Here is a 111,771-nt window from a genome sequence, read left to right as displayed (position 1 = left end):
GTGGGGTTTCCCCATGTGAGAGTAGGTCATCGTCAAGATTAAATTCCAAACCCCCTGTCTGCTAACGCAGACAGGGGGTTTGTTTTTGGGCCGAGAAAAGTGGTGGTAAGTCCAAAATCCGGCTAAACCGCTCTTCAGATCGGCTGCATCTAAAGTCCTACAAATATGCACAGTTATTTTGTAGGCCGCGCACTAGAATAGACTCAGTCAATTTCTGAGCCAGAGACTCCCTTTATGCCAGATCCGGTTGACCCCCGCGGGGTGTCAGAATTACCGCTGGACGAGTTGGTGGCCTGTCATGAGTGCGATTTGTTGATGCGCAAGCCGCATCTTGCTCTCGGTGAGAAAGCCCAATGCCCGCGCTGCGGTTACGAACTCTATGCTCACAGGTACAAGGTGGTCGAACGCAGCCTTGCGCTTGTGATCGCCGCATTGTTGCTCTACATACCTGCGAACTTTTTACCCATCATGCAGCTCAACCTGCTGGGCCAGGCGTCGCAAGACACGGTCTGGAGTGGTGTGCTTGGTTTGTTCAACACCGGCATGCAAGGCATAGCGGTGGTGGTGTTCCTGTGCAGCATGGGGATTCCGCTACTCAAGTTGCTCTGCCAGCTCTCCGTGCTGCTCAGCATTCGCTGGAATGTAGGGCGCAGCTACGGGTTGCTCATTTACCGCATTTATCATCACTTGCGTGACTGGGGCATGCTTGAGGTGTACCTGATGGGGGTGCTGGTGGCGATTGTGAAACTGGCCGATCTGGCTGAGCTGAGCCTTGGCCTGGGTTTGGTCTGTTTTGTGAGCTTATTGCTGGTACAGGTTTGGCTGGAGGTTGTGATGTCACCTCACCAGATTTGGCAGGCATTGTCCGGGGAGGATGTTCATGCGGGCGATTGATGCGGGTATCTTGATCTGTGGCGAGTGTCACGAACTCAACAGGCAAGACCCCGAAACCGACGAGCAGACCTGTACTCGCTGCGGCGCACTGGTCCATGCGCGTCGCCCTGACAGCCTGATGCGCACCTGGGCATTACTGCTGACCTCGGCCATTCTCTACATTCCGGCCAACCTGCTGCCGATCATGACCGTCAATTCATTGGGCCAAGGCTCCCCGAGCACTATCATGGCGGGTGTCATCGAACTGGTGCAGCACGGCATGATTCCGATTGCGGCCGTGGTGTTTGTGGCAAGTATCCTGGTGCCCACTTTCAAGCTGGTCGGCATTGCCTTGCTGTTGTTTTCCGTGCAGCGCCATCAACCGTTGTCTGCGCGGCAACGTATCATCATGTATCGCTTTATTGAGTTCATTGGCCGTTGGTCAATGTTGGATATTTTCGTCATCGCCATTTTGGTGGCCGTGGTGAACTTTGGACGCATAGCCAGCATCGAGGCCAATCTGGGCGCGGTGGCTTTTGCCAGTGTGGTGGTGCTGACGATGCTTGCAGCTGTAACTTTTGATCCCCGACTGATTTGGGACAATACGGAGTCGGACGACGACCATGAGTGACTTGCCTACCGCTAAAACCCGCCCGGCTTCGAACTGGTCGGCGATCTGGATCCTCCCGCTTATTGCCCTGATCATTGGTGGCTGGCTGGGGTGGCGTGCCTACAGCCAAACCGGCATCGATATTCAAGTGCGCTTTGAAAGTGGCGAAGGCATCGTCGCCAACAAGACCGAAGTGGTCTACAAAGGCATGCCTGTGGGCAAGGTCAAGACCCTGGCCCTGGATGAAGACGGTCCGAACAAGGGTGTAATTGCCACGGTCGAGATGGACAAGGACGTCGAGCAATACCTGAAGACCAATACCCGCTTCTGGCTGGTCAAGCCCAGCGTGTCATTGGCCGGTATCACGGGGCTCGAAACCCTGGTCTCGGGTAACTACATCGCCGTGAGTCCTTCCGATGGAGAACCTGCGCGCAAGTTCAAGGCACTGTCGCAAGAGCCGCCCCTGTCAGATGCCGTGCCCGGCCTTCACCTGACCCTCAAGGCTGACCGTCTCGGCTCGCTGAACCGTGGCAGCCCGGTTTTCTATAAGCAAATCCAGGTCGGCCAGATCAAAAGCTACGTGCTCTCGGAAGACCAGAGTACGGTAGAAATCAAAGTCTTTATCGAGCCTACCTACGCCAATCTGGTGCGCAAACACACGCGTTTCTGGAATGCCAGTGGCATCAGCATCGACGCCAACCTGTCAGGTGTGAAGCTGCGCAGTGAATCCCTTGCCAGCATCGTCGCGGGTGGTATTGCGTTCGCAACTCCTGAAAACCGCAAAGACAGCCCGCCTACCGACTCGAACCTGCCGTTCAGGCTCTATGAGGACTTCGATGCCGCACAGGCCGGGATCAAGGTCAAAGTTAAGCTCAGCGACTTCGAGGGCCTGCAGGCGGGTCGCACACCTGTCATGTACAAAGGCATACAGGTCGGTAGCCTCAAGGGCCTCAAGGTCGATCCGGACCTGACCAGCGCTAGCGCCGAGCTGACCCTCGACCCGTTGGCCGAAGACTACCTGGTGCAAGGGACTCAGTTCTGGGTGGTCAAGCCGTCGATCTCCCTGGCCGGTATCACCGGGCTGGAGGCATTGGTAAAGGGTAACTACATCGCCATTCGTCCGGGTGACAAGGGCAGCACCCCCGAGCGTGAATTTGTCGCACGACCAAAAGCGCCACCGCTGGACCTGCGCTCGCCGGGCCTGCACATGGTGCTCTTTACCGAGAACCTGGGTTCGCTGGATGTTGGCAGCCCGATTCTCTACAAGCAGGTTAAAGTCGGTTCGGTGCAGAGCTATCAGTTCTCTCGCACGAAAAAGCAGCTCGTGATTGGGGTACATATCGAGAAGGAATACGAAAACCTGGTCAACGCCTCGACCCGCTTCTGGAATGCCAGCGGTATCACGCTCACCGGCGGCCTGACCGGCGGGATTCAGGTCAAGAGTGAATCCTTGCAAAGCCTGATGGCTGGCGGGATTGCTTTTGAAACCCCAGAGGCCACCGCGCCGCTGCAAAAACGGATCCCGCGCTTCCGCCTGTTTACTGACCGTGATGCCGCGATGCAGCAGGGTGTAGCCGTTACGATCAAGGTGGCTCGTGCCGATGGGCTGCGAGAGGGCACGCCTATTCGTTTCAAGGGGCTGGATGTGGGCAAGATCGAAAGCGTCGACCTGAGCCAGGATTTGCAATCGGTCATGCTCAAGGCGCGCATTACCGAAGTCCCGGAGCGCATTGCGCGGGTCGGCAGCCAGTTCTGGGTGGTCAAGCCAGAGCTGGGGCTGATGAAAACGGCGAACCTCGAAACCCTGGTCACAGGCCAGTACCTGGAAGTGCTGCCCGCAATCAAGCAACTGGGCCGCCAGACCAGCTTTGTAGCGCTGGAGCAGGCACCGGATGCTGCCGTTCCCCAGGCCGGATTGAGCCTTGTTTTGAGCGCTGCCCGCCGTGGCTCGCTCAAAGAGGGCGTGCCTGTTACCTACCGCGAAGTCACCGTGGGCAAGGTGACGGGCTATGAGCTGGGTAGCACCGCTGATCGCGTGCTGGTACACATCCTGATCGAGCCCCGTTACGCGCCGTTGGTACGCACCGGTAGCCGCTTCTGGAATACCAGCGGTTTCGGAGTCGACTTCGGCCTGTTCAAAGGGGCAACGATTCGTACCGAGTCCCTGGAAACCCTGGTCCAGGGTGGGATTGCCTTCGCTACCCCGGGTGATGACAAGATGGGTAATCAGGCCCGCCCCGAGCAAACCTTCCCGCTCTTCGACAAGTTCGAAGACGAGTGGCTGCAATGGGCGCCGAAGATCCAGCTAGGCAAATAAGCACCAAAAAAAACCGCGATCAGTGATCGCGGTTTTTTTATGTCCAGAATTGAGCCTCAGACTTCATCCAGTTCAGGCTCTTGCACAGCGGCCACCGCATCAGGCTTGACCTCATCATGGCGACGAATGTACTTCCAGTCGTCTTCATCGATGTAAATCCCGTTAGGCCCGCTACCGCCTTCAAGGTCAATTGCCACATGGGCGCAGACCTGGGGTTTCACGCTGGCCAGAATTGGCACGAAGCCCAGCTGCAAGCTGGTTTCCAACAAGGCAGTCTGGTTTTTCTCGTCAATGTCCGCGGCTTCGTCCAGGTAGTACGGCAAGCGGATACGGCCCGCTTGATCGCGATCCATCAAGTGCAGCAACAAATACATGTTGGTCAGCGCCTTGATCGTCATGGTCGTACCGTTGGATGCCGCCCCGTCGATATCGGTATGGATCACCGGCTGGCCATTGACCTTGGTGATCTCGAACGCCAGCTCAAACAAGTCCTTGAGCCCCAACTGGTTGTGGTTGGCTGCTACCAGTCGCGCCAGATATTCCTTGGCCTCTTCGTTCTTGTTGTCCTGCTCGGCACTCTGGCTGAGGTCGAACACCGACAGGGTTTCGCCTTCTTCGTACTGACCGGCGCTGTGGATAATCTGATCGATATGCTTGAGCGCCTCCTTGTTGGGGGCCAGCACAATGCGGAAGCTCTTGAGGTTGGACACCTGGCGCTTGTTGATCTCGCGGTTGAACAGCGCCAGTTGATGCTCAAGGCTGTCGTAGTCGCTGCGGATGTTACGCAGTGTACGGGCGATGTCAGTCACTGCCGCCCGGCGCGCCTTGCCCAGGGTCAACGCTTCTTCGGTGCGGTGTGCGTAAGCGTTGATCAACAACTGCAGGCGCCGCTCCATATCGTCTTCGCTGTCGAACTTGGCCACGCCTTTGAGGCGCACCTGCGCATACAGGGCTTCGATCTGGCCATCGCAGCGCAACAAGCCCTGCCAGCTGTCCTGATAGTCGTTGAGCAATGGCAGCAGGTTGTCCATCGAATCATCGACCGGGTCCATAAACGGCGTACCGAAGGGCAAGTCAGCGGGCAGTAACTGGCGTCGACGCAAGCTGTCATCCAGGGTTCGCTGCTTGGCTTCCATGTCACCGATCTGGCGCCCGACCAACTGCAACTTGGCAGACAATTGCTGCACGCGCTCGGTAAAGGCATCGCTGGAGCGCTTCAGCTCGTCTTGCGCGGCTTCGGCCTGGGCCAGTTGCTCAAGCTTTTCGCCTTCCTCGGCACCCAGCGTCTGACTACGGCGGAAGTCTTCAAGGGCCTTCTGCGCATCCAGCACTTGCTGATACAACGACTCGGCTTCGGTTTTGCTCGCGGCGCGATCCGAAGTGACGGCTTGCTGGGTTTTCAGTTGCTTGAGTTCTTTTTCCAGACGCTCTCTCTGCTCGCGCAATGCCGCCCGGTCAGCCAGCGCCTGCAGGGCAGGAGGCTCAATGTGGCTGAGGTCGATGGACAGGCCCGGGGCCTCAAAGCGCTCGCCCTTGAAGCCGTCGAGAATCAATTCCAGCGACTTGACCCAGGCATCGCTGTCATCCAGCGCAATCCCGTGCTCGCCCAACGGCAAGCTGAACAGGGCGCTGTTGAACAGGCGCATCAGGCGCTCCACATCCTGCTGCGAAAATTCTTCGCGCAGGCGGGCATAACTGTTGTTATCGGCGTGATCGAGTTGTTGTTTGACGGACTTGAGGCGTTTTTCCAGGTCGCGCAGACGCTCGTCCAGATCCTCGGCACTGAACTGACGTGATTGCGCCAGCGCGCCTGCCAGTTCGTCATGGGCGTCCTTGGCACTCAGCAGTTGCTGCTCCAGTACCTTCACGTCGTCAACCAGGGCAAAGCGGTGCTTGAGCACCGACAACTCGCCCAGCCAGCGTTGAATGCCGGCGATTTCCCGCTCCAGGCGCATCAGCTCCTGGGTGCTGCTGCGCTGATCGTTTTGCAAGGCGTCCTGCTCGTTGCGGTAGTGCTCGGACTGAATCAGCAGCTCCTCCTTGCGAGCCCCGGCGTAGTCCTGCCAGGTGCCGAGCAACGAGTCCAGCAGCGGCGAGAGGCGATGCAGCTTGCCGCGCAACAGGTCGCGCTGACGAACGCCGGCAGCCAGTGACTCAACCAAGGGCCCGGCGCCGACCAGTGCGTTGTAGTCCTGCTCCATGCGTCGCACATCGCGGAAAGCCTCTTCACACGCTGCGATGTAGTCAACGCTGCCCGAGCGCAGACTGTGTTCAAACGCATCGAGAAACAGCTGCTTGAGCTTGGCAGCGGTGATTTCGCGCATGTGCAGCAGGTTGATAAACAGTGCGCGGAACGTTTTGAGGCTCTGTTCACTTGTGGAGCGCAGGGGGATCAGTGTCAGATCCAGCGGAATAGAGGTATGCCCACCCACCAGCAAACGACGTAGTTCATCAGGCTTGAGTTCGTAGGCTTTGAGGCCATTGCGCTCAAGGTTATTGAACAGTTCTTTCTGACGCAGGCAGGTGTCGTCTTTTTGGTAGTGAGCCAGGTCCAGCTTGCCCGCATAGGCGAAAAACTGGTGCCCGAAGCCACCGCCGGGCCCGCGTCCCACCACACCGATCACATGGGGACCGTGGGGCAGTGAGACTTCGACCAGGATGTAGCTGGTATCAGAGGCAAAGTAGAAGCGCCGCGATTGCTCCAGGCTGTATTTACCGAAGCTCATGTCTGACATGCGCGCCAGAATCGGGAACTGCAAAGCGTTGATCGATGCGGATTTACCGAGGTTGTTCGCCCCGTATACCGACAGCGGATGTTCCAGCGGGAACAGGCCCAGGCTGTATCCGGCGGTGTTCAGCAAGGCAAAGCGGCGTATGCCGTAGCGTTCCTGGCTCATGCGTCCATCTCCTGTTGTTCATCCGCGATGGCGCGGGCCAGAGCCGCTTCGTCGTCAATGTCGTCATCGACCAGAACCGGTGTCGGCAAAGGCAAGATGCTGTGCAGGCTGGCTGCCAGATCACGGTCTTGCTGCACCGACAGGCACACATCCAGAAACCGGTGCATCGGTGGCAGAAAGCGGTAGATGCCGGGTTCTTCACTGGCAAAGCCGAGCTGGGTCATGCGGCGCATGATCTTTTCTTCCAGCTCTTCATGGGTGGTGACTTCGGCCTGTACAAACAGGTCGCGGTACTTTTCAAGCAAGGCGGGCAACTCGTCGCGGCCCAGGCTGCCTCCGTCGAGTACGGCAATCGGGTCGCGGCCCTGATCGGCCAGATGCTCGACGATGATGAAGGTGAACAGCGCCAGACGCTGTGCGGTCTTGTTCACCTGGGCAGTGGCGGTCTCGGGTACGAAGTAATAGAAGCCGCGGGTGTCACACACCAGTTCAAAGCCCAGCGCTTTGAACAGCGTGCGGTATTGATCCTGGAAGTTCGACAGTTGCGCGTACAGTTCAGGATCCCGGCGACTGACGTGATAGCCCTTGAACAGCTCACGAAAAATCGGTGCCAGCTGGGACAGTTCAGAAAGATCAAGATGCATGCAGGGGGCTCGCAGAGGTCTGGGTCGCATCTTCGCTGTGAGAAAGCAAAGCGAATGAGCGCAGGCTGACCCGATGTTCGTGGGTGTGGTAATCGCGACGCTCAAGGCGTTCGCGCACGAAGCGTTTTTCACGGGACAGGCGGGAGAACCAGTACAGCAATTCGTCGGTGTCGCCGTCCGGCTCTTGTGCCAGCAGCCAGTTCATCAAGTCCGGCATCGGCAGCGCGTCGCTGCAGCGGTCGAGCATTTCCTTGACCGTGCGCGGGGCCTTGGGTGTTTCGCCCCGGTGGACTTTATGGGCCTTGGGGAATTTCGCGGGTTTGGGCTCGAAGCGGGCCAGGGCATAGACATAAGCCTCGACCTGACTGGCGCTGCCCAAGAAGGTGCTTTGCGGGCGAGTGAACATCGGCATCGAGGCTTGAGGCACCGCGTCCAGTCCCTTGCGCCGGATGGCTGCCAGCGCCAGCGCTGCACCGCGGGTTACGGCGTTATGCCGGCGGGCTTCTTCACGCAGCGGCAGTAGCAGTTCACGGGCATGGCGCAGGGTCATCTGGGCGCTGGTCTGCATTTCGAGGATGCGCGCATGGGTGCGCAACAGCATGTCGTCGTCCACCAGGTGGCCGAGTCGTTGCTGCTCGCTGAGCATGCGCAGCAGCACGATTTCAACCTTGCGTACGCCTTGCTCAAAAGCGCCGTCGGCGTTGACCAGTTGAATCATGGGTTCGACATACTCATCCCATGTCGCCAGTACCTCGGCGTAGCGCTGGCGCAGCGGGATCTGCCGGTCACTGGTCTTGGCCCGCTCGGCTACGGCGACCAACGCTTGCTCATCGTTCGCCAGTTTCTTCAGTACATCACGTACACGCATGTCGAGCAGGCGCAGCTGACGTGCCAGATCATGGCCGTCACGGATGTCGAACGCATCCTGGATATATCCGGCCAAACGCTCCAGATGGCGCAGGTAAGCTTCGATTTCCAGGCACAGGCCAAGGCGATGTTCGTGCCTCAGATACGCCAGAAAATCGTGGATTTGCGCGTTGAGCTCGAAGCGGTTCGGACTTTTTGCGACTGGCACCAGTATGTCCAGACGGATCCAGCTGTCGAGCACGGTGGTGATGTCTTGTGGTGTGCTGTCCACCTGATGAGCGGCCAGTTGCAGGCGCAGTTCGTTGAGGCTCAAGGTGCCTTGGTCGAAGTGTTCACACAAAGGCTCAAGGAGTGCCCAGTGCTCGGCGAGGGCACGTAAAACGCGCTTGGGTTCGATCATGGGAGGGCCAGTCAATTGGCAAGTAAAGGCCGCGATTGTACTGCAACGTGCGGTCGAGTCATCACTTGGCGGATCAACTGCAGGCGGGAAGGGCAGAAGGGCGGTAGAATCCCCCCTCTTTAGTTATCCACAGATGGCCGACCTTTGTTGAACGAGTCCCGCCGCCGCGCTTTTTTGACTGCCATGCAAGTGGTCAGCTGGTTGCCGCGCACTGAACTGCCGTTTGCCGCCCCTTCGCGGCCAGAGCTGCTGGTACTTCCCGAACCACCGGCCGAGCCTGTCATCACGCGGCCTGTGGTCAAGGCTGCGGTCGCGCCGGGCAAGCCTTCGCAGCGTCCAAAAATCGAAGTGCCCCGGCCTTCGGTCAGCCGGCCTGTCAGCAAACCCGTGGTTGAGGCTGAATCGGCGCCTGTGCCGGCCAAGGTCGTGCAACTGCCACCGCCACGCTTTGCCTTGCAATTGCTGCGTGCCGGGCGATGCCTGGTGCTGGTGGAGTTACCCACAGGCAGTGCATTCCAGAGTCGTGATCCGGCCTATTTATTGTTGAAGGACATGCTGCGCGCGGCGGGGCTGCCCGATAGTCCGCAGATCATTGGTGAGCCGGTGCGCTGGCCGTTGCTGCGCCGTGGCAATGTCGATCAGGGGCCTGAGGCTGCACGCGAATTCGTGCAGGGCTTTGTCATGGCCCGCCTCGAAGAGGCCGAGTGCGCCTGCTTGTGGCTGGTGGGGCTGCCGGCCGTGCGGTTTGCCGGTGAGACCGATGCACAGGCGTTCAACCGCGAACTCCACATCGAAGGGCTGGGCTGCGCATGGGCGTTGCCGGGTCTTGAACTTTTAATGGATGAGCCACAACGCAAAGCGGATGTGTGGCAAGCCATGCGCCAGCTGATGGCGCGCTGGAAACAAAACGATGAGTGATGCCGTAACGTTCCGCCCGATGACCGAGGCGGACCTTGATGCCGTATTGAAAATTGAATACGCCGCCTTCAGCCATCCCTGGACCCGAGGTATTTTTCTCGACGGTCTGGGCAAGTACCACATCTGGCTGATGTTTGAAGGTGAGCAGCAAGTGGGGCATGGCGTGGTGCAAATCATCCTCGACGAAGCTCATTTGCTGAACATCACCGTCAAGCCCGAAAGCCAGGGCCGAGGCCTGGGACTCAAGCTGCTTGAGCACCTGATGTCCATTGCCTACCAGCACGAAGCCCGTGAATGTTTCCTCGAACTGCGCGACAGCAACACGGCCGCGTTCAAGTTGTATGAGCGCTATGGCTTCAACGAAATCGGCCGCCGCCGCGACTACTACCCTGCGGTAGGTGGTCGTGAAGATGCGGTGGTGATGGCCTGCACCCTGGTCGACTGACGGCGAAAAGTCGTTATGTGGGAGCGGGCTTGCTCGCGATGCTGGCGCTGCGGTTTATCAGGCAAACCGTGTTGATCCGATCGCGAGCAAGCCCGCTCCCACAGGGTTTACCTTTCAAGGCTTGCGTCCTACCGGGTCAATTTCCGCCAGTTCTGCCTCATCCAGCCCTTTTCCGGCGCCTATTTCGTCCTCGTCGACCAGGCTCAGGTCCCAGTCAGCAGCGCCGTTCGGGCTCTGGGCGGCTTCCTTGGCATCGCGGGCACCGTCTTCGCGGATGAGCATCTCCTGCTCCAGGTCGTCGTCATTGAGGCCCAAGTCCAGCTCATCATCCAGCACCGCCCTGTGCTTGACTTTTTCATCGTCGATAAACAGGTCACTGATGGGCTCGTACGTGTCGTCGTCATCAAAGTTCAGTGGCTCGACGGAGCCCATGGCGTCTTCTATATCGTCTATGGGCGCGGGTTGCGGTGCCCCGTAAGGGCGGCGTGAATCAGTCATGGTAATTCCTCATCGTATGGGGCCTTAATACGATGACTGTAGCCATTGTTGAAGATTCCACCCGACCGACCGCCGGAATGACATTGATGAACGACGTGACCTCGACCGCAGGTCGGTTGTCAAAGCAGCGCATCAACTCTTGAGGCTTCACAGCATGAACGAACTACAAGATCTGATTGATAACAACGAGCGCTGGGCCGATGCGATCAAGCAGGAAGATCCTGACTTCTTCGCCAAGCTGGCTCGCCAGCAAACGCCTGAGTACCTGTGGATTGGTTGTTCGGATGCCCGTGTACCGGCCAACGAAATTGTCGGCATGTTGCCCGGCGATCTCTTTGTGCACCGTAACGTGGCCAATGTCGTGCTGCACACTGACTTGAACTGTCTGTCGGTGATCCAGTACGCGGTCGATGTGTTGAAGGTCAAACATATTCTGGTGACCGGCCACTATGGCTGTGGCGGCGTACGCGCATCCATGAAGGACCAGCAACTGGGCCTGATCGATGGTTGGCTGCGTTCCATTCGCGACCTGTATTACGAAAACCGCGAAGTGCTGGCGCTGTTGCCGACCGAGGAAGAGCGGGTAGACCGTTTGTGCGAGCTGAACGTGATCCAGCAAGTGGCCAACGTCGGTCACACCAACATTGTGCAAAATGCCTGGCATCGCGGGCAGAAGCTGTCGGTTCACGGGTGCATTTACGGGATCAAGGACGGTCGCTGGAAAAGCCTGAACACCACGATCAGCGGTCTTGACCAGTTGCCGCCGCAGTATCGTCTGCGTCCACTGGGTTCGATCTGAGGTTGCATGCCTGACCTGTGGGAGCGGGCTTGCTCGCGATGGTATCGACGCGGTTTTCCTGCATGACCGCGCCGCTGAATCGCGAGCAAGCCCGCTCCCACATTTGGTTAAGGCATCACTGGCGGCGTGTACGTCAGGGTCGTCCCCAGCGCCCACAGCAAAAACAGCACCAGGGGGGTGTGCACCAGTAACTGCACAAACGAAAAGCCGATCAAGTCTCGCGCTTTCAGGCCCAGCACGCCCAGCAGCGGCAGCATGTAGAACGGGTTGATCAAGTTGGGCAGCGCTTCGGCTGCGTTGTAAATCTGAACAGCCCAACCCAGGTGGTACCCCAGGTCATTGGCCACTTGCATCACATAGGGCGCTTCGATAATCCACTTGCCGCCCCCCGACGGAATGAAAAACCCCAAAATCGCCGAATAGACACCCATCAAGAGCGCATAGGTGTCATGGGATGCGATCTGCACAAAAAATGTCGAGATGTGATGGGCCAGGGTTTGCCCGTCAGTTCCCTTGACCACCGTCATCAGCGCCGCAATCGAACCGTACAGCGGGAACTGAATCATCACCCCGGTGGTGGTCGGCACGGCGCTGGTCACGGCATTCAGAAAACTGCGCGGCCGCCAGTGCAGCAAAGCCCCGAGCATCAAAAACAGAAAGTTGTAGGTGTTGAGTCCGGAGATGGCGCTGATCGCAGGTTTGGTCGAAAACTCATGGAACAACCAGCCCGCTGCCAGCAGTACCAGCAAAATGGTCAACAACGGGCTGTACTCCAGCCACTCGCCGGGTCGTGTGCGCGGGGGCAACTTTGGCGAGCTGAAGCTTGGGTCAATGCCGCAGGCCGCAGCGTCACGGGCAGACTCAGGGCCAGGCGCGGTCGCGTAGGCCACGATGAGCGACACCACGACCAGGGCTGCCAGCAACACGCCTGATTGCCAAAGAAAGATCGTCTCCGTGAAGGGGATAACCCCCGTGATTGCAAGAATCGACGGCGGCAGGCTGGCCGGGTTGGCCTGTAACTGAGCGGCCGAAGACGACAAGCCCAGTGCCCACACCGCACCCAGCCCCAAATAGGCCGCAGCCCCGGCGGCGCGATAGTCCATGCGCAGGTTGGTGCGACGTGCCAGCGCCCGCACCAGCAAGCCGCCAAACACCAGCGACAGTCCCCAGTTGAGCAACGAGGCGACCATCGAAATCAGCGCCACCCAGCACACGGCCTGACGCCCGTTTTTTGGCACTTGTGCCAGTTTGTCGATGAGCTTGACGGCGGGGGGCGAGCTGGCCACGACATAGCCGCCAATGACCACGAAGGCCATTTGCATGGTGAACGGGATCAGGCTCCAGAATCCGTCACCAAAGGCCATCGCGGCATCGGTGGGCTTGGCGCCCATAAACAAGGTGGCCAGTGCCACTGTGATCACCGCAACTGCGGCGAACACCCACGAGTCGGGGAACCAGCGCTCGGCAAAGTTCGAGCAGCGAAGGGCAAAGCGGGCAGAACGGCTGTCTGCAATCTCGGCGGCCATGGGAAGTACCTCGGTTTCTTATGATTGTGATACCGCCAGCATGAGCGACTTGCGAGGCACAGTCATTCAATCCGCTGATTTTTCGATGGGTTTTGAGCCAAGCGTCATCTGTGAGATAAAAATAACCGCTGCTGTCCGAAAAGATGCCGGTGAGGGGTAAACTCTTTCCTTTCCAAAAGGAGTTTCTATGAGCTTTTACCAGCCAGGCATTCTTGCCAAACCGGTGCCTTCACAGGCGCGCTATATGTTTTTCGCCCTCAAGTCAGTAGAAGCATTGCCGGCTGCACTGGACGTTTTGTCTGCGTGGGTGGACGGCAAAAGCGTCGTGGCGGGTCTGGGCTCGCCGCTGGTATTGGCACTTGGCGCGAAAGTCCCTGGGCTTCGCGTGTTTCCGGCACTCAACGCCATGGTTGAAAACCCGTCGACCCAACACGCTCTGTGGTTGTGGTTGCTGGGCGATGACCGTGGTGAGTTGCTGCATCGCAGCCAGGCCATCGAAGCGGCGCTGGCGCCTGCCTTCAACCTGCTGCAAGTGACCGAAGGCTTCCGTTACGGCTCCGACCGTGACCTGACCGGCTACGAAGACGGCACAGAAAACCCGGTGGATGAAGCGGCTGTCGACGCCGCTATCGTTGCGAACGCTGGCGCAGGGCTGGACGGTGGCAGCTTTGTTGCCATCCAGCAGTGGCAGCATGACCTGAACGGCTTCGCCGCACTGCCGTCCGAGGAGCAGGACAACATCATGGGTCGTCGCATGAGCGACAACGAGGAACTGGACGATGCTCCAGACTCCGCCCACGTCAAACGCACGGCACAAGAAAGCTTCTCGCCAGAAGCCTTTATCGTGCGCCGCTCCATGCCGTGGACAGAAAACGGCAAGTCCGGCCTGATGTTCGTCGCCTTCGGTCGCACCCTGAACGCCTTTGAAGTTCAGCTGCGTCGCATGAGCGGTATGGAAGACGGCATCATCGACGGGCTGTATCGCTACAGCCGCCCGCTTAATGGCGGCTATTACTGGTGCCCGCCATTGAAGGACGGGCGGATGGACTTGAGTGCTGTGCGGGCTTTGTAGAAAAAACGGCTGTCCTTGTAGTCGCTGATCGCAGCCTTCGTTCCTCGTCAGCGACTACAGGTTTTGCGCGGTTTCAGGAATTGTCTGATTATTTTTTTCATGCCTCGGCCTCAGGCTTGCGGCATGAAATCGACCCCCCAAGCCGCTCGGAAACTTCTCCATTTATTTGCCGTTGGCCTGATCGTTGCGGTCTTTGCAGGTTCGTTCGTTTATCTGCGTTCGGTTTTTAATGAAGAGGTTTCCCAGCGCCGCAGCTTTATGAACGAGGCTGTGTTCAATGCCCAGGATTTTTTCGTCAGCCGTCAGACCTTGCTCAAGAGTCTGATGCTGGCGACTGTGCCTGATAAAAATGGAGACAAAACGTTTGTCAGTGTTGATCCCGAAGAAGAGATAAACATCAGTCTGGCCAGTGAAACCGGCCATTGGAGTCTTTGGCTTACCCGGCGGATGATGGACTATTTGCACGAAAGCAAAGTCAATCTGCTCTATGTGCCGCAAACGGATGAGCCCCAAGTGGTGCGTCTGTTTGATCTTTCGCCCCGTCAGGACCCCCTGCCCAATGTTGTCTTGCAGCGGCTGGCAGATGAAGGTGGTCGTGGGGATTCCAATGATGAAGATCTGTGGCTGACTGACAATAAAGCGCTGGATTCGCCCTTTTACTTGTTCACACGGCTCGATAGCCGCAATACAGCCTCGGGCTGGCTGGGCATTGAGGTCGAGGTGCCGGATCTGGTCGAGGCATTGAGCAGTGAAAGCGCAGGCGACTTTATGTTGCTGGGCAGTCAGGGGCAGATCATTTTCACCAATGCGGCACAATCCACCCTGGTGGATTCATTGCACACCCTCGAACCCCAAAATTCTTTTGGCTTTATTGGCTCTGGCTGGTTTCCCGACAGCTTGGCCATCAGAAAAAAACTGGGCTATTCAGGCTGGCAAATTGTCTATGCCGTGGATATTCACTCTTTGCTGCCCGTATTGGGCTGGCCTTTGCTGGGGTGTGTGCTGCTATTCATTGCGGTCTGTTTAGGGCTGCACTTGCTGATCATGCGTATTGATCGGCGCTTGATTACCCCAGGCGAAAACCGCATTCAGGCGCTGGTTGAAAGTGAGGCTTTCAGCCGCGCCGTGTTGCAGGTTGCGCCTGTTGCGCTATGTGTTATTCGCCGCACAGACGGCACTGTGGTGCTTGAGAACTCATTGTCGCAACAGTGGCTGGGGGGCAGTAGCGAGCGTGGCAAGTTGTGTCATGGCTGGATTGCGCGCGCATTCGATCAGCAGGACTCGCGCAATAGCGATGAAATTGAAATGGCGGATGGTCGTCTTCTATACCTGGCTTTTGCCCCGACGCGCTACAACGGTCAGGACGTACTGATTTGTGCGTTCAGCGACATCAGCGCACGCAAACAGATTGAAGTGACCCTGGAGCGTGCCCGGCAATTGGCGGATCGGGCAAATGAAGCCAAGACCTTGTTTCTGGCGACCATGAGCCATGAAATCCGTACACCCTTGTACGGCGTTCTGGGTACGCTCGAGTTGCTGGCGCGTACTGACCTCAACGAGCAGCAGAACAACTACTTGAAAGCCATCGAGCGCTCATCCGGTAATTTATTGCAGCTGATTTGCGACGTGCTGGATGTGTCACGAATCGAAGCAGGCCAATTGCAGCTTGAACTCAACACGTTCAACCCGATGGAGCTGATAGAGGAGGTGGTTCAAGGCTACAGTGGCGCGGCCCAGGCCAAGGGGCTGCAGTTGTTTGCCCTGATTGATTCGACTGTGCCTGAATGGCTCAGTGGCGATGTCACCCGCATTCGTCAGATTTTGAACAATTTGCTCAACAACGCGCTGAAATTCACTGACTACGGAAAAATCGTTCTGCGCCTCAGAATGGACAGCCGCGATGATGAGCGCGTGATGCTGCATTGGCAGGTTTCGGACACGGGTAAAGGCATCGCCCATGAAGAACAGGCCCATCTGTTCGAGCCTTTTTATCAGGTGGAGTCGGCACAAAATGTGGTTGCCGGAACAGGCTTGGGACTGTCCATCTGCAAGCGCCTCATGCACTTGATGAACGGTACCATGCGTTTGGTCAGCGAGCCGGGCCTGGGCAGCAGTTTTACCCTGCATTTACCCTTGGTACAGGTCAAGGACGCTACGCGTTTGGGCCTCCCGGGCGGGCTGTTGCCCATTACGGTGTATGTGGTTTCGCCCTTGCGTGAGCTGGCTGAGTGTTACTGCGCCTGGTTACGCCGCTGGGGCGCAAGGGCGCATTTAGGGGCGCCCAAACAGGGCGCTGTCGCCGATGATTCGGTCATGCTGGAGCTGCATCCTGGCTCTGCCCAGCAATCACTGGAGCCCACATGGAGAGGGCCTTTGGTGATAGCCGCCAGCGATCTGGCAGCCGTCCACACTTCAGATAACCCTTGCTGGCAAGCGGACCTCAACAGTCTGCAGGACGTTTATCGGGCCATTTCCAAGGCTCAGGGCAGGCACGTCGGGGGCCCGCTTGAGGCTGGCGCCGCCAAGGCCGAGCTCAAACTCGACTTACACATTCTCGTCGCGGAAGACAATGTGATCAATCAGCTCATATTGCGTGATCAGCTCGAAGAACTGGGTTGCACCGTGAGCTTGGCCAGCGATGGCATCCAGGCGCTGGAGCTCTGGCAGGAAGGCAAGTTTGATCTGGTACTGACTGACGTCAACATGCCGAGAATGAATGGTTATGAGCTGGCTAGCCGACTGCGGGCGATGAATATGACGCAGCCGATCATCGGCGCTACAGCCAATGCCATGCGTGATGAAAGTGAGCGCTGCCTGAGCGCCGGGATGAATCACTGCCTGATCAAGCCTTTTACGTTACATGCCCTATACAACTGTCTTCAACACTTCTAAAGGAGGGTCCAGTGAAACCCTATCGTGTACTGGTCGTTGAGGATCATCCCTTTCAGCATGAATACCTGCTGAATGTTTTCAATGAAGTGGGTGGCTTTGCAGTTGATACCGTTTGGGACGGCGAGGGTGCGTTGAAGTGCCTGGCGCGCAATGACTATGATTTGTTGCTTAGCGATTTACTGATGCCCGGCATGGATGGCGTGCAATTGATCCAGAAAGTTTCCGGGTTGAAAAAGCGACCGGCACTTGCGCTGATGAGCGCCTCATCACGTCGAATGCTGATCAGTGCGGGGCTGGCGGCGAAAAACCTGGGGATTTGCGTAGTCGGATTGATCTCCAAGCCGGTCGAATTCAATGCAGTGATGCGTTTGAAAGAGCGGATGGCAATTTTTCGGGTCAATGGGGATCTGAACCCCGCTCTGGCCATAGAGGTCGATCCGCAAAAAATCGAAATGGCGATGGGCAATGGCCAGATCCAGGCCTGGTTCCAGCCCAAAAAATCACTGCGCAACGGCAATATTCTCAGTGCTGAAGCACTGGTGCGCTGGGCGCACCCCGACGTTGGCCTGTTATTGCCCAAAGACTTTCTCTCCATCCTGATTGCCCAGAGGTTGGAAGAGCGGCTGCTGTGGCTGATGCTGGAGCAAACCTTGGTGGCGCAAAGGAAATGGCGCGAGCAAGGCTGGGATATCCCGGTATCCATCAACCTGCCAACGCATTTGCTGGATAACCACGACCTGGCCGACAACTTGCGCGATTACGTGGTGGCGGATGGCGCAGAGCCGCGCAGTATTGTTTTTGAGTTGATGGAAAGCTCAACCACTGAAGAACTCAGTAATTACTACGCTGGCGCCTGTCGCTTGCGCATGATGGGCTTTGGTTTGGCTCAGGATGACTTCGGCAAGGGGTTCAGCTCCTATTTCAACCTGGTTTCAACACCCTTCAGTGAGCTCAAAATAGACCGCTCGCTGGTGCATGGCTGTGTTGAAAATGAAAACCTGGCTTCGGCACTGCGCAGTCTCGTGGAATTAAGTCAAAAGTTGGGCCTGACCGTCGTTGCAGAAGGTGTGGAGACACAGGCAGAGCTTGCCTTCCTGCGCAGTATCGAGTGTGACCAGGCGCAGGGTTTTCTGATTTGCGCAGCCGTATCGTGCACCGACTTTGAAACTCTTTTGCTCGAGGATAGCTCTAAGCCATCATGGGGATAGCTTGAGTCATCACTGATGGGCACCGCCCTCTGCAGGAGCACACCAGTTCCTGCACAGTTGTGCGTGCCCTTACTACTTGGAGCCAGGCAATGCGCGAGTTGAAGGTAGTGATTGCCGATGATCATCCAGTGGTGTTGCTGGGGCTTCGGGAAGTGATTCAACGTGATGAACGTTTCATTCTGGCAGGCGAGGCGCTGAGTTCTTCGCAATTGGTCGAGCAGCTGTCGTTGCATCAACCTGCCCTGGTGATAACCGATTTCAATATGCCGGGTGATGAAATCTATGGCGACGGTCTACAACTGATCGAGTACCTCAGTGAGCAATTTCCGGCTGTGAAGATCCTGGTGCTGACGATGGTGAGCAACCAGCTGATTATTTCGCGCCTGCTGGAAATGGGGGTGGCGGGGGTGATTGCCAAAAGCCATATCCGTGAAGAAATCGGCAAGGCACTCAATGCCTTGGCCAATGATCGGACCTACAATGCACCTGCTGTGCCTGCCACGTCCGTATTGAGCAACGTCAAGGTTATCGATGAGCGTTTCTCTACGCTGTCGCCCCGCGAAGTTGAGGTACTGCGCCTTGTTGTAGCAGGAAGCAGTGTGGGCGACATTGCCCGGCAGCTCGAGCGCAGCGTCAAAACGGTCAGCACCCAGAAAGTGTCGGCGATGCGCAAGCTGGAGGTACAGAATGACCATGCCTTGATCACTTACTGCATCAAGGCCGATCTGTGGAACCTGTAGTCGTTGCCTACCTGGAGTCATGCACGCTATGCCGCAAATGAAAGTCTTACTGGCTGACGACCACCCGATCGTATTGATGGGGGTACGCGAAATTATTGAGCGTGACTCGCGGTTCAAGGTCGTGGGCGAGGCCATGAGCTCCTCAGAGTTGATCGACAAAATTTCGCAATTGAACCCTGACGTCATCATTACTGACTACAACATGCCGGGTGACGAGCAATACGGTGACGGTACCCGGCTGGTGGAGTATCTGCGCCGACATTTCCCCGAGCCGCGGGTATTGATCCTGACGGTCATCTCCAATCCACAGGTTCTGAGCTGGTTGTATGGGTTAGGTATCAGCGGGGTTATTTCCAAGAGTGCAGGGCTTGAGCAAATCCTGGTCGCGCTGGATGCGTTTTACCGTGATGGGCATTATCAGCAAGACACCCTTGAGGGTGCTCCAAGTGAGGATGAAGCTGGTATTTCGCAAATGCTCAGCCAATTGACGGTCAGGGAGTTTGAAGTCTTGCGCCTGTTCGCTACGGGGGTGAGTGTGGGTGAGGTTGCCCAAAGCTTGAATCGCAGCATTAAAACCATCAGTACCCTGAAGATTTCTGCAATGCGCAAGCTTAATGTCGACAATGATCAGGCGCTGCTGATCCTGTGTGTCAAAGCCAACCTGTTCGCCTGATTGTTCGGCGTTACAAATAGATCATTTCCATCAACAGCGTTGAGCTGTAGCTACCGATGGCTGGCAGTTCTTGCCCGGCTTTTACGGGGCGTACAGATAGCTGAAGTTTGAGCCGGGTGCCTTCAACCGGGAATATCAGTTGTTCCTCCAGCTTCAAGTCCACCACTTTCAACGTACTGCTCATGTCGCTCAGGCGTGTTCTGAGGCCCAGCCTGTCGAGCGTAGTGCGCAGCGTGTTGCTGTCAAAAGAGCCATTGCCCGCACTGAAGCGCAAGTGCACCTGACTGCCCTTGATGCATTGGAAATCAAGGGTCACATCGGTCCAGTCGGTGATGTCCGAGTTCAGTGAATTCAGGTTTGTCTTGGGGATATCGACATTCTGCGACGTCGGAAAATTAGCCGTGCAGGGCGGTTTTATCAGCGTACCGAGCACTTCAATCAGGGCGTCATCCTGTGCACGGCTGGCCGAACTGAACAGCAGGGCAGCGGTAGACAGCAGTGCCACCCACAGGCTCACTCTGGCGAGCATGGACACCTCACAGGTACTCGATACTGATGACTGCAGAGGTGCTGAATGCGCCCTCAGTCAGTACGCCCAGAGCGATCAATTTTGCTTTCAGGCTCAGGTTGACTGTGCCGCTCTGGTTGGTCAGGTTTCGTTTGACTCCGGTAATGTTGGCAGCCGTGCTGTCGCTGTTCCAGAGCAGTGAATAACCCAGATTGGCTTTGCCCGTTGCCGCTTGTGTGGTTGAGCCCTGAATCGTGCGGGCAGCCTGAATGCTGACGGCCAGAGCCGAGTTGGCCGGGCAGGTCATGATGAGGGGAATATCTATCAGCCCGGCATCGGCAACCTGGTCATAACGCAGGCTGCCGAAGTTGGCGGTCAGCGTCTTGTTGCTGTTCAGGGTGCAGGGCGGGCGCGTCAGGGTCCCGGTCAGGTTGATGGTCACGGAGTCAGTTGCGGCGTTGGCGGCTGTGCAGAGAAAACCCGCAAAAAGTGCAGCGGTCATCGACGTGGATATTTTCATGGTTGAGTTCCTGAGCCTGATCATAGATAGGTGATGTTGAGGGTGTACTGACTGGAGAAATTACCGGTTGGCGAAACGCTGGTGTTCAGACGTGGCCGAAAGCCCAGGCGAATGGTGTTGGTACCGGTTGTGAGCGGCAGCGTACGTGGACTGTTGAAGGTGACTGCGGTGTTGTTGTCGGCCCAGGTGGCGGCCATGGACAGGCCTGCGAGGGTGGTGGCAGAGACGCCCGGGCTGCCGCTGATGGCCGGCTGGGTAGGCACCAGCGTGGCAGTCGCCTGAGTACCGCGAGTGCAGTTCATCGTGACATTGGCGATTTGCTGGGAGCTGGCAAAGTCGTTGCTGCTGAGTGTGCCGAAGGGCAGGTTGAGGGTTTTTGCCGAGCCCATCGAGCAGGCGGGCTGAATGACCCGGAAACTGAGAATGACCGTCTGCAGGTAGTCGGCATAATTTTCAAAACCCCGGATTGAGGTGTCTGTGAGCGAAACGCTGACCTTGTAGTCGCCGGGGGTCACGGGGGCTGTTCCGAGAAGCCGTACATTGTAGGAAAAGGTGTCACCTACAAATAATTGAACGCAGCTTGAAGGCATGCATGTACTGCTCGCAGTCCCTATAGGGAGCTCAGGCACCATCAAGCCCGAGTTGGTATGGAACACTTGAACCTTGCTGCCTCTGCCAGAGTTGTAGAACTGGCTGTGCTGCAATGAAGCACCATAGGGGTACCAACGCGTAACCCGGCAGTTGGCGGTCATGTTGGCGGTGTAGTTCGTTGATGGCGCGAGATCGCCCAGTTGAATAATGCCGGTGGTCCCCGTAGCCGTGCACGCGAGGTTGTTTTGGATCAACGCAAAGGCCTGTTGGCTGACCAGGCTGAGCAGCATGCACAGTAGCAACAAGCTACCTTTGAAAAGGCTCAGGCGAGATGATTTGACGGTTGAGTCACGCATCGGGAGTCCTTGGGGTGTCTGCCGGTTTGGCATCGCAACTGACGTGCAGTTGCCCTATGCCTGTCTCTGACAGGTTGTAAGTATTGAGATCCAGGTCTTTGGTGCACCACGGCTGGCCGTTGACGTTGATCATCAGCCGCGCCTTGTCGGGTACGCCGGTCATGAATACCCGGCCCTTGTCGGCAACCATCGCACTGCTCAGCAAGGTGCCGTTGAGGTCATAGAGCTGCGCTTCTGCGGCAAAAGGTGCTGGCTTGCCATTGCTTGCACTGACGGTGACCAGCAGGCGACGGCCGTTGTGGGTCTCGAAATTGGCCAGCACAAAGGCTCCACGGTTGGGGGTGACTTCCTGGACCAGGTTGGCGATATCGGTGTTGTCCGAGAGCGAGTCGGTGTTGAGCGATACCTTGTTTTTCCTGTACGGCTGGGCCGAAGGGATAATCGTGTAGCCGCTGCCGTTGGTCTTGATCCCGCTTTTGGTCAGCACGCCCACATCGGCGGCACCAGGTGTGGCAACGATGATGTTGGTCTCGCCCAATGGCTGGGTGAACATCACTGTGTTGCGTGTGGCCACCACCGCACCTTCCACGCCGTAGTCCGTCTGGCGTGTGTTTTGATCCTTGTTGTATGAACCGTGCCAGATGGCATTGGCCGCGTTGTAACGGGCCGCGACCGAACCACCGAGCACACGATCGTCTTCACTGACTTGCTGGTTGATGCCCAGGTTGTAAGACAGGGCATCGTCCTTGAGCTGCGAGCCGCTGAAGGTGGCGTTGCGGCTGGCATTTCCGCCCGAGTCCTGGTTGGTGCTGAAACCGATCCGGCTGCTGCTGCCCGGGTTGCCCAACGGCAGGCTGACGCTCAGCGATACGCTGCGAATGTCATCACCGGTGCCGCTGTTCTGTGCCAGGCCCAGGTTGTAAGAGGCGCTGCCGACACTGAAGCTGTAGCCCAACTGAACGGACGTATTGCTCTTGGCCCGGTTCCAGTAATCGGTTTTGGTCAGGTTGGCGTACATGCCGCCATAGGTGCCAAATTGTTGCGAAACGTTGGCGGTAAAGCTGCTTTTCATATGGCCGGTCAAGTACGGTGAAAACGTTGCACTGCTGTTCTGCATTTCATCCGCATAGGGCGCGAGTGAGTTGTTGGAGCGTGCGTTGATCGCTTCGTTAAAACTGTAATAGCCGCTGGTGGAGTAGCGGTAGCCGATCAGGCTGAAATTGGTATCGGTCAAGTCAATGGACTTGGAGTAACGAAAGCGATAGGACTGCCCGCTCAAGGTCTTGGCGTCGGTGCCCATGTCGTCGCTGATGGCATGGGTCACGTCCAGTGAAATGGCACCAAAGCCCGCAAAGTCGTGGGCAAAACCCAGCAGCGCCGATTTGTACTGTTCGCTGACGATGCTACCGCCAAACAGTGTGGTGCCTTCGGTCAGCCCGCGGCGATAGGTGCCCTGGACAAACCCTGGCTTTGGAGAGCTCTGCGCACCCTCGGCCGGGCGATACTGGCCTGCGGTAACCGCGTAGCTTTGCTGGCCTTCTCGCAGCATGTAAGGCACGGACGAGAACGACTGGATGTACACCTGGCGCTCGCCATTGGGACCCTCAATGGTGACTTCGATATCGCCGTTACCGGAGGTCGAGTACAGGTCTTTGAGGGCGAACGGGCCTGAAGGTACCCATTGCTCACTGATCACGTAACCGCGCTGGCGCAACGTCACCAGCGAGCGGCCATTGGCAACTCCGCGCACTACGGGTGCAAAGTTGCGCGCGTCGTCGGGCAGCATGTCCAGATCAGAGGCAATACCCACTCCCCGGTAAGAAATAGTGTCAAACAAATCACTGTCGGTTGCGCTCTCACCCACCGTGGCGATGGCCATCAGGTTACCCAGGTCACGCTGCACATAAGTGTCTACGGACTTCCAGCTACCATCGACCTGGGTGCTTTTTTGCCAGGTGGAGAAGTTGCGAAAGCGCCAGGCGCCACTATTGAGCCCGCTGTGCACACTGCCGAACTGTGATTGACGACTACCGAACTGGTTCTCGTAGTTACTGCCGGAAAAGCTGTAATTGGCAAAAGCCACCTGCTCGCCGTCGCTCCAGGTTTTGCGGCGTGTCTCGAAAGGAACGCTGCCGATATAGGCCTGGGGAACTTGCAGATTCAGATGCTGCTTGTTGAAGTCGTAGTCATAGGTGACCCCAGTAAGGTCACGGTTGAAATACACGCAATTGTCAGTGCTGATGTCGGCGTTTTTCAGACGTGCCGGATCAACACCCAAATCTGTCAGGCCTTGAAGACTGAAGCAGGGGAACAGGCCGTTTGGAGTCGAAACCTGGCTCGCTGTTTCGCGAATAAAATGCAGGTCGCGTTGCTCAACAAGCCGGTCATCCACTGACAGGTCAACCCGGTAAATACCAGGCAGTTGCCCCTGACTCATGGCTTTTACTTGCTCGGCCACTTCGGTCGAAGCATTACCGCCGCCAATTTCCAGAAAGGAAGAATCGAAGCTGTAGTCGGCATGGACCACGTTCGATGTCAGGCCTGCAGCGCCGAGGGTGACGATGCTCCAACACTTTATTCTGCGCGCGAAAGCGCACATGCGCAGTCGCAGCATGAGGGAGTCCTTCCAGTCGACGGATTATTCAGTCATCAATGCGGGGTAACGGGAGCTGCCTTGACCGTGCTGCCGTACTCGTTGATGTAGCTGAGGATCAGCGTGTCGCTGTTCTTGATGGCCGTGCCGGTGGTCACCGTGCTGCCCGGCTTGATCACTTCGGGTATGTCTTTGCTGGCGGTGTTGTTGATCAACAGCTCACTGACCACAACGTTGAAACCCGACGGGTTATGCACTGTCAGTTTTCCACCTTGCGTACCCCACTGAAGTTTCTCTACCGCTTCGGGCAATGTGCCTTTCAAGTTTGCGGGGCGATAAAACAATTTGATCGTGGTCTTGAGTGCGATTTGCAGCACGTTTTGATTGCGCTGCTCTTCACTCTTGGCCGGGATGGCTTTGACATTGAGCAAAAACAGACTTTCTTTATCACTGGGCAGGTTCTGCGCATTGGTGGCAATCACCCGCAAAATGTTCTGGCCCTTGGCGTCCAGGCGAAACAGGGGTGGCGTGACAATAAATTCGTCCGCGCTTGCATCGCGATTGTCAAACGGGCTTACCCACGACTGAACCAGATAGGGCACGCCGTCATCGCCCGAGTTTGAAAGTACCAGGTTGGCTTCCTTCTCCTTGCTTTGATACACAACGCGCGTGGAGCCCACATTGACGCCTGCCTGAACCTGAGGCAGCCAGAAGCCAGCTGCCAGAGCCAAAAAGGCTGCAACTTTTAAACGCATGAAGGTGTCCTCTTGTTAACGCCAGAGCTCGCGATAAGCCGCGAGCTCTCTCGTTAAAAACATGAATTACTTGTAGGTAACGTCGAAGCTGGCCAATGCGTTGACTTTACCGGTACCGATACCACGTACACCTTGGGTGTCTTCCGAAGCTTCGGTGTCGGCAACCAGACGTACATAGGACGCGGTGAAGTCAAAAGTGTTGGACTGTGGACGCAATACGTAATCGTTGCTGGCAGTGTTCAACGGCAACTTGTTACCTGTACGGGCATCGTTGATCTGGATGCCGACGCCGCTCACCTGGTTTTCACCGGTCATGCCCAGCACGGTTGCATCAGTGCCGGACTGCTGGCCGCTAAACTTGATGGAAGCGTTTTTCAGGGTTGAACCGCTGCAGTTTTCCAGCGAGATCGAGAACGGTGTGGCACCCGCAGTGGCGACAGCGCCTACGGTGTTCGGGAAGTCGGCGATGCGAACCTGACCCATATCAACGGCTTTTTTCACGCTTTCGCTGTTGATGGTGCAAGCGTTGTCGTTGATGGTGCCAGTGAACTCAACCTGGCCATCAGCGGCTTGCGCGGTAGCGGTAGCCATGACGATCAGTAGTGAAGAACCACAAAGCGCAGTGTATTTACCGATTTTTTGAAACATGTGAGATGACCTCTACAGACGAGTGATGTGTGTTGCTCATTTTTTTTGCCCCCTCCTGTTCACGGCTTGCCACAGCAGGTGCTAAACAGAATGCAATTAGAAGTGGCTGAACCCCATCAGACGATTCCTGTTCTGGCTGTCTCTGTATCCTTGACCGGCAAAGTTCCTGCTAGAGCGGCAATAACCATGAAGCAAGAAAAGGCACGTCTTGGTGCATTGGCACTGAGCTCACTGCGACTGAACAAACTGCTGCTCCTGCTGACCGGGCTTGCCCTGCTGTTGGTGAGCATGAGTTATTGGGCTGTTAACCGGGTGTTGAAGGAGGAGGGCGAGAAGACCGATTTTCACTTCGCACGGCTGATGGAAAGCATTCATGAACATGAAGCCTTTTTACGTATTGCCGCACAGAGCTACAGCCAGTCCAACGAAAACCTGCTGATAGACAACCGGCCAAGCTCGCAACTGGCGCTCATCCGTCAGGGGGATGAGCGTTTGTTCCAGAACCGCGACACGGCCAAGTCATTGCCCTTCACGGTGAGCCAGCGAGACAGGTACACCCATGAAGATATGCAGGGTGTTTACTCGTTTGGTGTGCAGTTGACCGACCTGTTCACGGCTTACTGGTCTGATTCACACTATGTGGCACCGCAGGTATTTGTGTTTTCTCCCAGCGATCAATTCACTATTGCGGTGCCCGGAATTGATGGCACCCGGCAGTACCCCATACTTCTCAAGAACAACTTTTTCGACGTGACCAAGCGTTTGTACGATGAGCTTGTAGCGCGCAGCCATGAACTCCGCGGTGATGAGCTGATCTGGTTAAGAGCCCCACAGGGGCTGATTCAAAAGCGCAGGTACATTGTGGGCGCTATCGGTCTTAACCTGTCCCGTCACTTTATGCCGCCGGGGGGTGAAGGCAATGACTCGGTCATCCTGAGTGCCTTGCTGGATGTCAGCGACATCAGTGATCTGGAGCGTTTGTTGATGCACCCTACCAACAGTCGCCTGACTTTGATCTCGCCTGCGGGTGATGTATTGCTGGGTGAGGTTCAGGATGTCGAGGAGTTACCGCTGGGCTTGAGCATCACCCGCAACGGTCTGCGCTTCAAGTTGAGTTCGGGTGGGGCTATGCCCTGGATCGGGTTGTATGCAATCAGCTATCAGAATTTTTTTGGCTATGCCAAATGGCCTTTGGCGGGAGCCGTTGGCCTGCTTCTGCTGTTTGTATTGATTGGCTGGCGCGTCAACCGCTGGTATCGCATGAAAATTATCGAGCCCGCACAGCGGTCCAACAAATCCCTGACTGAAAGCGAAGAATTCAACCGGGTCATGCTTGATAACGCACCCGTAGGCCTGTGTGTGGTTGAGCGCGGTACCGGGGTCGTATTACTGGAAAATAAGCGGGCGCAGCAATGGCAGGGAACACCTGAACTCATTGCCTTGTTGAAGCGCGATTATGGTGAACATGAGTTGGGCGAGATACAGCTTGAAGTTTCGGGACGTCATCTTCAGGCTTGTTTCGCCTTCACCCGTTACAAAGGCAAAGACGTAGTACTCTGCGGTTTCAACGACATCACCCGGCATGTGGATGACGCCAACCTGATGGAGCAGGCACGTCGTTCGGCCGACGAAGCCAGCAAGGCTAAAACCCTGTTCCTGGCCACCATGAGCCATGAGATTCGCACGCCTCTGTATGGGGTGCTTGGCAATCTTGAACTCCTTGAACTAACGCCTCTGAGTGAGCGCCAGCATGAATACCTGCACACCATTCAGCGCTCATCAGCGGTGTTGTTTCAGTTGATCAGCGATGTGCTGGACGTGTCCAAAATCGAGTCCGGACAAATGGCGGTCGATGCTCAAACATTCAGTCCTCTGGATTTATTCGAAGATTGCGTGCGCAGTTATTCGGCTGCTGCGAGCAACAAGGGATTGAAAATATTCGCCTGTGCCGACGCGACCTTGCCACCACTCTTGTGCGCAGACGCGGTGCGTATCCGGCAAATCATCGACAACCTGCTAAGTAACGCGATCAAGTTCACCGAGACCGGCTGGGTTGTCTTCAGGCTCAAGGTGGTCGGTATTGAGCACGGCCAGGCGTCATTGCAGTGGCAGGTTTCCGATACCGGCGTGGGGATCAGCGAGGAGCAACTGACTCGCCTGTTCAAGCCCTTTTCTCAGGTGGGTGGCAGTGAGCGTGCAGGGGGGGCCGGGCTGGGCCTGTCTATTTGTGCCCGACTGAGCGAGATGATGGGTGCCACGTTGCGGGTGGTCAGTGAGCCGGGGCTGGGCAGCAGTTTCTCGTTGCATACGAACTTGCCGGTTATTGCAGGCTCGCTGGATAACAGCGCCGATATTGACCTTGAGGGTGTGAGTGTCTATGTGCGTACTCCGCGCAATGATATCGGACAGCTCCTGGTTGATTGGTTAAGCCGTTGGGGCGCGCGTGCTCAAGTATTTCCGGCAACGGATACCCCGGACAGCCAGGCCATTTTGCTGGATGTTGATCCTGACCCGCAGCTCTCGCTGCCCTGGTCGGGTGAGCGTGTGATTGCAACCGAAACGGGCCGCAGCCAGCCGCAAAAGACAGAGCGTGGCTGGGAGATCAATGCCTATGACATTCGTGCCATAGCCAGAACGCTGATGCAGGTTGCACACGGCACCGTGCAACAGACGATCTCCAGTGTGCAGCGACCTCTTGCACGCCTGGACCTGAGCGTTCTGGTGGCGGAAGACAATCCCGTCAACCGGGAGATTCTCAAAGAGCAGCTTGAGGCGTTGGGCGTGCGAGTGACGTTGGCTGAGGATGGTGAGCAAGCCTTGTTGCGCTGGAATGAGGCGTCGTTCGATTTGGTGATCACCGACGTCAATATGCCCAGGCTCGATGGCTATCAGCTGACACGCCGCTTGCGAGAGCTTGACCCTCTGGTGCCGATTATTGGTGTCACAGCCAATGCGATGCGAGAGGAGGGAGAGCAATGCCTGAAGGCCGGGATGAATGTCTGGCTGGTCAAACCGCTGAGTCTGACAACCTTGCGCCAGACCTTGTCAGTCTACTGTTCTCAGTCAGCACAACCGCAGCCGCCCACGTTGCAGGCTGTCGCAGAGGTTGTGCAAAAGGATGATCTTGAAGACTGGATTACGCTTTCACCGAGCATGCACCGATTGTTTATCACTACCATGCATGAGGATCTGGAACAGGCACAGTTGGCTTTGCAAGAAGCCAATACATCGAAATTGCTCAATCATGTACACCGTATGCATGGCTCTTTTGCCACGGTAGGTGCCGTTGCCTTGGCGGCGGCCTGTGATGAGTGCGAAGTCGGGTTGCTGCGTGAGCCCTTGAGTGCAGAGTCTGCCAGCAGAATCCATGCGTTGTTGAAACGCTTGCACCGTGCAGTGTCCAGGCTGGTTGACGGGGAGTTGTATCCCAACGGCGAATAATCGTAACCGATGGTATTCATTGATCTTTTTTTATTTGTTGCTTGACGTCTCTGCTGTAAAGAACGTTTAATTACGGCCTTGCCCAGATAGCTCAGTCGGTAGAGCAGGGGATTGAAAATCCCCGTGTCGGCGGTTCGATTCCGTCTCTGGGCACCACTACATAGAAAACCCCTGATGCCTGATGGCTTCGGGGGTTTTTTGTTTTTGGCCGCTGCAGTTATTGGCCGGCCTGTCCCGGTAACCCTTTGTCGCCTCGCTACTCATCACGCCTTTTTAGGGTGTCTACTTCCAGTGCGGCTTTTGTCTTTGCCAAGAGGTGAGCGCGATGAGCAACGAACGGATGGCACCTGAAACCAAAGGCGTGACGGTCAAACTGCTTGCAACGATTGATCTTGGCCCTGAGATCGAAGGGATGTCGGGGCGCCAGCTTCGCATGCGGATGGTGACGATTGAACCTGGCGGCGTTTTTGGGCCGGTTCATAACCATATAGACAGGCCCGGCACCGTCTACATCCTGCACGGCGTAATCACTGACCATCGTAATGGCATCGCCAGGGATTATGGCCCGGGAGTGGGCTGGCCCGAGGACAGGCACACCACACACTGGCTTGAAAACCGAGGGGTGATTGAGGCAGTGGAGATTTCTGTCGATATCGTCAGGCAGCCATGAATGTATGCCTGACAGTCGGGATGATTGCGCGCGAGCATGGCGCGAAAAACTAATCCCCCAGACACAAGAAAGCCCGCACTAGGCGGGCTTCTTGTTGGTTTCATGTTCATCTTGCGATGTAGTGAAACCGGTGTTTGGTGGCTACACAGGGACTTGAACCCCGGACCCCAGCATTATGAATGCTATGCTCTAACCAACTGAGCTATGTAGCCAATGGCGCGCATTATTCCCTCGTAATGGACATGTGTCAAGCAAATATCTTAAAAAATCTTTGTGCTATCAACTGCTTAAGGTTTTGGGCGGCTTTGGATGGCAATATCTTGTAAAAAAATGGCACATTGACGTACCTGCAAGCGCGCATTCACCTGTCGTACGGAAGCTCAAATGGCTCTTAGCAACGCTCAAACAACTACAACCGCGTCCCCTCCAGTTCCCCAGTCCAGCCCGTTAGTCATGCGCATTATCGGCGCCGTGGCGTTGGCGCATCTGATCAATGACCTGATCCAGGCGGTACTGCCGTCGATCTATCCGATGCTCAAGGCCAAATATGACCTGACCTTTACCCAGATCGGGCTGATTACCCTGACGTTCCAGATGACGGCTTCTCTATTGCAGCCGTGGGTGGGTTACTACACCGACCGTCATCCCAATCCGTTATTGCTGCCAGCCGGTATGGTGTGCACCCTGATAGGGATTTTGATGCTGTCCCAGGTTGGCAGCTTTCCGCTGATCCTGCTGGCGGCAGGGCTGGTCGGGGTTGGCTCTTCAACCTTTCACCCTGAAGCATCCCGCGTGGCAAGGCTGGCCTCAGGCGGGCGTTACGGCCTGGCGCAATCGACCTTTCAAGTGGGTGGCAACGCGGGCTCGGCCTTCGGGCCGTTGTTGGCTGCGGCCATCATTATTCCCTATGGCCAGGGCAATGTGGCCTGGTTCGGGCTATTTGCGCTGTTCGCCGTAGGGCTGCTGTATGTCATTAGCCGCTGGTACCGCAACCACTTGAACCTGTTCAAGCTCAAGGCCGGGCAGAAAGCGACCCATGGCCTTTCAAAACGGCGGGTGCTCGGTGCGTTGGTGGTGCTCGGCCTGCTGGTGTTCTCCAAGTATTTCTACATGGCGAGCCTGACCAGCTACTACACCTTCTTCCTGATTGAGAAGTTCGATGTGTCGGTCTCGACTTCACAGCTGTATCTGTTCCTGTTCCTGGGAGCCGTTGCAGCGGGTACGTTCTTTGGTGGGCCGATAGGCGATCGCATCGGACGCAAGGCGGTGATCTGGTTCTCGATACTCGGGGTGGCACCGTTCACGTTGATGTTGCCTTATGCCGACCTGTTCTGGACCAGTGTGCTCAGTGTGGTCATCGGCTTTATTTTGGCATCTGCCTTCTCGGCTATCGTGGTGTACGCCCAGGAGCTGGTGCCGGGCAATGTGGGAATGATTGCGGGTATCTTCTTTGGCTTGATGTTTGGCTTTGGCGGGATCGGTGCCGCCTTGCTCGGGCATCTGGCTGACATTCATGGCATCGAGTACGTCTATACCCTGTGCTCATATCTGCCGCTGTTCGGCGTGCTGGCGATTTTGCTGCCGCGAACGAAAAAAATCTGAATCGGTAGTAGGGGGGGCCACTCCCTGGCCTTTCTGCACGCTAGCCCTCAACCATGGACCTCTCTGTGCAGATGTCCGTGGTGAGCACTAGCAGTGGGTGGCTATCTTGAGCTGCTCCCGGGCCCGCGAGATGCGTGAACGAACCGTCCCTATGGGGATTTCCAGAACATTGGCCGTGTCGCGATAGCTGCCGCCGCTTTCCAGCGACGCGTACAGCGTATTGCGCATTTCGGTTGGCAGCCGGTTGATGGCCGTGAGGGTCAGTTCAAGACGTCGACGGATTTCGAACTGACCACCCGGGTCGCTGGCGCAGTGCTGCTCAGGGCAGAGCGTCTCGTCGAACTCGCAATGTACCGGCCTGGCGTACAGCCGGCGAAAGTGATTGCGAATCAGATTCTGGGCAATGCCGCACATCCATGTGCTCAGTGTTGCCTGGCCATTGAAGCGGTGTTTGCTTCGCCAGGCCTCCAGACAGGTCACTTGAAAAATATCGTCCGCATCCTCGGGGTTCAATACGCGCTTGTGAATAAACGCTTTCAGTTTTTTCTGGAGCCCGGTCGACAGATCAAGGGGGGTGGCAGAAGAGGTCAAATGGGGAGGGGAGAAAACATCATCAAGGCGATTCATTATTTATCCTCAGGTGAGCGCTATCGAAATGATTTCGACGAAGGCCTCCTAAGCACCGCCTGTGCCAATCAATGAATTAACTGTATGTGATTGTTTTTTAAGGGTTTTAATTTTCATATTGCACACATGCTGTGCTGAAACTTGCGTGGCCTGTCCTGGGCTTGCGCCAACTTTTTCAAAAAAACATGTCAGCTACGCGCCGGGGAACCGTTTGCCCGGGGCCGGCCACACAGGACATCGAACCTTCCTGACTTGGCATCCCCATGAAATTTGACGGACGAAACGACGCCGTGCAGGCACTGAGCTCGATGCTCTCTTCGCGGGCCGTTCAATTTCAGACGCCGCAGTCGTCTCAGCAAAGCGCCGCCGAGGAAGTCGGCATGCTGTTCAGTCAGAAGGTCGAGAGCAGCAGCAAGGAACTGAGTCAACGCAAGCTGCGAACGCTGGATACTCAGGTTCAGAGAATTCAGGGTATTGAACAACTGAACGAACTCTATGAGCAGTTGGGTCATCCGGGCCAGCTCAGCCTGGGGCAACTGGCCCGGCAAGTTCGTCAGGAGCTGTTGTCAAAGCCGGATGTCGAGGGTTTGCTGACGTTGACCGGTGGTGATCCTGCTCGCACCCACGTCGTACTGCAGCACGTGACAGATCAGGCCCTGGCACGCGGGCGTGAAACTGAAGCGGCGCTGGCGCGTGATTTTCAAGAGCAGGTGCAAGCCCGCTATCACCCGCAGATCCAGGCCGGGGTGAATATCGCGCTGGCGCTTAAAACGGCCGATGGCGATGCCGCATTGCGACAGGCGGTTCGTGTTTTGTATTACACCAGCGTTGTGGTGAAGCAATCGCTGGTGAGCATTACCCAGGCGCTGCTGGGGCTGTTCGGTGAAGAGGGGATCAGTGCCGGGCTGAGCATGATGAGACGAGCGCTGGCGGATGATCTTGCGGCCTACCGTCCCTCGGTGCCGACCATCAAGCTGCGAGCTTTGTTGCTCGGTCTGCAGGGTTGCAGTCAACTGGGCAGTGCCTTGGGTAACTGCCGTCTTTTTCTTGAGCGTTTGCCATCCCGTGAACGTCAGGCCGAACTGTCGGCCGTAGCCCTGATGCAGCGCCTGTTGGGATACGCGAGTACGGACATTGACGCCGAGGAGGTTCGAAGCCTGAGCCGGGAGTTGGGTGGCGCCAGGCTGTCCAGCCAACTGGTCTCGCTGAATCAACTCTACCCGTTGATTCAGCACCTTCCCTTGGTGCTGTGGAGTGATCCGGAAAAGCGCCAGACCACCTTGCAGCTTTTTTTGAGCCTGATGGGTGAACACACTCAGGCCGAAGGCATTGCCCAACTGAGGCCCGGGTTGTCGAGATACATTCGATGATACTCGTCCAATGGCTCAATAAAGGCCTGGGCCGCGTTGCAAGTCCGGGAGAGGTGCTCGGGGCCATCGTGGTCCTGGGGATGGTGTTTATTTTTATCGTGCCGCTGCCGACCTGGATGGTCGATATCCTGATTGCGGTCAATATCTGTATTGCCTGCCTGCTGATTGTTCTGGCGTTTTACTTGCCGAGTCCTTTGGCGTTCTCTTCGTTTCCTGCACTCCTGCTGCTTACCACGATGTTTCGTCTGGCGTTGTCGATTGCGACGACCCGGCTGATCCTGATGGATCAGGATGCCGGTGACATTGTCGAGGCGTTCGGCAACTTCGTGGTTGGGGGCAATCTCGCCGTCGGGCTGGTGATCTTTCTGATCATCACCATCGTCAACTTTCTGGTGATTACCAAGGGCTCGGAACGGGTGGCCGAGGTGGCGGCGCGCTTCAGTCTGGATGCAATGCCTGGCAAGCAGATGTCCATCGACAGTGACTTGCGTGGCGGATTGATCAATGGTGCGCAGGCTCGTCACAGGCGCGATGAGTTGTCTCGGGAAAGCCAACTGTTCGGGGCAATGGACGGCGCCATGAAATTTGTGAAGGGGGACGCCATCGCAGGCTTGGTCATTGTTGTGATCAACATACTGGGCGGGTTTTCCACCGGCATGCTGCAACACGGAATGAGTGCTGCCCAAGCCATATCGCTGTATTCAGTGTTGACCATTGGTGATGGCCTGATCGCGCAGATTCCGGCGCTGCTGATTTCATTGACCGCAGGCATGATCATCACCCGTGTCGCTCCCGACGACCAATCCCCACGCAGCAACATCGGTACGCAGATCGAGCAGCAAATAACCGGCGAACCCAAGAGCTGGATAATCGCATCGGCGGGAATGCTGGCGTTCGCTGCCTTGCCCGGGATGCCGACCCTGGTTTTTGTCGGTATTGCCCTGGGCACCTTTTCGCTGGGGCTTTACCTGTTGCTGCGCAGCAGCAAGGTCGAGGAACTGCAACCGGTACAGGTGGAACAGATTGCCCCTGAACAAAACGGCGAAGAGGATCTGAGAGTGTTCGAACCGTCGCGCCCTTACTTGTTGCAGTTCGCCAGCGCACATCAGCATCAGGAGCGCACCACGCAACTTATTCACGGGATTCGTCAGGTGCGCAACAGCATTGTCACGACTGCCGGCTTGACCCTCCCTTCCTTTGAAATCGAATACAGCGCCCTGCTGGCCGAGGATGAATTCCGCTTTTGTGTTCACGAAGGGCCAGTGCTCAAGGCAACCTTTGGTGACTGGCTGGCCGTGGCGCGGGACAGTGTCGACCCGCACCCCCCGAGTGCGTTTAGAGGCAGCGAGCAGCGAGATGAACTGGACTGGCTATGGCTGCAACCCGACGACCCGCTGCTGGCCCGGGAAGAGGTCAGGTCGTTCAGTGCCCATGCCTTGATTCTCGAACGCATGCGCCAGGCCATGATGATCAGCGGGCCACGGTTTCTGGGGATCCAGGAGAGTAAATCGATTCTCGGCTGGCTTGAACAAAGCCAGCCTGAGCTGGTGCAAGAGCTGCAACGCATCATGCCGCTCTCTCGATTCTCTGGCGTCTTGCAGCGCCTGGCCAGTGAGGGAGTGCCCTTGCGCGCCGTGCGACTGATCGTTGAAGTACTGACCGAGCACGGCCAGCACGAACGCGAAGTGATCGCGCTGGCGGATTACGTGCGGATCGCCTTGAAGTCGCAGATCTATCACCTGCACAGCCAGATCGATGGTCTCCATGCCTGGCTGTTTTCACCCCACACCGAAAACATCTTTCGCGAGGCCTTACGCCAGACCCAATCCGGCGTGTTCTTTGCTCTGGACAATGAGCACAGCACGCAGCTCGTGCAATTGCTCAAGGAGGCCTTCGAGGCTCGTAAACGCGAGAAAAGCGTATTGCTGGTGGCGCATGACCTGCGCAGCCCTCTGCGCACGTTATTGTTCGATGAGTTCAACCACGTGCCGGTCATATCGTTCGCCGAGTTGACGGGATCGGCCAAGGTCAGGGTGCTTGGCCGATTTGATCTGGAATACGAAGGCCTGCTGCGCGAGGTCGAGTCTTGAGCCTCGAACCCTGTGAGCCCGACGTGCTGTTCGAATTGCGGGTGCTGAGCGGTTTGCATCAGGGCGCTGCGTTGCCATTGTTCGGCGAGCAGTGGTGTATCGGCGCTCATCAGGAGGCCGACCTGGAGCTGTACGACCCCGGGATTGCAGATCGGCATGCCCGGTTGACCCGCGTTGACAGTCGATGGATTGTGCAGGCGCAAGAGGGGTTGTTGCTGGATGAAACTGGAGCGACCCTGGCGCACATTGCCAACCTGATCCCCGATACCGAGTTTTCCATTGGCGGTATTCGACTGTGCATCGCCAATGCACAAAGTCTCTGGAGGGAGGCGCCTGCAGCCATGGCTTGTGTGTCGAGCCAGGCCATGCCCGAACACAGGAGAACACCGCCCGAAGGGCGCATGGGGAAATGGTTGCTGGTCACCCTGACAGTGCTCGTGCTGGCCATGGCCGGGTTGGCCATATCGCCTTCCGGCACGGTGCCGCTTCCCGCCCCTAAGTCCTCTGCAGTCAGTGACAAGCGCCCGCTTGCGACGGTCCATCAGGTCCATCAGCAATTACTCAGCATGTTGATTGAGCGCGAGCTGAGCAATCGCATCACGCTGGAGGTGGCCGCAGATCAAATCACTCTGCGCGGGGACGTTGCTCAAGAGGCGCTGGCGCTGGTTTCACGCATGCTCGATCGCTTTGAGGCGCAGTTTGAAACATCAGTTTCGATCATCAACAAGGCGCGGGAAATCAGTACCGCGCTGCCCTTCAGGATCGTGCAGGTAATTGGCGGCAAACGGGCACATGTTGTTCTGGCAGACGGGCGTCGGCTGTTTTTCGGAGATGAGACGGACGGCGTGCGGTTGACGGCGATCGACAATAATCGCCTGCTGTTTGAGGGAAAACAGCGCTATGAGGTGAGCTGGTGAGCCCCGGTGTCGAAGAGCGTCTTGAGCGCTGGCGACAACACCAGTGCGCAAGGCTGGCGAACGTTTCACCGGTGAACGCCTGCGGTCGCGTCCTGCGGGTCAATGGCATGTTGCTGAAATGTCGGTTGCCCCAGGCCCGGATAGGGGATTTATGCCAGGTCCAGACATCGGGCAACGACTGGATACTGGCTGAAATCATCGGCTTTGATCAGCAGGACGCAATGCTCAGTGCTCTGGCAGGACTGGAAGGCATTGCAGCGGGCGCGGCAGTTGAACGGCTGGGGAGCACGCATCAGGTTCGTGTGGGGGATGATTTGCTGGGGCAAGTGCTCGACGGGTTTGGCCGACCGCTTACCGGCCACGGCCAGGGAGCCTTCGCCCGACCGCCTTGCATCGATGCCAGTGCGGTGGTGTGCGAGGCGCCATTGCCCACTGAGAGGCCGCGTATCTGGCGTGCATTACCCACAGGGGTGCGGGCAATCGATGGCGTATTGACCCTGGGCGAGGGGCAGCGGGTGGGGCTGTTTGCCGGTGCCGGTTGTGGCAAGACCACATTGCTGGCTGAAATCGCCCGCAACGTTGATTGCGATGTGATCGTCTTTGGCCTGATTGGCGAACGTGGCCGCGAGTTACGTGAATTTCTCGACCATGAACTGGACGATGGATTACGTGCCAAGGCGGTGCTGGTGTGTGCGACCTCGGATCGTTCAAGTATGGAGCGGGCGCGGGCAGCCTTGACGGCCACCGCTCTGGCCGAAGGTTTTCGGCGCAAAGGCCAGCGGGTTTTATTACTGATCGACTCCCTGACGCGCTTTGCCCGAGCCCAGCGCGAAATCGGGCTGGCTGCAGGCGAACCGTTGGGGCGGGGCGGGTTGCCGCCATCGGTTTACAGCATGTTGCCGCGTTTGGTGGAGCGTGCGGGCCTGACCCGGGACGGCGTTATCACCGCCATTTATACCGTGCTGATCGAGCAGGACTCCATGAGCGACCCCGTGGCAGATGAAGTTCGTTCCCTGCTGGACGGGCACATTGTGTTGTCTCGAAAACTGGCAGAGCGCGGCCACTACCCGGCGATCGATGTGCTGGGCAGTGACGCGGGCGCCCTGTTGAGTTTGTTCGGAGAGTGCCCGGTGGTTTTGGCCGATGGCATCAATGATCCGGACTCATGGTTCTGGGCTCTTTTTCAGCAACGCATGAGCCCGCAATTAACCCGGATTTTTGGCTATTTTCGACCTCTGGCCGCTGTGCAGCAGCACACCTTCGAATGCCGGATCAGTGTGAGGGTCGGGCAGTCACGCAGCGTTGGCCAACTGAGCATGGCGCCTCAAAGTCTGCTGATGCTGCATGACGCGGGAGGATGGCAGGCAATCAGGGCACCGTTGCCCGAGGACTTTGCGCTGGCAGTATCCGTGGTGCTCGGATGCTTGCCGTTGGCAGTTGAGCTGTTACGCACAGTGCGCGTTGGTGACGTACTGATGCCGGAGCATGGGCAGTTCAACGCCGATGGCATTGGCCAGCTGAGTGTAGGGCGATTGCGGCTGCAAGCGCAGATTGATGATGAGGGCGGGCGCCGGAGCCTGTGTGTTTTTTCTATCGAGGAGTCAGCTGTGGATGACGTTAGGTTGGCAGGCACTGAGGTTGCCGGGGATGAGGTTGCTGAGCCGTTTGAAACCTTGCTGGTGGATCTGAGCGTGCGTTGCGGAGTGCTCAGGCTGAGCCTGGGTGAGTTGCGGCAATTGGCTCCCGGTACGGTGTTGAATATTGAAGGCTACAGCACAGGCATGGCCGGGCTGTACTACGGCGATCGTCCGGTCGGGCACGGTCAACTGGTAGAGGTCGATGGGCGTCTTGGCTTGCAGTTGTCGCGCATCAGTTTTTCGCGATGACGGTTCAAGGGGTTGATCCCCTTCTGCTGGCGCTGTTTCTCGCGGGGCTGTCATTGATGCCGATGCTGCTGGTGGTGTGCACGGCCTTCTTGAAAATCTGCATCGTGTTGATGATTACCCGTAACGCCATCGGGGTGCAGCAGGTGCCACCGAGCATGGCCCTCTATGGCATTGCGCTTGCCGCAACGCTGTTTGTGATGGCGCCCGTGGGCTATGAAATTTCCCGGATCCTCAAGCAGTCGCCAGTGGATCTGAGCAGTGTTCAAGCCTTGCAGGACAGCGGGCTTCAGGCCGTAAAACCGTTGCAGGCGTTTATGTCGCGCAACACCGACCCCGATGTGCTGACCCACCTGCTGGAAAATACCGCCCGCATGTGGCCCCCGGAAATGGCGCAGCAGGTCAGTCGCGATGACCTGATTCTGCTGGTTCCGGCCTTTGTCCTGTCGCAATTGCAGGCGGGGTTCGAGATCGGTTTTTTGATCTACATCCCGTTCATTGTCATCGACTTGATCGTGTCGAACCTGCTGCTTGCCCTCGGCATGCAAATGGTCTCGCCCATGACGATTTCACTGCCGCTCAAGCTCCTGCTGTTTGTACTTGTCTCGGGCTGGACACGTCTGCTGGACAGCCTTTTCCTGTCCTATCTGTGAGACGCCAATGGACCCGATTCTAGTGTTCAAGCAAGGCATGTTGCTGGTGGTGGTGCTGTCCGCGCCACCGCTGATTGTGGCGGTGGTGGTGGGGGTGCTGACGTCGTTGATCCAGGCGCTGATGCAGATACAGGACCAGACATTGCCATTCGGTATCAAGCTGGTCGCCGTGGGAATCACGCTGGCGCTGACCGGGCGCTGGATCGGGGTCGAATTGATTCAATTGACCAATCTTACCTTCGACATGGCTGCGCGTACGGTGCAGTGAATGGAGCTCTGTCATGGCGCCACAGATACCTTTTCTGGAGTACTTGCCCAGCCTCGCCATTGCAATGGCGCGCCTGTACCCCTGTTTTTATCTGATCCCGGCATTTTGCTTTCAGCATGTGAAAGGGATGCCTCGTCATGCCATCGTTTTTTCATTGGCGCTGATGCCGACTCCGGGTATTCACCACAACCTGTCGGGCATGGATTACAGCCTGCTCGCGATAATCGCGCTGGTGCTTAAAGAAGCGGTATTGGGTTTTTTGCTGGGGATGCTGCTGTCCATGCCCTTCTGGTTGTTCGAGTCGGTGGGGGCCTTGCTGGACAATCAGCGTGGCGCCTTGATCGGCGGGCAACTCAACCCGTCACTGGGGCCGGATGCCACGCCAATCGGGCATATGTTCAAGCAGCTGAGCATTTTTTTGCTGATCGTGACCCTGGGCCTGGGCAGCCTGACCCAGGTGATCTGGGACAGTTACCTGATCTGGCCGCCAACCCTTTGGTTTCCGGCCCCAGGGGCAGATGGCTTTGCCATTTATTTAACGCTGCTGGGCGATACCTTCACCCACTTGGTGCTTTATGCCGCCCCTTTTATCGCGCTGCTGCTGATCGTTGAATTCGCGGTTGCCCTGCTGAGCCTCTATAGCCCTCAGTTGCAGGTATTCGTGTTGTCGATGCCCGCCAAGAGCCTGGCCGGGCTGTGCTTTCTGTTGCTCTTTCTGCCGCAGTTGCAGGACCTGATTGTGGAGCGCATGGGCCGGCTGGGGGATCTTGGGCATTCCCTTGGCCTGTTGTTCAAGATCCCGCTGCCATGAGTGAGGACTCGGGTGAAAAGAAATTCGACGCGAGCCAAAAAAAGCTGAAAGACCAGCGTCAAAAAGGCCAGGTCGCGCAGAGCCAGGACATTGGCAAGCTGTTGGCGCTGCGAGTGATCACGGGCTGCTGCGCTTCACGTCGTGCCAGGGGGCTGAGCGCGGCTTCGAGCACTGCCTGATCCGATTGCGGCAAGTAGCGTACAGGGTTGGTCTGATCGCCTATCAGCCGTGGTGTCAGGATAAACAGGCGCTCACGTCGGTTTTGAGTGGACTGCGACGAAGAAAACAGCGCTTTGCCCAACCAGGGAATACTTCCCAGCCAGGGCACCTGATTGCGGCTGTCGGCCTCTTGCGCGACATGAAATCCCCCTATGACCAGGGATTGTTGTTCGCTGATAACCGCCTGGGTACTGACGTTGCCTTTACGCACATCCGGTGTTGAGTCAGGCCCGGTGGTATTGGTAAAGGCGCCGTCCTCAATGTCGATGATCAAGTGAATTTGATTGGCCCCATTGGCCGCGATAACCCTGGGTATGACCTGGAAGCTGGTACCTGTGGTAACCGGCAAGATATTGGCCACCCTGTCACCGATGGCTCTGATGTATTGCGTGTGATTGAAGTCGATGACGGCCGGCTGATTCTCCAGTGTCATGATCGAAGGGTTGGACACCACCGTCGCCAGGCCGCGCACCTCCAGGGCCTTCACATCAGCCACGAAGCGATCAAATTGGGCAATGGAGACAGACGAAAAGCTGTTGCCTGACAGATTCCCCACTCCTGCCTGGAAGCGGCTGTTCTGAAACCCCCAGTTCACGCCCAGCTCTTTGAGTTGAGTGCGATTGATGTCCAGAATCAGAGCGTCTATTTCTACCAGTTTGCGTGGTACATCGAGCTCGGCGATCAAGGTTTGATACAGCGCCCGTCGCTCTGTGGCGTCGTAGATCAGCACGCTGTTGTTGCGCACATCGGCCTCCACCCTGATGTTGCCTGTACCTGTGGTTGCCCGGGCAGTTTTAGGCACAGGGGCCGGGGGGGGATTGGAAAAGGTGGAGCCGAGGCTGACTGGCGGGGGAGTGGTGGCTGGTTCAAGCGCCAAGGGGATTGATGATTTGTGATCGAGCAGCCCGCGCAACAGGCTGGCAATGCCAGGGACTGTCAGCTTTTCGCCCCGATAGTCGATCTGGCGATCCGCAGCGTTGGCGAACTGGAGCGTGAAGTTCAAAACATCCTGTTTGTTGGTCGTTTGTGCCCGCTTGCGGCTGAACTGCCTTATTTGCTCAATGTAGCGTTTTGGCCCTGAAACCAGGACTACGCCGATATCGGGCAGCTCACCCCAACCGAAGCGTTCATCCAGCAGCCCTATCTGACTCAGTGCAGTTTTCAAGTCGGCTACGGTGTCGTCCGCGACTTCCAGCCGAGCAGAGCTTTGCTGGTCCAGAGAACTGATGTGGAGCGTGTTGTTGTAGACGAACCATTGGAAGCGGTGCTCCAGAGCCAGCCGGTCCAGAAAGCCCTGCAGCGTATCGGCGCGAAGCTTGCCGTTGATGACGCCTTGCAACGAACCGTCAATCTGTAGCTGCAGACCAACGGTGTGGGCGAAGTCCGCCATAAAGTCGCGCAACTCCCGGTTGTTTGCTTCATGGGCATAGGGCGTTTTTTTCCAGTCATCGGGGATTGCAGCCATGACCTGTGGCATCAACATGAAAAGATACGGCAACAGTGCGATCTGGCTGGCGCGTTTGATCCCCATCATTACTGCACGGCATCGATAATGCTTTTGGTCAGGCTGTGCTTGAACCGGGTTTGCTCGGTGAGCGCGAACGTTGCGCTCGCCATGCTTCGCGAAGCCTCGTAGAACCGCATCATGTCTTCGACACCGGACTGATTGTTCAAGGCTATTTCATCCAGGTTTTTTTGGGCCTGGGCAAAGCGGGTATCAATTCGGCGCTGGACACTCTCGAACGAAGCCATAGTTCCTCCAACCATTAATATTCACGACTCAGTGGCGATTTGCCCATGATCGGTTCCGTCGGTGGGGGCAGGGATCAACAAGGCCTTAATTGCAGTTGCCCAGTCGATGCGCAGGTCTTCACAGGCGGTGACAAGCACCAGGGCCTTGCTGTCGAGACGTTCATCCGTTTGTAGTTGCCAGTGATTGTCTGGACGGGTGCCGAGCCACTGCCGAACAGGTTCAAGGGCCTGTGGATGGCAGCGCAAGGTGGCGTTCGCGGGCGGGCATTGAGCGCGCAGCAGATGCGCCAGCAGGGCGGCGATACGGGCAGGCTGTGGCACCTCATCGAGTAATTGAAGCAAGGCTTGGTTGACCACTGTTGAAGCGCTCGACTCGATCCCCTGGCACAAGGCCCGGTGTTCCAGTTGCCAGTGCGAGAGCTGGGCATTGGCCTGTTGCCAGAATTCGCCGTGGGCTTTTTTCAACAGGGCCTCGGATGCTGCATGAGCGTGACTCAGCAGTTCTTCGGCTTGTGCCTTTGCCTGTTCAAGGACTTGATTGACCTGGCCGCAGTCGATGAGGTTTTCGCGGGTAATCAGTGTCTGGGGCAGCCCGGGGGCGCCAGGCCGCAGTTCAATCGTGCGTCGTGACAGCATTGTGATTGCCCTCGGTGTTTCCTGAGTCTGGAGGGTATGTTTGCTCATGCCAGAGCACGGCTTGCCAAAGCACCTGAAGCCTGGACGGGCGGATATCCAACGGTGGTTTTTGCTCCAGTGCCATGATCCTTGGGGGCGCAAAGCGCAGTCGCAGCCGTTGCCACACGTGCGGCTCAACCCAAGCCCTCAGCAGCTGCAACGCGTCGTCGGCTGGCTTGAGCCAGCTCTGGGTGTGCAGGCCTGTCGCCAGGCGCTGGCACCACAGGCGCTGTGTCGCGTTTAGCTGATTTGGCAGCAGCGGGCGGCAAATATGATCGACCAGTTGCAACATGAAGTCGTGTTGCGACGGCTGGGCCAATGCCAGATAAACCAGGCTGGCAGAAGGTTCGCAGGGCAGGCAGGGGGTAATGGAAAAAGCCTTGCTCACGGCCGAGTGCCGGTTACGGGTTAGCGCACCCTCAGAAACAACAGCTTCAACGTTGCGCCAGTCCGGATGCGTTTGGCGCCATGGGAAGGCCCACCACTGAGCCCACAGGTCAGCCTCGTTCATGCAGAGCCTTCCTCAGGTGGGGGCGTTTTATTTCTCGACTTCAGCCACATGACAGGGCCGGTAATCGCAAGAAGGAGCCCAAACACTCCAACGGCAAAGGTTTTTTTCCAGAACCCCAGGTTTTGCTCCGGCACCAGAAAAGGACCGAAGAAGAGCAACTGCTGCTTGTCTTTAAACGCCGTCGACGGGACAAATACCGTGGTTATTTTGTTCGGGTTGTCTAATGCCGTGGCCATGCCCGGAATGCTGCTGGCAACCATTCGGCGTACCCGAGACTGAATGCTGTCGGGGTCCAGCCTTGAGTCATGTTTGATGAAGACCGAAGCCGACGCGGGCTGAACTGCCTCGCCCGGGGCTACGCGCTCGGGAAGCACCACATGCACACGCGCAACGATGACACCCTCTATGTTTGACAGCGTGGCTTCGAGTTCCTGTGACAAGGCGTGGATGTAGCGGGCACGCTCTTCCAGCGGGGTAGAAATGACTCCCTCCTTGCGAAAGATTTGTCCCAGTGTCGAGCGCGTTGCCTTGGGTAGCCCGGCGGCTGCCAGAGTCTTGATAGCCCGGCTGATATCCTGCGCACTCACCCGCACGGAGACTCCGTTTTTGGTAGGGATCTTTTGGCTATGGACTTGTTTGTCTGCCAGTTCGGCGATGACTTCATTGGCTTCCTGTTCGGAAAGCTGGCTGTGAAGCTCCACACTTTCACCACAACCGGCCAAACAGATTACGAGCAAAAACATCAGGCTCTTGATAAGGCGCGACACAATGCTGTTACCGTCTAAGACAGATTGGTGAGTTTTTCGATTGCTTGTGAGGTTTTGCTGATTATCTTGGCGCTCAATACGGTCTCAAGATGAAATGCCGACATGGCCCGGGTTGATTTGAGCATGTCGATGGGATCGGTACTGGTGCCGACTTTTTGCAAGGCCTGTGCAGCCCTGTTCGAGAGGCCTTGCAGGAATTCCGAGCGCTGGCTGAGCGGGTTGGCGCCGTTGTTGTAAGAAGCTTCTGCCGCAGGCGTATTCAACAAGGTATTGAACCAGTTTATATCGGCGGTCTCAGGTGGATGAGGCGTGTCAGAGGGCATGGACGGTGCCAGAGTGGCAACGTCAGGGGCATTAACGTTCATATAAAGCCTCAGGTGTGCCGTGTTCGGTCTGCGAGACGTATCGGTGAGTGTCGCAAGAAAGGTCTGAGCGGGTCGTTTAGGCCAATGCCCCATTATTGAGATGGGGCATTGGCCAATGCATCAATAGTTCAGTGCTTTACCAGCAGATTGCATCGCATTCATCTGCTTACTGGCGGTATCCATGATGCCCGCCGATTTTGCACCGCGGGCGTCATTTTCCAGTTTCTCTTTGTTTGTTAAGTAACTGTCCCAGGCAAGTTTCTTGTTTAATTCTGCTTGCTCTTTGATGGGGTCTTTGTCTTGGGAGCCGCCGTTGCGGGCATTACCCTCGGCGCCACCGCCACCGCCACCGCCTGCGCGGAACAACGCAAATAAGAGTGGGAAAAACATAGTGATATTCCTGTGGTTGGTTATCTTGTGGAAGTGTTAAAACATGATTTTTTCAGTAGAAGGCGGAGTGTTGAGGGAGGATGTCGCAGTCGTTATCGCGACGTTCAATGCGTCTTTCGCAAGACCACCGAGTGCATCAATAGCCTTGTTTACGGCAGGTGAAATAATAGGTGCCAACAGGGGGAGTAGAGGTAGCATATGTATTCCTCTGGAAGCCGATATTGATATTGAACCAGGAAGTTGGCTCGTTGTTTGAGTGAGGTTATTAAGTCGCCCGGTTCCAATTTATAGAGGTCAGGATATGTCCAGTTGTTTCATTCGATGGTAAAGCGTACGTTTCGCAACACCTAACTCAAGTACCACAGCATCCAAGCTATATAGGTGACGTCGCAGGGAGTCCTGAATGATTAATTTTTCGATTTGCTGTAAACGCAGTTTCAAGGTTTTTTCGTCATTGTTATTGATCCCTGTACATGCCAAAAGTGAGGGTAAACCCAGTACCAGTCGCTTGGCAACGGATCTCAATTCCCGGACATTTCCAGGCCAGTCATGGCAAACAACACGTTGAAGCAGTGAGGTGCTGGGCACTGGTATGGATGAGTTGAAGTAGTTTGCTTCGCGCTGAATCAGATTCAGGAACAAGGGAATAATGTGTTCGCGTCGCTCGCGTAAAGGCGGTAAATGCAAGCTCACAACATTGAGACGGTAGTACAGGTCCCTTCTGAAACGACCTTGTTCCACCATCTCTGATAAAGAAGATTGAGCCGAGGCTATGACGCGCATGTCTACGGGTATGGACCTTGTCGATCCTAGCCGCTCGACTCCGCGAGTCTCCAGTACACGCAATAATTTGGCTTGCAGGATCAGCGGCATACTGTCTATCTCATCGAGATACAACGTGCCCATATCTGAGGCTTCAATAAAGCCCGCCCGTGATTGCATCGCGCCTGTAAATGCCCCGTGTGTGACGCCGAACAACTGGCTCTCAGCCAGGCTTTCGGGGATGGCCGCGCAGTTTATTGCAATGTAATGACCTCGGCGTCCGGATAAAGAATGTAGCCGTTCTGCCAGCGTGTCCTTGCCAGTGCCGGTTTCGCCGTAGAGTAATATGTCTATATCAAGTGTTGCAGTACTGTTGATGATGGCGTCGAGTTCGGGGTCTTCGAATTGATAGGCTTGATAATGTTCGTCTCTCGAATGGGAAGACGCCATTGAGTTTGCTCCCGTCTTGTTTCTTTATAGGGAAGGCTGTGCTTTACGGTCAGCTCGGATAGACAGTCTTGTGGAGTGACTCCTGTCTGGTAACAGCTTGGTGCTATTGAATATGTAAACCAAGTCTTGGAATAGTCGTATTTCTTGAGTTAAGAGAAATAGAAGTTGTAGGAGATAGTACTAATAGCTGTGTGATTTAACCCCTTGCCATGAAAGAGCAAGGGTTTCACTGATGCTTATGGTTTGCTTTTGCTGGCGTTTGTCTGGCTTTCGGTTTGCGTGGTAAAGCCAAACGTCAGAAGGGCGCTTTCAACGGTACTCAAGTGTTGCAAGCAAAGCTGCCACGGTGCCGACACTGCATCGGCCAGTTCACTGGCTGATACCGGGATCAGCACTGGCCGCTCATTGTCGTTGGCGATCGAAGCACAGCCTGAGGCTACATTTTCCAGTCGCTCGTGTAACGAGGCCGGTGCCGGGCCTTGCTCCTTGCGCAAGGCATCGGCAAAGGCCTCGGAGAACAGCAGCGAGCTTGCGTACAAACGTACGGCGTGGCGTTCGTAACGGCTGGCGATACCCTTGACCTCCCGTGACACAAAGCGCCCGCGCAAGGTCCAGCGTGCGGTGTTGCGGGCCATGCTGATTCCGTTCTCCAGGGCAATCAGGCTGTCGTGGGCCCGAGAGAAAATCTGTACGGCGCTTTGAGCCTTGTCAGCGTTATTTTCTTCGAGTGCCTGCAGGCTTTTGCTAAATCCCGAGGAGAGTTTTTCCAGTAAGTCCTTCGCCGAGCCATCAATGATGCCAATAGGATTGGGGGTCAGTAGCACTTGGCTGAAGACCAGTCCTACGCCAGCGCCTACCAGTACATCAAGCATGCGTACCACCCCGGCACTCTCGGGGCCGACTGCGAGCATCAGTACGGCCGAAACCCCGGCCTGAATCGGAACCACGGGTCCCAGACCATACAAGGCAGCAATGGCGATGGCAGAGAACGTGGCAAAGCCAATCCGCAGCAAAGGATAGGCATCTGGAAGCCACAAGGCCGCGTCACCCACGATAATCCCGGTGGCGACACCCACCATCAAACCAATCGCCTGTTTGCCATGACTGGGCAAACCGGGTGCCAGGCAAACCACTGCACTGATGGCAGCAAAGACGGGGTGTACATGGCCGAACAAATGCTTGGCGAGAACCCAGGCCAACGCCGCTGCGATTGCTGAAGCCAATGCATCTCGCCAGGCGGAGGACCAGCGAAAGCTTATCCGCTGAATCAGAGGGGTGGTGAAGCGATTGATGAACACCTTGGCGAGCATTGAAACTCCCGATCAGTCTTATGGCCTTGAGACTTACCATAGACCTTTTGTCCGGGGGATGGTTTGACCTGCACTCAATACCGGACCAAAAAAAACCGCGCCTGGGCGCGGTTTTTTAGACGTGTGCTGTATTACACGTTGAAGCGGAAGTGCAGGACGTCACCGTCTTTGACGATGTATTCCTTGCCTTCCAGACGCCATTTGCCGGCTTCTTTTGCACCGGCTTCGCCGTTGTACTTGATGAAATCGTCGTACGCGATAACTTCGGCGCGAATAAAGCCTTTTTCGAAGTCGGTGTGAATCACGCCAGCTGCTTGCGGAGCGGTAGCGCCCACCTTCACGGTCCAGGCGCGAACTTCCTGAACGCCTGCGGTGAAGTAGGTCTGAAGGTTAAGCATCTCGTAACCGGCACGGATTACGCGGTTCAGACCTGGCTCTTCAAGACCCAGGGCCTCAAGGAACATGTCTTTTTCTTCGCCATCGTCGAGTTCGGCAATTTCAGCTTCGATCTTGTTGCAGACCGGAACCACGATTGCGCCTTCTTCTTCGGCAATGGCCATGACCACGTCGAGCAACGGGTTGTTTTCGAAACCGTCTTCAGCCACGTTGGCGATGTACATCACAGGCTTGGTGGTCAGAAGGTGGAAGCCTTTGATGATTTGTTTCTCATCGGCATCCATGTTCTTGATCAGGCTACGCGCCGGCTTGGCCAAGGTGAAGTGTGCGATCAGTTGTTCCAGCAGTGCTTTTTGAGCCACCGCGTCCTTGTCGCCGCCCTTGGCGTTACGCGCGACTTTCTGCAGTTGCTTTTCGCAGCTGTCGAGGTCGGCGAAGATCAGCTCAAGATCGATGATCTCGATGTCACGCTTCGGGTCAACGCTGTTGGAAACGTGAATCACGTTTTCATCTTCAAAGCAGCGGACCACGTGAGCGATAGCATCGGTCTCGCGGATGTTGGCCAAAAACTTGTTGCCCAGGCCTTCGCCTTTCGATGCGCCAGCCACGAGACCCGCGATATCGACGAACTCCATGGTGGTTGGCAGGATGCGCTGGGGTTTAACGATGGCAGCCAGCGCGTCCAGACGTGGGTCGGGCATCGGCACGATACCGGTGTTCGGCTCGATCGTGCAGAAGGGGAAGTTCTCGGCCGCAATACCGGATTTGGTCAGGGCGTTGAACAGGGTGGATTTGCCGACGTTAGGCAAGCCGACGATGCCGCAGTTAAATCCCATGGTGTTTTCCCCGAGGAGTAGAGTCAGGCCTTCTGGCTGTGCAGGTTTTTCATCGCACGGTTCCATTCCCCGGCGAGGATATCCGGCAGCACGCCGAGGGCAAAATCGATGCTGGCGTCCAGTTTTTCCTGCTCGGCGCGAGGCGCACGACCCAGGACAAAGTTGGACACCATGCTGGCGACGCCTGGGTGGCCAATGCCGAGCCGCAGACGGTAAAAATTATTGTTGTTTCCCAGTTGCGCAATGATGTCGCGCAATCCGTTGTGACCTCCGTGGCCGCCGCCCAGTTTGAGCTTGGCAACGCCTGGTGGGAGGTCGAGTTCGTCGTGGGCCACCAATATGGATTCCGGCGCAATGCGGTAGAAACCGGCAAGCGCCGCAACGGCTTGGCCGCTTCGGTTCATATAGGTGGTGGGAATCAACAGACGAACATCCTGACCCTGATGGCTGAAACGCCCGGTCAGGCCAAAATATTTGCGATCCGCAACGAGGTTTACCCCGTTTGCCGACGCGAGACGCTCAACAAAAAGGGCCCCTGCGTTATGCCGGGTCTGTTCGTATTCGGTGCCTGGATTTCCCAGGCCAACGATCAGTTTTATGGCGGTCACGACAAGGGCCCTTCTATGGAGTTGTGGATAACATCGCCGCTAACAGTTAGCGGCGAAAACGGACAAAAAAGCGGGTTTACATGAGTAAACTTCGCGATCTTGTCCGCTTTACTCGCTGCGTGTTAGCTCGCGATGTTTCTCAAGACTCCAACGACAGAGTAATGAATTACTCTGCTGCTTCTGGTGCAACACGTGGAGCGTGAACGTTGGCTACTGCCAGGTCGTTACCGTGTGCCAGAGCTACGAACTCAACGCCTTTAGGAGCGGTGATGTCCGACAGGTGAATGATCGAGCCGACTTCGGCGTTAGCCAGGTCAACTTCGATGAATTCAGGCAGGTCTTTTGGCAGGCAGGAAACTTCGATGTCTGCAACAACGTGCGAGATCTCGCCGCCTTTCTTGATCGGAGCAGCTTCACCAACAAAGTGAACTGGAACGATTGCAGTCAGCTTTTGACCAGCAACAACGCGAACGAAGTCAGCGTGCATCACGTGGCCTTTAGCCGGGTGACGTTGCAGAGCTTTGATGATCACGTTTTGCTTAACGCCGCCAACGGTCAGTTCGATAACGTGGCTGTAAGCAGCTTCGTTTTCGAGCAGTTTGGCAACTTCTTTAGCCAGCATGCTGATGGATTCAGGGGCTTTTTCGCCACCGTAAACTACAGCTGGAACCAGGCTTGCGAGACGACGCAGGCGGCGGCTCGCACCTTTCCCCAGGTCGGAACGCACTTCAGCATTCAGAGTAAAATCGTTCATGTTGTATCTCCAAAATAACCACATCCGGCCAAGCGTTTGCGACCAGCGCTATGGACGGTATGGGCAAAAAAGCCCCGCCCCAACAGGCTGCTGGGGCGGGGCGCTTTTCGTCAACGTGATGTCTGAGAAGGGCAGGGCCCTTATCGGAACATCGCGCTGATCGATTCTTCGTTGCTGATGCGGCGAACCGCTTCAGCCACAACCGGTGCGATATCCAACTGACGGATACGCGAACAGGCTTGTGCGGCTGCGGACAGCGGAATGGTGTTAGTCACCACCAGCTCATCCAGCATGGAATTTTCGATATTCTCGATTGCCCGACCTGACAGCACAGGGTGTGTGCAGTAGGCGAACACTTTGGAAGCGCCATGCTCTTTCAAGGCTTTAGCCGCGTGGCACAGAGTGCCGGCGGTATCGACCATGTCATCAACCAGAATACAGGTACGCCCTTCGACATCACCGATGATATGCATCACTTCCGAGTGATTGGCTTTCTCACGGCGTTTGTCGATGATACCCAGATCGACGCCCAAGGACTTGGCAACAGCTCGTGCACGCACGACGCCGCCGATATCCGGGGACACAATCATAAGGTTCTCAAAGCGCTGATCTTCGATGTCATCCACCAAAACTGGGGAGCCATAGATGTTATCTACAGGAATATCGAAGAAACCCTGGATTTGGTCAGCATGCAAATCAACCGTGAGAACACGATCGATGCCGACTACGGTAAGCATGTCAGCGACAACTTTTGCGCTGATAGCCACACGTGCGGAACGCGGACGGCGATCCTGACGGGCATAACCAAAGTAAGGAATAACAGCAGTAATACGAGTCGCTGAGGAGCGGCGGAAGGCATCAGCCATCACGACGAGTTCCATCAGGTTATCGTTGGTCGGAGCACAAGTCGGCTGAATGATGAAAACGTCTTTACCGCGGACATTTTCATTAATCTCAGCGGTAATTTCGCCGTCGGAAAACTTGCCGACAGAGATGTCACCGAGTGGGATATGCAGCTGACGTACGACACGCCGAGCCAGATCGGGGTTAGCGTTCCCCGTAAAGACCATCATCTTGGACACGCGCAGTACCTGAAGGCTGAGGGTAACCTGGATGAGTATAAGAAATGGCAGGGGCGGCTGGATTCGAACCAACGCATGGCAGGATCAAAACCTGCTGCCTTACCGCTTGGCGACGCCCCTGTATCTGTTGCTACGAGTACCGTGTACCCGTTTCCTTTGCCAGATCTTGTAGTTTGCGATGCAACATCGAAACGTTGCTTCCTTTTGCTACAAACCCTGTAAGGGTGTCTGTCAGAAGGTGCAGCACTTTATCAGCATCTGCTTCGTTTGGGAAGGCCCCAAATATACAACTTCCAGTTCCAGTTAATTTTGCTTCGGTATATTTACCTAACAAATTCAAAGCGTTACGTACTTCTGGATAACGCTCCTTCACTACTGCTTCGCAGTCGTTTCGGCTGTTTCCCTTGGGAACGGGGCGCACTTTAATGGGCAAAGAGTCACGTGTCAACAAAGGATCTGAAAATATTTCTGCAGTACTAACAGAGACTTGCGGGACAAGGACCAGATACCACGGTTCTTCAGGGTCTGCAGGCGTAAGGATTTCGCCCACACCCTCAGCAAATGCGGCGTGTCCGCGCACGAAAACCGGGACGTCGGCCCCCAGGCTCAGGCCCAGCGCAGCCAGCCGGTCTTCATCCCAGGCCAATTGCCAAAGATGGTTGAGCGCCAGCAAGGTGGTCGCCGCATTTGAGCTGCCACCACCGATGCCGCCACCCATGGGCAATACTTTTTTGATCTGGATGTCGATCCCGAGGGCGCAACCGGATTGCGCCTGAAGTTTTTTTGCCGCCTTCACGATCAGGTTTTCGTAGTGAGGGACACCGGGGAACTCGGTGTGCAGGCAAATAACGCCATCGTCACGTACGGCAAAGGTCATTTCATCGCCGTAATCGAGGAATTGAAACAGCGTTTGCAGTTCGTGATAGCCATCTTCGCGACGGCCGAGGATGTGCAGCATCAAATTAAGCTTTGCCGGGGAGGGCAAAACCAGGCTTTCTTTATCTAAATGGCCTTGCATCTCATTGACCCAACAGGCGAGGTTGCCAATCTTTAACCACTAACGTGACATCCAGGTCCGGGCCGTGCAGCTTGACCCGCTCCGGCAGCCAGAAGCCGTTTTGCTCGACGTAGCTTAAATATTCGATTTTCCAGCCGTCCTGCTCCAGGTTGGCAAGGCGGCTATCAGCGTTCAGCGTCACGCGGCTTTTACTGCCAGGTGCAGGCAAGCCGCGCACCCACCAGACCAGATGTGACACCGGCAGGCTCCAGCCCAATTGCTCGCCCAGCAGTTCTTCAGGCGTTGGTGCTTCGTAGCGGCCCTGATTGGCGACTTCCAGAACGACACTGCCCGGGCGTCCGGTCAGGCGGGCAGCGCCTCGGCCCAGCGGACCGGAAAGACGAATATCGTAATAATCCTGGCGCTGGAGCCAGAACAGCGTGGCGCTGCCTGAGTCTTTGGGGGCGCGAATGCCGACTTTGCCGTTGATTTGCCAGCCGTCGAGCTGGGTCAATTGCTGTTTATGGGCCGACCACAAGGCCGGGTTGCCATGGCCTTCAACGGATTCGCGGGCACCAAAGCCCGCGCAACCGGCGAGCAGGGCGATAAGGCTAAAAACAACAAGGTGGCGCATATGACGAAAAAACATGAGTTAAAGAGTCTCTGATCCGGTCAGGCGCAAGATGGTTTTGCGCAGAGTAGGGCTGTCAGGATTTTCTTTAAGAAAAGTGCCCCAGATTTTTTTGGCTTCACGTTGCTTGCCGTTGGCCCACAACACTTCGCCTAGGTGAGCGGCGACTTCCTGGTCCGGGAAGCGTTCCAGCGCCTGGCGGAGCAAACGTTCGGCTTCGTCGAGATTGCCAAGGCGGAAATTGACCCAGCCCAGGCTGTCGAGCACTGCTGGGTCATCCGGATTCAGGTCGTAGGCTTGCTGGATCAATGCTTTGGCCTCGGCGTAGCGCGTGGTGCGATCCGATAGCGTGTAGCCCAGCGCATTCAATGCCATGGCATTGTCAGGCTCGCGCTGGATGATGGCGCGTAAATCCCGCTCCATTTGTTCGAGATTGTTGCGCTTCTCGGCCAGCATGGCCCGTGAGTACAACAGGTTCATGTCGTCCGGGTACTGCTTGAGTGCCTGTTGCAGGACATTCCAGGCGCGATCGGTCTGGTTATTCGCCGACAGGGTTTCCGCTTCTATCAAATACAGCTGAATGGCGAAGTCGGGTTGAGCATCACGGGCCGCGGCCAGTTTTTTCGATGCCTCGGTGCCGCGACCGTGGCTGATCAGAATATCGGCCTGGCGCAGTTGTGCGGGCAAATAGTCGTTGCCCGGGCCGACGAGTGCGTATTGGGTGAGTGCAGTCTCGGGGTCGTTGCGCTCTTCAGCGATACGGCCAAGGTTCAAGTGCGCCGAGTCGACATGGCTGTCGCGCTCGATCAGCTCTTCGAGATAGCCCTCGGCCTCATCCCAGGCCTTGCCTTCCAGGCACACCAGGGCCAGGGAGAACCGCAGCTCATCGTCTTCGGGGTATTGCTCGACCAGACTGGCAAATTGCACTTTTGCCTCGCCCATGCGGTTCTGCTCGACCAGCGTGCGGGCATACGTCAGGCCCAGGCGCTTGTCGTCGGGGTATTGGCGAATGCTTTTTTGCAGCAGTGGCAAGGCTTCTTTGCCGCGATTGAGGCTTTGCAGCAAACGGGCGCGCAACAAGACAGGGGCAACCTCACCGTTTTGCGGCGGATTTTTTTCCAGCAGTTTCAGCGCGCCTTCGGCATCACCGTCCTGTTGCATCAACAAGGCCTTGCCGAAAATCAGCTGGCCATTGTCCGGATGCTTGACCAGCAGGCTGTCAAAACTTTTTTGCAGGCCCGCACGGGTGTCCGCATCTGTTTCTACCGCCGACAGGGCGAGGAAATCGAAGTGAGTATCGCCCTTGGCCTGCAGGACTTTTTCCATGTACACCATGGATTCGTCGTAACGACCGTTACGTGCCAGCTGAATGGCGGCAGCACGTTGTGCCTCAAGGTCGTCCGGTGCATTTCTGGCCCAGATCAGCGAGGTATCAAGTGCGGCCTGATCGGCGCCCAGGTATTCGGCAATACGAAACGCCCGCTCGGAAATGCCGGGGTCTTGTGTATTGATCGCCTGCGTCACGTAGTTATCGAGTGCGATATCCAGACGATTACGTTGGCCGGCCAGCTCGGCGCTCAACAGGCTGTACAGCGTTTCTTCGCTGAACGAGCTGTAGACCGTTGGTTTTTCCGGGACGGAGGTGACGTCTTCGGCCGCGGATGAGTCATCCGGGGACGTGGGAGCCAAAGCCTGGCAGCCACTGAGAAGAACGAGGGCGAGGAGCAACGCGGAGGATCTATTCATATAAGAGATGGGCGACTTACCTGCGGTCCGGGCATCATGACACATGCGATGTCGCAAACCCTAGCAGGTGCGACTATCGATATCCGGGGGGCTGATGATGTGTTCAACAGAGGTTAACTATAGAGACAATAGTCAGCAGTGGTTGTTCTCAATCTGGCGAAGTAGGACAATTGTCGGCTTCTCGTCATCATCAGCGATATTGAATGGCCTTCCTCGCACTCGGTATTAACCACAAGACTGCTTCAGTAGACGTCCGCGAGCGCGTGGCTTTTACTCCGGAGCAGTTGGTTGAGGCCCTGCAGCAGCTCTGCCGCCTAACCGACAGTCGCGAAGCTGCGATCCTCTCCACCTGCAATCGCAGTGAACTCTATATAGAGCAGGACCACCTTTCAGCTGACAGCGTACTGAAGTGGCTGGCCGACTATCACAACCTGAGCCTTGATGAACTGCGTGCCTGTGCGTATGTCCATGAAGAAGACGCTGCCGTTCGTCACATGATGCGTGTGGCGTCGGGTCTCGATTCGCTGGTGCTGGGCGAGCCGCAGATTCTCGGCCAGATGAAATCGGCCTACGCGGTAGCGCGTGAGGCGGGCACGGTAGGGCCTTTGTTGGGGCGCTTGTTTCAGGCGACCTTCAACTCGGCCAAGCAAGTGCGCACCGACACCGCCATCGGTGAAAACCCGGTTTCCGTCGCGTTTGCTGCGGTGAGCCTGGCCAAGCAGATTTTCAGCGACTTGCAGCGCAGTCAGGCCTTGCTGATCGGTGCGGGCGAGACCATTACCCTGGTCGCCCGTCACCTGCATGACCTGGGCGTAAAACGCATCGTGGTCGCCAACCGTACCCTGGAGCGCGCGAGCACTCTGGCTGAGCAGTTCGGTGCCCATGCAGTGCTGCTGTCGGATATTCCTCAAGAGCTGGTACATAGCGATATCGTGATCAGCTCCACGGCCAGCCAGTTGCCGATTTTGGGCAAAGGGGCAGTCGAAAGTGCCTTGAAGTTGCGCAAGCACAAACCTATTTTCATGGTCGATATTGCGGTTCCCCGCGATATCGAGCCTGAAGTCGGCGAGTTGGACGACGTTTACCTCTATACCGTCGATGACTTGCACGAAGTGGTCGCCGAGAATCTCAAGAGTCGTCAGGGTGCAGCCCAGGCGGCAGAAGAGCTGGTCAGCATCGGCGCCGAAGACTTTATGGTGCGTTTGCGTGAGCTGGCGGCTGTCGATGTGCTCAAAGCCTATCGCCAGCAAAGCGAGCGCCTGCGTGATGAAGAACTGCAAAAAGCCCAGCGGATGCTCGCCAACGGCAGCAACCCTGAAGATGTGCTGGTACAACTGGCACGCGGCCTGACCAATAAATTGCTGCACGCGCCCAGCGTGCAGCTGAAAAAGCTTTCCGCCGAAGGCCGCCTCGATGCGCTGGCCATGGCCCAAGAACTTTTTGCCCTCGGTGAGGGCTCATCGCATAGCTCTGCGGATAAAAAATAGTAATGAAAGCGTCACTGCTGAATAAGCTGGACATCCTCCAGGACCGTTTTGAAGAACTGACCGCATTGCTTGGCGATGGCGAAGTCATTTCTGATCAAACCAAATTTCGTGCTTATTCCAAGGAATACGCAGAAGTTGAACCCATTGTCGCGGCTTACGGGCTGTGGCTCAAAGTGCAGGCCGACCTTGAAGGCGCCCAGGCGCTGCTCAAGGACAACGACCCTGACATGCGTGAAATGGCGGTCGAAGAAGTTCGCGAAGCCAAAGAGCGCCTGAGCGAGCTTGAAAAAGACCTGCAACGGATGCTGTTGCCCAAGGACCCGAATGACGGACGCAACGTGTTCCTTGAAATTCGGGCCGGCACCGGTGGCGATGAAGCGGCGATCTTTGCCGGCGACCTGTTTCGCATGTATTCCCGTTACGCTGAACGTCGCGGCTGGAAGCTGGAAATTCTGTCAGAAAACAGCGGCGAACATGGTGGCTATAAAGAAGTCATTGCCCGCGTCGAGGGCGAGAATGTTTACGGCAAGCTGAAGTTCGAGTCGGGTGTTCACCGCGTGCAGCGTGTACCCGCCACCGAATCCCAGGGCCGTATCCATACTTCCGCCTGTACTGTGGCGGTCTTGCCAGAGCCGGACGAGCAGGAAGCCATCGAGATCAACCCGGCCGACTTGCGCGTTGATACCTACCGTTCCTCGGGTGCGGGTGGTCAGCACGTCAACAAGACCGACTCGGCGATTCGTATCACCCACTTGCCCTCGGGTATTGTGGTGGAGTGTCAGGAAGAGCGTTCCCAGCATAAAAACCGGGCGCGGGCGATGTCCTGGCTGTCGGCCAAGTTGAATGACCAGCAAACCAGCGCGGCGGCAAATGCAATTGCCAGCGAGCGCAAGTCGCTGGTGGGCTCGGGGGATCGTTCCGAGCGCATCCGCACTTACAATTTCGCGCAGGGGCGAGTGACCGACCATCGCGTCAACCTGACCCTGTATTCCCTGGATGACGTACTGGCTGGCGGCGTTGATGCCGTTATCGAGCCATTATTGGCGGAGTTTCAGGCTGATCAACTGACAGCCCTGGGTGAATAAATGACTATTATTGCCAGTTTGTTACGTGCTGCTGAACTGCCTGACTCACCCACGGCCCGTCTGGATGCGGAGCTTTTATTGGCTGCTGCCCTGGGCAAGTCGCGTAGTTATCTGCATACATGGCCCGAAAAGATTGTCAGCAGCGAAGCGGCATTGACCTTCGCCGAATACCTGTTGCGTCGCCGTACCGGAGAGCCGGTGGCCTATATTCTGGGCCAACAGGGTTTCTGGAACCTTGATCTGGAAGTGGCGCCACATACCCTTATCCCGCGTCCCGATACCGAACTGCTGGTCGAAACCGCGCTGGCCCTGTTGCCGGAAAGCCCGGCCAAGGTGCTGGACCTGGGCACTGGCAGCGGTGCAATCGCCCTGGCATTGGCCAGTGAGCGCGCCGCCTGGCACGTCACGGCAGTTGACCGCGTGCTGGAAGCCGTAGCGTTGGCCGAGCGCAATCGCCAACGTTTGCAGCTTGAAAACGTCAACGTGTTTACCAGCCACTGGTTCAGCGCATTGGCCGACCAGCGTTTTGACCTGATTATCAGCAACCCGCCCTACATTGCCGCCGGCGACGTTCACCTGGCTGAAGGCGATGTGCGTTTCGAACCGGAAAGCGCCCTGGTTGCCGGTACCGATGGCCTGGACGATATTCGCGAGATCATCACCGGCTCTGCCAGCCACCTGAATGCGGGTGGCTGGTTGATGCTGGAACACGGTTATGACCAGGCAGAGGCGGTTCGACAACTGCTGCAAGACGCTGGTTTTGCACAGGTTGAAAGCCGCAAGGACCTGGGTGGCCACGAGCGCATCACGTTGGGCCGCCTGCCGTGCTGACCGATGAGGAGCTGTTGCGCTATAGCCGACAGATCCTGTTGCAACAGGTTGATATCGACGGTCAGTTGAAGCTGAAAAGCAGTCGTGTACTGATTATCGGCCTCGGTGGGCTGGGTTCGCCCGTTGCGCTCTACCTTGCGGCCGCCGGTATCGGCGAACTGCATCTGGCCGACTTTGACAGCGTTGACCTGACCAATCTGCAGCGTCAGATCATCCATGACACCGCCAATGTGGGGGAGAGCAAGGTCGACTCGGCGTCTCGCCGACTGCGCCTGATCAATCCGCTCATCAAACTGGTTGCCCACCGTTCGGCACTGGATGCCGATTCGCTGGCCGAGGCTGTCAGCGCAGTGGATCTGGTGCTCGATTGCTGCGACAACTTTGCCACCCGTGAAGCGGTGAACAAAGCCTGTGTGGCGGCGCGCAAACCGTTGGTCAGTGGCGCGGCCATTCGCCTCGAAGGGCAGTTGTCGGTGTTTGATTCGCGTCAGCCTGCCAGTCCCTGCTACCACTGCCTGTACGGGCACGGCAGCGAAGCTGAACTGACCTGCAGCGAAGCCGGAGTGATGGGGCCGCTGGTGGGGCTGGTCGGCAGCCTGCAAGCCCTTGAGGCACTCAAGATTCTGGCCGGTTTTGGTGAGCCGCTGGTGGGGCGTCTATTGCTGGTCGATGCATTGAGCACGCGCTTTCGCGAGTTGCGGGTCAAGCGCGATCCTGCCTGCAGCGTGTGTGGTACTGGCCATGAGTGAGGCGCCGATTGGGGTTTTTGACTCCGGCGTTGGCGGTTTGTCGGTACTCAAGGAAATTCATGCACTGCTGCCCAACGAGTCGCTGCTCTATGTGGCGGACTGTGGGCATATTCCCTATGGCGAAAAAAGCCCTGAATTTATCCGTCAGCGCTGTGCCGTAATGGCTGATTTTTTCCAGCGTCAGGGGGCCAAGGCACTGGTGCTGGCCTGTAATACGGCGACGGTGGCGGGGGTGGCGGACCTGCGTCAGCGTTATCCCGACTGGCCCATGGTCGGCATGGAACCTGCGGTCAAACCCGCTGCAGCGGCCACTCGCAGCGGCGTGGTGGGTGTGCTCGCGACGACGGGCACGTTGCAAAGTGCCAAATTTGCCGCCTTGCTTGATCGCTTTGCCAGCGATGTCCGGGTGATCACCCAGCCATGCCCGGGCCTGGTGGAGCTGATCGAGACCGGAGACTTGCACAGCGAAGCCTTGTGCACCCTGTTGCGGGGTTATGTCGAGCCGTTGCTGGCAGCGGGCTGTGACACGATCATTCTTGGCTGCACCCATTACCCTTTTCTCAAGCCTCTGCTTGCCCGGATGCTCCCGCCCTCGATCACCCTGATCGATACCGGCGCTGCCGTGGCCCGTCAGCTTCAGCGCTTGTTGGCTGAGCAAGACCTGCTGGCAGCAGGCCCTCCTTGTGAAGCACAGTTCTGGACCAGCGCCTCACCTGAACACATGGGAAATATCCTGCCTGTGTTGTGGAATAAATCTGGCGTTGTGCGAAGCTTCGGTCTGTAAAAAAACCTGAACTCCGCTATAAAACGCCTGCCTGATGTAGCGCATAACAACTGACACGGGCATATGAAAATAGGATTTTCTTATGAAGCGACTGTTTTGTTTGGCTGCGGTTGCAGCCGTTGCACTGGGGCAAAGTTTTACGGCAAACGCTGCCGGGCTTGAATTTGGGGTAGGGCACACCAGCGAATCGACCATGACGTATCGGCTTGGCTTGAAGTCGGATTGGAACAACAGCTGGCTGCAAAGTGATGTCGGTCGCCTGACCGGTTATTGGGATGGGGCTTACACCTACTGGGAAGGTGACAAGTCATCCGCGAGCAGCAGTCTGTCGTTCTCGCCCGTACTGGTGTACGAATTTGCGGGTGAAAGGGTAAAGCCCTATGTCGAGGCTGGTATTGGGGTCGCGTTGTTTTCTCACACCGAAGTTGAAGGGAACAAGCTGGGAACGGCCTTCCAGTTTGAGGACCGTCTTGGCTTCGGTGTGCGCTTTGCGGGGGGGCATGAAGTCGGGATTCGTGCGACCCACTATTCCAATGCCGGGATCTCCAGCACCAATGACGGCGTAGAAAGCTATGCGCTGCATTACACAATGGCGCTGTAGTTGCGGGGGGTTAACGATACGCCGTCGCAATGCCCTGGCGTTCGTTGAGGCATTCAACATCGCCCATTTCGAACTCGCGACAAATCAGCGGGCGCAGCTCATAAATGGTGCACATCATGGTGTTGCGGTCCAGGGCCGCACACCAGCCATCATCCAGGCGCAGCATCACTTCACCGCCCCAGTCATCGTTATCGATGAAGCGCTCGGGCACGCCGGTATCAGTGATCAACATCACTTCCAGTTGGCAGCAGCACGCCGCGCACGTCGAACACGTGACGGCGGGTTCGGTAATTTCGGTCAGGGGGATGTTGGTCATAGACGCGCAGTGTAAGGCAGAGCTGGCATCAGGTGTAAATGTGCTGATGAACGCCGGCTTTTGTAGTCGCTGCCGAAGGTTGCGAAGGTCCTGCGGCCCCTATCGCAGCCTTCGGCAGCGACTACAGGTGATTAGCAATGCAAACAACCCGGCCCACAACAGGCTCAACCCGGCCAGCGTCGGCCACAGGCCCAGAGGGAATTGCACCGCGCCCAGACGTTGCCCGGCGTAATACGACAGCGGTCCACCGATGGCACCCAGCAAAACAGCCCGCCACCAGGGCTTGGCAGTCCACGCCAGACAGTGGTTCAAGGTGATGGCCAGCAGGGCCCAAAGCAAAATCAGCCAGAATGGAATCAACAAGCCGGGCTGCTTGAAGACGAAAACTCCGGCATTGAGCAGCAGGCTGTCTACGGCAGTGCCGAGCAAACACACGACCACGATTAAACGGACCTCTGCCATTGAGCGACTTATCCACAGCAGATGCGCCATCAATGCACCACCTGCCAGCACGAGCCACAGGCTGTTGCCGCCCACTACACAGGCAAACCAGCCGAGCTGGAACAGCCCGGCATTGGCCAGATTCTTAAGCATTGAACCGACCGAGCAGTGGTTCAGGCATGGCTGCCGGCTTGGCCAGCAACAATTGCGCGGTACCGATGCTGCGTTCCAGAAAACCACCTTCGCAGTAACACAGGTAAAACTCCCACAGGCGCAGGAAGTATTCGTCGTAACCCAATTCAGTCAAACGCCCGTGAGCGCGGCGAAAGTTCTCATGCCACAGGCGCAGGGTTTTGGCGTAGTGCAAGCCGAAATCTTCCATGTGCATCAGGTTCATGTCAGTGTCCTTGCCCACGATTTCGAGCATTTTTTGCACACTGGGCAGGGCACCGCCGGGGAAAATGTAGCGCTGGATAAAGTCCACGCTGCTTTTGGCTTGCTCGTAACGCTGCTCGCGAATGGTGATGGCTTGCAGCAGCATCAATCCGTGGGGCTTGAGCAGGTGGGAGCACTGTTTGAAGTAGCTGGGTAAAAAACGATGCCCGACCGCCTCGATCATTTCGATCGATACAAGCTTGTCGTACTGCCCTGTCAGATCGCGGTAATCCTCCAGCAGTAACGTTACCTGGTCCTGTAAACCCAAAGCGTCAACGCGGGTTTTGGTGTAGTCGAACTGCTCTTTGGACAGGGTCGTGGTCGTGACCTTGCACCCGTAATGCTGCGCCGCAAATAACGCCATGCTGCCCCAGCCGGTGCCAATTTCGAGCAAATGGTCCTCGGGCTTGAGATCGAGCTTCTGGCAGATGCGTTCCAGCTTGTTGAGCTGCGCTTGTTCCAGCGTGTCGTCAGGGCTTAAAAACTGGGCCGCTGAATACATCATGGTAGGGTCTAGAAACTGCTCGAACATCTCATTGCCCAGGTCGTAATGGGCGGCAATGTTTTTTTGCGAGCCCTTGCGGGTATTGCGATTGATCCAGTGCAGGCCGCGTATCAACGGGCGGCCCAGGCGCGCCAGGCCACCCTCCATTGCATCGAGCACATCCATATTGCTGACCAGCACCCGGATCACCTTGGTCAGGTCGGGTGAACTCCAGTAGCCATGAATAAAGGCCTCGCCCGCGCCAATCGAGCCGCTGCTGGCCATCATGCCCCACAGGCTAGCATCGTGAATCTGTACTTCGCCGACCAGACCGGCGCCGCTGTCGCCGAACATCAGGCGTTCGCCGTTTTCGATCACCACCAGATGACCGTGTTTCAACTGGCCGAGCTGGCGCATGACTCCGCGTCGCAATAGCGCACTGGTCAGGTTATGGGTAGTCGACAGTGAGGATTTGCTCACCAGGCTAGAGCTCTTCATGGCGTTTATCCTTAGGTTGCAGGGCGGCAATACGAAAGGCGCCGTCGGCGGCCTGATGGGAAAAAATCGGTGTGCGTTTGAGAAACAGGCGCAAGGCTTGCCAGTAAATGGCCAGACAGGTTTTGGCGGTCATCCACGGAAACTGCCGCAAGTAGCGATGCAGCCCTGCGCGGTCCAGGGTCGTACGTTGCAGGTTGAGGGTGGCGTCGAACAGTTTCAGCTCGCCCTGCCAGTCGGCCATGTGCACGCCGAGTCGGGCCTGGGGTGGGCTGAAGCTCATGCGGTATTCCAGGTCCCGTGGCAGAAAGGGGGAAACGTGAAAGGCCTTGGCCACGGCGACATGCTGAAAACCATCGCCTTGTGCCGGGAGCACGTAGTGATAGCGTTCACGCCAAGGCGTGTTGGTGACTTCGCACAAGATGGCAGCCAGTTTTCCGTCCACCTCGTGGCAGTAAAAGAAGCTCACCGGGTTGAACGACAGCCCCCAGCTGCGGGCTTGGGTCAGCAAACAGATCGAGCCCTGGGGCGTATGCCCTAAGGCGATGCCGACTTGCTGACGAACCGCGTCAATCAGGCGCATACCGGTTGCGGTGTAGGTTTTCAGGTAATCAGTTTCACGAAAGGAGAAAGGTGCAAATCGGCTTTTTCCTGCCAGCGCCGAAAGCCCCAGTACAGCGTCTTGCTCATCCAGATCCAGATACAACAAGCCGATCTGGTAGCGGAACGCATGGGTAGTCGGCGCAAAGCGTCGATGGGCGATCCAGCCGCTGTACAGGGCGCTGTTCATAGTTGTTGGCCAAAGGCCTGGGCCACGCGCAATGCGCTGACCACGCCGTCTTCATGAAAGCCGTTGGCCCAATAGGCGCCGCAAAAGTAGCTGTGCTGGGCGCCCAGTAGTTCTTGCCAGCGTGCTTGTGCAGCAATGGCGCCCAGGCTGTACTGAGGATGGGCATAGGTAAAGCTGGCCAGTATTTTGAGCGGATCAATCGCGCTGGTTTGATTGAGGCTGACGCAGAATGTGGTCTCGCTCTCAATCCCCTGCAGGATGTTCATGTCGTAGGTCACGGCAGCCCGCTTTTGGCCTGCAGAGCCCAAGCGGTAATTCCAGCTCGCCCAGGCCAGTTTTCGGTCTGGCAGCAAGCGGGTATCGGTGTGCAGCACCACGTCATTATCGGCATAGGGCATCGCGGCCAGGATTTGCCGTTCTGCAGATGAGGGGGTGGCCAGCAGCTTGAGGGCTTGATCGCTGTGGCAGGCAAAGATCACCTTGTCGAAGTCTTCAATACCGCCGGCACTGTGTACCTGAACGGCCTGTTCATTGCGGGTTACCTGAATGACCGGGCAGTTGAGACGAATCCTGTCGGCAAAACCTGCACTCAAGGGTTGTATGTAGGCACTGGAGCCACCTTCAATCACACGCCATTGCGGACGATTGCTGACGCTGAGCAAGCCGTGATTCTTGAAGAAGCGCACAAAAAACTGCAGCGGAAAGCTCAGCATGTCTGCCAGGGACATGGACCAGATCGCAGCACCCATCGGTACGATGTAGTGCTCGATAAAACGCGTGCCATAACCCTGCTGCTGCAGGTAGTCACCCAGCCGGGTGTCACTGGCAATGCGCTGCTCGTCCAGGTCGCGAATGGCTTGGCGATTGAAACGCAGGATGTCGCGCAACATGCCCCAGAACCCGGGAGACAACAGGTTGCTGCGCTGGGCAAACAGGCTATTGAGGGTGTTGCCGTTGTATTCGAGGTTGCTGTCGGTGTCGTGCACTGAAAAGCTCATTTCAGTGGCTTTTGAGCGAACCCCCAACTGGTCCATCAGCTTGATGAAGTTGGGGTAAGTCCAGTCGTTGAACACGATAAAGCCGGTGTCCACGGCGTAGGACCGGCCTTTGACACTCAGGTTGACGGTGTGGGTGTGGCCGCCGACCCAGTCACTGGCTTCGAATACGCTGATGTCGTGCTCTTTATGCAGCAGGTAGCCGCAGGTCAACCCCGAAATACCACTGCCAATGATCGCGATTTTCATGAGGGTTTACCGTCAGAGTTGCGTGCCAGGCGTTTACCGAGTGCGACTTGCAAGCGTTTTGGCAAGTTCGCCAACAGCCTCAGCGAGACGATGAACAATGTGGGAAAGGCGATTTCCAACGGACGTTTTTTCAGGTGCTGGCAAATATGCTGTGCCGCTTTTTGCGCTGACCAGCGCATCGGCATCGGAAAGTCATTGTTTTCGGTGAGCGGGGTGTCGACGAAGCCGGGGCTGACGAGGGTGACATTGATGCCTTCCTGGGCCAGGTCGATACGCAGCGATTCGAGCAAGTAACGCAAGCCGGCTTTTGATGCGCCATAGGCCTGCGCCCGTGGCAGCGCCCAATAGGTGACAGAACTGACCACACCCACCAGATACGGACGCGAACCGGCGCGCAGCAGTGGCAGCGCACTCTCAATGCAATAACAGTTGGCCAGCAGGTTGGTGCGCACCACGCGCTCGATCAATGCGGAGTCGAACTCACGGACGTCGACATACTCACAGGTCCCGGCGTTGAGGATCACGGTATCGAGTGCGCCCCAGGCCTGGGCGATGCGTTTGCTGATCTCGCGGACCTGCACAATGTCGGTCAGGTCGCCGGGTACCAGCAGGACTTGGCCGGGGAAGCGGTCAGACAAGGCTTTCAAGGGGGCGAGCGTTCGGGCAGTCAACGCCAGCCGGGCGCCGCTTGTGAGCAATTCCTCAGCGATTTGCGCGCCAATCCCGCTGCTGGCGCCTGTCAGCCAGATCCGCCGCCCTTCAGCCATGGCTCACCTCCACTATTTGCCGCGACGGCAGGCTCTTGAAAGCGCTCAGGGCACGCTCGCGGCTTTTGCTCAAATCGACGATGGGGGCCGGGTAATTGGCCACGCCAAATAACCCGCCGATCAAGGCAGGGTTGTGCACTTGTTTTTTATTCAGGTCCGCCAGCTCCGGCAGCCAGTGTTTGATGAATCGACCTTCGGGATCGAAGCGTTCTGACTGAGTCAGCGGGTTGAAAATTCGGAAGTACGGTACTGAGTCGGTGCCTGTGGATGAACTCCACTGCCAGCCGCCGTTGTTGGCGGCCAAATCACCGTCGATCAAATGCTGCATAAAAAAGCGCTCGCCTTCGCGCCAGTCGATCAGCAGGTTTTTGGTCAGGAACATGGCCACTACCATGCGCAGGCGGTTATGCATCCAGCCTGTTTCCAGCAGTTGGCGGATGGCTGCGTCGATAATCGGGAAGCCCGTGCGCCCCTGTTTCCAGGCGGCTAACTCATCCGGAGCGTTACGCCACGGCAGGTATTCGGTCTCAAGGCGGAAGGCGCGATGACGGGAGACGCGTGGGTAACCGACCAGAATATGTTTGTAGAACTCGCGCCAGAGCAGTTCAGTGATCCAGGTGAACACCCCCGGGCTGCCGCTTTCAAACTCGCCGTTGTTACTGTGCAATGCCGCATGCAGGCATTGGCGGGGTGAGATAACGCCCGCTGCGAGGTAGGTCGAAAGCTGGCTGGTACCGGGTTTGGCCGGCAGGTCGCGTTCGTCCTGATAGAAGTGAATCTGTTCATCGGCAAACTGTGCCAGGCGCTGCTGAGCTTCTTTCTCGCCTGCCGGCCAGAGCGCCCGCAACGTTTGGCTGGGTGTAGCAAATCCGCTGACCGATTCTGGAATGCTATCGGGCTCGATGTTCAGCGGTGCCTGGCTGTCAGGCCTGGCCACAATTTGTGGCAAGGCCATGTGCAGGCGGTTGTAGCAGATCCTGCGGAACTGGCTGAAAACCTGAAAGTACGAGCCCGATTGCGTCAGGATGCTGCCCGGCTGGAACAGCAGTTGGTCGAGGTAGCTGTGAAACTCGATGCCCTGGGCTTCAACGGTCCGAGCCACCTCCTGGTCGCGACGGGTTTCGTTGATGCCGTATTCCTGATTGGCGTGGACGGCCTGAATCCCGAGCTGCTGGCACAGTTCAAGCAGCACTGCAGGCGCCTGATCCCATGCTGGAGCGGTACGGATCAGCAGCGGGATGTTGAGCTGCTGCAGACTGTCACTCAAGGTGCGCAGGTTGCGCAGCCAGAAATCAACTTTGCACGGCGCATCATCGTGGGCCAGCCATTGCTCGGGGCTGATGAGGTACACGGCCACGGTCGGTCCGCGTTTGGCTGCGGCGCTCAGGGCGGTGTTGTCGTAGTGGCGCAAGTCGCTGCGCAGCCAGATCAGTTGCATGTCAATTCCTTGCTATAAAAGGCCAAGTTGGCTGAGGCGTTGATGGGCCTCTACCGGGTCGTGGGCCAGGTACAATCCTGCGATCTCGGTTGTAGTTACGGACAACAGATCGAAATGGATGCTTACCGTTGGTCCGGCAATCAGGATCGGGCATTCAATGCCGCTCAGTAGCCTGGGCAGTACTTGGGTGTTAAGGGTTTTGCTGGAATACAGCACCACTGCACGGGGTTTTAAATGTTCCACCGCCAGGCCCAGTTCACCGTTGGGTAAAGGCGCGTCGAATACCTCGACCGCACAGTGACTGCTGCTGACCAGCAAGGCGGTCAGCCACAGCTGTGGCTCGAACGGCAGGTCGGAATGGTTGATCAGCAAGACCGGTGCGCCCTTGAGCGAGCGGTTGTTGTGATAAATCCGGGCCCCCAGTTTGCTGCGTAACCAGGAGTGGAAAAACACACGCTCCAGTTGCGCGCCGAATTGCCCTTGCCAGCGCTGCTCCAGATCGTTGAGCAGCGGCACCAGCAGTTGTTCGCAGAGCGGGCGAGCAGGGTAGAGCGACATTGCCTGATTGAAGCAATCATCCAGGCGGCGCTCGGCCAGTTCACTGATGGACTCAATCATGGTTTGGCGCCACACCTGCCAGTCGCTGTCGGGCGTTACGGCGGGAGTCGAGGGGGTGTTGAGCAGCGGTTTGATCTGGCTGACCGACACGCCGCGATTGAGCCACAACAAAATGTGCTGAATACGCTGGATATGCTCGCTGGAAAACAGACGATGGCCCTTGGCCGTGCGGTGCGGCACGATCAGGCCATAGCGTCGTTCCCAGGCACGCAAGGTCACGGCATTCACACCGGTGATGCGCGAGACTTCACGAATGGGCAACCAGCCTTCAGCCAGTGCCTGGCTGTAGTCCGCGTCAGGGGTATTGGACATGATCAGGTCATCATTCATGGTCAGATGGCATTGCGCAGGCTGAGGTCTTCCGGATGCGGCTGCAGGTAAACCTGGCGCGAGATATATGGGTGCGGGTGCAGGCGAAAGTGATGCTTGAGCAGGGTCAGGGGCACCACCAGCGGCACGATGCCGTGCAGGTACTGGCCAATCAGTTGCTGAACTTCCTGCTTGTCTTCGGGGCTGATGGATTGTTTGAGGTAGCCGCTGATGTGTTGCAGCACGTTGGTGTGGGTGCGCCGGGTCGCGCATTTTTTCAGCGCTTTCATCAGCTCGTTGAAGTACTGCGGTGCAATGGCTCGCGGATCTTGCTTGCCAAGACTGCCGAGCAAATTGCCCAGGGTTTTGTACTGCACCGGGTGATGGGCCATCAGCTGGTATTTGTAGCAGGCGTGAAATTCGGTCAGTGAGCGGCGGGTGACGCCCTGTTTGAGCAGGGCCTGCCAGGCGCTGTAGGCATAAACCCGGGTCATGAAGTTCTCGCGGAGCACCGGATCATTCAATCGACCGTCTTCCTCCACAGGCAAGTCGGGATGGGCGTCACAAAACGCTTGAGCATAAATGCCACGGCCGCTCAACTCTGCGGGGCGGCCGCCGTCCTGATACACCTTGACCCGCTCCAGGCCGCATGAGGGCGACTTTTGCATGAAGATGTAGCCACAGATATCCGTGTGGGCTGCGGCCATTTCCACGCCGTAGTCGTGCAGTGGCTGAGTCACGTTCAAGGTGCTGTCGACGGTGCCGACGGCTTGGGGTTGAGCAGGATTGCCCACCAGGCGTACAGGCTGGCGAGGAATGCCAAGGCCGATGGCAACCTCGGGGCACAGCGGCACAAATTCGAAGTGCTGGCTCAACGTCTGGCTGCAAAGCCGCGACTCTTTGTGCCCGCCGTTGAAGCGAACTTCGGCCCCCAGCAAGCACGCGCTGATGGCAATTTTGGGTTTGTGCCGGGCTGATAAGGTGCTGGCCATCTGACGAACCTCTCAAGAATTACTTGTACATCTTTATGCTGATGTACAACTTGAGTTCATCATATGCCTGATATTGTACAAGTCAAATTTCTTGTACAGGTTTTTTGATGAGAGGGGTCTGTAGTCGCTGCCGCAGGCTGCGAAAAGGGCCGCAGGACCTTCAGCTTTGCTGGCCTGCTACGCAAACCATCGCAGCCTGCGGCAGCGACTACGGGTTTTGCATCACTCCAGATGCTCTATCAGTCGACGGGCAGCTTCTTGACCGCTAAGCCATGCACCTTCGACGCGGCCCGACAGGCACCAGTCGCCGCAGGCATACAGGCCCAGATCGGAATCCGCGAGGGCACCCCACTCATGGGCAGCGGCAGGTCGCGCGTAGAGCCAGCGATGGGCAAGGCTGAAAGTCGGCGCGGGTGTAGGGAAGTGCATCAGCTCTGCAAAAGCACCATGAAGGTGTTCGATGACGGCCTCTTTGGGCAAGTCGAGATTTTGCTTGCTCCAGGCACTGGTCGCGTGCAAAACCCAGGTGTCAGGCTGGCTGGCACGTCCGGGCTTGCTACGGTTGCGGGCTAGCCAGTCCAGCGGGCCGCCTTGTACGAAGCAACCTTCCATAGGCGTGTCGAGGGGGGACTCAAAGGCCAGGGCGACGGCCCAGGCTGGTTCCATTTTGACCCCGGCTGCGGTACTCGCCAGCTTCGGGGCGCTGGCCAGCAGAGAGGTGGCCTGTGGCGCCGGGGTGGCAATGATGACGTGGCTGAACGGGCCGTGCTCTGCACCTTCGGCATCCAGCAAGTGCCAGTGTTTCTCGCCGCGTATCAGGTCGGTGATCTGGCACGAGAAACTGACCGGCAGACTGCCGAGCAGGCCGCGTGTGATGGCGCTCATGCGTGGCGTTCCCACCCAGCGGGTCTGTTCGTCAGGGGAGGGGCTTAACTGACCGTTTTTATAGTGGTACAGGTGTGGCTCCCATTCGGCAGCCCAGCCATTGGCTTGCCACTGCTGGACTTCATCGACAAAACGCCGGTCCCGTGCGGTGAAGTACTGAGCCCCCAGGTCCAGTACACCGACATCGCTGCGCTTGCTCGACATGCGTCCGCCGCTGCCACGGCTCTTGTCGAAAAGATGAATCGCGTGCCCTGCCTTGTGCAGAGTGTTTGCTGCTGCCAGTCCGGCTATGCCGGCGCCAATAATCGCGATAGGTACAGTCATTATGGCCTCGATCTCTGTTTGCACAGACTACGCCGTCGGCAATACCTGTACAATTATATTTGTTAGTATAAGTTTTAGTGATTCTTCCAGATCCATGTGGCCTATTCTTAAGTCAGGTCGACGACCGATAAAAGGTCTTACAGTAAAAATAGACCAGTGCTCCCGATAAAACTCCTTGCGAGGATCAACTCATGCACATATTGCTGACCGGCGGTACAGGCTTGATAGGGCGTCAGCTCTGTCGTCACTGGCTGGCGCAAGGCCACCGCCTTAGTGTGTGGAGTCGGCGCCCTGAGCAAGTGGCCCGATTGTGCGGTGCTCAGGTCAAGGGTGTTGCCCTGCTTGAGGAACTCGGGCAGGAACCGATTGATGCCGTGGTCAATCTGGCAGGTGCGCCCATCGCCGATCGTCCCTGGACGCGCGGGCGCAAGGCTCTGCTGTGGAGCAGTCGCATTACCCTGACCGAAACCCTGGTGGCCTGGCTTGAAAGCCGGGATCAAAGGCCGTCGGTGCTGGTGTCCGGTTCGGCCGTTGGCTGGTACGGCGACGGTGGCGAGCGTGAGCTGACCGAGGACTCACCGCCAGTCAGCGAAGATTTTGCCAGCCACTTGTGCATTGCCTGGGAAGAAACCGCGCAGCGGGCGCAGGCCTTGGGCATTCGAGTGGTGCTGGTGCGCACGGGACTGGTACTGGCAGCTGAAGGCGGCTTTTTGTCGCGCCTGTTGTTGCCTTTCAAGCTGGCGCTGGGCGGGCCGATAGGCAATGGTCGGCAGTGGATGCCGTGGATTCATATCAAGGATCAAATTGCCCTGATTGATTTTCTTGTGCATGAGAATGCCGCCAGCGGTCCTTATAATGCCTGCGCGCCACACCCGGTACGCAATGCCGACTTCGCCAGGACCTTGGGCAGCGTGTTGCACCGTCCGGCATTTATGCCCATGCCCGCATTTGTACTGCGCGTGTTGCTGGGCGAGATGTCCGGTTTGTTACTGGGTGGCCAGCGGGCTATGCCTGCAAAGTTGCTGGCTGCCGGTTTTACTTTTCAGTTCACCGATTTGCGTGCGGCACTTGATGATGTCGCCGCCCGCCTCTGAAATAGGAAGTTGCATGACCGACCACGCGTTGTTGCTGGTTAACCTGGGTTCGCCGGCGTCTACTTCGGTAGCGGATGTACGCAGTTACTTGAACCAGTTTTTGATGGATCCGTACGTCATCGACTTGCCGTGGCCGGTACGGCGCTTGCTGGTGTCGTTGATCCTGGTCAAGCGTCCTGAGCAGTCGGCCCACGCGTATGCCTCGATCTGGTGGGACGAGGGTTCGCCACTGGTGGTACTCAGTCGTCGCCTGCAGCAGGCGATGACCAAAGAGTGGACCCAGGGCCCGGTCGAACTGGCCATGCGTTACGGCGAGCCGTCGATTGAAACCGTGCTCACCCGTCTGGCGTCGCAGGGCATCAAGAAAGTCACGCTGGCACCGCTTTATCCGCAGTTCGCTGACAGCACCGTGACCACGGTGATTGAAGAAGCCAAGCGCGTGGTCAAGGCCAAAAAATTGCCGATGCAGTTTTCGATTGTGCAGCCCTTCTATGACCAGCCCGAGTACCTCGATGCGCTGGTGGCTAGCGCCCGGCCGCATCTGGAGCAGGATTACGATCACCTGCTGCTCAGCTTTCACGGTTTGCCCGAGCGGCATTTGCACAAGCTGGACCCGACCGGCAATCACTGCTTCAAGAATGAAGACTGCTGCCAGAATGCTTCGCCTGCAGTTTTGCAAACCTGTTATCGAGCGCAGTGTTTGCGTTCTGCCCAGGCTTTTGCCGAGCGTATGGGGTTGCCTGAAGGCAAGTGGTCGGTGGCGTTCCAGTCCCGTTTGGGCCGGGCCAAGTGGATCGAACCCTACACGGAGGCGCGTCTTGATGCGTTGGCCAAGCAGGGGGTGAAGAAGATTCTGGTGATGTGCCCGGCGTTTGTGGCTGATTGCATTGAAACGCTGGAAGAGATCGGTGATCGCGGGCGCGAGCAGTTTATCGAGGCGGGGGGCGAAGAGTTGGTGCTGGTGCCGTGTCTCAATGACAACCCGCAATGGGCGCAGGCGTTGAACACTTTGTGTGAAAGGGCGCCGCTGGCGCTTTAGAAAAACCCCTGTGGGAACGGGCTTGCTCGCGATGCAGGTGATGCAATCGCGAGCAAGCCCGCTCCCATAGGGATTACAGGTCAGATGACGGGGCCGTCACCTTTCTTGTGTTTCCAGCTGTCGTTGCCCGGCAGGATCAGGTTCAGCGCAATCGCCACAATGGCGCACAACGCGATGCCTTTAAGACCGAAGTCCTCAGGCCCCATCCCCGTACCGATCAGCACGCCGCCAATCCCGAAGACCAGAGTCACCGACACGATCACCAGGTTGCGTGCTTCGCTCAGGTCGACCTGATGGCGGATCAGTGTGTTCATGCCCACGGCTGCAATCGAACCGAACAGCAGGCACAGAATCCCGCCCATTACAGGGACCGGAATGCTTTGCAGCAGTGCGCCGAACTTACCGACAAATGCCAGGCTGATGGCGAAAATCGCTGCCCAGGTCATGATTTTCGGGTTGTAGTTCTTGGTCAGCATCACTGCGCCAGTCACTTCGGCGTAGGTGGTGTTGGGAGGTCCGCCCAGCATGCCGGCAGCGGTGGTGGCGATACCGTCACCGAACAGCGTGCGGTGCAGGCCCGGCTTTTTCAGGTAGTCGCGACCGGTCACGCTGCCTACGGCAATCACGCCGCCGATATGTTCAATGGCCGGAGCAAGCGCTACGGGGACGATAAACAGAATCGCCTGCCAGTTGAACTCGGGGGCAGTGAAGTGCGGCATGGCGAACCACGGCGCTGCGGCGATCTTGGCGGTGTCGACGACGCCGAAGTAAAACGCCATGCCAAACCCGACCAGCACACCGGCGATGATGGGCACCAGACGGAAAATCCCTTTACCGAATACAGCCACGATCAAGGTGGTCAGCAGCGCTGGCATCGAGATCATCATGGCCGTCTGATAGTGAATCAGCTCGGTGCCATCTTCAGCGCGGCCCATGGCCATGTGCGCTGCAATGGGCGCCATCGCCAGGCCAATCGAGATAATCACCGGACCGATCACCACAGGTGGCAACAAGCGGTCGATGAACCCGGTGCCCTTGAGCTTCACCGCGAAACCGAGAAAGGTATACACAAAACCGGCTGCCATGACGCCGCCCATGGTCGCTGCAAGGCCGAACTGCCCTTTGGCGAGAATGATCGGGGTAATGAAAGCGAAACTCGAAGCCAGAAAGACCGGCACTTGGCGCCGGGTCACGATCTGGAACAGCAGAGTCCCGAGACCCGCCGTGAACAGCGCAACGTTGGGGTCGAGGCCGGTAATCAATGGCATCAACACCAACGCGCCAAACGCCACGAAGAGCATCTGCGCGCCAGAAATTATCTGGCGCCAGAGCGGGTCGTTGAACTCGTCCTGCATGTTAAATGTCCTTTTGCTTGGTGCCGAAGATCTTGTCGCCGGCATCGCCCAAGCCCGGGATGATGTAGCCGTGCTCGTTCAAACGCTCATCAATGGAGGCGGTGTAGATGGTCACGTCCGGGTGAGCGGCTTCAACAGCAGCAATCCCTTCTGGCGCAGCAACCAGCACCATGGCGCGGATTTCCTTGCAGCCGGCTTTTTTCAGCAGATCAATGGTGGCAACCATCGAAGAGCCGGTGGCCAGCATCGGGTCGATAATCATCGCCAGACGCTCGTTGATTTCCGGAACCAGTTTTTCCAGGTAGGTGTGGGCCTGGAGGGTTTCTTCGTTGCGGGCAATACCGACAGCGCTGACTTTGGCGCCCGGGATCAGGCTCAGAACACCTTCCAGCATGCCGATACCGGCGCGCAGGATCGGTACGACGGTAATTTTCTTACCGGCGATTTTTTCAACTTGAACAGTGCCGCACCAGCCTTCGATATCGTAGGTTTCGAGGGTCAGGTCACTGGTGGCTTCATAGGTCAGCAAAGCGCCGACTTCCTGAGCGAGCTCACGGAAATTCTTCGTGCTAATGTCAGCGCGACGCATGAGGCCGAGTTTATGACGGATTAGCGGATGGCGTATCTCGCGGATAGGCATAGGGAAAAACTCCGGGGGGCAGGCAAAAAAACCGGCCTAGATTAATCTAATCCGGGGTGATGTCCTACAGACATTACTGCACGTTAGTCCATAAATGCTTGATCTGAGCCATGCGGATGCGTACCTTTGCCCGCTTTTCTTGCACAACCCCCCCTGGAGAGCGTCATGTCTGCTGATCTCGAGCATATCCGTCAAATCATGCGAGAGGCTGACTGCCTGTACACCGAAGCCGAAGTCGAAGAGGCAATTGCCCGCGTTGGTGCGCAAATCACGGCAGAAATGGCCGAGACCAATCCAGTGGTTTTTTGTGTGATGAACGGTGGCCTGATTTTTTCCGGCAAGCTGCTCACCCATCTGAAATTCCCGCTTGAAGCGTCGTACCTGCACGCTACGCGCTATCGCAATGAAACCACTGGCGGCGACCTGTTCTGGAAAGCCAAGCCAGAAGTATCGTTCATCGACCGTCACGTGTTGATCATCGACGACATCCTCGACGAGGGGCACACCCTTAGCGCGATCGTAGAGTTCTGCAAGCACGCCGGTGCCCGTCAGGTGCACACCGCGGTATTGATCGACAAGGACCATGACCGCAAGGCGCGTCCGGACTTGAAGGCCAACTACGTCGGCTTGCCGTGCATTGACCGTTATATCTTCGGCTATGGTATGGACTACAAAGGCTACTGGCGTAATGCCGCCGGCATTTATGCCGTTAAAGGTATGTAACAAAGGACGTTGAGGCTTTCTTCAAGAAGGCCTCAACCCGGTTCTACCTCCATGAGTGTGCTGACATGCTGGCTATTTTCCTTCAGACGCTCACGATAACCGCCCCCGTGTTTGCCATGCTGTTTCTAGGCGTGGTGCTCAAGCGCGTGGGCTGGATCAATGACAACTTTATCCACACAGCGTCGGCACTGGTGTTTAACGTCACCATGCCGGCGTTGTTGTTTCTGGGCATTTTGCATGCCGATCTCAGGGCGGCCCTGCAGCCCAAGGTGCTGGCTTATTTCGTGCTGGCAACCCTTGCAGGGTTTGCGTTTGCCTGGGGTTGGTCGATCTGGCGCTGCCCCCGTGAAGACCGTGGGGTCTACACCCAGGGCGCCTTTCGCGGCAATAACGGGGTCATTGGCCTGGCTCTCGCGGCCAGCATGTACGGCGACTACGGGATTTCATTGGGCGCCGTACTCGCAGGCCTGGTGATCCTGTTCTACAACACGCTGTCGACTATCGTGCTGGCGGTGTACAGCCCGGTGATCAAGTCCGATCCGTGGAGCATCTGCAAAAGTGTGGTCAAGAACCCGCTGATCATCAGCGTGCTGGCTGCGGTGCCGTTTGCGGTATTCAAGATCAGCCTGCCCGGTTGGTTGCAAGCGTCTGGCGAATACCTGGCCGCAATGACCTTGCCCCTGGCGCTGATTTGCATCGGTGGCACGCTGTCGCTGGCAAGCCTGCGTAAAAGTGGCGACAGGGCGCTGAGCGCAAGTCTGGTGAAAATGGTCAGTTTGCCGCTACTGACAACTCTGGGGGCTTGGTTGTGTGGCTTTCGCGGGCCGGAATTGGGGATTTTGTTCCTTTATTTCGCCAGCCCGACGGCCGCTGCCAGTTATGTCATGGTACGTGCGGCCAACGGTAATCACGAATTGGCGGCCGCAATTATTGTGATCACCACCTTGATGGCGGCCATCACGACCAATATCGGGATATTTGTATTGCAGTGGGGCGGCTGGATCTAGTGCTGACGGCGCCACGCGCGCAGGGTACTGAACAGCAGAAACACCAGCAGCGCCGGCAAGATGAAAAACAGCATCAGGTGTTCAAGCTTGCCGGCCAAGGGCATGCCGATGGTGAAGGACACTACATGCAGCCCATAGGCCAGGTATAAACCCAGAAACAGCAACCCTTCAGCACGGGTGACGCGGTACCCCGCGTAGAACACGGGCAGACACAGCGCCGCCACACCCAGCATCACCGGCAAGTCGAACGCCAGCGCGTTGGGCGATACCGACAAGGGCGCTGGAGCGACCAGAGCCGTCAGGCCTAGTACCCCCAGCAAGCTGAAAACATTGCTGCCAATCACATTGCCGACAGCGATTTCGCGCTGGCCGCGAAAGGCTGCGATCAGTGACGTGGCCAGTTCCGGCAGTGAAGTGCTGACCGCAATGATGGTCAGCCCGATAATCCGCTCTGATAGCCCAAGCTCAGTGGCAACCGTGACTGCCGCGCCGAGCAGCAGGTGCCCGGCCGCCCCGAGCAGGATCAGGGCCAACAGCATTAACGCGATGTTGTGCAGCCATGGGGTGTGTGGCTGTGCGTGGCTGTTGTGATGATGGCCGCTTTGACGCGATTGGCGCAGCAGCAGGGCCAGGTAGATCATCAGGCCGCACAACAGGACAACACCGTCCAGGCGATCGAGCTGTTTGTTGAGTGCCAGGGCAAACACCAGTGCGCTGGCGAGGATCATCAGGGGAATGTCCAGGCGTACCAGTTGACGGGATACGCGCAGGGGAATGATCAGCGCCGACAGCCCCAGGGTGACCAGGATGTTGAATATATTGCTGCCGATCACACTGCCTACGGCAATGTCCGAGGTGTCATTGAGCGCGGCCTGCAGGCTGACAGTCATCTGTGGGGCGCTGCTGCCCAATGCGACCACGGTCAAGCCGATCAGCAGCGGGCGCACCTTCATGTTGGCAGCCATGCGTACGGCGCAGCGCACCAGCAATTCGGCCCCTGCGATCAGCATGACGAGGCCGCAGAGCAATTGCAGCAGGTTCCATGGTGACAGCGCGCTCAAGCCCAAAATGGCGGCAACTCCCTCAATTAATCACTCAAGCCCTGAACCCGGACTTTGGCTGTGCCGCTGCGCAGCATATCCAGTTGCTGGGCGGCCTTGCGCGAAACGTCTATCAGGCGTCCGCGGGTATGGGGGCCGCGATCGTTGATGCGCAGCACCACAGATTTGTCGTTGCTCAGATTGGTGACCAGCACCCGCGTCCCGAAAGGCAGGGCGGGGTGGGCGGCGGTAAGGGCATTCTGGTCGAATGGTTCACCGCTGGCGGTTCGCTTGCCGTGATGGCGAGCACCGTAATAAGAGGCAATGCCTGTTTTGTCATAGCCACGGGGGTCTATGTCATGGCTGGCGCAGCCTGCGAGCAAGCTGAGCAGGGCGCAAGCGCCGAGTAGCCGCTTCATGGGGGAATCCTTATGTTGCTTGAAAAGCGATTCGCGTAGCAACTGCCGAAGGCTGCGTTCGATTGCGAAGCGATCGTAAAGTCAGAAAATGCGGTTCAACTCTTGAACCGCAACCTCTGGTTTTACGACGGCTACGCCGCCGGACGCAGCCTGCGGCAGCTGCTACGAGTTTTGTGGCTTAGCCTTCGAGCTTGCTCTTGAGCAGTTCGTTGACCTGTTGCGGGTTGGCTTTGCCTTTGGAGGCTTTCATCGCCTGGCCCACGAAGAAGCCGAACATCTTGCCGCGCTTGGCTTCGTCTGCCGCACGGTATTGCTCGACCTGCTCTGCGTTGGCCGCCAGCATTTCATCCAGCACCTTTTCAATGGCGCCGCTGTCGGTCACTTGCTTGAGGCCGCGCTTTTCGATGACTTCGTCTGCGTTGCCCTCACCATTGGCCATCGCTTCCAGCACAACCTTGGCGATTTTGCCGGAGATGGTGTTGTCTTTGATGCGCTGCAGCATGCCGCCCAATTGCTCTGCGCTGACCGGCGACTGGTCGATATCCAGGCCTTGTTTGTTGAGCAGGCTGCCCAACTCGACCATCACCCAGTTGGCCGCCAGCTTGGCATCGCCACTGATGCTCACGACCTTTTCGAAGTAGTCCGCTTGCTCGCGGCTCGAAGCCAATACGCTGGCGTCGTAGGCCGACAGGCCGAACTGCGACTGGAAGCGTTCGCGCTTTTGCGGCGGCAGTTCCGGCAGCGTGGCGCGCACCTCTTCGATAAACGAATCTTCGATCACCACTGGCAGCAGGTCAGGATCGGGGAAGTAACGGTAGTCGTTGGCTTCCTCCTTGCTGCGCATGGCGCGGGTTTCGTCCTTGTTCGGGTCGTACAGGCGGGTTTGCTGAATGACCTTGCCGCCGTCTTCGATCAGCTCGATCTGGCGTTGTACTTCGCTGTTGATCGCCTTCTCGATAAAGCGGAACGAGTTGACGTTCTTGATCTCGCAGCGAGTCCCGAACTCGGCCTGGCCGACCGGGCGGATCGATACGTTGCAGTCGCAGCGCAGGGAGCCTTCAGCCATGTTGCCGTCGCAAATGCCCAGGTAACGCACCAGAGCGTGCATCGCCTTGACGTAGGCCACGGCCTCTTTGGCGCTGCGCATGTCCGGCTCGGAAACGATTTCTAGCAACGGCGTGCCGGCACGGTTCAAGTCGATGCCGGTGGAACCGCTGAAGTCTTCGTGCAGGCTTTTGCCTGCGTCTTCTTCCAGGTGGGCACGGGTAATGCCGACACGTTTGACGGTGCCGTCTTCCAGGGTGATGTCCAGGTGGCCCTTGCCGACAATCGGCAGTTCCATCTGGCTGATCTGGTAGCCCTTGGGCAGGTCCGGGTAGAAGTAGTTCTTGCGGGCGAACACGTTGTGCTGAACGATTTCGGCGTCAACGGCTACGCCGAACATGACCGCCATGCGCACGGCTTCCTGGTTCAGCACCGGCAGTACGCCGGGCATGCCCAGGTCAACCAGGCTGGCCTGGGTGTTCGGTTCTGCGCCAAAGGTGGTGGCGCTACCGGAGAAAATCTTCGATTGGGTGGCGAGCTGGGAGTGAATTTCCAGCCCGATCACAACTTCCCATTGCATATGTTTCTCCTCAGAAGCCGGCAGGTGAGCGCGTGTGCCAGTCAGTGTTGAGCTGATACTGGTGAGCGACGTTGAGCAGGCGGCCTTCCTGGAAGTAAGGCGCAAGCAATTGCACGCCTACTGGCAAGCCATCGACAAAACCGGCTGGCATCGACAGGCCTGGCAGGCCGGCGAGGTTGGCGGTGATGGTGTAGACGTCTTCCAGATAGGCCGAAACCGGATCGCTGTTTTTAGCGCCGATTTTCCAGGCCGGGTTAGGCGTGGTCGGGCCGAGGATGATGTCGACTTCGTTGAACGCGGTCATGAAGTCGTTTTTGATCAGGCGACGGATTTTCTGCGCTTGCAGGTAGTAAGCGTCGTAGTAACCCGCCGACAGGGCGTAGGCACCGACCAGAATCCGGCGCTGTACTTCCGGGCCAAAGCCTTCGGCGCGCGAGCGCTTGTACAGGTCGGTGAGGTCTTTCGGGTCTTCGCAGCGATGGCCGAAGCGCACGCCGTCAAAACGCGACAGGTTGGACGAAGCTTCTGCTGGCGCGATCACGTAGTACGCAGGAATGGCGTGCTGCATGTTCGGCAGGCTGATGGGCTTGATCACGGCACCGAGCTTTTCAAGCTCCTTGACGCTGTTGTGGACCAGTTCGGCAATGCGCGCGTCCAGGCCTTCGCTGAAGAACTCTTTAGGCACGCCGATGCGCAGGCCTTGCAGCGAACCATTGAGGCTGGCGCTGAAGTCCGGTACGGGTTCGTCGATGCTGGTGGAGTCTTGCGGGTCGAAACCTGCCATGCCTTGCAGCAGGATGGCGCAGTCTTCGGCGGTGCGAGCCAATGGGCCGCCCTGATCGAGACTGGAGGCGTAAGCGATCATGCCCCAACGCGAAACACGACCGTATGTCGGTTTCAGGCCGGTGAGGTTGGTCAGGGCTGCCGGCTGTCGGATAGATCCGCCCGTGTCGGTGCCGGTCGCAGCGGGGAGCAGACGAGCGGCAACAGCGGCTGCCGAACCGCCCGAAGAACCGCCCGGTACGTGCTCGAGGTTCCACGGGTTTTTGACCGCGCCGTAGTAGCTCGACTCGTTGGCCGACCCCATGGCGAATTCGTCCATGTTGGTCTTGCCCAGGGTCACGGTGCCGGCAGCGGCAAGCTTGGCAACCACGGTGGCGTCGTACGGAGCCTTGAAGTTGTCGAGCATTTTGGAGGCGCAGCTGGTGCGTACGCCCTGGGTGCAGAACAGGTCCTTGTGACCGATCGGCGCGCCCAGCAGGGCACCGGTTTCACCGTTGGCGCGACGTGCGTCAGCGGCCTTGGCCTGCTCTAGGGCAAGGTCTTCGGTGAGTGTGATGAAACTGTTGAGCTGAGGATCGAGCTGGGCGATACGCGCCAGCAGGGTCTTGGTCAGCTCTTCGGAAGAAAACTTTTTATCGGCGAGTCCGCGGGCGATCTCGGCCAGAGTCAATTGATGCATGCAGGCTCTTTCCTTTACTCGATGACTTTCGGAACCAGATAGAGGCCGTTTTCGACCGCTGGAGCGATGGACTGATAAGCCTCGCGATGATTGCTTTCAGTCACGACGTCTGCACGCAAGCGCTGGCTGGCTTCCAGAGGGTGGGCCATAGGCTCGATACCTGTGGTGTCGACAGCCTGCATCTGATCAATCAGCCCCAAAATGCTGTTAAGGGCTTCGGTGGTGCGTGGAATATCGGCATCATTGAGACCAAGGCGGGCCAAATGAGCGATTTTTTCCACGTCGGAGCGGTCTAGCGCCATGGGATTCTCCAGTGGAAAACAGGACGGATGCTATCCGTGTGTTAGATTGTCGGAACACTACCGCATTTCTACGGTCATATGGCCGCGATTGTGGGAGTTGGTGCTCAGAAAAGCGCCCAATTTAACATATTGGCGCCTTGCCCAAAATCCCTGTCGTTGTTAGAGTTTGCCGCACTTTTTTACCCACGCGTTGCCTAGGGTCCCTTTCCCATGTTCAAGAAACTGCGTGGCATGTTTTCCAGCGATCTTTCCATCGACCTGGGCACTGCCAACACCCTTATTTACGTGCGTGAGCGCGGTATCGTCCTGAATGAGCCATCGGTTGTGGCTATTCGGACACACGGTAACCAGAAAAGTGTCGTTGCCGTCGGCACCGAGGCCAAGCGCATGCTTGGCCGTACACCGGGCAACATTGCTGCCATTCGTCCGATGAAGGACGGCGTTATTGCCGATTTCAGCGTTTGCGAAAAAATGCTGCAGTACTTCATCAACAAGGTGCATGAAAACAGCTTCCTGCAACCTAGCCCACGCGTACTGATTTGCGTCCCGTGCAAGTCGACTCAGGTAGAGCGTCGCGCCATTCGTGAATCGGCACTCGGCGCGGGCGCCCGTGAAGTGTTCCTGATCGAAGAACCAATGGCTGCTGCCATCGGTGCCGGCTTGCCGGTTGAAGAAGCACGCGGCTCGATGGTTGTCGATATCGGTGGTGGTACCACTGAAATCGCGCTGATCTCCCTCAACGGTGTGGTGTATGCCGAATCCGTACGGGTTGGCGGCGACCGCTTCGACGAAGCGATCATCACTTATGTGCGTCGTAACTACGGCAGCCTGATCGGTGAATCGACGGCCGAGCGCATCAAGACCGAAATCGGTACGGCTTTCCCGGGTGGCGAAGTACGTGAAGTCGACGTGCGCGGCCGTAACCTGGCAGAAGGTGTTCCACGTGCCTTCACCCTGAACTCCAATGAAGTGCTTGAGGCTCTGCAAGAGTCGCTGGCAACCATCGTTCAGGCTGTGAAAAGCGCACTGGAGCAGTCTCCGCCAGAGCTGGCTTCGGACATCGCCGAGCGTGGCCTGGTACTGACCGGTGGTGGCGCCTTGCTGCGTGACCTCGACAAGTTGCTGGCTCAGGAAACCGGCCTGCCGGTCATCGTTGCCGAAGACCCGCTGACCTGCGTTGCGCGTGGCGGTGGCCGTGCGCTGGAAATGATGGATAAACACACAATGGACCTGCTCTCCAGCGAATAAGATCGCGTGGTGCAGTCCTATGGTTATCACCAGAAGGTAGCACTTTGCAGTGCTGCCTTTTGGCGTTTATCTTCTGTCAATCTTCATCCAGGCCGCTTGAAGCCGTATGAATAAATTGAACACTTGCCCGGGAGGAGCGGCCTATTAAACCGCTCTTTTCCAAAGGCCCATCATTGGGCGTGCGCTTTCTGGTGCTGGTCGTGCTATCCGTCACGCTGATGGTAGTGGACGCTCGCTTCACGTTGCTCAAGCCTGTGCGCAGTCAAATGTCGCTGGTGCTGATGCAGTCCTACTGGATTACCGATTTGCCGCAGCGATTGTGGCAGGGCGTGGCCAGTCAGTTCGGCAGCCGCACCGAGCTTGTGGCTGAAAACGAGAAACTCAAAACCGAAAACCTTCTGCTTCAAGGCCGCATGCAAAAGCTGGCCGCCTTGACCGAGCAGAACGTTCGCCTGCGCGAGCTGTTGAACTCCTCTGCGCTGGTCAACGAAAAGGTGGAAGTGGCCGAGTTGATCGGCATGGACCCTAACCCCTTTACCCATCGCATCATCATCAACAAGGGTGAGCGCGACGGCGTGGTGCTGGGTCAGCCAGTGCTCGACGCACGGGGCTTGATGGGGCAGGTGGTTGAGTTGATGCCCTACACCTCCCGTGTACTGTTGCTCACCGATACCACCCACAGCATTCCGGTCCAGGTAAACCGTAATGGCCTGCGTGCAATTGCCAGCGGTACGGGGAACCCCGAGCGCCTGGAACTGCGCCATGTGGCCGACACTGCGGATATCAAAGTGGGCGACCTGCTGGTCAGCTCGGGCCTGGGGCAGCGCTTCCCGGCCGGTTATCCAGTGGCAACGGTCAAGGAAGTCATCCACGACTCGGGTCAGCCGTTCGCCATTGTGCGTGCAGTTCCCACGGCGGCATTGAATCGCAGTCGCTACCTGCTGCTGGTGTTCAGCGATAGCCGAACTCCGGAAGAGCGGGCCAACGATGCGGCCAAGGCCCAGGAAGCCGAGCAAAACGGTGAAGCGCCGGCGATCGTTCCGACCACAGTGCCCAAGCCGTCAGTGCCTGCGCCAGCCGCTGCACCCGCTGCAGTGCCAGCTACACCTGCCGCGCCTGCGGCGGTGGCCACTGACCCCAAGACCGTGAAAAAACCTGCGCCAGTTGCAACCCCCGCCGCAGCCAGAACGCCTGCCACTGCGCCGGCCACTACTCGGGAGAGGCAATAATGGCGAATACGCGTTCGAGTAATGGCTGGTTGATCTGGCTGACGTTTGCCATCGGCCTGTTGCTCAGCATTTCACCGATGCCCCAGTTCATGGAAATCCTGCGTCCGCTGTGGCTGGCGCTGTTGCTGGCTTTTTGGGCCTTATACATGCCGCACAAAGTGGGTATGGTTACAGCGTTTTGCCTGGGACTGGCCGAAGATGTGCTGTACGGCACGTTGCTGGGGCAGAATGCCCTGACCCTGACCCTGATCACCTTCCTGGTACTGTCGCTTCAACAGCGCCTGAGGGTGTTCCCGATGTGGCAGCAATGCCTGGTGCTTCTGGTGATTTTCGGTCTGGCCCAGCTTGCCCAGTTGTGGCTCAGTGCCTTGACCGGCAACCGACAGCCGACCCTGGCGCTGGTCTTGCCCGCGTTGGTCAGCGCCCTGTTGTGGCCCTGGATCAGTTATGGACTTCGTGGGCTGTGCCGACGTTTTAAAATCAATTAATTGGATACGAGCCATTTCCTGGTTTGTGCACTTCAACAGGGAGATGTCTTGATGACTTCGCTTTATCTGGCCTCTGGCTCACCGCGCCGACGCGAGTTACTGACTCAGATCGGCGTGCCGTTCAAAACGGTCAGCGCGGCCATCGATGAAACTCCCTTTCAAAATGAACCCCCTGTGGCCTACGTCGAGCGCCTGGCGCGCGAAAAGGCCCAGGCTGGGCGCCAGCAACTCCTGACAACAGCGGCGGACAGCACTTTTTGCGTGCTGGGGGCCGACACCGCCGTGGTCCTGGATGGCTGCATTCTTGGCAAACCAATCGACGAGGCCGATGCCTTGGCTATGCTCATGGCGCTGTCTGGCCGGGAGCATGAAGTGTTGACCGCCATCGCAATCATTGATGCCGATCGCTGTGAAACCCGTGTGGTCAGCAGCCAGGTACGCTTTCGCAACATCAGCAAACAAGAAGCCAGCCTGTATTGGGCCAGCGGTGAGCCGCAGGATAAAGCCGGTGGCTACGCCATTCAGGGGTTGGCCGCAGTGTTTGTAGCGGGGCTCAATGGCAGTTATTCCGCCGTTGTGGGCTTGCCTGTGTGCGAAACCGCAGAACTGCTCGGGCATTTCGGCATACCCTGTTGGCAAAACCTTACCGTGCGCTGAATACCGCACCTACGAGACGTGGCACTACTGTGATGACGCCTGAACGAGACCCAGCCATGAGTGAAGAGATCCTGATCAACATCACGCCGATGGAATCGCGCGTGGCGGTGGTAGAGAACGGTGTTCTGCAAGAGGTTCATGTCGAACGTACCCAGCGCCGGGGTATTGTGGGCAATATCTACAAAGGCAAGATTGTCAGGGTTTTGCCCGGCATGCAGGCCGCATTTGTTGATATCGGTCTGGATCGCGCTGCGTTTATCCATGCCTCCGAAATTTCCCTGCGTGAAGGCCAGGCGGTTGAAAGCATCAGCACCCTGGTGCATGAAGGCCAGAGCCTGGTGGTGCAAGTCACCAAAGACCCGATTGCGTCCAAAGGTGCACGCCTGACAACCCAGCTGTCGATACCGTCACGCTATCTGGTGTACATGCCACGCACTGCCCATGTGGGCATTTCGTTGAAGATCGAAGACGAAGCCGAGCGTGAGCGCCTGAAGAAGGTGGTCAGCGATTGCGTGGCCCAGGAAGGCATCAAGGAAACCGGTGGTTTTATCCTGCGTACGGCGGCCGAGGGCGCCGGGGCAGATGAAATCCTGATGGACATTCGTTACCTGCGTCGTCTGTGGGACCAGATCGGTGCCCAGATCCAGACCGTTGGCGCGCCGACCGTGATCTATGAAGACCTGGGCCTGGCGTTGCGCACCTTGCGCGATCTGGTCAGCCCCAAGATCGAGAAAATTCGCATCGATTCACGGGAAACCTTCCAGAAGACCACGCAGTTTGTTGCCGAGCTGATGCCGGAAATTGCCGACCGCCTTGAGCATTATCCGGGTGAGCGGCCGATTTTCGATTTGTATGGCGTCGAAGACGAGATCCAGAAAGCCCTGGATCGTAAGGTACCGCTCAAGTCCGGCGGTTATCTGGTGGTCGATCCGGCGGAAGCCATGACCACCATCGACGTCAATACCGGCGCATTCGTGGGCCATCGCAACCTTGAAGAAACCATCTTCAAGACCAACCTCGAGGCGGCCACAGCCATCGCCCGGCAACTGCGCCTGCGCAATCTGGGCGGGATCATCATCATCGACTTCATCGACATGGAAGATGAAGAGCATCAGCGGCAGGTGTTACGTACCCTCGAAAAACAGCTTGAGCGTGATCACGCCAAAACCAACATCATCGGGATTACCGAGTTGGGCCTGGTGCAGATGACCCGCAAGCGTACCCGCGAAAGCCTGGAACAGGTCTTGTGCGAGCCGTGCGTGTGCTGTCAGGGCCGTGGCAAGTTGAAAACCCCTGAAACCATCTGCTATGAAATCTTCCGTGAAATCCTGCGCGAGGCCCGGGCTTATCAGGCAACGGGGTATCGGGTACTGGCCAACCAGAAAGTGGTCGATCGCTTGCTGGACGAAGAGTCGGGTAACGTTGCAGAGCTTGAAGGATTTATCGGGCGTACGATTCGCTTTCAAGTCGAAACCATGTATTCCCAGGAACAATACGACGTGGTGCTGCTCTGAAGTATCAGGCGTCATATAGCGTTTTAAAGGGGCTGAATCCGGCCCCTTCGATTACTACTGAAGGGGCCACATGACATGGAGCGTCTGACACGCTTTTTTGCCGCGCTGACCCGTTGGGGGTTGGGCCTGTGTGCTTTGGTTTTGGTGCTGACGGCGCTGTACGTCAGCCTGGGCCGCGAACTCACGCCCCTGATTGCTGAATACCGCGTAGAGGTCCAGAACAAGGCCCGGGAAGCCTTGGGCATGCCATTGACCATTGGCAGCCTCGAGGGCCGCTGGAGTGTGATGGCGCCGGTGTTGCTGGCACACGACGTGATGATCGGCGAGGGCAACAGTGCCCTGCGTCTGGATGAAGTGCAGGTGGTACCCGATGTGTGGGCCAGCCTGTTGAGCCGGGATATCCGCATCGCCCGCGTACAACTCAATGGCCTGCAACTGAGCTTGCGCCAGGATGAAAGCGGCCACTGGAGCCTTGAAGGGCTGCCGGTGCAGGATGATCAGCCACTGGACCCGGAGCAGTTGCTCAATCAGTTGCAACACGTGGCGCAGTTGTCGGTACTCGACAGCCAGGTGACGCTCGAACCCTTCAAGCAAGCTCCGCTGACCCTGACTTATGTAGGGTTGACGCTGGACGTTGGCCCCTCGGATCAGCGTCTCGATGCACGCCTGACCCTGCCCGATGGCCAGCCAGTAGCGCTGAGCCTCAAGACCCAGGTCCAGGCCAGTCGCTGGCGTGATGGCGCGGCCCAGGCCTACGTGAGCCTGCCGCAAAGTGATTGGGCCAAATGGCTGCCAGCCACACTGATTGCACCCTGGAAAGCCTCTGAGCTGAAGGCGGGCGGCGAACTCTGGTTCAACTGGGGTCAGGGCTCGGTACAGAGCGCGGTTGCGCGCTTGAATGCGCCAAAACTGAAAGGTGCCTACGCCGACCGCAAACCTGAAACCATCGAGAACCTGGCCCTGCATGCCTGGGCCGAACGAGGTAAGCAAGGTTTCAATGTGGTGCTCGATTCATTGGCCATGAATCTGGGCAAGACCCGCTGGGAAACCCGCCTGCAACTGCAGCAGTTTGCGGCCTCCGACAAGGAGCAGGAGCGCTGGCATTTACAGGCCGACCGCCTGGACCTGACCCCGATCACACCCTTGCTCGACTCCCTGGCACCCTGGCCGGACGGTGTGGCCAAGGTTGTTGACCAACTCAAGGTCACGGGTACGCTGCGCAATGTGCTGGCCGATTACCGCCCCGAGGCCCGCGATGATCAAAAACTCAGCTTTGCGGCGAACCTGCAGCAGGTCGGCTTCAACGCCACCCACGGCGCCCCGGCTGCGCGCAATGTCAGCGGCCTGATCAGCGGTGACCTGGGCAAGGGCGAACTGCGGCTCGACAGCAAGGACTTCATGCTGCATCTGGAGCCGATCTTCGCCAAACCCTGGCAGTATCAGCAGGCCAACGCCTTGCTGACGTGGACGTTGAACAAGGACAGCTTCACCCTGGTTGCCCCTTACATCAAAGTGCTGGGCGAAGAAGGCAAGATTGCGGCGGACTTTTTGATCCGTATCCACCTCGACCATTCCCAGGAAGACTACATGGACCTGCGGGTCGGTCTTACGGATGGCGACGGCAGATTCACGCCTAAATATCTGCCAGAAGTGTTGAGCCCGACGCTCACCGAATGGTTGAGCACCGCAATCATAAAGGGTGCGGTGGAAGAGGGCTTCTTCCAGTACCAGGGCTCTCTGAGCCACGACGCCGTTGCGGCAGCGCGCAATATCAGCCTGTTCTTTAAAGTGCATGGCGCCGAACTGGCGTTCCAGCCCGGCTGGCCCCATGTGCGCAACGTCTCGGGTGATGTGTTCATCGAAGACAGCGGTGTGCGCATCATGGCCAGCAAGGGCCAGTTGCTCGATACCCAGGTCCGCAATGTGGCCGTCAGTATTCCCCATGTGCCCACCGGCAAGGTCAGCCACCTGTTTTTGGACGGCGATTTTGAGGGCGGGCTGGGTGATGGCCTGAAAATACTTCAGGAGGCGCCGATTGGCACCGCTGAAACGTTCGCCGGCTGGCAGGGAGACGGCTCGCTCAAAGGCCGTGTCGATCTGGATATCCCTCTGGAGAAAGGCGTTGAGCCTAAAATCCTGGTGGATTTCAACACCGACAAGGCGCGCTTGAAAATCAGCGACCCCGAGTTTGAACTGACTCAGCTCAAGGGCAGCTTTCGCTTTGACAGTACCAAGGGGCTGACCGGCAAGGGTATCAGCGCCCGGGCCTTTGATCGTCCGATCACGGCGCAGATTTTTGCCGATGGCAAGCCTGGTCGCCTCAGCACCCGGGTCGTGGCCAGCGGCCAGGTTGGGGTTAAAAAACTCACGGACTGGCTCAAGTTCAATCAGCCGATCCCGGTGACGGGTGACTTGCCTTATCAATTGCAACTGACCCTGGACGGTGCCGACAGCCAGCTACGGGTCAGTTCCAGCCTCAAGGGCGCAGTGGTTGATTTGCCAGCGCCCTTCGGTCTGGCGGCCAATGAAAGCCGCAACAGCGTGTTTCGCATGACCCTGCAAGGTGCCGAGCGCCGTTACTGGTTTGACTACGGCGACCTGGCCAACCTGACCTTTGCCGCGCCCAACGGCAAGTTTGAAGACGGACGCGGTGAGTTGTTTCTGGGCGATGGCGATCCGATCTTGCCGACCACCAAAGGCCTGAGAATTCGTGGCGTGCTGTCGGAACTGGACGTTGCCCCGTGGCAGGCGCTGGTCGAACGCTATGCCGGCAAGGATCCGGGGGGCAGTGCCAAGCAACTGCTCAGCAGTGCGGACTTTAAAGTCGGCAAGTTGATTGCCTTCGGTACCCAACTGGACAAAGTTCGTCTGGTCATGAAGCGCAACGCGGCGGCCTGGGCGCTGCAAATCGACAGCAAACAGGCTATCGGTGCCGTGACCTTGCCGGATGCCAAAAACGCCCCGATTGTGGTCACGATGCAGAGCATCAGATTGCCTGCGCCCGATCCGAAGGCCGTGGCCGATGAAAATGCTCCGGACCCGCTGGCCGCGGTTGATCCGCGCAAAATTCCGGCGCTGGATATCATTATTCGTCAGCTCTACCAGGGGCCCGACCTGCTCGGTGCCTGGTCACTCAAGGTTCGCCCCACCAGTCGGGGCATCAACCTGAGCAACTTGAATCTTGGGCTCAAGGGCATGCTGCTCGAAGGCGCGGGCGGCTGGGAAGGCGTCGCGGGTAACAGCAAGAGCTGGTATCAGGGCCGACTGGGCGGTGGCAATCTGGCCGATGTACTCAAGAACTGGGGCTTTGCGCCGAGCGTGACCAGCGATAACTTTCACGTGGACATTGATGGCAACTGGCCCGGTTCACCTGCCTGGATCGGCCTCAAGCGCTTCTCCGGGACCCTGGACGCCTCGTTCAATAAAGGCCAGTTTGTGGAGGTCGATGGCAGCGCCCAGGTGCTGCGCATTTTTGGCTTGCTCAACTTCAACGCGATCGGCCGTCGCCTGCGTCTGGATTTCTCCGACCTGTTTGGCAAGGGCCTGAGTTACGATCGGGTCAAGGGCGTACTCAATGCCAGCAGTGGCGTATACAGCACCAGCAAACCGATTCTGATGACCGGGCCGTCCACCAATCTTGAACTTAACGGCACGCTGAACATGATCACCGATCAGGTCAATGCGAAGCTGCTGGTGACCTTGCCGGTGACCAACAACCTGCCGCTGGCCGCGCTGTTGGTGGGCGGGCCGGCCGTCGGTGGGGCGGTGTTCCTGCTCAACAAGCTGATCGGCGACCAGGTGTCGCGATTCGCCAGCGTGCAATACAGCATTCAAGGCCCATGGAACGATCCCAAGATCACCTTCGACAAGCCTTTCGAGAAAAACTAGGAGCGCGCCATGTCACTCGCAGTGATTCAAATGGTCAGCCAGAGCGATGTTCTGGCGAACCTGGCTCAGGCTCGACGCCTGCTGCAAGAGGCTGCAAGCGGTGGTGCGCAACTGGCCGTGTTGCCCGAAAATTTCGCCGCCATGGGCCGTCGCGACATAGCCGATATCGGCCGCGCCGAGGCATTGGGTGAAGGCCCGATCCTGCCCTGGTTGAAACAGGCTGCCCGCGACCTCAACTTATGGGTAGTTGCAGGGACTTTGCCCCTGCCGCCGGAGGGCCAGCCTGATGCCAAGGTCAATGCCTGTTCACTGCTGATCAACGCCGACGGCGAGCAAGTGGCCCGTTACGACAAACTGCATTTATTCGACGTGGATGTGTCAGACAATCGTGGTCGCTACCGTGAGTCCGATGACTATGCTCAGGGTGAGCGCGTGGTGGTGGCGGATACCCCGGTCGGCAAGGTGGGCCTGACCGTCTGTTATGACCTGCGCTTCCCGGAGCTGTACAGTGAGCTTCGAGCCGCTGGTGCTGAACTGATTACCGCACCGTCGGCCTTCACTGCCGTCACCGGGGCCGCGCATTGGGACATTCTGATTCGTGCCCGTGCCATCGAAACCCAGTGTTACGTGCTTGCAGCCGCCCAGGGTGGTGTTCATCCGGGCCCCCGCGAGACTTACGGGCATGCTGCCATTATTGACCCCTGGGGGCGGATACTGGCCGAGCAGGCGCAAGGCGAGGGTGTATTGCTGGCCCGGCGCGATGCTGGCGAACAAGCAGATATCAGGGCGCGCATGCCGGTGGTGAACCATCGGCGGTTCAACGCCCATTTAATTTAGGTGGAATCGGGTTTGCCCGCGAAGCGATCGCGAGCAAGCCCGCTCCCACAGATTCAGGCAGGACTAATTTTCAGGCCCGTGTGTTCAGCACTCAAAGCTGCTGAAGCAGGGGCCAAGACGGAGTGAATATGAGCGAGTTGTTGACCTCAGTCAGCGAACACCTGTTGGCACCGGGCGGTGTCACCATCGAAAGCCTGCAAAGCGTTTTAGGCGACCTGGCCGGGCCAGGTATCGACGCGGCAGACCTGTATTTCCAGGGCCAGATTTCCGAGTCCTGGGCACTGGAAGACGGCATCGTCAAAGAAGGCAGCTTCAATCTCGATCAGGGCGTGGGCGTACGCGCTCAGTCGGGTGAGAAAACCGGTTTTGCATACAGCAATGCCATCACCCTTGAAGCGCTGGGCCTGGCTGCACGGGCTGCACGATCGATCTCCCGCGCCGGACAAAACGGCACGGTGCAGGCGTTCACCACCCAGGACGTGGCCCAGTTGTATGGCCCGGATAACCCCCTGGAAGTCATCAGCCGCGCGGAAAAAGTCGAACTGCTCAAGCGTGTCGATGCCGCCACCCGTGCCCTCGATCCACGTATCCAGCAAGTGACCGTGAGCATGGCCGGGGTCTGGGAGCGGATTCTGGTGGCGTCCACTGACGGTGGCCTGGCAGCGGATATTCGTCCGCTGGTACGTTTCAATGTCAGTGTCATCGTCGAGCAGAATGGCCGTCGCGAGCGCGGCGGTCATGGCGGCGGCGGGCGCACCGACTACCGTTATTTCCTCACTGACGACCGTGCCATGGGCTATGCCCGCGAGGCGTTGCGTCAGGCACTGGTCAACCTTGAAGCCGTACCGGCACCGGCGGGCACTTTCCCGGTGGTCCTGGGCTCCGGTTGGTCGGGCGTACTGCTGCACGAAGCCGTGGGTCATGGCCTGGAAGGCGACTTCAACCGCAAGGGCAGTTCGGCCTACAGCGGGCGCATGGGTGAAATGGTGGCCTCCAAACTGTGCACCATCGTCGATGACGGCACCCTGGCAGGCCGCCGTGGCTCGCTCAGCGTGGATGACGAAGGCACCCCGACCGAGTGCACCACACTGATCGAAAACGGCGTGCTCAAGGGCTATATGCAAGACAAGCTCAATGCTCGCCTGATGGGTGTGGCCCGCACGGGTAACGGCCGTCGCGAGTCTTATGCGCACCTGCCGATGCCGCGCATGACCAACACCTACATGTTGGGCGGTGAAAGCGATCCGGCCGAAATTATCGCCTCGGTGAAAAAGGGCATTTACTGCGCCAATCTGGGCGGTGGTCAGGTCGACATCACCAGCGGCAAGTTTGTGTTCTCCACCAGCGAAGCCTATTTGATTGAAGACGGCAAAATCACTCGCCCAGTCAAAGGCGCGACCCTGATTGGCAATGGGCCGGAAGCGATGAGCAAGGTGTCGATGGTCGGTAACGATCTGTCGCTGGACAGCGGCGTGGGCACGTGTGGCAAGGACGGGCAGTCGGTGCCGGTAGGCGTTGGGCAGCCAACCTTGAAGATTGACGCGATTACCGTGGGCGGTACGGGCGGTTGATGGAAGTTGCCGGGAAGGCTGCAGGGCAGCCTTCCCGGTTACGAGGCTTAACGCAGACCGCGTTGAGTCTCGTCCAACCCACGGATGTACTTGAACAATTTGCGGCTTGAGGCCGGTGCCTTGTTATGAGCCAGCTCGTGTTTGGCCTGACGTATGACCGAACGCATTTGCTGGCGATCGGCTTCAGGGAACTCGGCGACAAACTTTTCCAGTACAGCGTCATCACCTTCGATCAGGCGATCACGCCAGCGCTCGAGGTTGTGGAAACGTTCGTTGTACTGGCGAGAAGAGGCATCGACTTGATCGATCAAAGCAAGAATTTCGTCAAGCGGTTGATCGCGCATCAGTTTGCCGATGAACATCATATGGCGCTTGCGCGCAATATTGGCCGTGTGTTTTGGAGCATCTGCCAAAGCCTTTCGCATAGCGTCAGTCAGGGGCATTTTGTTCAGCAAGTCAGGCTTGAGTGTCGTAAGACGCTCGCCCAGATCAACCAGAGCGTGAAGCTCGCGTTTGACCTGCGATTTGCTTTTTTCGCCGTCGAAGGCGTCGTCGTAAGAATCAACCATGGTGGCAGTCCGCAAAGAAACGCCGCCATGATAACCAGTCGGGGGCCGCTTGTCCGGCCCGGTCGCTCGGCGGCCCTGCCGAAAACAGAATTTGAGTGGAGAAAACCATGAGTGCAGTACAAAGCGTCGGCCCGCAGGCCTTGCCGGCACTGCAGGAGCAGGTCGAGCAAATCATCGCCGAAGCCAGGCGCCAGGGCGCCAGTGCCTGTGAAGTCGCCGTGTCCCTGGAGCAGGGGCTGTCGACTTCGGTGCGTCAGCGTGAAGTCGAAACCGTTGAGTTCAACCGCGACCAGGGTTTTGGCATCACCCTCTACGTCGGCCAGCGCAAAGGCTCGGCCAGCACCTCGGCCACCGGCCCCGATGCCATCCGCGAAACCGTCGCGGCAGCCTTGGCGATTGCCAAACACACCTCCGAAGACGAGAGCTCGGGTCTGGCGGATGCCAGCCTGATGGCCCGTGACCTGCAAGATTTTGATGTGTTCCATACCTGGGACATTACCCCCGAGCAAGCCATCGAAAAGGCGCTGGCCTGTGAAGCTGCGGCGTTCGAGGCTGACAGCCGGATCAAAAACGCCGATGGCACGACCCTGAGCACCCATCAGGGCTGCCGCGTGTACGGCAACAGCAACGGTTTTATTGGTGGCTCTGCTTCGACCCGTCACAGCCTGAGCTGCGTGATGATCGCCGAAGGCGACGGCCAGATGCAGCGCGACTATTGGTATGACGTGAACTGCCAGGGCGAGTTGTTGATGGACGCCGCCACCATCGGCCAGCGTGCTGCTGAGCGTGCTGCGCGCCGCTTGGGCTCGCGTCCGGTGCCAACGTGCGAAGTGCCGGTGCTGTTTTCGGCCGAGTTGGCTGGTGGTTTGTTTGGCAGCTTCCTGGGTGCGATCTCGGGGGGCAACCTGTATCGCAAGTCGTCTTTCCTGCTGGATGCAATGGGCCAGCAGATCTTCCCTGAATGGCTGACCCTGGATGAGCGTCCGCACCTCATGCGCGCGATGGGCAGCTCGTCATTCGATAATGATGGTCTGGCCACCTACGCCAAGCCGTTTATCAAGGACGGCGAACTGGTGTCCTACATCCTCAGCACCTACTCCGGTCGCAAGCTGGGTATGCCGAGCACGGCCAACGCAGGCGGCGTACACAACCTGTTTGTGACCCATGGCGATGAGGATCAGGCGGCATTGATCCGGCGCATGGGGCGCGGCCTGTTCGTCACTGAGTTGATGGGCAGTGGCCTGAACATGGTCACGGGCGACTATTCCCGTGGCGCGGCGGGTTTTTGGGTCGAAAATGGCGAGATTCAGTTCCCGGTTCAGGAAGTGACCATTGCCGGCAACATGCGCGACATGTTCAAACAGATCGTGGCGGTGGGTAATGACCTGGAACTGCGCAGCAACATCCGCACTGGCTCGGTGTTGATCGAACGCATGATGGTAGCGGGTAGCTAAAGCGCTGAACCTTATGTGGGAGCGGTGCAATGCCGCTTCCACAATATAAACAATGGGGGAATGAACCCCTTGTAGCAGTTGACGAGCTCCGCGAGGCTACGTCCGGCTGAGCAGCAGTCGTAAAACCATACAATCTCGATGTTTCAGATATCTAGCCATTGTCGGGCTTACGACCCTGGGCACTGAGGAGCGCAGCGATCGTAAAATCAACTCTCAGGAAGCCTCTGGTAAACCGCGTATTCAGGTCTTGATGCAGTCAGAGGCTAGTCATAATTGAGCGTATACGTGACCCCGGAATTCGCTGAACCGCCTTTAATCGGGCCGGGGAGCCTTACATAGTTCACTGATAGCGGGATTGAATAACTGCCAACGCTCGCTGCACCGTCGAGCCATTGGCCGGGGTTGCCGGTGCCGCTCAAGTCGGGGCCGAAGTTAACCAGACCGTGTTGGTTGTTCACTTCCAGGGCAATACCCAGTGCATCGGAGTCCGGGGACAGATTTAGTTGGCTCGTGGCGTTCCCTGGGTTATTGGCGTCGGTGAGTGTTACATGTACATCTCTCGCTCCAGAACCTCCGGTGCAGTTCAGGTCAATGCTGAAAGTTTTAGGTGTTGTCCGGCCTGATGAGTTAAAGTCCACCACGCTTACCGTTCCCAAGTCCACGTTAAAGTTCGGACGGCTTACTGTGCAGGTTGGTCTCAATATCGTTACTGTTATAGGTCGCGCCAATCTTAAGTTTAAAATATTAAGGCTGTCGTGGTTTAGAACTAAGGCTTTGGCTGCTATATGGCTTGGGAGTATTTGGCCTCCTGTTGATATTTCACCTGTTTTAAAAAGTGCAATTTCACGGAGTGTAGTTTCTCGTATTGATGTTGTTGTGGTTGGAATGATGCCTTCGAGGGGTAGCTTTCCTGAAATATCTAAATCATTTAAAAATAAGCCAAATGCGATACCAGGGATGCCGCTGTCATATAAATTTACGCCGCCGCTTGTGCCGACAATGGGATACTCAGAGTCAACTAGAATCCTAACTCCCTCCGCGTCGCATGTAACTGCTATTTCTGGTGATGAGCCGCTGAACGTGATTAATTTTAAAAAACTTCCCATGGGTACTGATCCGTCAACTTGGACCTCCCAGCCATTTGCTGGGTTGTCTATTAAGCGATCAATAGGGCCAGAAATTGTGCAGGCAGCCAATGCTACCTGACTAAAAATACCACCGCTTGAAATGGCGGATGCCAAAATGAGAAGTTTTAAGAAACTTGTAGAGTTCCAGCGCTTGCGCTGTGCCTGATTAGTGATGCTGTTCATTGTTCCTCCGAAAGGTAATTTCTTGAAGAGCGTGGCTTTTAAGTATCGATCATCTATCGACATACCAACCTCACCTGGTCATAACCCTGGACATTGGCGCGCTCCGGCAATACATAACCCGCCTCACACACCAAAGCCCCGGACTTGACCTTCAATACACCCTTGTCCGACTCGACCATCACCAGTGCCTGACCACTCGGGTCGGCAATGGCCAATAGCGTGCCTTGTTCATTTTCTACGCGGGCGCCAAAGGGCATTGGCGTGCCATCGGCCTCGCCCCGTTCATGCACCCGTTACCCGGCATTGTGATACGAAGCGGGACAGGCCCAATCTGTAGATCCGCTGAGGAGCGCAGAGAGGCTGCGATCGTAAAATCAGCGTCCAGGAAGCCTTTGGTAAACCACGTGTTCAGGTCTTGCTGCAGGCAGAGGCTAGTCATAATTGAGCGTATACGTGACCCCGGAATTCGCCGAACCGCCTTTAATCGGGCCGGGGAGCCTTACATAGTTCACTGATAGCGGGATTGAATAACTGCCAATTCCCGCAATGCCATCGAACCACTGTCCTGGGTTGCCTGTGCCAGACAAGTCTGGGCCGAAGCTGACTACGCCATATCGGTTGTGAACTTCCAGGGCAATACCCAGTGCATCAGAGTCAGGGGACAGATTGAGCTGAGTTGTGGTGTTACCAGGATTACTGGCATCAGACAGCGTTACATACACACCAGTGGTACCCGCAACACCCGTACAATCCAGATCAATAGTAAAATCTTTAGGCGTTGTTCTGCCTTGTAGATTGAAGTCCATTATGCTGACCGTCCCAAGATCGACGGTCATAGTGGGGGTAATTGCCGAACAGGTAGGTTGTAACAAGGTGACGGTCAAAGGGCCGAGCATTTGTACGTTGAATACATTGAAGTCGCCATGTCCGGTTATGAGTGCTCTGGTCAATGTGTTGGGAGCTATGTTTCCTGCCTCTATAATGTCGCCTGATCTAATAAGTTCTATTGTGACAGGGACAGCAAAAATTGCCCATGTACCATCTCCCGGGGGGCTTAGGCTGTTCGGTATATATGCTGTGGTAATCCCCTCTCCTATTTTAATCCGCATTGCAATCCCCGGGAGGCCGGTGTCATAAAGCTCACCGCCAAGATGAGCAAAGTCGCTTGTCAAAGCTGCATTAGTGGAAGCATCTGTAGTGCAACTTACATCGCGTCGTCCGGCGGTATTGCTGGCGTACATGGTTAGCTGCGCCAGAGTTCCATTGATGGGAGTGCGGGGGTCCAGCGGTGGGAACTGGTTGGCTGATAAATTAAAATCTGGCGCGCCAGAAGTGGCAGTGCATGTGGCCCATGAGGTATAACTAAAAAAACTACCGACCAATACCACTAAAGGCATAATGATTGTTTTTGTTGTTATTGTGAAGTGTCCCTGTTTGCAGGATGCTGGATGAATAACACACTTCATGAGTTTGCTTGATATAAATGTATTGAGTATCTGAACTACTCGCGGCCTATTAATTACCGACATACCAACCTCACCTGGTCATAACCCTGGATATTGCTACGTTCCGGCAATACATACCCCGCCTCACACGCCAAAGCCCCGGACTTGACCTTCAATACACCCTTGTCCGATTCGACCATCACCAGTGCCTGACCACTCGGGTCGGCAATGGCCAATAGCGTGCCTTGTTCATTTTCTACGCGGGCGCCAAAGGGCATTGGCGTGCCATCGGCCTTGACCAGTTCAAACTGCACCCGGCGGCCCTGCTTGACGTTAAAGCGTGCCACGGTCACCGAACCCCGGCGCGGAATAACCTGCTGGGTGGTGTTATCGATTTCGATATCCGCCCCCAGCTGGCTGGAGTCCAGGCTGATCCAGTTGGTGCGGTAGGGCTGCGCGTTCGGGACCACGGCATAGCCATTGGCGCCCGTGGTGACTCCGGCGTTATTGCCCACCGCAACCCCGGCAACGCCCGGCACTTCTACCAGGGTAAAGCTCTCGCTCAGCGATTGGCCCAGGTTGATGCCGCCGGCATGGGCCACGATGGAGCCCGAGGCACCGGCGTTGAAGGTGGTGAAATTATTGCCCTGGGTATATCCAGCGTTCATGTGTGCCACCGGGGTAGTGCCGCTGACACTGCCACTGAACGTTTTTTCACTCAGGCTTTCATGACTGGCATTCACCGACCAGGCCGCATCGTTACGCCCCATGATGCGCCCGCTGGCGCCGCCGCTCAGGCTTTGTACGCCGTTGTCGTCACGGGTCAGGGTGCTTCGGGCATAGGTGGTATTACTGCCGCTGCCCAGCGGAAAGGACAGGGTGAGGGAAAATCGTGACCTGTCATTGCCGCCGTAATAGGTCGCCGGGTTCACCGAGTGGGTTGCACTCAGGTTGTAGCTCAACCTGCCCCAGTTGCTGCTGTAACCCACGGTGTACTGCCGGGTTTTGCCTTCAATGTTCCAATAGCGCTGCTCGTTCAACCTCAGATACAGCGAGCCGTACTCACGGCCCCCCAGGCTTTGGCTGAGGGACAGGTCAAAGCGCGATTTCGCCCGGCCACTGGATCGGTATTGGGGGTTGTTGCCAAAATCGCGCAGGTGCTCGTTCAGGGTGCGGTAGCCCTCGGTCGAATAGCGATAACTGGCCAGGGTAAAGGTGGTGTCGGTACGGGCGAGCGTCTTGGCGTAAAGCACGCGAGCGCTCTGGCCCTTGTTGCGCTGGATCTGGCGTCGAATGTCTGGGGCGGCACTTGAGGCCTGGGTGATGTCTGCCGAAAACGCGCCGAAGACGGTATTTTGTGTGGCGCCAAGGTTCCATGCACTGAAGTCGGGGGACCATTGGGTGCCGCCGAACAGGGTGGTGTTATCGGTCAAGCCATACGCCAGCGTCGCCATGGCAATCTTGGGCGAGATGGGGTCTTGGGTGGTGCTGTCGTATACGCCGAGGGCAAGGTTTTGACGAAGCTGGCCACGGCGCACCATTTGCGGCAGCGAAGAGAAGGCCTGGGTGGTCACCCGCCGGCGCCCATCGGCTTCGATCACGGTAATTTCCAGGTCGCCATTGGAGCCGTTGGGGTAAAGGTCATCGATCACAAACGGCCCGGGGGGAACGTTGAGGCTGTACATCAGGTAATTATTCTGGCGGATTTCAACGGTTGCGTTGGTCTCGGCATCACCGCGAATGATCGGCGCATAACCGCGCTGGCTGTCTGGCAGCATGGCGTCATCGGAGTTCAGCAACACACCATTTATACGCACGCTGTCGAAGATTTTCGGGTCGGTATAGGCCGCTCCCAGGGTCAATTGGCTCTTGAGTGAAGTTATATCGCGCTGGGCAAACGTGCGGTCGCTGGAGAACTTCATGTCCCCGGTGTTGCTGTTGGTGAAGTTTGATTCATTGCGCAGTCGCCACGGGCCCAGGTTGATGCCGTTGCGCAGTCCCACGTAGTAACGGTTGGCAGTCCTGTCGTGGGTGGTATTGCGTCGAGCTGTCAGGTCATAGCTGATAAAGCCTGTGGTGACACCTTCATCCCATAATGAGGGGGCTACATAGCCCCTGGCACTGCGCAGCATGGCGGCTTGGGGCACAGCGATAGTGAGCTGCTGGCGACCGGTATCGTACTCGACGCTGCTCAATTCGATCAGGCCGGGCAGGTCATGACACTGCTCGGGTTGAGTGTTGTCCAGCAGGCCTGCCTGGCGCAGTGGCTGCATATCCAGCCCCAGGGACTGAAGCACTGGCAGTGTCAGGCAGGCTTCGACACGACCGGTTTTATCCTGTTTGGCAAAGACAATATCCTGGCGCCCGACCAAGGAGCGGTTGATATACAGGTCGACCCGATAAGTGCCCGGCACCACATTGCTGCCTTGCAAAAAGTCGCTCAGGTCGACACCCGCGCCACCGTTCTGTAAAAAGCTGGTGCTGAACTTTGTGGCGGTGTTGTTTTTTTTGGGGGTATCGGCCAACGCAATAACAGGCATGCTAAACGCAATTCCAAGATATAACTTGCTCACTATGAACGCGGCGTGTTTATGGGGGGCAGCCCAGTGCGGTGGTGGCTGTAAACAATGAGAGAGTATCTTGATAATTAGGGTTGTAAGTGTCATGTGAGCTTCAGTCCTGGTGCTTGCGTTATAGATTAATCAGCGCAATAACCCAGTAAGGCCATATAGCTTAATTGCCGCTAAACAAGGCAATAAGAAGTGTTATTGTTTGGAGGCTTCAAGTTTTAAAGTGGCAGAACCCAAGGGCGCGCTGTACAGCTCTTTTGCACCGAAGTCGTTGATGGGGTGGGCACTTAACGTCAATGAATGGGCCGCAGGAAGTTCGGGGATCTTGATAAACATTGAGGCGCCCGGCGCAATCATGAAGTTGGTAATTGGGGCACTGGTATAATCCGATCCTTTGACCTGCAAGTCGGTGATAGTGACGTGGTATTGGCTGGGGTTGTTGACGCGCAATCCACTGTTTTTACCATCGCGTTCGGCATGCCATGTTAATGCGCCCGGAGCATCTTTCGGTTTGCCCGATAATCCGGCGGGGCGGTAGAAGAACTTGATGCGTTGGCGAATGGCCAGTTGTAAAACATTAGTGCTCTCAGGCGCCTTGGGGATTTGCTGAACATTCAACCAAAACACCGATTCCTTGTCTGTGGGCACGCCGCTCCCTTGAAAAAGAATGCGCAGCACTTGTCGGCTGTGGGCCCCCATATGGGCTAGCGGCGGGGTGATGGCAAAGGGAATAGACCCGGAAGGCGTGCCGGACCTGTCGCCGTCGAGCCAGGACTGGATCAATATTTCATCGCTGCCCACATTGCGCACCGTGACACTGGCTTCTTTTTTATCTCCTTCATAGATAACCCGTGTTGAACTGAGCGTGATGGCAGCCTGCGCTTGACCGCACAGCAAGATGGCTAACAGCGCCACCAGACTGTTTAAAGAATGTTGAAACATGGTAGTGCCCTCACGGCGCTCTATGATTCGAAGGGAAGTTTTGGAGCTTCCCTTGCTTGGCGCTTAGTCGTAAGTAAACGTAAATGGCAACGTTGCATTCGCTTCGCCGGCGACAACAGGATCACCGTTCACGACATAAGCCGCCCGTAGATCGAGAGATGCTCTTGCCGTGCCATCGGCGGCAACGGTCAGAGGTTCTGTAATCGTGTCACCTGCCCGCATGTCGAGAATTTGGTTGGCGCCATTGATTAAACCAATACCGACCCCCGTGGCATCGCCCTCTGTTTTCAACAGTCTAGAATCGCGGCTATCTTGACCCGAACCCGAGCGCGGATCGAAGTTCATATACACATTGCTGAGCCCGGTTGCAGCGGTGCAGTCGATGTCTACGGTAATTCGGGTATTGGCGCCTGCAGCAGCGCTGCCATCGTTTAAATCGTCAATTGATACCAGGCCAAGATCAACGTCGAGGTCAGAACCCCCGCCACCGTTAATAGAACACGTTGCAGTGGTAAGACCGCCTGTAAAGTTGATATTGCCTGTTGATGCTTGAACAAACTGAATAGAAGAAGCCGCCACCAATATGCCTGACGCGAGTAATATTTTTTTCATGTGTACCTTCTGATAGAGCAATCCGATGAGTGTGCTGGATAAGTGCTACGCAACTTCAGAATGGTACTTTTGATGCACATGAATCAGATGGCAGATAAGTCCAGCGTATGCGTAGGGTTTTTCTCAAGTTTTGTTGGATTGTCGAACGCTCCGGACGGAAATCAGCCTCCTCAGGCTTGTGTTGATAATCAATATCGCTTAATAATGAATCTCATTATCGAGTGGGCTTGGGTCATGAGTTCTGCCTTGCGTGAAGGGCCGTATCTAGAAAGCTGGCGTTGGATGAGCCGCCAGATCCGCTGCGGGCTGGCGCCGGACGAACCGCGCCTGATCGAGCATTACCTGGCTGAAGGCCGCTATCTTGCCGGCTGTACGGCGACCTCTCCCTGGATGATTGCCGTTACCTCGTTCCGGCTGTTGCTGGATACCGCAACCGATACTTCGTTGCCCTGGCATTGGCGCACTTTGTGTCTGGACCACGCGTGGCGTCCGCTGCGCGACCTCGAAACCCAAGCCCTGTGTACCTGCCGACTCAAACGCTGGCAAAGCTTTGCCTGGCTGTTGGCTACCTGCGAGCTCCAACCTTCAATTTCTTTAACAGAACTGGTGCAAGGATTTCCTGATGAGTAACACTCGTATCGAACGTGACAGCATGGGTGAGTTGCGCGTACCTGAGGCGGCGCTGTATGGCGCTCAAACACAGCGTGCGGTCGACAACTTCCCCATCAGTCATCAACGCATGCCGGCGCAATTCATTCGCGCGCTGATCCTGGCAAAAGCTGCGGCCGCCCAGGCAAACGTCGAACTCAAACAGATCACTGCTGCCCAGGGCGAGGCCATTGTCGAGGCCGCACAGATCCTGCTGACCGGGGATTTCATGGAGCACTTCCCGGTGGATATTTTCCAGACCGGTTCGGGCACCAGCTCCAACATGAATGCCAATGAAGTGATCGCAACGCTGGCCACGCGGCTACTGGGCGAGGAGGTCAATCCCAATGACCATGTCAACTGCGGGCAAAGCAGCAACGACATCATCCCGACCACCATCCATGTCAGCGCGGCGTTAGGTCTGCACGAGCAACTGCTACCGGCGTTGACGCATCTGGTTCAGGTGATCGAGCACAAGGCCGAGCAGGTTCATGTGTACGTCAAAACCGGGCGCACGCACTTGATGGATGCCATGCCCGTGCGCATGAGCCAGGTGCTCAACGGTTGGGCACAACAGCTCAAGGCCAATATCGAGCATTTGCACAACCTGCAGCCAGCGCTGCAATCCCTGGCGCAGGGCGGTACGGCGGTGGGGACGGGGATTAACGCGCACCCGCAATTCGCCGGGTTATTCAGTCAGCGGCTCAGCGCCTTGACTCACGTGACGTTCACGCCGGGCAAGGATCTGTTCGCGTTGATTGGCTCGCAGGACACGGCGGTATCCGTGTCGGGGCAGCTCAAAGCCACGGCGGTGTCGCTGATGAAAATCGCCAACGATCTGCGCTGGATGAACTCCGGGCCGTTGGCGGGCCTGGGTGAGATCGAGCTGGAGGCCCTGCAACCCGGTTCCTCGATCATGCCGGGCAAGGTCAATCCGGTGATCCCGGAAGCCACTGCAATGGTTGCGGCTCAGGTTATCGGTAACGACACGGTGATCACGGTTGCAGGTCAGTCCGGCAACTTTGAGCTGAACGTGATGTTGCCGGTGATCGCCCAGAACCTGTTGAGCAGTATTGAGTTGTTGGCCAACGCCAGCCGTCTGCTGGCCGACAAGGCGATTGCCAGCTTCAAGGTCAACGAGGCCAAGCTTAAAGAGGCGCTGTCGCGTAACCCGATTCTGGTGACTGCCCTTAACCCGATCATCGGGTATCAAAAAGCCGCTGAAATCGCCAAGACCGCCTATCAACAAGGTCGTCCGGTGATTGACGTGGCCCTTGAGTACACCGACCTGCCACGCAGCCAGCTAGAGATCTTGCTAGACCCCGAGAAACTGACCGCCGGCGGCGTTTAACGCATCCACACTGCTTTGGAGGCTCACATGGAACATTGGAAACGCACGATCGAAAGAGCCAATCGCTGTTTCGCCGAGGGTGAATTGGTCGATGCGCGAGAGCATTACTTGCAGGCGCTGGCGTTGGCTCAAGTGTTGTTCGAACGATGGAGTGATGCCGACGAAGCAGTGGCGGCTTGCGTCATTTCGCACCATAACCTGGCGGATTTGCATTTGCGCCTCAACCAGCCGGAGGAAAGCGTCGAGTACCTCTGTGCGATCCATCAGCGTTTATTGCAAACCATGCAGAACGCTCGACTGTCGTCGGCGTTGCGTGAAGCAGCGTTGCGTCAGAGCAGCAAAACCTATGTTGAGCTTTTGAATTTCATCAGTGAGCACGGCGAATACCCGCGCTCCAATCTTTTACTCAAAAGCAATGTGGCTCAGAACAGCCATGAGTTTTCGACAGTTAGCGGCCATCACTTAGGAGCACACTGATATGACTTATACCTTGCCTGCCTTGCCTTATGCCTACGACGCGCTCGAGCCGCATATTGATGCGCAAACAATGGAAATTCACTACACCAAGCACCACCAGACCTACATCAATAATCTCAATGCGGCGGTAGAGGGTACTGAATGGGCGCAATGGCCTGTAGAAAAGCTGGTGGTCAGTGTTCATCAATTACCCGAGAAACTAAGGGCTGCGGTGATCAACCAGGGCGGCGGGCATGCCAACCACTCGCTGTTTTGGGAGGTCATGAGCCCCAAGGGCGGGGGCAAGCCAGAAGGTGCATTGGCCAAGGCAATTGACGAGCAGTTGGGTGGGCTCGAGACGTTCAAGGAGAACTTCACCAAGGCCGCGTTGACGCGTTTTGGCAGCGGCTGGGCATGGCTGAGCGTGACGCCGCAAAAAACACTGGTGATTGAAAGCAGTGGCAACCAGGACAGTCCGTTGATGAATGGCAATACGCCGATTCTGGGGCTGGATGTGTGGGAGCACGCTTACTACCTGCGTTATCAAAACCGTCGTCCGGAATACATTAACGCGTTCTATAACGTGATTAATTGGCCGGAAGTGGCGCGTCGTTATCAAGCCGCGATTGGCTGAGCCCACTTAACAGGATTCAGGCAGATTATGGGCACGCAAATATTGGCCGTCGGTGGTGTTCGGATGTTTCGTTATGCCCTCGGCACACTTTTGCTCTTGGCGGGTACTGCCTTGCTGGTGGCCAAGGGGCTGGTCTGGCTGGACCTGGAGCCCAGATTGCTGCGGGCGCTGCAAGGCGGTGCGCTCTGTGCATTAGGCACCGCGTTGGGCGCGGTGCCGGTATTGGTCATTCGTAAAATGCCGGTTGCAGTGAGCGATACCTTGCTTGGCTTTGGTGCCGGGGTGATGCTGGCTGCCACCGCTTTCTCGCTGATTGTGCCGGGAATCGCGGCTGCTCAGAGTCTGGGGTTGTCGCCCTGGTCATCCAGTGGCCTGATCAGTGTGGGCATCCTGTTGGGTGCATTCTGCCTGTTTATGGTGGATCGCAAAGTGTCGGGGGTTGGGCCGCAAGTCTTTGCCAGCCGTCCCGCAGAGCCGGTCATTGCACCGCGCATCTGGTTGTTTGTGATCGCGATTGTGGCGCACAACATTCCTGAAGGGATGGCGGTCGGGGTGTCGGCAGGGGGCGGAATGCCTGATGCCGATAGCCTGGCGATGGGGATTGCGCTGCAGGATGTGCCGGAAGGGCTGGTAATTGCCTTGGTGTTGGCTGGGGCAGGGATGTCGCGAATCAAGGCCTTCCTGATTGGTGCCGCCTCAGGTTTGGTCGAGCCAGTGTTTGCGGTGCTTTGCGCGTGGCTGGTCAATCTGGCCGAAGTGTTGTTGCCATTGGGGTTGGCATTGGCTGCAGGGGCGATGCTACTGGTGGTCACACAAGAGGTTATCCCGGAGTCTCGACGCAATGGTCACGAAAAACTGGCGAGTCTGGGATTGTGTGTAGGTTTCTGTTTGATGATGGTGATGGATACGGCGCTTGGTTGAGCCGATCGCTGTAGCCGCTACTCACCTTCATCGAAGAAGTTGTTGATCAGCGCGACCAACGCATCCAAAGCTTCCTGTTCTTTCTCGCCTTCGGTTTTCAGGTGGATGGTGGTTCCTTTGCCAGCGGCGAGCATCATCATTGCCATGATGCTCTTGCCGTCTACCATTGACTCGGGTGTACGACCTGCCCGGATCTGGCATGGAAACTGACCTGCGATACCGACGAACTTTGCAGATGCCCGGGCGTGCAAGCCCAGTTTGTTGATGATTTGTATTTCCAGTGCAGGCATCGCAGGGTAGATCCTTCAAGTAAGGTCGCGGTGGCGAACCTGGACGTTCTTCAGAGTTTCTTGCAGGCACTTGCCCAGTCGTTCGGTCAGGTACACGGAGCGGTGATGTCCGCCCGTACAACCAATACCAATCGTTACATAGGCACGATTGCTCGCGGCAAAGCGTGGCAGCCACTTCAGCAGGTAGCTGGAGATGTCCTGGAACATTTCCTCGACATCAGGTTGTGCTGCCAGATAATCGGCAACCGGCTGATCCAGCCCGGATTGCTCGCGCAGTTCGGGTTTCCAGTACGGGTTGGGCAGGCAACGTACGTCAAAGACCAGGTCGGCATCCACTGGCATCCCGCGCTTGAAACCAAACGACTCAACCAAAAAGGCGGTGCCGGCTTCAGGTTTGTTCAGCAGGCGCAACTTGATGGTGTCACGCAACTGATACAGGTTCAGATTGGTGGTGTTGATGGTCAGGTCAGCGAGGTCGGCAATCGGTCCAAGCAGCTGGGTTTCATCGCGAATAGCTTCGGCAAGCGAACGGCTTGCGCTACTGAGCGGGTGACGCCTGCGGGTTTCCGAGAAGCGCTTGAGCAGGGTTTCTTCGTCGGCATCCAGGTAGAGCACGTCGCACTGGATGTGTCGGTTGCGAACCTCTTCAAGCAACTGGGGAAAGCGTGACAAATGGCTTGGCAGGTTTCGCGCGTCAATCGACACGGCCACCAGGGGTTGCGCCAATTCGGTGTGAATCAGCGCACGTTCGGCCAGTTCCGGCAGCAAGCCTGCCGGAAGGTTGTCGATGCAATAGAAACCGTTGTCTTCAAGGACGGCGAGGGCAGTGCTTTTACCGGAGCCGGAGCGTCCGCTGACAATGACTAAGCGCATGATTAATGACCGTTCTGTACGTCCAGAACAACCTGATACAACGCTTCGTTGCTGGGTGCGTTACGCAGTCTATCGCGCACGTCTTTACGATCGAGCATGCTGGCAATCTGCCGGAGCAGTTCCAGGTGTGCATCGGTTGCCGCTTCTGGTACCAGCAAAACGAAAAGCAGGTCGACCGGCGCGCCATCGATGGCGTCGAAATCTATAGGGGCGTCGAGGTGAAGCAAGGCGCTGACAGGCGACTCACAGCCCTTGAGGCGGCAATGGGGTATGGCGATGCCGTTACCAAAACCGGTGGAACCCAGTTTTTCACGGGCAATAAGGCTCTCAAAAACATCCTGCATTTCGAGACCAGGCACTTCGCGGCTGATCAGGTTGGCAATGTGTTCGAGTGCGCGCTTTTTGCTGCCGCCCGGCGCGTTCACCAAGGAACGGCCGGGGGTCAGGATACTTTCAAGTCGGATCATGGGTAGGGAGTATTAACGACCGGTCGCGCCCTGGAGCAGGCTTTGGGTCTTTTCCTTATGCTTTTTCAGTTGGCGATCAAGCTTGTCAGTGAGCAGATCAATGGCGGCATACATGTCGTCATGCTCGGCGTTGGCAACGACTTCTCCTCCATGGATGTGCAAGGTGGCTTCGATTTTCTGTTTCAGTTTTTCGACCGCCATCGTTACCTGTACGTTGGTAATCTTGTCGAAATGACGCTCAAGTCGGTCGAGTTTTTCGCCGATGTAAGCGCGTAGCGGTTCGGTGACTTCCAGTTGGTGTCCACTGATGTTGACTTGCATACAGTTTCTCCTTTGATGCCATTGCATAAAGCGGCAGGCCGAGCAGCCTGCCACTGAAACGCCGGGGTCCGTGGCTTACATCAAACGCTTGCGTTCGCTCGAAGGCGCTATCCCGAGGGATTCGCGGTACTTGGCGACGGTGCGACGGGCTACCTGAATACCTTGTGCCTCCAGTAAACCAGCGATCTTGCTGTCACTCAACGGCTTTTTCTGATTTTCAGCTGCAACCAGTTTTTTGATGATGGCACGGATCGCAGTGGAGGAGCATTCGCCGCCTTCAGAGGTGCTGACGTGGCTGGAGAAAAAGTACTTCAGCTCATAGATACCGCGCGGGGTATGCATGAATTTCTGCGTGGTAACCCGCGAAATGGTTGACTCGTGCATGCCCACGGCTTCTGCGATGTCGTGCAGTACCAGTGGCTTCATGGCCTCGTCGCCATATTCCAGAAATCCGCGCTGATGCTCGACGATCTGGGTCGCCACTTTCATCAGGGTTTCGTTGCGGCTCTGCAGGCTTTTGATAAACCAGCGTGCTTCTTGCAGCTGGTTGCGCATAAAGGTGTTGTCGGCGCTGGTGTCGGCGCGACGCACGAAACCTGCGTATTGCGGGTTTACCCGCAGACGTGGCACGGACTCCTGGTTGAGCTCCACCAGCCAGCGTTCGTTGTCCTTGCGAACGATCACGTCCGGCACGACATATTCGGCTTCGCTGGACTCGATTTGCGAGCCCGGGCGCGGATTGAGGCTTTGCACCAGTTCGATGACCTGGCGCAGTTCGTCCTCTTTGAGCTTCATGCGGCGCATGAGCTGGCTGTAGTCGCGCGCGCCCAGCAGGTCGATGTAATCCGTGACCAGACGTTTGGCTTCGTTCAGCCAAGGTGTCTTGGCCGGGAGCTGGCGCAATTGCAGGAGCAGGCACTCGCCCAGGTTGCGCGCACCAATGCCGGAAGGTTCGAATTGCTGGATGCGGTGCAGTACGGCTTCGATTTCGTCGAGCTCGATATCCAGTTCCGGATCGAACGCTTCGAGAATTTCCTCGAGGGTTTCGTCCAGGTAGCCCTGGTTATTGATGCAGTCGATGAGGGTCACACCGATCAGTCGGTCGGTGTCGGACATCGGCGCAAGGTTCAACTGCCACAGCAGGTGGCTTTGCAGGCTCTCGCCGGCAGAGGTGCGGGTGGTGAAGTCCCACTCGTCATCATCGTTGCTTGGCAGGCTGCTGGCGCTGGTCTGGTAGACGTCTTCCCAGGCAGTGTCCACAGGCAGCTCATTGGGGATGCGGTCGCCCCAGTCGCCGTCTTCCAGGTTGTCTACCGTCTGAGCGGGCTCCTGGTAGGTGGGCTCCTGAACGTCGGAATTGGGTTTTTGCTCGATGTTGTCGGCCAAGGGGTCTGCATTGTCGAAGTCGTCGCCTTCTTCCTGGCGTTCGAGCATCGGATTGGACTCCAGGGCTTCCTGGATTTCCTGTTGCAGGTCGAGGGTCGACAATTGGAGCAGGCGGATGGCCTGTTGCAGCTGAGGTGTCATCGTCAGCTGCTGGCCCATTCTCAGGACTAGCGATGGTTTCATGGCAGGGGCTTAACACCTTATTCGCCGGCGCACATGGCGCCATCCACTACAGGGCGCGCGAGCGCCAAACTTAAGCAAATTATATGCCTGAAACCGGTGCGTTTGCCTAGGGGGCGTTCTCAATTAGTTTCCACGCAGGGGGAGTAAACCAATTGAGAGCGCCCGGGCAATAAAAATCATGGGGACTTTTTGCTGCCTCTGGTGCTCTGACAACACGCGACATGCCTGGATTTACAGGCGGAACTCATGGCCCAGGTAAACTTCTCTCACCAACTTGTTGGCCAGAATCGTTTCTGCATCACCTTCGGCGATCAGTTGGCCGTCGTTAACGATATAAGCGGTTTCGCAGATGTCGAGGGTTTCGCGAACGTTGTGATCGGTGATCAGCACGCCAATGCCTTTGGCCTTGAGGTGGTGAATGATTTGCTTGATGTCGCCCACCGAAATCGGGTCAACCCCGGCAAAAGGTTCGTCGAGCAGGATGAACTTTGGCGCAGTGGCCAGGGCACGGGCAATTTCTACCCGGCGACGTTCACCACCCGACAGGCTCATGCCCAGGTTGTCGCGGATGTGGTTGATGTGGAACTCCTGCAGCAGGCTTTCCAGCTCTTTGCGCCGACTGGCCTTGTCGAGTTCCTTGCGTGTTTCGAGGATGGCCATGATGTTATCCGCGACAGACAGCTTGCGGAAAATCGAGGCTTCCTGCGGCAAGTAGCCAATACCGGCGCGTGCGCGGCCGTGCATGGGCTCATGGCTGACGTCCAGGTCGTCGATCAGGACGCGACCCTGGTCGGCATGCACCAGGCCGACAATCATGTAGAAGCACGTGGTCTTGCCCGCGCCGTTAGGGCCGAGCAAACCCACGATTTGCCCGCTGTCGATCGACAGGCTGACATCACGTACTACCTGACGGCCCTTGTAGCTTTTGGCCAGATGCTGGGCTTTCAGAGTTGCCATTACTGGGCCTTCTGCGGGTCGGTTTTCTTCTTGGGCTGGATCACCATGTCGATGCGTGGGCGAGGTGCTGTGACCTGGCTACCATTGGCGCGACCGGCGCTGGCGATTTGTTTCACCGTGTCGTAGACGATTTTCTCGCCTTCGGTGGTGTTGCCGTCGTTGATGACCTTGGCCTTGTCGATCAGCACGATGCGATTTTGCGGCGCATGGTACTGAATGGTGACGGCGTAAGCCTGAACCGGCTTGGGGTCTGTGGCTTTTTGCAGCTGCTCGAAGTAAGCCAGGTTGCCCACAGAAGTCACCACGTCGATTTCTCCCGCAGCGTTACGGGTGATGGTGACGGTATTGCCGGTAATTTTCATCGAGCCCTGGGTGATGATTACATCGCCCTTGTAGGTGGCGATGCCTTGCTTGTCATCCAGTTGTGCTTCGTTGGCCTGAATGCGGATAGGTTGCTCGTTGTCGTTCGGCAGAGCCCAGGCGCTCACGCTTCCCAGTGCTGCGCTCAAACTGAGCAATAAAGGGAGGGTTTTAACGAGACTCATACTGTCCTCTTACGTTGGACAGCAGGTCCATCCTGCCGTCTTTCAAATATGCTTTCATTCCCTTGCCAGTAGTCACGCCGCCGGCGCCGTCGATTCTAACGTCTCGCTCGGTCTGCGCATATTGCTTCTGCGGGAATACAGTCATGCGGGTACTGGTAATAATCGTGGTGCGTTTTTTCTCGTCGGTACGGGCTATGCGCACCGAGTCGATCAGCTCGACTTCAGTACCGTCCGGATTGACTTCACCGCGCTCGCTCTTCACGTCCCACGGGTAGGCCGTGCCGCGATACAGCTGCATTTTCGGGTTGGTCAATTGAGTGACTTCGGAAGCTTTCAAATGCTCAAGCTTCTCGGAGGTCATCTCGTACTGCAACTTGCCGTCGGGCAGAAACTGAAGGCTGCGTGCGTTGGTGGCGTAATAGTCGATAGCGTGTTCATCCACGGCCACGGTAGGGGCGTCGAGAAAGCGTTCCGGCCTGATGTTCCAGTAGCCAACTGCTGCAAACAGCGAAGCAATGACCGCGAACAGCAGTATTTGGCGAATCTTTTTGCTCAGCATAGAAAGCTCTATAGGTAGGCGGCGTGGGCTGCGTCCAGGCTGCCCTGGGCGCGCAGAATCAGCTCGCAGAATTCGCGGGCGGCACCTTCGCCACCACGTGCCTGGGTAACGCCGTGGGCGTGCTCGCGAACAAAACTTGCAGCATTGGCCACTGCCATGCCGAGGCCGACACGACGGATAACCGGCAAGTCTGGCAAATCGTCGCCCAAATAGGCGACCTGTTCATAGCTTAGGTTGAGTTGGCCAAGAAGCTCGTCCAGCACGACCAATTTATCCTCCCGGCCCTGATAGAGGTGCGGGATGCCCAGATTTTGCGCGCGGCGCTCGACGACCGGGGTTTTGCGGCCGCTGATGATTGCGGTTTGAACACCGGCCGCCATCAGCATCTTGATGCCTTGGCCGTCGAGGGTATTGAAGGTTTTGAATTCGCTGCCGTCTTCGAGGAAGTACAGGCGACCGTCGGTCAAGACACCGTCAACGTCAAAAATGGCAAGCTTGATGCCTTTGCCGCGTTTGAGAAGTTCCTGGGTCATTACATTACTCCTGCGCGTAGCAGATCGTGCATGTTCAAGGCGCCAACCGGGCGATCTTGCTTGTCGACAACCACCAGTGCGCTGATTTTGTGATCTTCCATGATCTTCAGGGCTTCGGCCGCCAGCATGTCGGCCCGGGCGGTTTTGCCGTGCGGGGTCATGACGGCATCAATGGTTGCGTTGCGGATATCGATTTCGCGGTCCAGGGTGCGGCGCAAGTCACCGTCAGTGAAGATCCCGGCCAGCCGGCCGTCTTCTTCGATGACGACAGTCATGCCCAGCCCCTTGTGGGTCATTTCCATCAGTGCTTCTTTGAGCAGGGTGCCGCGCATGACTTGCGGCAACTCATCGCCAGAGTGCATGACGTTTTCGACCTTGAGCAGCAAACGCCGGCCCAGTGCTCCACCCGGATGGGAGAAGGCAAAGTCTTCGGCCGTGAAGCCACGGGCTTCGAGCAGTGCTATGGCCAGTGCATCGCCCAGCACCAGGGTTGCCGTGGTGGAGGAGGTCGGTGCCAGGTTTAGCGGGCAGGCCTCCTGGGCCACGCTTGCATCTAGGCTGACATCGGCAGCCTTGGCCAGGGGTGATTGCGGATTACCGGTCATGCTGATCAATTTGATACCCAGGCGCTTGATCAGCGGCAACAGGGTGACGATTTCGGCGGTTGAGCCAGAATTGGACAGCGCGAGAATGATGTCATCCCGGGTGATCATGCCCATGTCACCGTGGCTGGCTTCTGCCGGATGAACAAAAAAAGCCGTGGTGCCGGTGCTGGCCAGGGTGGCGGCAATTTTGTTGCCTATGTGCCCTGACTTGCCCATGCCGACCACGACTACCCGGCCTTTACTTGCCAAAATCATCTCGCAAGCGCGTACGAAATCTGCGTCGATATGAGTCAGCAAGCCCTCTACGGCTTCCAGTTCGAGGCGGATGGTGCGTTGGGCGGATTGAATCAGGTCGCTGGATTGGCTCATGGTTGAAGTCGGGTAGCCTGAGAAAAGGCAACGATTATAGCGGTTATGTGACGTTCCCTCACGCTTGATCGCAGTGCTTTGTTGCCTGCGTAGGTAAAGTCTTAGTGTGTTTACAGAAAAACCCGCTTTATTTCACTGTATTGAGGCTGAACCGGCACTCCTTCGGTCTTGGGCGGTCACTATGAGCAGTGGTATAGTTCGCCGCCAGTTCGGCCCGCCAGGGAACGCGTGCTTCTTGATAAGAGGTTTGGTGTCCGGGTGAGAGGCAGAGGCTGCATCGCAAGGAGTTTAGATGAGCGCCGATAACGCCTACGCGGTCGAGCTGAAGGGAGTGTCCTTCAAGCGCGGCACGCGCAGCATCTTCAATAATGTCGATATTCGAATTCCCCGTGGCAAGGTCACGGGAATCATGGGCCCGTCGGGCTGCGGCAAAACCACACTATTGCGCCTGATGGGCATGCAACTGCGTCCCAGCAGCGGCGAAGTGTGGGTCAACAATCAAAACCTGCCGACCCTGTCGCGCAGTGATTTGTTTGATGCCCGCAAGCACATGGGGGTGTTGTTCCAGAGTGGTGCATTGTTCACCGATCTGGATGTGTTCGAGAACGTTGCCTTCCCGCTGCGGG

At 57.2% G+C, this 111,771-nt stretch carries 108 protein-coding genes, 3 tRNA genes and 2 pseudogenes (1 of these 113 cut by a window edge); 49 read left to right on the top strand and 64 right to left on the bottom strand.

The window, feature by feature from the left end; genetic code table 11:
- Positions 1–234: 234 nt before the first annotated feature.
- The 3 genes from KO536_RS09530 to KO536_RS09520 are packed head-to-tail and all read left to right on the top strand — an operon-like array spanning position 235 to position 3,800.
- Positions 235–894, top strand: coding sequence for a paraquat-inducible protein A (locus KO536_RS09530; RefSeq protein WP_219261722.1), 660 nt, complete (start codon positions 235–237; stop codon positions 892–894).
- Positions 881–1,504, top strand: a complete 624-nt coding sequence (locus KO536_RS09525) for a paraquat-inducible protein A (RefSeq protein WP_095003217.1) — start codon at positions 881–883, stop codon at positions 1,502–1,504. Before KO536_RS09530 ends, KO536_RS09525 begins: the two co-directional genes overlap by 14 nt.
- The gene (locus tag KO536_RS09520) at positions 1,497–3,800 is read left to right on the top strand and encodes a PqiB family protein (RefSeq protein ID WP_219261721.1); all 2,304 of its coding nucleotides are present in this window, start codon (positions 1,497–1,499) and stop codon (positions 3,798–3,800) included. Before KO536_RS09525 ends, KO536_RS09520 begins: the two co-directional genes overlap by 8 nt.
- 56 nt (positions 3,801–3,856) lie before the next feature.
- On the opposite strand, the gene mksF is transcribed toward KO536_RS09520, so the two are convergent.
- The 3 genes from mksF to mksB are packed head-to-tail and all read right to left on the bottom strand — an operon-like array spanning position 3,857 to position 8,608.
- Positions 3,857–6,697 carry an Mks condensin complex protein MksF gene (gene mksF / locus KO536_RS09515; RefSeq protein ID WP_219261720.1) on the bottom strand — a complete coding sequence of 947 codons (2,841 nt, stop codon included), beginning with the start codon at positions 6,695–6,697 and terminating at the stop codon, positions 3,857–3,859.
- A complete protein-coding gene (gene mksE / locus KO536_RS09510) occupies positions 6,694–7,341 on the bottom strand; it encodes an Mks condensin complex protein MksE (protein ID WP_133076458.1) in 648 nt (215 codons plus the stop codon). The genes mksF and mksE overlap by 4 nt, the downstream gene beginning before the upstream one ends.
- Positions 7,331–8,608 (bottom strand): Mks condensin complex protein MksB, encoded by a 1,278-nt coding sequence (gene mksB / locus KO536_RS09505; RefSeq protein WP_133076457.1) that lies wholly within the window; start codon positions 8,606–8,608, stop codon positions 7,331–7,333. Before mksB ends, mksE begins: the two co-directional genes overlap by 11 nt.
- 144 nt (positions 8,609–8,752) lie before the next feature.
- Between mksB and KO536_RS09500 the strand changes: the two genes are divergently transcribed.
- Positions 8,753–9,526 carry an energy transducer TonB gene (locus KO536_RS09500; RefSeq protein ID WP_219261719.1) on the top strand — a complete coding sequence of 258 codons (774 nt, stop codon included), beginning with the start codon at positions 8,753–8,755 and terminating at the stop codon, positions 9,524–9,526.
- Positions 9,519–9,971 (top strand): ribosomal protein S18-alanine N-acetyltransferase, encoded by a 453-nt coding sequence (gene rimI, locus KO536_RS09495; protein WP_016781701.1) that lies wholly within the window; start codon positions 9,519–9,521, stop codon positions 9,969–9,971. The genes KO536_RS09500 and rimI overlap by 8 nt, the downstream gene beginning before the upstream one ends.
- A 114-nt stretch (positions 9,972–10,085) precedes the next feature.
- On the opposite strand, the gene KO536_RS09490 is transcribed toward rimI, so the two are convergent.
- Entirely contained in the window at positions 10,086–10,469 is a 384-nt protein-coding gene (locus KO536_RS09490; protein ID WP_219261718.1) for a serine kinase/phosphatase, read from the bottom strand.
- Positions 10,470–10,623: 154 nt separating this feature from the next.
- On the opposite strand from KO536_RS09490, the gene can reads away from it, so the two are divergent.
- Positions 10,624–11,268: a carbonate dehydratase gene (gene can / locus KO536_RS09485; RefSeq protein WP_019825187.1), complete on the top strand. Its 645-nt coding sequence runs from the start codon at positions 10,624–10,626 to the stop codon at positions 11,266–11,268.
- A gap of 107 nt (positions 11,269–11,375) precedes the next feature.
- Here the strand turns inward: can and KO536_RS09480 are convergent, their stop codons facing one another.
- Positions 11,376–12,794: a short-chain fatty acid transporter gene (locus KO536_RS09480; RefSeq protein ID WP_133076455.1), complete on the bottom strand. Its 1,419-nt coding sequence runs from the start codon at positions 12,792–12,794 to the stop codon at positions 11,376–11,378.
- 187 nt (positions 12,795–12,981) lie between these two features.
- Between KO536_RS09480 and KO536_RS09475 the strand changes: the two genes are divergently transcribed.
- The 5 genes from KO536_RS09475 to KO536_RS09455 all read left to right on the top strand — a co-directional run bounded on the left by KO536_RS09475 (position 12,982) and on the right by KO536_RS09455 (position 19,379).
- Positions 12,982–13,866 carry a Dyp-type peroxidase gene (locus tag KO536_RS09475; protein WP_133076454.1) on the top strand — a complete coding sequence of 295 codons (885 nt, stop codon included), beginning with the start codon at positions 12,982–12,984 and terminating at the stop codon, positions 13,864–13,866.
- 123 nt (positions 13,867–13,989) lie between these two features.
- Positions 13,990–16,758 (top strand): ATP-binding protein, encoded by a 2,769-nt coding sequence (locus KO536_RS09470; RefSeq protein WP_219261717.1) that lies wholly within the window; start codon positions 13,990–13,992, stop codon positions 16,756–16,758.
- Positions 16,759–16,769: 11 nt separating this feature from the next.
- The gene (locus KO536_RS09465) at positions 16,770–17,966 is read left to right on the top strand and encodes an EAL domain-containing protein (RefSeq protein WP_133076452.1); all 1,197 of its coding nucleotides are present in this window, start codon (positions 16,770–16,772) and stop codon (positions 17,964–17,966) included.
- 89 nt (positions 17,967–18,055) lie between these two features.
- Positions 18,056–18,706, top strand: a complete 651-nt coding sequence (locus KO536_RS09460; RefSeq protein WP_133076451.1) for a response regulator — start codon at positions 18,056–18,058, stop codon at positions 18,704–18,706.
- Between the two features lie 28 nt (positions 18,707–18,734).
- Entirely contained in the window at positions 18,735–19,379 is a 645-nt protein-coding gene (locus KO536_RS09455) for a response regulator (protein WP_219261716.1), read from the top strand.
- 10 nt (positions 19,380–19,389) lie between these two features.
- Here the strand turns inward: KO536_RS09455 and KO536_RS09450 are convergent, their stop codons facing one another.
- From KO536_RS09450 to KO536_RS09425, 6 genes are all read right to left on the bottom strand, one after another.
- Positions 19,390–19,908 carry a fimbrial protein gene (locus KO536_RS09450; protein ID WP_219261715.1) on the bottom strand — a complete coding sequence of 173 codons (519 nt, stop codon included), beginning with the start codon at positions 19,906–19,908 and terminating at the stop codon, positions 19,390–19,392.
- A 7-nt stretch (positions 19,909–19,915) separates the two neighbouring features.
- The gene (locus KO536_RS09445) at positions 19,916–20,407 is read right to left on the bottom strand and encodes a fimbrial protein (RefSeq protein WP_219261714.1); all 492 of its coding nucleotides are present in this window, start codon (positions 20,405–20,407) and stop codon (positions 19,916–19,918) included.
- Positions 20,408–20,427: 20 nt separating this feature from the next.
- On the bottom strand, positions 20,428–21,354 hold the full coding sequence (locus KO536_RS09440; protein ID WP_219261713.1) for a fimbrial protein: 927 nt from the start codon (positions 21,352–21,354) through the stop codon (positions 20,428–20,430).
- Complete coding sequence (locus tag KO536_RS09435; protein WP_219261712.1) at positions 21,347–23,968, bottom strand: fimbria/pilus outer membrane usher protein; 2,622 nt, start codon at positions 23,966–23,968, stop codon at positions 21,347–21,349. The genes KO536_RS09440 and KO536_RS09435 overlap by 8 nt, the downstream gene beginning before the upstream one ends.
- Before the next feature lie 35 nt (positions 23,969–24,003).
- Entirely contained in the window at positions 24,004–24,702 is a 699-nt protein-coding gene (locus tag KO536_RS09430) for a molecular chaperone (RefSeq protein WP_219261711.1), read from the bottom strand.
- 66 nt (positions 24,703–24,768) lie between these two features.
- Positions 24,769–25,350 (bottom strand): fimbrial protein, encoded by a 582-nt coding sequence (locus tag KO536_RS09425; RefSeq protein ID WP_219261710.1) that lies wholly within the window; start codon positions 25,348–25,350, stop codon positions 24,769–24,771.
- A 186-nt stretch (positions 25,351–25,536) separates the two neighbouring features.
- On the opposite strand from KO536_RS09425, the gene KO536_RS09420 reads away from it, so the two are divergent.
- From KO536_RS09420 to KO536_RS09410, 3 genes are all read left to right on the top strand, one after another.
- Positions 25,537–28,791, top strand: a complete 3,255-nt coding sequence (locus KO536_RS09420) for a hybrid sensor histidine kinase/response regulator (RefSeq protein ID WP_219261709.1) — start codon at positions 25,537–25,539, stop codon at positions 28,789–28,791.
- 80 nt (positions 28,792–28,871) lie between these two features.
- Positions 28,872–28,947: transfer RNA gene (locus KO536_RS09415), tRNA-Phe, on the top strand.
- Positions 28,948–29,116: 169 nt separating this feature from the next.
- Positions 29,117–29,461, top strand: a complete 345-nt coding sequence (locus KO536_RS09410; RefSeq protein ID WP_219261708.1) for a cupin — start codon at positions 29,117–29,119, stop codon at positions 29,459–29,461.
- A gap of 135 nt (positions 29,462–29,596) precedes the next feature.
- Here KO536_RS09410 and KO536_RS09405 read toward each other — a convergent pair.
- Positions 29,597–29,673: transfer RNA gene (locus KO536_RS09405), tRNA-Met, on the bottom strand.
- A 172-nt stretch (positions 29,674–29,845) separates the two neighbouring features.
- On the opposite strand from KO536_RS09405, the gene KO536_RS09400 reads away from it, so the two are divergent.
- Complete coding sequence (locus KO536_RS09400; RefSeq protein ID WP_219261707.1) at positions 29,846–31,063, top strand: MFS transporter; 1,218 nt, start codon at positions 29,846–29,848, stop codon at positions 31,061–31,063.
- An 87-nt stretch (positions 31,064–31,150) separates the two neighbouring features.
- Here the strand turns inward: KO536_RS09400 and KO536_RS09395 are convergent, their stop codons facing one another.
- Entirely contained in the window at positions 31,151–31,690 is a 540-nt protein-coding gene (locus KO536_RS09395) for an RNA polymerase sigma factor (RefSeq protein WP_219261706.1), read from the bottom strand.
- 263 nt (positions 31,691–31,953) lie between these two features.
- Between KO536_RS09395 and sctW the strand changes: the two genes are divergently transcribed.
- The 9 genes and pseudogenes from sctW to KO536_RS24515 form a co-directional block, all read left to right on the top strand.
- The gene (gene sctW / locus KO536_RS09390; RefSeq protein WP_257622859.1) at positions 31,954–33,060 is read left to right on the top strand and encodes a type III secretion system gatekeeper subunit SctW; all 1,107 of its coding nucleotides are present in this window, start codon (positions 31,954–31,956) and stop codon (positions 33,058–33,060) included.
- On the top strand, positions 33,057–35,150 hold the full coding sequence (gene sctV / locus KO536_RS09385; protein ID WP_219261705.1) for a type III secretion system export apparatus subunit SctV: 2,094 nt from the start codon (positions 33,057–33,059) through the stop codon (positions 35,148–35,150). The genes sctW and sctV overlap by 4 nt, the downstream gene beginning before the upstream one ends.
- Positions 35,147–36,067 (top strand): FHA domain-containing protein, encoded by a 921-nt coding sequence (locus KO536_RS09380; RefSeq protein WP_257622858.1) that lies wholly within the window; start codon positions 35,147–35,149, stop codon positions 36,065–36,067. The genes sctV and KO536_RS09380 overlap by 4 nt, the downstream gene beginning before the upstream one ends.
- A pseudogene (locus tag KO536_RS09375) lies at positions 36,064–37,158 on the top strand (FliI/YscN family ATPase); the annotation flags it as partial. The gene KO536_RS09380 and the pseudogene KO536_RS09375, both read left to right, overlap by 4 nt.
- 102 nt (positions 37,159–37,260) lie before the next feature.
- On the top strand, positions 37,261–37,953 hold the full coding sequence (locus KO536_RS24435) for a FliM/FliN family flagellar motor switch protein (RefSeq protein WP_307876321.1): 693 nt from the start codon (positions 37,261–37,263) through the stop codon (positions 37,951–37,953).
- The gene (gene sctR, locus KO536_RS09365) at positions 37,950–38,603 is read left to right on the top strand and encodes a type III secretion system export apparatus subunit SctR (RefSeq protein WP_219261704.1); all 654 of its coding nucleotides are present in this window, start codon (positions 37,950–37,952) and stop codon (positions 38,601–38,603) included. The genes KO536_RS24435 and sctR overlap by 4 nt, the downstream gene beginning before the upstream one ends.
- A 7-nt stretch (positions 38,604–38,610) precedes the next feature.
- Positions 38,611–38,871: a type III secretion system export apparatus subunit SctS gene (gene sctS, locus KO536_RS09360; protein ID WP_219261703.1), complete on the top strand. Its 261-nt coding sequence runs from the start codon at positions 38,611–38,613 to the stop codon at positions 38,869–38,871.
- Positions 38,872–38,884: 13 nt separating this feature from the next.
- A complete protein-coding gene (gene sctT / locus KO536_RS09355; RefSeq protein ID WP_219261702.1) occupies positions 38,885–39,682 on the top strand; it encodes a type III secretion system export apparatus subunit SctT in 798 nt (265 codons plus the stop codon).
- Positions 39,679–39,756: pseudogene (locus KO536_RS24515) on the top strand (hypothetical protein); the annotation flags it as partial. The gene sctT and the pseudogene KO536_RS24515, both read left to right, overlap by 4 nt.
- On the opposite strand, the gene sctC reads toward KO536_RS24515, so the two are convergent.
- The 17 genes from sctC to KO536_RS09265 all read right to left on the bottom strand — a co-directional run bounded on the left by sctC (position 39,741) and on the right by KO536_RS09265 (position 53,933).
- Complete coding sequence (sctC, locus tag KO536_RS09345; protein WP_257622857.1) at positions 39,741–41,435, bottom strand: type III secretion system outer membrane ring subunit SctC; 1,695 nt, start codon at positions 41,433–41,435, stop codon at positions 39,741–39,743. The pseudogene KO536_RS24515 and the gene sctC sit on opposite strands and share 16 nt — an antisense overlap.
- Positions 41,435–41,653, bottom strand: a complete 219-nt coding sequence (locus KO536_RS09340; protein ID WP_219261701.1) for a type III secretion protein HrpF — start codon at positions 41,651–41,653, stop codon at positions 41,435–41,437. Before KO536_RS09340 ends, sctC begins: the two co-directional genes overlap by 1 nt.
- 21 nt (positions 41,654–41,674) lie before the next feature.
- A complete protein-coding gene (gene sctL / locus KO536_RS09335; protein ID WP_219261700.1) occupies positions 41,675–42,289 on the bottom strand; it encodes a type III secretion system stator protein SctL in 615 nt (204 codons plus the stop codon).
- A complete protein-coding gene (locus tag KO536_RS09330) occupies positions 42,267–42,839 on the bottom strand; it encodes a type III secretion protein (RefSeq protein ID WP_219261699.1) in 573 nt (190 codons plus the stop codon). Before KO536_RS09330 ends, sctL begins: the two co-directional genes overlap by 23 nt.
- Positions 42,836–43,582, bottom strand: coding sequence for a type III secretion system inner membrane ring lipoprotein SctJ (gene sctJ, locus KO536_RS09325; protein WP_219261698.1), 747 nt, complete (start codon positions 43,580–43,582; stop codon positions 42,836–42,838). The genes KO536_RS09330 and sctJ overlap by 4 nt, the downstream gene beginning before the upstream one ends.
- A gap of 38 nt (positions 43,583–43,620) precedes the next feature.
- The gene (locus tag KO536_RS09320; protein WP_219261697.1) at positions 43,621–43,971 is read right to left on the bottom strand and encodes an EscI/YscI/HrpB family type III secretion system inner rod protein; all 351 of its coding nucleotides are present in this window, start codon (positions 43,969–43,971) and stop codon (positions 43,621–43,623) included.
- A 120-nt stretch (positions 43,972–44,091) separates the two neighbouring features.
- Positions 44,092–44,361, bottom strand: coding sequence for a hypothetical protein (locus KO536_RS09315; protein WP_219261696.1), 270 nt, complete (start codon positions 44,359–44,361; stop codon positions 44,092–44,094).
- A gap of 294 nt (positions 44,362–44,655) precedes the next feature.
- Entirely contained in the window at positions 44,656–45,573 is a 918-nt protein-coding gene (locus KO536_RS09310) for a sigma 54-interacting transcriptional regulator (RefSeq protein WP_219261695.1), read from the bottom strand.
- A 236-nt stretch (positions 45,574–45,809) separates the two neighbouring features.
- Positions 45,810–46,883 carry an aromatic acid exporter family protein gene (locus KO536_RS09305; RefSeq protein WP_219261694.1) on the bottom strand — a complete coding sequence of 358 codons (1,074 nt, stop codon included), beginning with the start codon at positions 46,881–46,883 and terminating at the stop codon, positions 45,810–45,812.
- 131 nt (positions 46,884–47,014) lie between these two features.
- Entirely contained in the window at positions 47,015–48,115 is a 1,101-nt protein-coding gene (gene ychF, locus KO536_RS09300; RefSeq protein ID WP_133076413.1) for a redox-regulated ATPase YchF, read from the bottom strand.
- Between the two features lie 23 nt (positions 48,116–48,138).
- Positions 48,139–48,723: an aminoacyl-tRNA hydrolase gene (pth, locus tag KO536_RS09295; protein ID WP_003439790.1), complete on the bottom strand. Its 585-nt coding sequence runs from the start codon at positions 48,721–48,723 to the stop codon at positions 48,139–48,141.
- A gap of 166 nt (positions 48,724–48,889) precedes the next feature.
- Positions 48,890–49,477, bottom strand: a complete 588-nt coding sequence (locus KO536_RS09290; RefSeq protein WP_095035802.1) for a 50S ribosomal protein L25/general stress protein Ctc — start codon at positions 49,475–49,477, stop codon at positions 48,890–48,892.
- Between the two features lie 140 nt (positions 49,478–49,617).
- A complete protein-coding gene (locus KO536_RS09285) occupies positions 49,618–50,559 on the bottom strand; it encodes a ribose-phosphate pyrophosphokinase (RefSeq protein ID WP_019825119.1) in 942 nt (313 codons plus the stop codon).
- A 45-nt stretch (positions 50,560–50,604) separates the two neighbouring features.
- Positions 50,605–50,679, bottom strand: a tRNA-Gln gene (locus KO536_RS09280).
- Between the two features lie 10 nt (positions 50,680–50,689).
- A complete protein-coding gene (gene ispE / locus KO536_RS09275; RefSeq protein ID WP_219261693.1) occupies positions 50,690–51,577 on the bottom strand; it encodes a 4-(cytidine 5'-diphospho)-2-C-methyl-D-erythritol kinase in 888 nt (295 codons plus the stop codon).
- Position 51,578: 1 nt separating this feature from the next.
- Positions 51,579–52,190 (bottom strand): lipoprotein insertase outer membrane protein LolB, encoded by a 612-nt coding sequence (gene lolB, locus KO536_RS09270; protein WP_374105700.1) that lies wholly within the window; start codon positions 52,188–52,190, stop codon positions 51,579–51,581.
- Between the two features lie 18 nt (positions 52,191–52,208).
- The gene (locus tag KO536_RS09265) at positions 52,209–53,933 is read right to left on the bottom strand and encodes a tetratricopeptide repeat protein (protein WP_133076410.1); all 1,725 of its coding nucleotides are present in this window, start codon (positions 53,931–53,933) and stop codon (positions 52,209–52,211) included.
- A 203-nt stretch (positions 53,934–54,136) separates the two neighbouring features.
- On the opposite strand from KO536_RS09265, the gene hemA reads away from it, so the two are divergent.
- The 6 genes from hemA to KO536_RS09235 all read left to right on the top strand — a co-directional run bounded on the left by hemA (position 54,137) and on the right by KO536_RS09235 (position 59,470).
- Positions 54,137–55,420 carry a glutamyl-tRNA reductase gene (gene hemA, locus KO536_RS09260; RefSeq protein ID WP_133076409.1) on the top strand — a complete coding sequence of 428 codons (1,284 nt, stop codon included), beginning with the start codon at positions 54,137–54,139 and terminating at the stop codon, positions 55,418–55,420.
- A gap of 2 nt (positions 55,421–55,422) precedes the next feature.
- Positions 55,423–56,505 (top strand): peptide chain release factor 1, encoded by a 1,083-nt coding sequence (gene prfA, locus KO536_RS09255; protein ID WP_019825109.1) that lies wholly within the window; start codon positions 55,423–55,425, stop codon positions 56,503–56,505.
- Complete coding sequence (gene prmC / locus KO536_RS09250; protein ID WP_133076407.1) at positions 56,506–57,336, top strand: peptide chain release factor N(5)-glutamine methyltransferase; 831 nt, start codon at positions 56,506–56,508, stop codon at positions 57,334–57,336.
- Positions 57,330–58,085: a molybdopterin-synthase adenylyltransferase MoeB gene (locus KO536_RS09245; protein ID WP_219261691.1), complete on the top strand. Its 756-nt coding sequence runs from the start codon at positions 57,330–57,332 to the stop codon at positions 58,083–58,085. Before prmC ends, KO536_RS09245 begins: the two co-directional genes overlap by 7 nt.
- The gene (murI, locus tag KO536_RS09240) at positions 58,078–58,869 is read left to right on the top strand and encodes a glutamate racemase (protein WP_219261690.1); all 792 of its coding nucleotides are present in this window, start codon (positions 58,078–58,080) and stop codon (positions 58,867–58,869) included. Before KO536_RS09245 ends, murI begins: the two co-directional genes overlap by 8 nt.
- 82 nt (positions 58,870–58,951) lie before the next feature.
- Positions 58,952–59,470 carry an acyloxyacyl hydrolase gene (locus KO536_RS09235; RefSeq protein WP_219261689.1) on the top strand — a complete coding sequence of 173 codons (519 nt, stop codon included), beginning with the start codon at positions 58,952–58,954 and terminating at the stop codon, positions 59,468–59,470.
- Between the two features lie 10 nt (positions 59,471–59,480).
- Here the strand turns inward: KO536_RS09235 and KO536_RS09230 are convergent, their stop codons facing one another.
- The 10 genes from KO536_RS09230 to KO536_RS09185 all read right to left on the bottom strand — a co-directional run bounded on the left by KO536_RS09230 (position 59,481) and on the right by KO536_RS09185 (position 69,008).
- Complete coding sequence (locus tag KO536_RS09230) at positions 59,481–59,786, bottom strand: YkgJ family cysteine cluster protein (protein ID WP_037032157.1); 306 nt, start codon at positions 59,784–59,786, stop codon at positions 59,481–59,483.
- 99 nt (positions 59,787–59,885) lie between these two features.
- Positions 59,886–60,380 carry a DUF2878 domain-containing protein gene (locus tag KO536_RS09225; RefSeq protein WP_219261688.1) on the bottom strand — a complete coding sequence of 165 codons (495 nt, stop codon included), beginning with the start codon at positions 60,378–60,380 and terminating at the stop codon, positions 59,886–59,888.
- Complete coding sequence (locus tag KO536_RS09220) at positions 60,373–61,644, bottom strand: cyclopropane-fatty-acyl-phospholipid synthase family protein (RefSeq protein WP_219261687.1); 1,272 nt, start codon at positions 61,642–61,644, stop codon at positions 60,373–60,375. The genes KO536_RS09225 and KO536_RS09220 overlap by 8 nt, the downstream gene beginning before the upstream one ends.
- Entirely contained in the window at positions 61,631–62,431 is an 801-nt protein-coding gene (locus tag KO536_RS09215; protein ID WP_219261686.1) for a DUF1365 domain-containing protein, read from the bottom strand. The genes KO536_RS09220 and KO536_RS09215 overlap by 14 nt, the downstream gene beginning before the upstream one ends.
- Positions 62,428–63,675: an NAD(P)/FAD-dependent oxidoreductase gene (locus KO536_RS09210; protein WP_219261685.1), complete on the bottom strand. Its 1,248-nt coding sequence runs from the start codon at positions 63,673–63,675 to the stop codon at positions 62,428–62,430. The genes KO536_RS09215 and KO536_RS09210 overlap by 4 nt, the downstream gene beginning before the upstream one ends.
- The gene (locus KO536_RS09205) at positions 63,672–64,442 is read right to left on the bottom strand and encodes an SDR family oxidoreductase (protein WP_219261684.1); all 771 of its coding nucleotides are present in this window, start codon (positions 64,440–64,442) and stop codon (positions 63,672–63,674) included. Before KO536_RS09205 ends, KO536_RS09210 begins: the two co-directional genes overlap by 4 nt.
- A complete protein-coding gene (gene phrB, locus KO536_RS09200; RefSeq protein WP_219261683.1) occupies positions 64,435–65,880 on the bottom strand; it encodes a deoxyribodipyrimidine photo-lyase in 1,446 nt (481 codons plus the stop codon). The genes KO536_RS09205 and phrB overlap by 8 nt, the downstream gene beginning before the upstream one ends.
- Positions 65,881–65,892: 12 nt before the next feature.
- Complete coding sequence (locus KO536_RS09195) at positions 65,893–66,828, bottom strand: MerR family transcriptional regulator (protein ID WP_133076397.1); 936 nt, start codon at positions 66,826–66,828, stop codon at positions 65,893–65,895.
- A gap of 2 nt (positions 66,829–66,830) precedes the next feature.
- Positions 66,831–67,799, bottom strand: coding sequence for a DUF523 and DUF1722 domain-containing protein (locus KO536_RS09190; RefSeq protein ID WP_219261682.1), 969 nt, complete (start codon positions 67,797–67,799; stop codon positions 66,831–66,833).
- Between the two features lie 222 nt (positions 67,800–68,021).
- Positions 68,022–69,008, bottom strand: a complete 987-nt coding sequence (locus tag KO536_RS09185; RefSeq protein WP_133076395.1) for an NAD(P)/FAD-dependent oxidoreductase — start codon at positions 69,006–69,008, stop codon at positions 68,022–68,024.
- A 191-nt stretch (positions 69,009–69,199) separates the two neighbouring features.
- Here KO536_RS09185 and KO536_RS09180 point away from each other — a divergent pair, with 191 nt between their 5' ends.
- Entirely contained in the window at positions 69,200–70,102 is a 903-nt protein-coding gene (locus tag KO536_RS09180) for a TIGR01777 family oxidoreductase (protein ID WP_133076394.1), read from the top strand.
- Positions 70,103–70,115: 13 nt separating this feature from the next.
- Positions 70,116–71,141: a ferrochelatase gene (gene hemH, locus KO536_RS09175; RefSeq protein WP_133076393.1), complete on the top strand. Its 1,026-nt coding sequence runs from the start codon at positions 70,116–70,118 to the stop codon at positions 71,139–71,141.
- A gap of 80 nt (positions 71,142–71,221) precedes the next feature.
- Here the strand turns inward: hemH and KO536_RS09170 are convergent, their stop codons facing one another.
- Both KO536_RS09170 and upp read right to left on the bottom strand, forming a co-directional pair.
- Positions 71,222–72,496 carry a uracil-xanthine permease family protein gene (locus KO536_RS09170; RefSeq protein ID WP_133076392.1) on the bottom strand — a complete coding sequence of 425 codons (1,275 nt, stop codon included), beginning with the start codon at positions 72,494–72,496 and terminating at the stop codon, positions 71,222–71,224.
- Between the two features lies 1 nt (position 72,497).
- A complete protein-coding gene (gene upp, locus KO536_RS09165) occupies positions 72,498–73,136 on the bottom strand; it encodes a uracil phosphoribosyltransferase (protein WP_133076391.1) in 639 nt (212 codons plus the stop codon).
- A 165-nt stretch (positions 73,137–73,301) separates the two neighbouring features.
- Here upp and KO536_RS09160 point away from each other — a divergent pair, with 165 nt between their 5' ends.
- Together KO536_RS09160 and KO536_RS09155 are read left to right on the top strand one after the other, a co-directional pair.
- On the top strand, positions 73,302–73,859 hold the full coding sequence (locus KO536_RS09160) for a hypoxanthine-guanine phosphoribosyltransferase (RefSeq protein ID WP_133076390.1): 558 nt from the start codon (positions 73,302–73,304) through the stop codon (positions 73,857–73,859).
- Between the two features lie 65 nt (positions 73,860–73,924).
- A complete protein-coding gene (locus KO536_RS09155) occupies positions 73,925–74,866 on the top strand; it encodes an AEC family transporter (RefSeq protein WP_133076389.1) in 942 nt (313 codons plus the stop codon).
- Here KO536_RS09155 and KO536_RS09150 read toward each other — a convergent pair.
- The 5 genes from KO536_RS09150 to gatC all read right to left on the bottom strand — a co-directional run bounded on the left by KO536_RS09150 (position 74,863) and on the right by gatC (position 79,713).
- Entirely contained in the window at positions 74,863–75,903 is a 1,041-nt protein-coding gene (locus KO536_RS09150; RefSeq protein ID WP_133076469.1) for a calcium/sodium antiporter, read from the bottom strand. The two genes, KO536_RS09155 and KO536_RS09150, sit on opposite strands and share 4 nt — an antisense overlap.
- Positions 75,904–75,953: 50 nt before the next feature.
- Complete coding sequence (locus tag KO536_RS09145) at positions 75,954–76,325, bottom strand: septal ring lytic transglycosylase RlpA family protein (RefSeq protein WP_133076388.1); 372 nt, start codon at positions 76,323–76,325, stop codon at positions 75,954–75,956.
- Between the two features lie 178 nt (positions 76,326–76,503).
- Entirely contained in the window at positions 76,504–77,949 is a 1,446-nt protein-coding gene (gene gatB, locus KO536_RS09140) for an Asp-tRNA(Asn)/Glu-tRNA(Gln) amidotransferase subunit GatB (RefSeq protein ID WP_133076387.1), read from the bottom strand.
- Positions 77,950–77,959: 10 nt separating this feature from the next.
- On the bottom strand, positions 77,960–79,411 hold the full coding sequence (gatA, locus tag KO536_RS09135; RefSeq protein WP_133076386.1) for an Asp-tRNA(Asn)/Glu-tRNA(Gln) amidotransferase subunit GatA: 1,452 nt from the start codon (positions 79,409–79,411) through the stop codon (positions 77,960–77,962).
- A 14-nt stretch (positions 79,412–79,425) separates the two neighbouring features.
- Positions 79,426–79,713 (bottom strand): Asp-tRNA(Asn)/Glu-tRNA(Gln) amidotransferase subunit GatC, encoded by a 288-nt coding sequence (gene gatC, locus KO536_RS09130; RefSeq protein WP_019825066.1) that lies wholly within the window; start codon positions 79,711–79,713, stop codon positions 79,426–79,428.
- Positions 79,714–79,923: 210 nt separating this feature from the next.
- Here gatC and mreB point away from each other — a divergent pair, with 210 nt between their 5' ends.
- From mreB to tldD, 8 genes are all read left to right on the top strand, one after another.
- Positions 79,924–80,961, top strand: a complete 1,038-nt coding sequence (gene mreB / locus KO536_RS09125; protein ID WP_003439856.1) for a rod shape-determining protein MreB — start codon at positions 79,924–79,926, stop codon at positions 80,959–80,961.
- A gap of 143 nt (positions 80,962–81,104) precedes the next feature.
- The gene (gene mreC / locus KO536_RS09120; protein WP_219261727.1) at positions 81,105–82,190 is read left to right on the top strand and encodes a rod shape-determining protein MreC; all 1,086 of its coding nucleotides are present in this window, start codon (positions 81,105–81,107) and stop codon (positions 82,188–82,190) included.
- Positions 82,190–82,678 carry a rod shape-determining protein MreD gene (mreD, locus tag KO536_RS09115; protein WP_019825061.1) on the top strand — a complete coding sequence of 163 codons (489 nt, stop codon included), beginning with the start codon at positions 82,190–82,192 and terminating at the stop codon, positions 82,676–82,678. Before mreC ends, mreD begins: the two co-directional genes overlap by 1 nt.
- 51 nt (positions 82,679–82,729) lie before the next feature.
- Positions 82,730–83,335: a nucleoside triphosphate pyrophosphatase gene (locus KO536_RS09110; protein WP_133076384.1), complete on the top strand. Its 606-nt coding sequence runs from the start codon at positions 82,730–82,732 to the stop codon at positions 83,333–83,335.
- A gap of 56 nt (positions 83,336–83,391) precedes the next feature.
- A complete protein-coding gene (gene rng / locus KO536_RS09105) occupies positions 83,392–84,849 on the top strand; it encodes a ribonuclease G (protein WP_133076383.1) in 1,458 nt (485 codons plus the stop codon).
- A gap of 75 nt (positions 84,850–84,924) precedes the next feature.
- Positions 84,925–88,737, top strand: coding sequence for a YhdP family protein (locus KO536_RS09100; protein WP_133076382.1), 3,813 nt, complete (start codon positions 84,925–84,927; stop codon positions 88,735–88,737).
- A 9-nt stretch (positions 88,738–88,746) separates the two neighbouring features.
- Entirely contained in the window at positions 88,747–89,574 is an 828-nt protein-coding gene (locus KO536_RS09095; RefSeq protein ID WP_133076381.1) for a carbon-nitrogen hydrolase family protein, read from the top strand.
- A gap of 128 nt (positions 89,575–89,702) precedes the next feature.
- Complete coding sequence (gene tldD, locus KO536_RS09090; RefSeq protein WP_133076380.1) at positions 89,703–91,145, top strand: metalloprotease TldD; 1,443 nt, start codon at positions 89,703–89,705, stop codon at positions 91,143–91,145.
- Between the two features lie 47 nt (positions 91,146–91,192).
- Here the strand turns inward: tldD and yjgA are convergent, their stop codons facing one another.
- Positions 91,193–91,714: a ribosome biogenesis factor YjgA gene (gene yjgA, locus KO536_RS09085; RefSeq protein WP_095029013.1), complete on the bottom strand. Its 522-nt coding sequence runs from the start codon at positions 91,712–91,714 to the stop codon at positions 91,193–91,195.
- 107 nt (positions 91,715–91,821) lie between these two features.
- On the opposite strand from yjgA, the gene pmbA reads away from it, so the two are divergent.
- A complete protein-coding gene (pmbA, locus tag KO536_RS09080) occupies positions 91,822–93,168 on the top strand; it encodes a metalloprotease PmbA (protein WP_133076379.1) in 1,347 nt (448 codons plus the stop codon).
- Positions 93,169–93,431: 263 nt separating this feature from the next.
- Here pmbA and KO536_RS09075 read toward each other — a convergent pair whose 3' ends face one another.
- The 6 genes from KO536_RS09075 to KO536_RS09050 form a co-directional block, all read right to left on the bottom strand.
- Positions 93,432–94,541, bottom strand: coding sequence for a fimbrial protein (locus KO536_RS09075; protein WP_219261681.1), 1,110 nt, complete (start codon positions 94,539–94,541; stop codon positions 93,432–93,434).
- Entirely contained in the window at positions 94,532–94,768 is a 237-nt protein-coding gene (locus KO536_RS09070; RefSeq protein WP_374105699.1) for a FimD/PapC C-terminal domain-containing protein, read from the bottom strand. Before KO536_RS09070 ends, KO536_RS09075 begins: the two co-directional genes overlap by 10 nt.
- A 141-nt stretch (positions 94,769–94,909) precedes the next feature.
- Positions 94,910–96,007, bottom strand: a complete 1,098-nt coding sequence (locus tag KO536_RS09065) for a fimbrial protein (protein WP_219261680.1) — start codon at positions 96,005–96,007, stop codon at positions 94,910–94,912.
- Positions 95,998–98,463, bottom strand: coding sequence for a fimbria/pilus outer membrane usher protein (locus tag KO536_RS09060; protein WP_133076376.1), 2,466 nt, complete (start codon positions 98,461–98,463; stop codon positions 95,998–96,000). Before KO536_RS09060 ends, KO536_RS09065 begins: the two co-directional genes overlap by 10 nt.
- A 225-nt stretch (positions 98,464–98,688) precedes the next feature.
- Positions 98,689–99,435, bottom strand: a complete 747-nt coding sequence (locus KO536_RS09055; protein WP_219261679.1) for a molecular chaperone — start codon at positions 99,433–99,435, stop codon at positions 98,689–98,691.
- A gap of 63 nt (positions 99,436–99,498) precedes the next feature.
- Positions 99,499–100,047, bottom strand: a complete 549-nt coding sequence (locus KO536_RS09050; protein WP_133076374.1) for a fimbrial protein — start codon at positions 100,045–100,047, stop codon at positions 99,499–99,501.
- 234 nt (positions 100,048–100,281) lie between these two features.
- Between KO536_RS09050 and KO536_RS09045 the strand changes: the two genes are divergently transcribed.
- The 5 genes from KO536_RS09045 to KO536_RS09025 are packed head-to-tail and all read left to right on the top strand — an operon-like array spanning position 100,282 to position 104,057.
- Positions 100,282–100,677: a FagA protein gene (locus tag KO536_RS09045; RefSeq protein WP_133076467.1), complete on the top strand. Its 396-nt coding sequence runs from the start codon at positions 100,282–100,284 to the stop codon at positions 100,675–100,677.
- Entirely contained in the window at positions 100,670–102,046 is a 1,377-nt protein-coding gene (locus tag KO536_RS09040; RefSeq protein WP_133076373.1) for an aspartate ammonia-lyase, read from the top strand. Before KO536_RS09045 ends, KO536_RS09040 begins: the two co-directional genes overlap by 8 nt.
- A 27-nt stretch (positions 102,047–102,073) precedes the next feature.
- Positions 102,074–102,523: a hypothetical protein gene (locus KO536_RS09035; RefSeq protein WP_133076372.1), complete on the top strand. Its 450-nt coding sequence runs from the start codon at positions 102,074–102,076 to the stop codon at positions 102,521–102,523.
- Position 102,524: 1 nt separating this feature from the next.
- Positions 102,525–103,136 carry a superoxide dismutase gene (locus KO536_RS09030; RefSeq protein ID WP_133076371.1) on the top strand — a complete coding sequence of 204 codons (612 nt, stop codon included), beginning with the start codon at positions 102,525–102,527 and terminating at the stop codon, positions 103,134–103,136.
- 27 nt (positions 103,137–103,163) lie between these two features.
- Positions 103,164–104,057, top strand: a complete 894-nt coding sequence (locus tag KO536_RS09025; protein ID WP_133076370.1) for a ZIP family metal transporter — start codon at positions 103,164–103,166, stop codon at positions 104,055–104,057.
- Positions 104,058–104,074: 17 nt separating this feature from the next.
- Here KO536_RS09025 and KO536_RS09020 read toward each other — a convergent pair whose 3' ends face one another.
- From KO536_RS09020 to KO536_RS08975, 10 genes are all read right to left on the bottom strand, one after another.
- A complete protein-coding gene (locus KO536_RS09020; RefSeq protein ID WP_019825032.1) occupies positions 104,075–104,347 on the bottom strand; it encodes an HPr family phosphocarrier protein in 273 nt (90 codons plus the stop codon).
- Between the two features lie 15 nt (positions 104,348–104,362).
- Positions 104,363–105,220: an RNase adapter RapZ gene (gene rapZ / locus KO536_RS09015; RefSeq protein ID WP_133076369.1), complete on the bottom strand. Its 858-nt coding sequence runs from the start codon at positions 105,218–105,220 to the stop codon at positions 104,363–104,365.
- Between the two features lie 2 nt (positions 105,221–105,222).
- Positions 105,223–105,687, bottom strand: a complete 465-nt coding sequence (gene ptsN / locus KO536_RS09010; protein WP_133076368.1) for a PTS IIA-like nitrogen regulatory protein PtsN — start codon at positions 105,685–105,687, stop codon at positions 105,223–105,225.
- A gap of 12 nt (positions 105,688–105,699) precedes the next feature.
- Positions 105,700–106,008: a ribosome hibernation-promoting factor, HPF/YfiA family gene (gene hpf, locus KO536_RS09005; RefSeq protein ID WP_016781796.1), complete on the bottom strand. Its 309-nt coding sequence runs from the start codon at positions 106,006–106,008 to the stop codon at positions 105,700–105,702.
- Positions 106,009–106,083: 75 nt separating this feature from the next.
- Complete coding sequence (locus tag KO536_RS09000) at positions 106,084–107,577, bottom strand: RNA polymerase factor sigma-54 (RefSeq protein WP_133076367.1); 1,494 nt, start codon at positions 107,575–107,577, stop codon at positions 106,084–106,086.
- A 231-nt stretch (positions 107,578–107,808) separates the two neighbouring features.
- On the bottom strand, positions 107,809–108,534 hold the full coding sequence (gene lptB / locus KO536_RS08995) for an LPS export ABC transporter ATP-binding protein (RefSeq protein ID WP_133076366.1): 726 nt from the start codon (positions 108,532–108,534) through the stop codon (positions 107,809–107,811).
- Positions 108,534–109,079 (bottom strand): lipopolysaccharide transport periplasmic protein LptA, encoded by a 546-nt coding sequence (gene lptA / locus KO536_RS08990; protein ID WP_133076365.1) that lies wholly within the window; start codon positions 109,077–109,079, stop codon positions 108,534–108,536. The genes lptB and lptA overlap by 1 nt, the downstream gene beginning before the upstream one ends.
- Positions 109,066–109,638: an LPS export ABC transporter periplasmic protein LptC gene (gene lptC / locus KO536_RS08985; protein ID WP_133076364.1), complete on the bottom strand. Its 573-nt coding sequence runs from the start codon at positions 109,636–109,638 to the stop codon at positions 109,066–109,068. The genes lptA and lptC overlap by 14 nt, the downstream gene beginning before the upstream one ends.
- Before the next feature lie 8 nt (positions 109,639–109,646).
- Positions 109,647–110,171 (bottom strand): HAD family hydrolase, encoded by a 525-nt coding sequence (locus KO536_RS08980; protein WP_133076363.1) that lies wholly within the window; start codon positions 110,169–110,171, stop codon positions 109,647–109,649.
- Positions 110,171–111,145 carry a KpsF/GutQ family sugar-phosphate isomerase gene (locus tag KO536_RS08975; RefSeq protein ID WP_019825016.1) on the bottom strand — a complete coding sequence of 325 codons (975 nt, stop codon included), beginning with the start codon at positions 111,143–111,145 and terminating at the stop codon, positions 110,171–110,173. Before KO536_RS08975 ends, KO536_RS08980 begins: the two co-directional genes overlap by 1 nt.
- Before the next feature lie 292 nt (positions 111,146–111,437).
- Between KO536_RS08975 and KO536_RS08970 the strand changes: the two genes are divergently transcribed.
- On the top strand, positions 111,438–111,771 hold the 5' portion of the coding sequence (locus tag KO536_RS08970) for an ATP-binding cassette domain-containing protein (RefSeq protein ID WP_046809022.1). 476 nt of this gene lie beyond the right edge of the window; only the first 334 of its 810 coding nucleotides appear in the window; the start codon lies at positions 111,438–111,440; its stop codon lies off the right edge, out of view.

Source organism: Pseudomonas sp. NKUCC02_KPG, assembly GCF_019345465.1.
GTDB lineage: Bacteria > Pseudomonadota > Gammaproteobacteria > Pseudomonadales > Pseudomonadaceae > Aquipseudomonas.
Note: the sequence above shows the minus strand (reverse complement) of the source record. Positions and strands in the feature narration are given on the sequence as shown.

Bases quoted from the DNA above. Each gene is read 5' to 3' on its own strand.
- KO536_RS09305 (WP_219261694.1), bottom strand. From the start codon at position 46,883: ATGCTCGCCAAGGTGTTCATCAATCGCTTCACCACCCCTCTGATTCAG.
- gatB (WP_133076387.1), bottom strand. From the start codon at position 77,949: ATGCAATGGGAAGTTGTGATCGGGCTGGAAATTCACTCCCAGCTCGCC.
- prfA (WP_019825109.1), top strand. From the start codon at position 55,423: ATGAAAGCGTCACTGCTGAATAAGCTGGACATCCTCCAGGACCGTTTT.
- KO536_RS09320 (WP_219261697.1), bottom strand. From the start codon at position 43,971: ATGAACGTTAATGCCCCTGACGTTGCCACTCTGGCACCGTCCATGCCC.
- sctV (WP_219261705.1), top strand. From the start codon at position 33,057: ATGATACTCGTCCAATGGCTCAATAAAGGCCTGGGCCGCGTTGCAAGT.
- sctL (WP_219261700.1), bottom strand. From the start codon at position 42,289: ATGCTGTCACGACGCACGATTGAACTGCGGCCTGGCGCCCCCGGGCTG.
- KO536_RS09190 (WP_219261682.1), bottom strand. From the start codon at position 67,799: ATGGCCAGCACCTTATCAGCCCGGCACAAACCCAAAATTGCCATCAGC.
- KO536_RS09310 (WP_219261695.1), bottom strand. From the start codon at position 45,573: ATGGCGTCTTCCCATTCGAGAGACGAACATTATCAAGCCTATCAATTC.
- KO536_RS09060 (WP_133076376.1), bottom strand. From the start codon at position 98,463: ATGCCTGTTATTGCGTTGGCCGATACCCCCAAAAAAAACAACACCGCC.
- KO536_RS09000 (WP_133076367.1), bottom strand. From the start codon at position 107,577: ATGAAACCATCGCTAGTCCTGAGAATGGGCCAGCAGCTGACGATGACA.
- KO536_RS09445 (WP_219261714.1), bottom strand. From the start codon at position 20,407: ATGAAAATATCCACGTCGATGACCGCTGCACTTTTTGCGGGTTTTCTC.
- KO536_RS08975 (WP_019825016.1), bottom strand. From the start codon at position 111,145: ATGAGCCAATCCAGCGACCTGATTCAATCCGCCCAACGCACCATCCGC.
- lolB (WP_374105700.1), bottom strand. From the start codon at position 52,190: ATGCGCCACCTTGTTGTTTTTAGCCTTATCGCCCTGCTCGCCGGTTGC.
- sctJ (WP_219261698.1), bottom strand. From the start codon at position 43,582: ATGTTTTTGCTCGTAATCTGTTTGGCCGGTTGTGGTGAAAGTGTGGAG.
- KO536_RS09235 (WP_219261689.1), top strand. From the start codon at position 58,952: ATGAAGCGACTGTTTTGTTTGGCTGCGGTTGCAGCCGTTGCACTGGGG.
- KO536_RS09400 (WP_219261707.1), top strand. From the start codon at position 29,846: ATGGCTCTTAGCAACGCTCAAACAACTACAACCGCGTCCCCTCCAGTT.
- KO536_RS09395 (WP_219261706.1), bottom strand. From the start codon at position 31,690: ATGAATCGCCTTGATGATGTTTTCTCCCCTCCCCATTTGACCTCTTCT.
- KO536_RS09435 (WP_219261712.1), bottom strand. From the start codon at position 23,968: ATGCTGCGACTGCGCATGTGCGCTTTCGCGCGCAGAATAAAGTGTTGG.
- KO536_RS09450 (WP_219261715.1), bottom strand. From the start codon at position 19,908: ATGCTCGCCAGAGTGAGCCTGTGGGTGGCACTGCTGTCTACCGCTGCC.
- KO536_RS09470 (WP_219261717.1), top strand. From the start codon at position 13,990: ATGAAATCGACCCCCCAAGCCGCTCGGAAACTTCTCCATTTATTTGCC.
- mreB (WP_003439856.1), top strand. From the start codon at position 79,924: ATGTTCAAGAAACTGCGTGGCATGTTTTCCAGCGATCTTTCCATCGAC.
- rng (WP_133076383.1), top strand. From the start codon at position 83,392: ATGAGTGAAGAGATCCTGATCAACATCACGCCGATGGAATCGCGCGTG.
- mksF (WP_219261720.1), bottom strand. From the start codon at position 6,697: ATGAGCCAGGAACGCTACGGCATACGCCGCTTTGCCTTGCTGAACACC.
- KO536_RS09065 (WP_219261680.1), bottom strand. From the start codon at position 96,007: ATGTCGGTAATTAATAGGCCGCGAGTAGTTCAGATACTCAATACATTT.
- KO536_RS09100 (WP_133076382.1), top strand. From the start codon at position 84,925: ATGGAGCGTCTGACACGCTTTTTTGCCGCGCTGACCCGTTGGGGGTTG.
- mreD (WP_019825061.1), top strand. From the start codon at position 82,190: ATGGCGAATACGCGTTCGAGTAATGGCTGGTTGATCTGGCTGACGTTT.
- gatA (WP_133076386.1), bottom strand. From the start codon at position 79,411: ATGCATCAATTGACTCTGGCCGAGATCGCCCGCGGACTCGCCGATAAA.
- KO536_RS09425 (WP_219261710.1), bottom strand. From the start codon at position 25,350: ATGTTTCAAAAAATCGGTAAATACACTGCGCTTTGTGGTTCTTCACTA.
- murI (WP_219261690.1), top strand. From the start codon at position 58,078: ATGAGTGAGGCGCCGATTGGGGTTTTTGACTCCGGCGTTGGCGGTTTG.
- KO536_RS09185 (WP_133076395.1), bottom strand. From the start codon at position 69,008: ATGACTGTACCTATCGCGATTATTGGCGCCGGCATAGCCGGACTGGCA.
- KO536_RS09430 (WP_219261711.1), bottom strand. From the start codon at position 24,702: ATGCGTTTAAAAGTTGCAGCCTTTTTGGCTCTGGCAGCTGGCTTCTGG.
- KO536_RS09160 (WP_133076390.1), top strand. From the start codon at position 73,302: ATGTCTGCTGATCTCGAGCATATCCGTCAAATCATGCGAGAGGCTGAC.
- KO536_RS08980 (WP_133076363.1), bottom strand. From the start codon at position 110,171: ATGACCCAGGAACTTCTCAAACGCGGCAAAGGCATCAAGCTTGCCATT.
- KO536_RS09025 (WP_133076370.1), top strand. From the start codon at position 103,164: ATGGGCACGCAAATATTGGCCGTCGGTGGTGTTCGGATGTTTCGTTAT.
- KO536_RS09210 (WP_219261685.1), bottom strand. From the start codon at position 63,675: ATGAAAATCGCGATCATTGGCAGTGGTATTTCGGGGTTGACCTGCGGC.
- ptsN (WP_133076368.1), bottom strand. From the start codon at position 105,687: ATGATCCGACTTGAAAGTATCCTGACCCCCGGCCGTTCCTTGGTGAAC.
- KO536_RS09215 (WP_219261686.1), bottom strand. From the start codon at position 62,431: ATGAACAGCGCCCTGTACAGCGGCTGGATCGCCCATCGACGCTTTGCG.
- KO536_RS09440 (WP_219261713.1), bottom strand. From the start codon at position 21,354: ATGCGTGACTCAACCGTCAAATCATCTCGCCTGAGCCTTTTCAAAGGT.
- yjgA (WP_095029013.1), bottom strand. From the start codon at position 91,714: ATGGTTGATTCTTACGACGACGCCTTCGACGGCGAAAAAAGCAAATCG.
- KO536_RS09095 (WP_133076381.1), top strand. From the start codon at position 88,747: ATGTCACTCGCAGTGATTCAAATGGTCAGCCAGAGCGATGTTCTGGCG.
- KO536_RS09525 (WP_095003217.1), top strand. From the start codon at position 881: ATGCGGGCGATTGATGCGGGTATCTTGATCTGTGGCGAGTGTCACGAA.
- KO536_RS24435 (WP_307876321.1), top strand. From the start codon at position 37,261: ATGAGCCCGCAATTAACCCGGATTTTTGGCTATTTTCGACCTCTGGCC.
- KO536_RS09040 (WP_133076373.1), top strand. From the start codon at position 100,670: ATGAGTAACACTCGTATCGAACGTGACAGCATGGGTGAGTTGCGCGTA.
- mksE (WP_133076458.1), bottom strand. From the start codon at position 7,341: ATGCATCTTGATCTTTCTGAACTGTCCCAGCTGGCACCGATTTTTCGT.
- KO536_RS09330 (WP_219261699.1), bottom strand. From the start codon at position 42,839: ATGAACGAGGCTGACCTGTGGGCTCAGTGGTGGGCCTTCCCATGGCGC.
- KO536_RS09220 (WP_219261687.1), bottom strand. From the start codon at position 61,644: ATGAAGAGCTCTAGCCTGGTGAGCAAATCCTCACTGTCGACTACCCAT.
- KO536_RS09230 (WP_037032157.1), bottom strand. From the start codon at position 59,786: ATGACCAACATCCCCCTGACCGAAATTACCGAACCCGCCGTCACGTGT.
- prmC (WP_133076407.1), top strand. From the start codon at position 56,506: ATGACTATTATTGCCAGTTTGTTACGTGCTGCTGAACTGCCTGACTCA.
- KO536_RS09530 (WP_219261722.1), top strand. From the start codon at position 235: ATGCCAGATCCGGTTGACCCCCGCGGGGTGTCAGAATTACCGCTGGAC.
- sctC (WP_257622857.1), bottom strand. From the start codon at position 41,435: ATGATGGGGATCAAACGCGCCAGCCAGATCGCACTGTTGCCGTATCTT.
- KO536_RS09340 (WP_219261701.1), bottom strand. From the start codon at position 41,653: ATGGCTTCGTTCGAGAGTGTCCAGCGCCGAATTGATACCCGCTTTGCC.
- can (WP_019825187.1), top strand. From the start codon at position 10,624: ATGAACGAACTACAAGATCTGATTGATAACAACGAGCGCTGGGCCGAT.
- KO536_RS09290 (WP_095035802.1), bottom strand. From the start codon at position 49,477: ATGAACGATTTTACTCTGAATGCTGAAGTGCGTTCCGACCTGGGGAAA.
- KO536_RS09145 (WP_133076388.1), bottom strand. From the start codon at position 76,325: ATGAAGCGGCTACTCGGCGCTTGCGCCCTGCTCAGCTTGCTCGCAGGC.
- tldD (WP_133076380.1), top strand. From the start codon at position 89,703: ATGAGCGAGTTGTTGACCTCAGTCAGCGAACACCTGTTGGCACCGGGC.
- KO536_RS09030 (WP_133076371.1), top strand. From the start codon at position 102,525: ATGACTTATACCTTGCCTGCCTTGCCTTATGCCTACGACGCGCTCGAG.
- KO536_RS09265 (WP_133076410.1), bottom strand. From the start codon at position 53,933: ATGAATAGATCCTCCGCGTTGCTCCTCGCCCTCGTTCTTCTCAGTGGC.
- KO536_RS09520 (WP_219261721.1), top strand. From the start codon at position 1,497: ATGAGTGACTTGCCTACCGCTAAAACCCGCCCGGCTTCGAACTGGTCG.
- KO536_RS09455 (WP_219261716.1), top strand. From the start codon at position 18,735: ATGCCGCAAATGAAAGTCTTACTGGCTGACGACCACCCGATCGTATTG.
- sctS (WP_219261703.1), top strand. From the start codon at position 38,611: ATGGACCCGATTCTAGTGTTCAAGCAAGGCATGTTGCTGGTGGTGGTG.
- KO536_RS09155 (WP_133076389.1), top strand. From the start codon at position 73,925: ATGCTGGCTATTTTCCTTCAGACGCTCACGATAACCGCCCCCGTGTTT.
- KO536_RS09475 (WP_133076454.1), top strand. From the start codon at position 12,982: ATGAGCTTTTACCAGCCAGGCATTCTTGCCAAACCGGTGCCTTCACAG.
- lptB (WP_133076366.1), bottom strand. From the start codon at position 108,534: ATGGCAACTCTGAAAGCCCAGCATCTGGCCAAAAGCTACAAGGGCCGT.
- KO536_RS09035 (WP_133076372.1), top strand. From the start codon at position 102,074: ATGGAACATTGGAAACGCACGATCGAAAGAGCCAATCGCTGTTTCGCC.
- KO536_RS09460 (WP_133076451.1), top strand. From the start codon at position 18,056: ATGCGCGAGTTGAAGGTAGTGATTGCCGATGATCATCCAGTGGTGTTG.
- sctR (WP_219261704.1), top strand. From the start codon at position 37,950: ATGACGGTTCAAGGGGTTGATCCCCTTCTGCTGGCGCTGTTTCTCGCG.
- hemH (WP_133076393.1), top strand. From the start codon at position 70,116: ATGACCGACCACGCGTTGTTGCTGGTTAACCTGGGTTCGCCGGCGTCT.
- gatC (WP_019825066.1), bottom strand. From the start codon at position 79,713: ATGGCGCTAGACCGCTCCGACGTGGAAAAAATCGCTCATTTGGCCCGC.
- ychF (WP_133076413.1), bottom strand. From the start codon at position 48,115: ATGGGATTTAACTGCGGCATCGTCGGCTTGCCTAACGTCGGCAAATCC.
- KO536_RS09170 (WP_133076392.1), bottom strand. From the start codon at position 72,496: ATGCAGGACGAGTTCAACGACCCGCTCTGGCGCCAGATAATTTCTGGC.
- upp (WP_133076391.1), bottom strand. From the start codon at position 73,136: ATGCCTATCCGCGAGATACGCCATCCGCTAATCCGTCATAAACTCGGC.
- phrB (WP_219261683.1), bottom strand. From the start codon at position 65,880: ATGCAACTGATCTGGCTGCGCAGCGACTTGCGCCACTACGACAACACC.
- KO536_RS09045 (WP_133076467.1), top strand. From the start codon at position 100,282: ATGAGTTCTGCCTTGCGTGAAGGGCCGTATCTAGAAAGCTGGCGTTGG.
- sctW (WP_257622859.1), top strand. From the start codon at position 31,954: ATGAAATTTGACGGACGAAACGACGCCGTGCAGGCACTGAGCTCGATG.
- mksB (WP_133076457.1), bottom strand. From the start codon at position 8,608: ATGATCGAACCCAAGCGCGTTTTACGTGCCCTCGCCGAGCACTGGGCA.
- KO536_RS09110 (WP_133076384.1), top strand. From the start codon at position 82,730: ATGACTTCGCTTTATCTGGCCTCTGGCTCACCGCGCCGACGCGAGTTA.
- KO536_RS09180 (WP_133076394.1), top strand. From the start codon at position 69,200: ATGCACATATTGCTGACCGGCGGTACAGGCTTGATAGGGCGTCAGCTC.
- KO536_RS09195 (WP_133076397.1), bottom strand. From the start codon at position 66,828: ATGAATGATGACCTGATCATGTCCAATACCCCTGACGCGGACTACAGC.
- KO536_RS09490 (WP_219261718.1), bottom strand. From the start codon at position 10,469: ATGACTGATTCACGCCGCCCTTACGGGGCACCGCAACCCGCGCCCATA.
- rapZ (WP_133076369.1), bottom strand. From the start codon at position 105,220: ATGCGCTTAGTCATTGTCAGCGGACGCTCCGGCTCCGGTAAAAGCACT.
- lptA (WP_133076365.1), bottom strand. From the start codon at position 109,079: ATGAGTCTCGTTAAAACCCTCCCTTTATTGCTCAGTTTGAGCGCAGCA.
- KO536_RS09050 (WP_133076374.1), bottom strand. From the start codon at position 100,047: ATGAAAAAAATATTACTCGCGTCAGGCATATTGGTGGCGGCTTCTTCT.
- hemA (WP_133076409.1), top strand. From the start codon at position 54,137: ATGGCCTTCCTCGCACTCGGTATTAACCACAAGACTGCTTCAGTAGAC.
- hpf (WP_016781796.1), bottom strand. From the start codon at position 106,008: ATGCAAGTCAACATCAGTGGACACCAACTGGAAGTCACCGAACCGCTA.
- KO536_RS09480 (WP_133076455.1), bottom strand. From the start codon at position 12,794: ATGGCCGCCGAGATTGCAGACAGCCGTTCTGCCCGCTTTGCCCTTCGC.
- KO536_RS09205 (WP_219261684.1), bottom strand. From the start codon at position 64,442: ATGGCTGAAGGGCGGCGGATCTGGCTGACAGGCGCCAGCAGCGGGATT.
- pmbA (WP_133076379.1), top strand. From the start codon at position 91,822: ATGAGTGCAGTACAAAGCGTCGGCCCGCAGGCCTTGCCGGCACTGCAG.
- lptC (WP_133076364.1), bottom strand. From the start codon at position 109,638: ATGCTGAGCAAAAAGATTCGCCAAATACTGCTGTTCGCGGTCATTGCT.
- KO536_RS09225 (WP_219261688.1), bottom strand. From the start codon at position 60,380: ATGCTTAAGAATCTGGCCAATGCCGGGCTGTTCCAGCTCGGCTGGTTT.
- KO536_RS09315 (WP_219261696.1), bottom strand. From the start codon at position 44,361: ATGTTTTTCCCACTCTTATTTGCGTTGTTCCGCGCAGGCGGTGGCGGT.
- KO536_RS09420 (WP_219261709.1), top strand. From the start codon at position 25,537: ATGAAGCAAGAAAAGGCACGTCTTGGTGCATTGGCACTGAGCTCACTG.
- sctT (WP_219261702.1), top strand. From the start codon at position 38,885: ATGGCGCCACAGATACCTTTTCTGGAGTACTTGCCCAGCCTCGCCATT.
- KO536_RS09055 (WP_219261679.1), bottom strand. From the start codon at position 99,435: ATGTTTCAACATTCTTTAAACAGTCTGGTGGCGCTGTTAGCCATCTTG.
- rimI (WP_016781701.1), top strand. From the start codon at position 9,519: ATGAGTGATGCCGTAACGTTCCGCCCGATGACCGAGGCGGACCTTGAT.
- ispE (WP_219261693.1), bottom strand. From the start codon at position 51,577: ATGCAAGGCCATTTAGATAAAGAAAGCCTGGTTTTGCCCTCCCCGGCA.
- KO536_RS09410 (WP_219261708.1), top strand. From the start codon at position 29,117: ATGAGCAACGAACGGATGGCACCTGAAACCAAAGGCGTGACGGTCAAA.
- KO536_RS09020 (WP_019825032.1), bottom strand. From the start codon at position 104,347: ATGCCTGCACTGGAAATACAAATCATCAACAAACTGGGCTTGCACGCC.
- KO536_RS09075 (WP_219261681.1), bottom strand. From the start codon at position 94,541: ATGTCGATAGATGATCGATACTTAAAAGCCACGCTCTTCAAGAAATTA.